Genomic DNA, 115,343 nt, shown 5'->3' on the forward strand with positions numbered 1-115,343 from the left:
CTCGGCTTGTTCATCGATGAGTTGAAGGCGAACGGCATGTGGGACGACACGATTTTCGTCGTCTACGGTGACCATTACGGCATCTCGACGAACCATAATGCCGCCATGGCTGATCTGCTCGGCAAAGACGAGTTGACGCCATACGATGTGGCCAAACTTCAAGCGGTCCCGTTCGCGATCCACTTACCGGGCCAAGACAAAGGTGAAGTGCACGAGACGATCGGAAGTCACGTCGACATGAACCCGACGATTCAGCACTTGCTCGGAATCGATACGTCTGAACAGGTCGGATTCGGGAATGACTTGTTCTCGAAAGAGCATTATGACCGCGCCATCTTCCGTGATGGAACGGTCGTGACACAAGACCATCTGTTCACGCAGTCGATGTGTTATGACGCCAAGACTGGCGAAGTCGCCGAAGACGGTGCAGCATGTACGCCACTTGAAGAAGAAGCGAACAAAATCCTCGAGATGAACGATCAGCTCATCTATTCGGATTTACTCCGCTTCAAGCAAGACCAATAACGAGGAGAGAAAAGGTTGGAGACAATCTTTTCTCTTTTTTTGTGGTCGTGGCGTGCTAGGAAGACTAAGATGAAAGCACAGTAGCTTTCCAAAGGAGAATTTATGACATTAGATTATACGGGAGAACGGGTCATCCCAGATCGCATGGACCCGCTGAACGGCTTGTTGCTCGAACATATCGCGCGTTACCATTTCGCCTTGTTATACATGAACGGACGCGTCCTCGATTTTGCGAGTGGGAGTGGATATGGCAGTCAATTGATTGCGAAGAACTTGAAAGGGATCGTGACCGAGGTCGTCGCCGTCGACTTGTCAGAAGAGGCGACGCGTTATGCGAAAGGGCGTTATCACCATCCGAACGTCAACTATATCGTCGGCGATGTCGTCGACCGGACGTTGCCGGACAAACTGGGGTCGTTCGATTGTATCGTCAGCTTTGAGACGATTGAACATGTCACCGACTATGAGACGTTCATGGCGAACGTGTGGGACTTATTGAAGCCAGGCGGAATCTTGGTGTTGTCGACACCGTTCGGTCAAGGCGTCGGGCAACCGACGAATGAGCCCTTCCATGCCCATCAGTTCACTGAGGCCGAGTTTGAGGAATTATTTACGCCATTCACATCGACCGAGTTCTATTACCAGCGAGGCGTGCTCGTCGAACCGAAGCGGGGGACGCGCCATTATCCAATCGGCATCACCGTCGCGGTCAAATAAAAAATCCCGATGAACGAGGTCATCGGGTAATGAAATAGTATAACAGGCCGAGCGCCAAAAATGAGACCGGGAACAAGACGATATACGTCCACGACACCATTGACCAGCTTTTCTTTTGATTGTAGTCTGATTTGTCTTTCCCGAGTCCGACCATGATCGTAAAAATGAGGGCAAGCACGCAAACGAGTAACGATAATCCAATTGTGAGATACATGTTGTCACATCCTTTATTGTTTCTTCATATATCAAGCATAGCTGAAAACAAAACGAAAAAGCCTCTGAAATGTTGGGATTATGTGTCCAACAGTCAGAGGCTTTTATCACACCTGGGTATCTTTTATATACGTGTCGGCATCATCGGTCGAAATGCCGAGCGCCTCGTGGATGACGGTCAAGGCGCTGTCGTTGCGCTTGTCCGTCTCGGCGGCGACACAGTCGCGCGGGACGTGGAGCTCATACTCGCGCATATAGCCGTCGTTCGCCGAGAACAAGATACAGATGTCCGAGGCGACACCGGTCAGGACGAGCGATGTGACCTCAAGTTGACGCAACAAGATATCGAGCTGCGTCCCGTAAAACGTCGAGTGCCTTGGTTTGATGATGAAATACTCTTTGTCTTCCGGTGCAATCCGTTTTGCGATAGAGCTGCCTTTCGACGACTCGACGTGACGGATGATATCCTCGGTGCTGTCTTTCCACTGACCGAAGTTGTCGTTGCAATAGATGACCGGCCAATCGTTCGCCTTAAAATGACGCTTCAGTTTCAAAATCGGGTCGACGATCGGCTCCGTGTGTCGGAACAAGTCGTCCCCACCGACAAAGTCGAAATCATTGAACATGTCGATGATGAGTAACGCCGTCTTTGACATCGTGGTCCCTCCATTCAAAATGAGTCTCACATTATGAAGTACCACTCTGCCGACGGCGTTAATCGTCATTCAGCGAACGTTTTGCTCCGGAATACGAATGCTGTGATGATATAGAACGCGACGATATGAATCAACACATAGAACGCCGAGAACCAAATCGTTACGTCCATTGTTTCCATGAAGCCAGGGCTCTGGTAATAAATCGACAGGTCCGTATGCAAGAAGACGATCCATTTGGCGATGTCCGGCTTCCAAGCGATAAGAAGTCCGCCAATCATCGTCGAAACGAAGTTCGCGAGCACGGTGAAACCAATGACGACGCCAACGGACTTGAAGACGACCGAGAACATGAGCGTCAAGAAAATGACGAACACGCCGCTCGAGACACTAAGTAAGACGTTGCGGAACTGCTCGAACGTCAATGCTCCGTCGAGCGTCCAGGCGAAGCCATACGTGACGGCAAGGATGAACACGAATTGGACGAGCATGATCAAGAGCGCGGCGACAAGTTTCGAGAGTAAAATCCGGTCGCGCGAGTACGGGCTCATGAGCAAGTGCTTCAACGTATCAAATTTCAACTCATTTCCAATCATCTCGGCTGTGAACACGATTGTGAAAATACCGAGGAACGTCATGGCGGCCATCGTCGCATAGTTGACGAATGTTTCCGCGTCACCTGGATTGTCGCCGCTCCGGACGATGAAGTACGTCAAGATGATAATCCCGGTATACATGCCGAGCGCGATCAACGGTTTGATCGTGCGCCGCCACTTCATAAATTCATTGGCTAGTAATGAACGCATTGTTCGTGCCTCCTTCTTTCTTCGTTACTTTCAAGAACTGCTCCTCAAGTGTCTCGTGCTTCATGCCGATTTGATAGACCGCGATGTCGCGATCGACAAGATGTTTCAACAAGTGCGGGATATCCGTTTCCGGACGTGGGACGATGAACATCTCGGCCGATTGTTGAATGATTTTCACGTCATCGAACGCGAGTGCGACGACATCGAGCGCCTCGTTCATTTGTTTGCGGTCGACCTTACAGAGGATGACGCTCTCCGTCTTCGCTTCGCCGTCACCTTGAATCGATTTGATTTGTCCTTGGTCGATGATGGCGAACCGATCGGTGATCAGTTCCATCTCGCTCAATAAATGACTTGAGATGAGGATGGCGATGCCGCGATGGTCGGCTAAATGCCGTAAGTAGTTACGCAAATCGGCGATTCCGGCCGGGTCGAGCCCGTTCGTCGGTTCGTCGAGAATCAAGACTTTCGGGTTATGGAGTAGGGCACGGGCAATCCCGAGGCGCTGTTTCATCCCGAGCGAGTATTGTTTCACTTTCATATCAAGTTTCGTCTCGAGTCCGACGAGGGCACCGAGGGCGTTCAAATCGACTTTCTTTAAGCCGGGAATCAAGTTCATCGCGTGAATCAAGTTCTCGCGGCCCGTCAAATATGGATAGAAGGCCGGGTTCTCGACGATGGCTCCGATGCGACTGAGCGCTTGTTGGCGATCTGTTGAGACGTCGAACCCGTCGACAGTCACAGTTCCGTGTGTCGCCGGCATGAGTCCGGTGATGATGCGGATCGTCGTCGTCTTCCCGGCGCCGTTCGGTCCAAGGAATCCGAAGATTTCTCCAGGGGTGACGTCAAAACTGACGTTTGTCAGGACGTTCGTCTGCCCCATTTTCTTGTGTACGTTTTGTACGGATAACATAAGGTCACCTTGCTTTCGTTGAGAGTATTTTCCAACTGGATTACCGTACTATACGGGGCAGATTGAAACAAGGTTTCACCTATTTTTGAAATTGTTGAAACAAACGCATGATTTCACAATTTGTTGATAAGGAAAACTTATTGAAATAGTATGGACGAATTGTGAATTTGAAAGGGTCTTTCCATATGGAAAGGTGTAGTATGGAGAGGAGAGAAAGAGGCAAGATTTGGCTCTTTTTGCAGGACGAATCAGAAGGATGAACTGCTTCGTGCTTAATGTTAAAATGAAAGCGTTCACACATCGGGCGCACAGGAACGGATAGGGGGATTTATTCAATGGGAGAGTCGTCGAACGGTCGCGAAGAAGTGCAAGCATTTTATGGTCCAAACTTAGGCTATATCGTTGAATTGTACGAGCAGTATGTGGAAGACCCAGAATCAGTCGATGCGGAGACGCGTCAATACTTTGACGAATACGGGGCACCGGAAGCGAGCGCACCTGTCGCGCCGGCTGCATCGTTTGATTTAGAGAAAGTCGTGGCAGCGACACGGTTGGTCAATGATATCCGGGCACTCGGCCATAAAGCGGCCGACATCTATCCGCTCAAAGACCACCCACGCGAGCACGGCTTATTTGCGTTTGACCGCTACGGGTTGAGTGAAGCGGACCTCGAGCAAGTACCGGCTCACTTGTTGTCGGAAGACGTGCCGAAGCCGGGTGCGAACGCGCTCGAGCTCGTTCGTCACTTGCTTGACGTCTATACAGGACCGGTCGCCATCGAGCTCCGTCACTTGGATGATATGGAAGAGAAGCGTTGGATTCGCCGCCGCATCGAGCAGGGCGCATTGAAAGCGAAATACTCGAAGAACGAGAAAATCGAGTTGTTCCAACGTCTAGCGGAAACAGAGTTGTTCGAGTCGTTCCTTCATAAGACATACGTCGGACAAAAACGCTTCTCAATCGAAGGGCTCGACGCGATGGTGCCGCTCCTTGACGCGATGGTCGGCGGCCTCATCTCGAGCGGGTCAGAACATATCAACATCGGGATGGCCCACCGCGGACGCTTGAACGTGCTCGCGCACGTGCTCGGCAAACCGTATGAGATGATTTTCGCCGAGTTCCAGCACGCCCCGAATAAAGAATTGATTCCGTCGGAAGGATCGATCGGCATCAACTTCGGTTGGTCCGGTGACGTGAAATATCACCTCGGTCTCGACCGCAGAGTGTTAGAAGAGAAGAAAGAAGTCCGCTTGAACCTCGCCAACAACCCGAGTCATCTCGAGTTCGTCGGTTCGGTCGTCGAAGGGTATACGCGCGCCGCGCAAGACGACCGCTCTGAAAAAGGGATGGCCGTCCAACATGACGACAAGGCGGCATCAATCTTGATTCACGGGGATGCTGCGTTCCCAGGTCAAGGCATCGTCGCCGAGACGCTCAACATGACGAACTTGAATGGTTATCGTACAGCCGGGACGGTCCACGTCATCGCCAACAACACGATTGGCTTCACGACCGACCCGAGCGACTCGCGCTCGACACGTTATGCGAGTGATATCGCCAAAGGCTATGAGATTCCGGTGTTCCACGTCAATGCGGACGATCCGGAAGCATGTGTCGCTGTCGCTAAATTGTGCAGCGAGTATCGCGCCAAGTTCCATAAAGACATTCTCGTCGACTTGGTCGGCTACCGCCGCTACGGTCATAACGAGATGGATGAGCCGATGAACACGAACCCAGTGCTCTATAAGGCCATCAAAGAACACAAATCGGTCCGTCATGTGTATGCCGACGTGCTCGAAGCGGAAGGCGTCATGTCGAAAGAAGACAAAGCGACGATCGAGCAATCGATTGAAGACCGTCTCAAATCGGCCCGTGACCTCGTCCCGGCCGAAGAAGAAGATGCCGACATCATCTTGCCGGAAGCGGTCCACAAAGGCTTCCCGTTCGTTGAGACAGGTGTCGAACGTGACGTGCTCCAGCAATTGAATGACGAATTGCTCGTCTGGCCGGAAGGCTTCGGCGTGTTCCATAAGCTGCAAAAAGTGCTCGACCGTCGCCGTGACGCGTTCGCGGACAACGGGAAAGTCGACTGGGGCCATGCCGAGACGCTCGCTTACGCCTCGATCATCTCGGACGGCACACCAATCCGTTTGAGCGGACAAGATTCGGAGCGAGGTACGTTCGCGCAACGTAACATCATGTTGAACGATGTCGAGACAGGCAAGAAGTTCTCGCCGCTCCATCACTTGTCGACGGCGAACGCCTCGTTCTCGGTGCACAACAGCCCGCTCTCGGAAGGTTCAGTGCTCGGTTTCGAATACGGCTATAATGTCTTCGCCCAAGACACGCTCGTGCTGTGGGAAGCACAGTACGGTGACTTCGCCAACTCGGCCCAGGTTATGTTCGACCAGTTCATCTCGGCCGGCCGCGCCAAATGGGGACAGAAGTCAGGTCTCGTCATGCTGTTGCCGCACGGCTATGAAGGCCAAGGGCCAGAGCACTCGAGCGCCCGCATGGAGCGTTACTTGACGCTCGCTGGAGAGAAAAACTGGACGGTCGCGAATTTGTCGACGGCCGCGCAGTACTTCCACATCTTGCGTCGTCAGGCGAAGATGCTCGGCACGGAACAAATCCGTCCGATGATCATCATGACACCGAAGAGCCTGCTCCGTCATCCGCTTGCAGCCTCATCGGTCGATGAACTGTCAGACAATAACTTCCGTCCGATCATCGAACAAGTTGGTCTCGGTGAGAATCCGGAGCAAGTCGAACGTCTCGTCTTCTGTTCAGGGAAGATGGCAATCGATTTGCAAGAAGCGACGATGAAGTCAGAGGAGTCACTCGACTTCCTGCACATCATCCGCGTCGAAGAAATCTATCCGTTCCCGGTCCGTGAGATCCGTGAATTGATCAGCCGCTATCCGAACGCGAAAGAGATCGTCTGGGTCCAAGAAGAGCCGAAGAACATGGGGGCATGGACGTACATCGAGCCTCGTCTCGAAGCGGTCACATCGAACCGTCTGAACGTCCGCTACGTCGGCCGTCGCCGCCGTTCGAGCCCGGCTGAAGGGAATCCGACAGCCCATAAACAAGAGCAAGCACGCATCATCCGTGAAGCCATCTCACGTGACGCCGTCTCGGCTGCTGCCGGCACGAGCACATACCAAAAAGATCGTAAATAAGTTAAGGGGGAACTCATTGTGATCGAAATCAAAGTACCGGAATTAGCAGAGTCCATTACGGAAGGAACGGTCGCGTCATGGCTTAAACAGCCAGGCGACCACGTCGAAAAAGGGGAAGCCATCGTCGAACTCGAGACAGACAAAGTCAACATCGAGGTGCCGGCCGATGAGTCGGGTACGCTCGACGAGCAATTGGCGGCCGAAGGGGACACGGTCCAAGTCGGACAAGTAATCGCTCGCCTCAGCTCAGGTACTGGTGGCGGCACGGCTGTCGCGACGAAGACAAAAACGGAAGCGGCGACAGAAACGGCTCCAGCACCAGCCGAGACGAAAGTCGAAGCGGTCGGAGAAGCGAAGAAAGTCGAGCGCCGTGAAGAACACGTCGCGAGCCCAGGCAAAGGACCGATCGCGACACCGGCGGCCCGTAAATTGGCTCGTGAGAAAGGCATCGATTTGTCAGCCATCCAAACGAACGACCCGATTGGCCGCATCAACGTCCATGACGTGACGAGCCACGAGTCGAAACCGGCACCGACGCCACAAGCACCGAAAGCTCCGGCAGCGGCACCGCAACCAGCAGCGAGCGGCAAAGACGAAGAGCGCATCAAAATGACGCGCCGTCGTCAAACAATTGCCAACCGTCTCGTCGAAGTTCAACAGACGGCAGCGATGCTGACGACGTTCAACGAAATCGATATGTCGGCTGTCATGGCGCTCCGCAAACGTCGCCAAGAGAAGTTTATCAAAGACAATGACGTCAAACTCGGTTTCATGTCGTTCTTCACGAAGGCGGCCGTTGCGGCACTCAAACGGATGCCGTACTTGAACGCTGAGATTCAAGGCAACGAGATCGTCTTGAAAAAATACTATGACATCGGTATCGCCGTGTCGGCTCCGGACGGCCTCGTCGTCCCGGTCGTCCGCGAAGCGGATCGCAAGAACTTCGGTGAAATCGAGAAAGACATCTTGCACCTCGCCGATAAAGCACGCAATAACAAGCTCGGGTTGAGCGACCTCACAGGTGGAACGTTCACGATCACGAACGGTGGCGTCTTTGGCTCACTCTTGTCGACACCGATCTTGAACGGCCCACAAGTCGCGATTCTCGGGATGCACTCGATTCAACTCCGCCCAATCGCTATCGACGCGGAAACGATGGAGAACCGACCGATGATGTACGTGGCGCTCTCATATGACCACCGTATCGTCGATGGTCGTGAGGCCGTGACGTTCCTAAAGCACATTAAAGACATGATTGAAGATCCAGAACAATTGTTGTTCGAAGCGTAATACAAGAAGGTCCATGCCGAGCGGCATGGACCTTTGCTTATGCGATGAGCGTCTCATCGAGCGTGATTTGATGCTTTCCGTTCGCCTTTGAGCGATAGAGCGCCTGGTCCGCCCGTTCGATGGCGGCATGTGGCACCGTCTCCGTCTGCCAGAGCGAGGCGCCGATACTGGCCCCGACGCTTGTCATCCCGCCTTCAATGGCGATCGGTTCGGACAGGGAAGTGATGAGGTCTTGTCCGATTTGAGTGATCAATCGTTCACTCTTTCCATTCCGTTCGAACAAGAGGAAGAACTCGTCACCGCTCAACCGGACCGGGTAGGCACCATCGAGCGTCACGCGTTTCAACCGTTCGGCAATCTCGATCAAGACATCATCGCCCGTGGCGTGTCCATACGTGTCGTTGACGGCTTTGAAACCGTCGAGGTCGATATAGAAACAGACGTACTCGTTCTTCGTCGCTTGGGCTTCGTTCAAATAGTGTCGAAGCGCCGTCCGATTCGCGAGTCCGGTCAAGACGTCACGGTTGGCGAGTGACTCGTAATGGACACGTTCTGTCTCAGATTCGGTGAGAGACGAGACAAGTGACTCGAGGGCGAATGCGAGCGACTCAATCTCATGAATCCCAGACTGGTGCGGGAACGTCTTGGCCTTCCCTTGCTTCATCAGAGCAGCCGTTTCGGTGATCCGTTGTAACGGTCGCGTCACAATCGAGGCGAGGAACCATCCGAGCGTAGACGTCACGAGCGAGGCGATGAGACCGATCCATAAAATTGAATTCTCGAGTTCGATGACCGGGGCGAACGCGACTTCGGTCGGTTGGCGAACGACGACACTCCAACCGAGTCCGGCGTAATCCTCATACCCTTCTCCAGTGGCGACACCAGTCAAATAAGAAGTTCCGTCCTGCCACGTGTCGACGTGCCAGCCTTCTTTCAATGACGTCGGGAGCGGTTTGCCGACGAGGTGGTCGGGACCGAGCAACACCGTGTTGTCACGTCCGCTGACGACGAACAAGTCGGTATACTCGGACTGATGGTGGAGCGTCCGGTTGAAGTGGCGGAGCACTTCATTGCCCCATTCCCAACTGAGGTGGGTCGCGAGCACGCCTTGGAAGGTCCCGTCACGGACGAGCGGGACGCTGATGTCGACGAACTGGAGGACTTCGCCACTCGGGTTCGGCAACAGCTCGGCGAGCAACACGGCTTCATGCACATCGCCGATAAACGGCTCAGTCTGTGCCTCGAGGAAAACAGGGCGCTCTTTGATGCTGGCGCCTTCTAAGATTCCGTTCGTCGAAGCGACGACGTTCCCCGACGCGTCGGTCACGCCCATCCACGAGAAAGCGGGGATGTTCGTCTGGACCTGGTCGAGCAGGGCCCGGCTCGAGGCAGGGTCGTTCAAGGCGTCAAGCCCTTGAAGTAATTGCACTTCTTGATAGCGTGACCACATGTAAAAGTCGAGCTTGTCGACGAGCTGATGCGACGTCATCGACAACCGTTCCCCAATCTCCGCTTCGAGCGAGGCGGCGGAACGTTGACTCGTCATATACGTAAGCGTGATAGTGAGTAAAAAAACGAGTGTGGCGATGCTGAGCGCCAAAATGAGACCGAGACGCATCGAAAATGATTTCATGAACAAATTCCTCCTACAATAACAACATCCACTTTGTTCATCGTCATTTTTTCCATGACATGAAGCAAAGTTGAGAAAAAACAAGGTCGATTTCGTGGAAACAGATAGCGCTTTCGTTATAATGAAAGACGAATCGATACAAATAGAGGTGAAACGATTGAAACAGAACAAACTATTAGTCATCGCGACACTGCTCGCGGTCGCCCTCGTGGCCGTCGTGGTCGTCTTGATGAATCAACCGACCGAACAAGCCGAGACGGCGGCACCGGCGACGACAGAACACGTGTCGACGGAAGGTCAGCCGACGCTCGGTGATGCAGACGCACCCGTCTCGGTCGTCGAATTCGGGGATTACAAATGCCCGTCTTGTAAACAGTGGGGCGAAACGGTCTATCCGAAGTTGAAAGAAGACTATATCGATACAGGGAAAATCAGTTTCAGCTACATCAACGTCCTGTTCCACGGACAAGAGTCGATTTTGGCATCGCTCGCGTCTGAGTCGGTGTATAAACAAGACCCGGACGCGTTCTGGGAGTTCCATAAGGCGCTTTACGACGCGCAACCGGCGAGTCAACAGCACGACGAGGCATGGGTCACGGTTGAGCGGTTGACAGAGATTGCGAGCGAGACGACATCGGTCGACGTGGCGAAGCTCGAGGACGATTTGAGTGAGAACTCGACGGTGCTCGAACAGGTGAGTCTCGATGACGGGCTCGTCAAAGAGCACGGTGTCCAGTTCACACCGTCAATCATGATTAACGGCGTCATGCTCGAGGACCCGTTCGATTACGAGACGATTGAGCGATTGATTGAGCAAGGCACGCCATGAAGCAGTCATTCTTGACCCGTTATGGTCTGTATCTCGCTTGGCTCGTCGCCCTCACGGCGACGCTCGGCAGTCTTTATTTCAGCGAGATTCGCGAGTTCGTGCCATGTGAGCTCTGCTGGATTCAACGCATCTTTATGTATCCGCTCGTCATCTTGCTCGGGGTCGCCGTGTTCACGGACGACCGGGCGGTGAAGAAGTATGTATTGCCGCTCTCCATCCTCGGAGGTCTGGTTTCACTGTACCATTATTTGGTTCAAAAAGTACCCGGTTTCGCCGATATCAAGCCGTGCGTGCAAGGCGTACCGTGCAACGTGCAATACATCAACTGGTTCGGGTTCGTGACGATTCCGTTCCTTGCCTTGACGGCATTTACTTTGATCACGCTCCTCGTCTGGCGCGTGAGACGCAATTGACAATGAAGGAGATGGAACGTGTGAAGAAATGGATGCTCATCGGATTGATCAGCTTGATGGCGGTGCTCGCTGCGTGCGGCCAGGAGATTGAAGACCCGCTCAATTGGGAGATCGAGTCGTTCGACTATATGAATCAAAATGAAGAGATGGTTAGTCTGGACGATTTGAAGGGCAAAGTTTGGATGGCCGACTTCGTCTTCACGAGCTGTGAGACGGTCTGTCCACCGATGACGTACAACATGACGAAACTCAATGAAGCGCTCGTCGAGGAAGGCGTCGAAGACGTCCAATTCGTGTCGTTCAGCGTCGACCCGACCGTCGATACGCCGGACAAGATTCAAGCGTTCATGGCTGATTACGACTTGGCGAAAGCCGATTGGCAATTCTTGACGGGCTATTCGCAAGAAGAGATTGAGGCGTTCGCGCAACAAAACTTCAAAGCGCTCGTCCGCAAACCGTCAGAAGGCACCCAAGTGGATCACGCGACGTGGTTCTATCTCGTCGACCAGGACGGGAAAATCATCAAGGCGTATCAAGGATTCCAAGACGTGCCAATCGAGGATATCGTCAATGACATCAAGATTTTACAGAACTCATAAGACGGCCCGTGCCGTCTTTTTTGTATTCGAAAACAGGGGAATCGGCGTTGGTGCCGTATAATGAATAAGGTAGAGGAGTGGATGGAATTGAAGAAGACACTATTATTTTCATTGATGGGCCTGGCTGCCGTGACAGGTACCGTGCTCACGCAATATAAACCGCTCGGGAAAAAGCCGAAGGCGCTCCGGTCGCCGAACCTGGTGAACGGCAAGTTTCAGAATCAGCTCGAGACGCCGATGCGGTTCTCATCGGACGACATGATTTCGATGTCGAAGGAATATTTGAATCCGGACTCGCTCCGGAAACCGAGCGAGCGCTTACCGGTCGTCCCGATCGACTTCAGCGAGAAACTCGGTTCAAGCTTCACACGCATCTATTGGCTCGGACACTCGGCGATGCTCGTCCAAATGGACGGTAAGACGATGCTCGTCGACCCGATGTTCGGCCGGAGCCCATCGCCGCTCCCCTTCGCGAAGAACGAGCGGTTCAGCGAAGACTTGCCGTTCGAGCTCGACGGCTTGCCGGACATCGATGTCGTCTTGCTCACGCACGACCATTACGACCATTTGGACTATGCGACGATTCAAGCGATTCAAGACAAGGTCGCCGTCTTCATCGTCCCGCTCGGCGTCGGCAGCCACTTAAAACGGTGGGGCGTCGGGGCGGAACGCATCGTCGAGCGCGATTGGGGCGAGACGTTTGACTTCGGCTCATGGACGTTCGTCTGTGCGCCGGCTCGGCACTTCTCGGGCCGCTCGCTCACCGACCGCAACGCGACGCTCTGGGCGTCATGGGTCGTCCTCGGCGAGACGGACCGCCTGTTCTTCAGCGGGGACGGCGGGTATGGACCACACTTCAAAGAAATCGGCGATGCGTACGGACCGTTCGATTTCGCGGCGCTCGAGTGCGGACAATACGATGAGCGCTGGCCGGACGTGCACATGCAACCGAGTGAGACGGCACAGGCGTTCCGTGACGTGCGGGCCGACAAGATGCTCCCAATCCATTGGGGCGCGTTCACGTTATCGTTCCATGCCTGGTTCGACCCAGCTGAGCAGATGGTGGGGCTCTTACCACGAGAGGACGTGCTCACGCCGCGTATCGGTGAGCGGATCACACTCGACGGACGGAACGACACGACCAACTGGTGGCGTGACATCGAAGACATGAACAAGCGCTGACCGAATTTGGTCAGCGCTTGTTTTGTTAGGAGGAAATCCGTTCAATCTCGTCCGTTTCGATATGAAGTTTGTGTTTGCGCGTATAGACGAGGAACGCTGCTGTCATGAGGGTCGAGCTGATCCCGAACAAGACGACCATGAGCTGTAAGCCGATCAAATCGAGGAAGAAGCCAGTGACGAGCAACACGACTTGGAAGACGATCCGGTCGAGCATGTTCCGGAACGAGAAGAAGCGCCCGTGATAGTCTTTCGGCATCCGTGTCTGGAAAATCGTCACGGCCGTCGGGAAGAAGCAACCGACCGAGAAGCCGAACAAGACGAATGCGGCGATCGAGACGGCCGGGATGTCGGCGAAGTAAAGCATGAGCTGGGCGATTCCAATCAAAAACGAGAACGTGAACAAGATGGAGAACACGGAGAACTTCTCACCGATCCGTTTGATGAGGAACGCACCGACCATAAAGGCAATCCCTTCGGCCGTGTAAATCCATCCTTTGATCGCCGTCGAATCTTGCAGCTCGCTAATGTTGATGACGAGCAAGTTGAACCCACCGATGAAGAGGAGCGGGATGAGCGTCATGACGAGTGTCATAAAGATGACCGGAATCGATTTGATGATTGGAAAGACATCCTTGAACCCGCCGGACGATTTCGCGTCCACTTTCTTCGCAGACGGGACGGTCGTCTCGTCGATCTTCAAGAACCACGTCGCGACGGCGAGAAGCAGATAAGCGACAAGCGAGAGCGCGTAGACGTCCCGAAGTGAGATGAGCGTGAGCAAGATGCCGGCGATGGCCGTCCCGATGACCCGGGACAGCGTCGACACGTTCATATGCACCCCGTTCAAGGCGAGCAGCTCCCGTTCCTTGACGATGAGCGGGATGGCGGCCTGGAGTGCCGGGAAGTAGAACGCGGCCGACCCTTGCAGGAAGACGAGGAAGACGACCATCCACAGCACGCTTCCCGTCTCGATGGCGACGAACATGAATAGAACGCTCAGCGCCCGGACAATACTTGAGATGAGCATGATTTTCTTTTTCGAGCCTTGGTCGGTGAGACGGCCGGCGAGCGGCCCGATGGCGACCCCGGCGAGCAATCCGCCAGCGAGGATGAGCGCCTTGACGAAGTCAGACGGCACTTTCTCCTGCATGAACTCCAAGTTGCCGATGATGCCGAGCCAAAGCCCGAGACCGGCGACGAACTCCCCGGTCAAGATGATCCAGACGTTGCGATTTTTCCACATATGGTTAAGTCCTCGATTCTTATTAGGTAATAATAATTATCCTTCAGAACGATTTAGAAAGCTACAAAAAAGAAGCCGGGATTCGGCTTCCGAGAGATATAAGTTTTGACTACATGAACATTTCCATTTTGTAATACAATGTTCCATATAGGAGGTCGATTGTATGAGGACGATATCTTTTGAACTCAACGAAGAAGACGAGCGTCTGATTAGAGCGTATGCGAAGTCTAAGAACCTCTCCCTCTCGACTCTCGTTCGGGACACTGTCTTTGAACGTATCGAGAATGAACTCGATTTGAAATTTTACAACGAAGCAATGCATAGGCACTAAGAACGTTCTGAAACCATTTCATTTGAGGATATGATGAAAGATTAAAATTAACAAAAAAGCATTCGTCCAAATATGGGCGAATGCTTTGCTTTTATTCGTTTCACATCAAATATCGCAGTTATCGTCCGTGCACGTCGCGCCACCCGAGAGCACTTGAAGCGTCGGTGCCGATTCGGCCCACGTCTTCTCGAGCACTTGCGTGAACGCCTCGGTCGGCTGGGCGCCAGAGACGCCATATTTATTATCGAAGACGAAGAACGGGACACCGGTGATGCCGAGGTCGCTCGCGCGCTTCTCTTCAGCGCGGACGTCTTCTGTGTATACGTCTGAAGCGAGCACGTCTTTCACGGCGTCGGCATCGAGTCCGACACTTGTTGCGATCTCGACGAGGACGTCGTGGTCGCCGATATGTTTCGCGTCGACGAAATACGCCTTAAGGAGCGCTTCTGACAATTCTTTCTCTTTTCCGACCGTCTTCGCATAGTGCGTCAACCGGTGCGAGTCGAGTGTACCCGTGACGACCATGTTGTCGAAATCGTACTCAAGTCCGACGGTGCGGGCCTGGGCGGCGACTTGGGCCGTCGTGCCTTTCGCCTGCTCGAGCGGCATGCTGTATTTCTTCGCGAGTGCTTCGTAAATCGAACGCGAATCCGTCGTCGGTGCGTTCGGGTCGAGCTCGAAGCTCTTGAACTCCACTTCGACGTTGTCCGCGTGCGGGAACTGTTCGAGCGCTTCTTCTAGACGGCGCTTGCCGATATAACAGAACGGGCAAACGTAGTCTGACCAAACTTCAATTTTCATATTTAATCCCTCCTACAGTCAGTGTAGGATGTCTTGAAATCGAAGTAAATGAATGTGCTCACGAAAAAAGCCCTCGCAAGGAGGACTTAGAAAACGTACCAGAACACGCAGACGAAATGGGCGAAACTGCCGAACAAGATGAACAAATGGAACACCTCGTGGAAGCCCCAACCGCGCCAGTTGACGAACTTCGGCTTGAAGCCGTAGATGAGCCCGCCAATCGTGTACATGACGCCACCGAGGATGAGCCAGAAGATGCCAGCGTTGCCGATTACGTTATGGAGCGGTCCGATGAAGAAGACGGACAACCAACCCATGCCGATGTAGAGCGCCGTCGACAAGAAGCGCGGGGCGTGGAACCAGACGAGCTTGAAGACGATGCCGAACAAGGCGAGCGCGTGGACGGTACCGAACAACACCCAACGTGTCGGTCCCTCAAGCGCGAGCAACGTGAGCGGGGCGTACGTTCCGGCGATCAAGGCGTAAATCATCGCATGATCGATTCTCCGGAAGAAGGCGATGACGTTCGGCGAGGCGATGATGCTGTGGTACAGACCGGACGACAAATAGAGAAAGACGAGGCTAATACCAAACAAAATCGCAGCCATAATGGCGAGCGGCTCGCCGAGCAGTGACGCTTTCACCGTCATCGCAATCAACGCGACGAACGCGAGCACGGCACCGGCCAAATGGGTCAGTGCGTTAATCGGTTCCCGAAAAATCGAATTCATGTAAAACACTCCTTATCACGTCATGTAGTATCCATAACTACATGATAAGCTGTATACGTCAGAACGACAAGGTTTTTGTTTCGACAAATCCGGTTTGTCCGTATACTGAAGGGGAGGTGATTCGATGAAACCGCATGAAATTGTAAAGACGGAAGGGACGCTCCCGAAGCAGGTGCTCCCGACGATCGACTTATATATGGACCAAGTCATCCAGCTGTTCGAGCAACATTACGGCAAGATGAAACGGAGTGACGACGAGACGATTTTGACGAAGACGATGATTAACAACTACGCCAAAGGTAAGCTATTCCATCCCGTCAAAAACAAGAAGTACACGAACGAGCACTTGATGTTGCTCAGCCTGATCTACGAGATGAAAGGATTGCTCTCGATCAATGACATCAAAGAGACGCTCCGGCCGCTGAACGAGTCGGACGAGGGTTTCTCGCTCGAGGACTTCTATGACGCGTACCAGGTGCAGAAAGAACAGAACATGCAGGCGTTCGAGGCGCAAGCCGAGACGCTCCTCGCCAACGTGCGCACGAACGAGACGAACGGCATCCAACAGTCGCTCGCCATCGCCTCGGCCGTCCATATGAGCCACTTGTTCCAACGGCTCGCCGAACAGTTGATTGATGAAAGCAAATAAAAATGGCCTACGATTCGTCTGAATCGTGGGCCATTTTTCATTAGTTGTTGATGTACTTCTCGAACACGTCACCGAAATCTTTGCGGTTCCACTCGTGATAGTGACCTTTGAGCCAGTCGAAGCTCTGCTCGTTCAATTCCTTGAACGTCGAGGCGACATTCATATCGCCTTGACGAAGCCCGCTCAAAATCGACACCGAATGCGTGAGCGAGGCGTTGGCATACTCCATCATCTTCCGGCCTTCGCGTTGTTTCTCAGCGATGGCGAGGAGTGATTTGTACAAGTCTTTCACATGCTCGATTTGTTTCTTGTTCACGTCAATCGAATACGGCTTGTCGCCGATGGTGAATTTGATCTCGACGTCCATGTCGACCGTGCCGGCCGTCTCGAACATGACGTTATTCAATGGGAAGTGGGCGTATGGATAGCGATACAAGACGCGTTTCGAACTCATCGCGCTCGTCCCGTCGAGGTGAATCATCGCCAAGTTCGTGAAGCAATACTCGTCCGATTTTGACTTGATTAAGAAGTAAATCTTCTCGTTGTCCTCATGGAGGACGTAATCGTCCGAATCCGCCTTATCGAAATCTTTCGGGTCGATGACTTCACCGATATCGCTGAAGCCCGTCAAATCAGAAGCTAGTTTTTTGAACATGTCAAATCTCTCCTCAGTAGTGGATTTTGTGCATCTCGTTCGGGTCAGACCCGGTCCGCTCGTTTCGGTTGAGTCCGTCGATCGCGTGCATCTCTTCTTTCGTCAACGTGAAGTCGAACACCTCTATATTCTCACGAATTCGACTCGGCGTGACCGATTTCGGGATGACGGCCACACCGTTCTGTAAGTGCCAACGCAGGATGACTTGAGCCGGTGATTTCCCGTGCTTGGTCGCAATCTCGGCGATAACCGGATCCTCAAGCGCCTCGCGCCCTTTCATGAGCGGGCTCCACGCCTGGATTTGAATATCGTACCGCTGGCAGAACGCAATTAACTCTTTTTGGGACAAGTATGGGTGGATCTCGACTTGGTTCACCGCCGGGACGATCGAGCACGACTGGATGATCTGTTCGAGGTGGCTGACCTCGAAGTTCGAGACCCCGATGGCCCGGACCTTGCCTTCCTCATACAACTGTTCGAGCGCTTTATACGTCTCGACGAATTTACCGAAGCGCGGCATCGGCCAGTGAATCAAGAACAAGTCGACGTACTCGAGACCGAGCCGGTCGAGGCTGTCTTGGAACGCTTGGAGCGCCTCGTCATAGCCGTGGAACTCGTTCCACAGTTTCGTCGTCACGAAAATGTCTTCCCTCGGGACGCCGGATTCGCGAATCGCTTGGCCGACGCTCTCCTCATTCTGATAGATAGCGGCCGTGTCGATCAATCGATAGCCCGCGTCAAGCGCTGCTTTGACCGTATCGACCGTGACCGCCCCGTCTTCCACTTTGTACACGCCGAGCCCGAGCATCGGCAGTTTCACATCATTGTTGAGTGTTGTCCATTCCATATTGATTCCCTCCCTCTCAACTCTTACGTTACCGAAAATCGCACGGAAGTGAAAGCGAAAGCTACAGCCGAATGCTTTCGCCGTGAGACTTGATCACGATTTGGTCACGTTCGAGCTTGGCAGCGGCGACGAGTCGTTCATACGGCTCCTCGACCGGTTCGTACGATAAGACGAACGTGTCCCAATGCATCGGGAAGAAACGTTTCGCACCGCTCTGTTTGAACATCGTCCATGCCTGTTCCGGCGTGCAGTGGGCTTCCTCGAACGACTCCGGTTGATAGGCACCGATTGGGAAGAAAGCGAGGTCGATCGGTTCTTTGTTCGCGAGCCCGTTGAACGACTCGGTGAACGCCGTATCCCCGGCGAACAACATGCGGACGCCTTTATATTTCAAGACGTAGCCGTTATAGCCCATATGTTTGTCCCACGGGAAACGATTGCCCCAGTGGGCGACGGGGATGGCTTGGACGTGAAGCCCGTTCGCGAGCGTCAGCTTGTCGTGCGGATGCATCTCGAGCGTCTGCAGGCTCGGGTATTTACGTAACAGCTTGCTCGTGCCCGGGGCCGAGATGACGACCGTGTCGCGGGTGATCAGTCGTTTCAGACTCTTATGGTCGAAGTGGTCCATATGGGCGTGGCTGAGCAGGATGACGTCGACGTGCCCGATCTCCTCAATCGAGAGGGCAGGGGCGGTGTGACGTTTCATCCCGAACGTGACCGGCCCGACGTGGACGCCGATTCGCTTCGAGAACACCGGATCCGTCAAAATTTTTAATCCGTACCAATGGATGAGCACGGTCGAATGGCCGACCCAGGTGGCACTGACCATCGTCTCATCGAACGAGGCGAGGTCTGGTTTGACCGTCGGGACTTTGAAAGCCGGTCGAGGCAGTCTTCGTTTCAATCGGGTATATAAGAACGTACCGACACTCGCCAAGACGGCGCTCGGGACGAGCAGGTTTCGTAATCGCATAACAGTCACCTCATCATCTAAGATGGTTTAATCATACCGCTCGACCGACGCCCCCGCATCCGCCGGAAGGTGTAGAAAAAATGGGAGATTGTGGTCCGGCTCTTGCGAATCCGCTTTCAATTTGGTACGGTGACAGTAACTTAGGAAAGGAAGGTACCGCGTGCCATGAAAAAGTCACACTCACTCAACTGATGAAACGAATCATCACTGTTCGCACGAACAGTCACGGGTGAAGTGTGTCCAATTTCAGGCTAAGGGGTGACCCTTCTTTCCGCTTGACCGGATCTCTTCACACCACCGCACGTTGCGGATGGTGTTTTTTGTTTCATCGCGTATCGGACAAACTAGCGAGGTGAAACAATATGTTAAGTATGAAGCAAGTCCGGTTCGACCACGACCGGCAACCCTTATTCGACAACGTCTCGTTCGACGTCGCGGCAGGCGAACGGGCCGTCTTGTTCGGCCAGAACGGGTCCGGCAAGACGACGCTATTCAAGTTGCTCATAGGTGAACTAGCTCCACAGTCAGGCTCGATTGACGTCTTGGGCACGATCGGTGTCGTCGAACAAACGGTGTTTGATGGAGAAGAGACCGCGCTCGACTACGTCATGCAAGGCGACTTGGCGCGCTACAATCTCCACCTTGCCGTCACATCAGGTGATTCGGCGCGCGTGCTCGAAGCGTATGACGAGGCACTCGCGGTTGACGCCTTCGCGCTCGAGCTTGAGGCGAGACAAGCCCTCAAACGACTTGGTCTTGACGGACATGACTCGAGCCGACTCCGCGAGTTGAGCGGCGGTGAACAGACACGGGTCCAACTCGCCCGTCTCACGATGCGACACGTCGATATCGTCCTGCTCGACGAGCCGACGAACCATCTCGATTTGGACTCAATCGAGTGGCTGACACGTTGGGTGGACGAGTTTTCGGGGACAGTGCTCGCCATCTCCCACGATCGTCAATTCATCGATGACGTTGCGACGGTCATCCTCGAGCTGAATGAGGGGACCATCGTCCGCTATCCGGGCAACTACACGGCGTATAAACATCAGAAGGCCGAGGAACGGGTACGCGACGAGCGAGCCCATGCCCGCTATATGGCGCGGAAGTCGGAGCTGCTCGATATGATCGCCCAATATAAGGGATGGCATTTGAAAGCGAAAGCGACGGCGAGCGTGCGAAGTCCAGGCGCTCAAAAAGGCGCGGCGAACCTTGCCGTCAAGATGAAGGCTCGGGAACGTAAACTCGAACAGCTCGAAGGGACGCGACCTGAGCGTCCGAAAGATGCGGCCCATATCTCGGTCCGCTTCCAAGCCGACCCACTCGAGGCGAAGACGTGGATTGCGGTCGACGACATCTCGTTCGGTTACGACGACCCCCTCTTTGAACGACTCTCGCTCACGGTGAACCGGGGTGACCGCATCTCCATCGTCGGGCCGAACGGGAGCGGGAAGACGACGCTGTTGAAACTATTGATTGGAGAACTCGCACCGGAGACCGGGGACATCAAGCGTCATCCGAAACTGAAAATCGGTTACTTCTCGCAGACGCTCGCCCGATTGCCAGCCGAAGGAACGTTGCTCGAGGCGCTCCTGGCCGAAAGTGACATCACCGAGACGGAGGCGCGGACGCTGCTCGCCCATTTCTTGTTCCGCCGTGATGAGGTGTATAAGCCGATTCGAGAGGCGAGCATGGGGGAGAAGTGCCGCATCGCCTTCCTCATCTTGTACTTCTCGGACGCGGACCTGCTCGCCCTCGATGAGCCGACGAACTATTTGGACGTGGCCACACGGGAGCAAATCGAGGCCGCGCTCGAAGTGTATCGAGGCGGATTGATTCTTATCTCGCATGACCGGACGTTCCACCGCTTGACGGACCGAACGATCGAGCTCGGGGAAACGGTGCGCGTGCTCGAGTCCGGAGATACAAAGCCGGTCGACGTTGACGCGACGCTCCAGACGCTTGAGACATTGACGAGCGAACCGCATATTTTCTTCGACGAGGCAGGAAACGGCATCCCCCTTGCCGAATCCGAACAGAATAGACGAAACAAATAGGGGTGGAATCACATGAAAGAAGAAGTTCGGGCATCACGGGCCGCATCACGGAAACGGAAGCGGTTATGGCAAACGGCGACAGTCATCGCATTGATCGCTTCACTCGTCGGCGTCATCGCCTTCGCGGCCCTCATGGACACGAAGAACTCGGCGTTGCCGGAGACGGACGACATCGCGACCGAGTCGGTCAATAATGAATCAGAAGCGACAGAAGGAGATGAGCCGGAAGCAGAGGCCGACGAGTCAGCGGGAACGTACGTCTATATCGCGGCACCTTATACGAAAGTGTTCGCCGACGACCGGGCGACGGTCATTTATGAGGCCGACCTCGGTGACCGGTTCGAACAACTCGAGGCCGTCAGCGGTTTCGTCAAGCTCCAATTGAATGAGCGGACGACCGGGTGGGTGACGGAAGCGCAAGTGACGGGGGAAGCGACGAGCGTTTCCGATGACGACGTGACCGCGGCATGGAAGACCGTCGTCCCGACGGCGGATGCGGCGACAATCGAAGTGCTCGGCCAAGACATCGACAGTGTCCGGGCCACGCTCGGTACCCCGAAAGCGGTCCAGCGTGACCAAGTGAACGAATACCATTTCTATGACGGCTTCTTCTTGATGGTACGTGACCAACAAGTGCGGGCAATCGACTGGGACCGACAAGCGGTCGCGACGCCTGATGTGACGGCGACGAGCAGTCAAAACGCCGGCAGTTGGTATGAAGGTGAGACTCGCCAGTTGAAGTTGTTCCCATATGACGGCGTCATGCGGGTCCGGCTCGAACAGAAATAACGACGATCGTCGAGAGGACATCCCTTTCGGCGATTGTTTTTATGTATTCATTCAAATGAACGTTTGAATGTTTGAGGTGGAAGGTATAGACTATATAGAGAGAGGGGGAGAAACAATGGGCGCACATCACGATCATCACGGGCACGACCATCACCATCATCATACGACGAACCAACGGGCATTATTCTGGTCGTTCGTCCTGATTGCGACGTTCATGGTCGTCGAAGTCATCGGCGGATTATGGACGAACAGTTTGGCGCTCTTGTCGGACGCGGGGCATATGCTTAGCGACGCGGCGGCACTCGGGCTCAGTTTCCTCGCTGTCCGGTTCGGAGCACGGCAAGCGACGCCAGAGCGGACGTTCGGCTATCGACGCTTCGAGATTTTGGCGGCGTTCGTCAACGGCTTGACGTTGCTCGTCATTTCCATCTATATCATCATCGAGGCGTATCAACGCTTGTTCGCACCGCCAGAGATTTTAAGCGGCGGTATGCTCACGGTCGCCATCATCGGGCTACTTGTCAACGTGCTCGCGGCGTGGCTGCTCATGCGGGGCGAGCGTGACAACTTGAACGTCCGCAGTGCGTTGTTGCACGTGTTCGGCGATTTGCTCGGCTCGGTCGGGGCCATCACCGCGGCCGTGTTGATTATGGCGTTCGGCTGGACGCTCGCCGATCCGATCGCGAGCCTGTTCGTCGCCGTGCTCATCTTGGTCAGCGGCTATCGGGTGACGCGGGAGGCGATTCACATCTTGATGGAAGGGACACCTGATCAAGTCGACGTCGTGGCGATGCAACGGGAACTCGGAGGTATCGATGGTGTCAAAGAAGTCCATGATTTGCACGTCTGGTCGATTTCATCGAACGAACTCGCCGTCACGTGTCACGTCTTAATCGAGGCGGATACGGACGATCAGCGCGTCTTGCATGATGTGACGGAACGAATCCGTCAATTCGCCACGTTCGAGCGTTCGACCGTTCAAATCGAACGGGAAGCGCAATGTTGTGAGAATCGAACGATTTGGTAAACGAAGAAGCGGTCCCTGACAGAAGTCGGGGACCGCTTTCGTTATGGCTTCAAGACGACTTTGACGCAGTCGTCGAGATGATCGTTAAAGATTTTGTATGCGTCGGCCGCCTGTTCAAGCGGCAAGCGGTGCGTGATGATGTCGGTCGGATCGAACTTCTTGTCGACGATCATCTGGAACAGCTCGGGCATGTAGTGGATGACCGGGGCTTGTCCGGTTTTCAATGTGACGTTGCGTGTGAAGAAATCGCCCATTGGGAACTGGTTATAGTTCATCGGATAAACACCTGTCAATTGTACGATTCCGAACTTCCGGACTGCTTCTTTGGCGACCTTGATGGCGCTGAGCGTGCCGCCTTGGACCATCAGTTTTTGTTCGACTTTCTCAATCGGTGATTTCTTCCCGTCAATCCCGACACAGTCGACGACGATGTCCGCACCGCCGCCCGTGATTTCACGGATGTATTTGCCGGTTTCGACCGGGTCTTTCAACAGGACGGTCTCAACGTTGTTCGACAACTTGGCCCGATTCAACCGATAGATTTCCGGATCGACGGCGATGACACGTTTGGCCCCGCGTACCCAAGCGAGCTTTTGGGTCATCAGACCGACCGGCCCCGACCCGAGGACGACGACCGTGTCGCCGGCCTTCATGCCCGCATTGTCTAAACTCCACCACGCCGTCGGGATGACATCCGATAAGAATAGGAGTGACTCGTCATCGAGCTCGCACGACTCCGGGATGACGAGCGGCATGAAGTTTCCATACGGCACTTTTAAGTACTCGGCTTGGCCGCCCGGATGGTTCCCGAACTGCTCGGTGTAACCGAACAGCCCACCGGCGTCGGTATGCGGGGCATGGTTCGAGTTGTCGCACTGGCTCTCCATGTCGTTCTCGCAATAGAAACAATGGCCGCACGAGACGTTGAACGGCAAGACGACCCGGTCACCTTTTTTCACTTTCGTGACATCCGGGCCGACCTCTTCGACGATGCCCATCGGTTCGTGACCGATGATGAACCCGTGTCGGGTCGGCATGTTGCCCTGATAGATGTGCAGGTCCGATCCGCAGATGGCCGTCGATGTGATTTTGACGATAATCTCTTCCCGATTCTCGATCTCCGGGTCCTTCACGTCCTTGACCTCGATGTTCTTCGTTCCTTGATAGGTAACAGCACGCATATGTCCACTTCCTCCTTTTTTAAAAAACAGGTAAGTCACAACATGGATACTGTACCCGCACTCGGTGCATGCGAATCCGATTTTTGGGGAAAATAGGAAAAGGGGCTCACTGAGGAGCCCCGGTCCCAGTGACGTCGATGACGACGATTTCCGGTGGGTTGAACACGCGCGGTACGCTGACGCTATAGTTGAAGCCGCGTCCGATGACGTGGGTGAACGACTCGTGTTCGTACAGGCCGCCGGCATACTTCGGGAAGAAGCCCTGGTCCGGCGCGTACAGTCCGTTCAATAAATAGGGGATGCGAACCTGTCCGCCGTGGGCATGGCCTGACAGGACCAGATCGAACGGTAGGGCGGCGTATGTCTCGACTTGTTCGGCCCGGTGTGACAAGAGCAGACTGAACGCCGTCTCGGTGTCGACATCGCCGAGCGAGGTCAAGGCCGTCTCTTCCCAGCTCGCATGAATATTTTCGGTATACGTCCGGAGCGGGTCTTCGAGCCCACCGACGAGGAGATCGACACCGTTGACGTTGACCGAGGCCGTCTCATTCTCGAGCACCGTCACGCCGTAGGAGCGGAACACGTCTTTGACGTCGTGACGGACGAAATCGTCAGAGCCGTCAATCTCGTGGTTACCGGTCACGAAATACATCGGTGCGATGCCCTGCAGCCCTTCAATCAATTCGAAGGAGGCGTCGGGTGAGCGGAAGCGGTCGAGGATATCGCCGGGAAGGGCGATCAAATCCGGTTCCTGTTCCCGCACTTTGTCGATTAAGACGCGTTGGTCGTCCCCGTACGAATAGCCGTGTAAATCGGACAACAGGACGACCCGGAACGATTGTCCCGACGCGAGCTTGTCCGACTCGATTGCGTAGTTCCGGACGGTCAGTCCGTTATAGAAAGCGGCGAGGAGGAACGCGACCCCGACGCCGATCGTCACATATTTACGTTTGCCTTTGAACATCGTCCGCCTCCTCTCGATGAATCGTTCGTTTCTTCAGTTTACTCTGTTGATGCTCCGGACGCAAAAAAAAGCCCGCTCGGAAGCGGGCCATCGAATTATGCTGCTTTAGCAGTCAACTTGACGTCGACATTGCCGCGTGTCGCTTTCGAGTACGGGCAAACTTGGTGTGCCGCTTCGACGAGACGTTCCGCCGTCGCTTGATCGACACCTTTGATTTCGACTTCGAGTTCGACCGAGATGAAGAAACCTTCATCGTCTTGGTTGAGCGTCACGTGTCCTGTGACGTTCGTGCCGTCTGTTTTAATACGTTCTTTGCCGATGACGAGGTTCAAGGCGCTACCGAAACATGCCGCGTAACCTGCTGCGAAGAGTTGCTCCGGGTTCGTCGCTTCGTCCGCGTGTTTTGAGCCAGGCATTGATACGTTCAAGTCGATGACGCCGTCCGTCGATGTGACGCGACCTTCGCGGCCACCGATTGCAGTTGCAGAAGCTGTGAATAATGGTTTCATGATTCAATTCCTCCATTTCGTTTTTAGGCAATTAAGTTGTGCACAATCTAATTATAGGGCAGTCAAACAGATAAGCAAATGATATGCTTGTCCTAAGACTATAGCCGGAGGAAATTTTATGAAAAGTTCGTTAACATTAGAGCATCAGATCTGTTTTCAGCTCTATACCGCTTCAAAAGAGCTTACGAGATTATATCGCCCGATTTTGGCACCGTTAAACCTGACATATAGCCAGTACTTGGTCATGCTCGTCTTGTGGGAAGAAGACAATATCGATTTGAAACAGCTCGGGGATCGACTCACGCTCGATTCGGGCACGTTGTCACCGCTCGTCAAGCGGCTCATGCAACTCGATTACGTGGAGAAAGTGCGGGCGACCGACGACGAGCGCCGTGTCCTCTTGTCACTCACGCCGTCCGGGAGCGCACTGCGTGAGCAGGCCGAGGAGGTACCGCTCAAAGTGAGTGGTATGCTGAATATAGATGAAGCGACGTATATCGCTTATATGGAGATGCTCATTGACATCAAGGCGCGCTTGCGTGCGTTCGGTGAGCGAGAGGAGTAAGTTTTCGAAAGGAGACGCGATGTTTCGTAAATTAGTGATTTTATTGCTCGCGATCGGCATGTATGCGGCCTGGAAATTTGAAGTGCCGAACGTGTCGGCGCCGACGAGCATTCAAGTGAAGTCGACGGAAGTGGCGGAGGAGCAACAAGAACGCTCGACCGACGCCCCGCGCTTCACGAGCCAATATGCCGGGCACGACTGGTACTTGCTCGAGAAGAACGGCGACCGTAGCCTCGAGTTGATCGATGCTGACGGATCGAAGCAAGGCCAGTATCAGTTCGAGACGGGCAGTATCTTTGAAGGGCTCGTCGTGGGCGAGACGACGCGACAACAAGTCGAGCAAATCGGCTTCGATGAGGTCAAGTCATACAATAAGGGATTGAAACGCTATTTGATTCCGGACGACCCGTCGTTCAACGTCTATGCGATTGATGATGACTACGTGACGCTGTTCTTCGATCAGCATGACGACGACAAGCTGAAAGCCGTGCTCACCGTCGACCGGGACGTCGAGGAGTCGAGTGAGGGCTATTACGGTGACGTGTCGGAAGACAATCTCGTCGCGAACGAACAGTTGATGCGAATGCTCATGAACTGGGACCGCCAGAAGTTCGGACTGTCGGCGCTCGCCGACTATGAGCCGCTATTACCGGTCGTCCGCGCCCATAGTGAGAACATGGCCCGGAACAACTTCTTCAGCCATACGGATCCCGAGGGCCGCGACCCGTTCGAGCGGATGAACGAGGCCGGCATCGCGTACTCCCTCGCCGGCGAGAACTTGGCGATGGGGCAGATGAGCGTCTTCCATGCCCACTGGGGACTGATGAACTCGCTCGGCCACCGGGAGAATATCTTGAAAGATGGCTTCACCCACGTGTCGGTCGGCCTCGTCTACAATGAGGAGTCGAGCCCGTTCTACACGATCAACTTCATCACACCGCGTTAACAAAAAGGATGGCCTGCCGGATTGCGGCGGACCATCCTTTTACTTATAAGAGACGTTTGACGGCCGTCTCGATCTCATCCGGCGTCGTTTGCGGCGAGAACCGTTCGATGACATTGCCGTTCCGGTCGACGAGGAACTTCGTGAAGTTCCACTTGATTGTCTTCGAACCGAGCAGGCCTGGTGCTTCTTTCGATAAGTATTGGAAGAGTGGGTGGGCGTCTTTGCCGTTCACGTCTACTTTGGCGAACATCGGGAACGTCACGCCGTAGTTCAATTGACAGAACTCGTTGATTTCCTCGTTTGACCCCGGGTCTTGATTGCCGAACTGGTTGCATGGGAAGCCGAGGATATGGAACCCTTGACCCTGATAACGTTCATATAATTTCTCGAGTCCATCGAGTTGCGGGGTGAAGCCGCACTTGCTCGCCGTGTTGACGATTAATAGGACGTCACCCTCGTATTTGGATAGCGGTTGGAGCTTGCCGCTCATGTCGGCCGCTTCATATTGATAGATCATGTTGATTCCCCCTTTTTTCTTTTCATTATACCAATCGCGATTTCAAGACACGACTTTGAACCGGTTGTTCGCAATCAAATTGTCATGAAATGATGAAGTCGTTGTTACAATGAAACGTGATGGACGGCGTATAATGAGACTCGTTGTAGAAAGGAAAGGTGTCATGTACATATTGAAAAATGAATTTATATGGATCGGTTTGATCCTGATTGGCTTATTCTTCTCGAGCGCGACCCCGTATTCGGACCAAAGCATCGTCTCACCACTTGAACGCATCAATTGGACGTGGGCCGAGCCCATCCTCGCGACCGTCGACTTCGAGTATGCCGGAGGACCGGTATCGCTCGAGGCGAAAGGGAGTGCCGGCTTGATTGAGTTCTTGATTCGGAAAGCGGCGCACTTCACCGTCTTCTTCGCACTCGGGGCACTTCTCGTCAAAGCGGTGTCGCGCACGCGACTCCATGCTGGGCTGACGCTCTTGTTCGCCTGGGCGCTCGCGAACACGGTCGCCATCTTTGATGAGTTCCATCAAAGTTTGACGCCCGAGCGGACGCCGCTCATCCAAGACATCATGCTCGACAGTTTTGGTGCCGCCTGTGGCATCCTCTTGATTGGCGGGTTTCTGCTGTTCAAACAAGGACGTCATAAACGGTCACGATCGGGATTCGTGTCTCCAAGGTGGTAAAAAAATCGTATAGGTAGTTATTTGAAAAGCGCTTTCATGAAGTGCTTTTCTTTTTGATTTATAACGTTTGTGTGACAAGAAAAATTGCAAAAGCCCTTTATACCCCCATTTTTAAACGGATAAAACCTAAAACAGGTCAATGTAATGGGAATGAAATATAAGTGTAAAATAACTTTAGGTTTAGATTGCTATAATGAGTCTCAGAGCGATATCGAATTTCGCCTATTAATTTATAATTTATGCGATCTATATTATATAGAAATTCAGAGAACTCAGCGGAGGGAAGCACATTGGTTAACTTGAAGAAACTTGCAGCAACCGTCACTTTAGGAGCTCTTCTCATTAGCGGCACGACACCTGGCTATGCAGCGTCACTTACAGACAAGCAGAAAAAGGTGCAACAGCAGCAACAACAGAATAACAGTGAACAGAGCAAAGCGAACGCCTCGATCAAAAAACGTGAACAGGCGATCAGCAAAGAGCAGCAAGAAATCAACAAGTTAGATGCTGAACTCCAAGACGTCATCAACGACGTCGCGCAAAAGAAAGCTGAGATTCGTGCAACACAACAAAAAATTGCAGCCCTTCAAAAGCAGATTAAACAATATGAAGCAAAAATGAAGGCGCAAGAAGAGCTCATGAAAGAGCGCATGGCCACAATGCAAAAAAATGGCGGCGGCTCGATCGACTGGGCAGAGTTCATCTTCGGATCGAAAGACTTCGGTGACTTGCTCACACGCATGATCACAGCTGGTACGATTCAAGAGAACGACAAACAAATCTTCGAAGAGTATCAAGCGACGAAAGAAAAATTGGCAGCAGCGCAAGCTGAGTTGAAAGCCGAGCGCGATGCTCTCGTGAAACAAAAAGAAGAACTCGAACAACGTCAAAAGACGCTCAACAAGAAAATGAAAGAGCGCGCAGCGAAGATTAAGAAACTCAACGCTGAGAAAGTGAAGTTCGAATCGAAATTGATGAGCCTCCAAGAAATGGAATCAACACTCAAAGCGCAAGAGAAAGCCATCAAGGCTGAAATGGAAGCACAACGTCGTGCGGCTGAAGAAGCGAAACGTGCGGCAGCGGCGGCAGCGGCTGCGAAGAAAAAACAAGCGACAAACACTGGCGCTAGCGCGATTAGCACACCGACAGCGTCGGCAGCGGCATCTTCTGTACCGGCAAGCGGCGGCATGTTCCAACGTCCGGCAAACGGTCGTCTCTCACAAGGATGGGGCGCGGCGAGCGGTGCGAACGGTTACTCGTTCCACAACGGACTTGATATCGCAGCACCGGTCGGCACACCGATCAACGCAGCACAAACAGGTACGGTCACGACAGCTGGATGGGGTGGCGCTTACGGGAACCACGTCATCATCACGCACGTCTTGAACGGTCAAGTTTGGACGACGGTATATGCACACATGAGCTCGGTATCGGTATCGGCCGGCCAACGTGTGACGCAAGGGCAACACATCGGCGGCATGGGTAGCACAGGGAACTCGACTGGCTCACACTTGCACTTCGAAATCCACCGTGGTGGTTACTCGTACTCATCTTCGAGCGCGGGCAGCACGGTCAACCCAGCTTCATTCTTCTAAGCCTATACAAAAAGTGATCGACGAACGCGTCGATCACTTTTTTGTTGCCTTGTACGCGATAAAGGTCAGCAGGGCGGCGCCGATGACGCTCAGCCAGAGCGTGTCCCAGTTCGGGTCGTCGAGCATGCTCCGGCCGCCGAGAAACACCATATAGCCGAGCACGGCGAGTGTGACGACCGTCAAGGCGGTCAACCGTACCCGGCGCGGGATGCGGAGCCACCAACCGAATAATCTGTTCATCAAAAATCGCCTCCACCTACAGTATAGGGGAGGCGCATCAAATCAGCTAGGCAATCGAATCCACGCCGAAGTGAAGATTCTTTCATAACCGACTTCTTTGTAAATCTTGTTCGATGTCGGGTTGCTCAAATCCGTATAGAGCGTACAATATTGTTTCGACGTCAAGAGCTCCCGGCTTAGCTCGGCGACGAGCGAGCGGGCATAGCCGCGCTTGCGCAACGCTTTTGGCGTGTAGACAAACGAGACAGTGACGCCGTTCGCGGTCTCGCGCGATTTCTTCGCACACGAGACGACCTTGCCGTCGACTTCCCAGACGTACACTTCTTGATTCTCGAGCATCGTCGCAATCTTTTGTGTCGCGTTTGCCTTCGACGAGACCGGTAAACCGGTATCCTTTTCGAACGCGTTATACGCCTTCACGAGGAATGCCTCATCGTCCTCGGTCGCCCGTCGCATCGACCCTTCCGACAGCGGGATGTCGTTGACGTGATCTAGACGATACAGACCTTGCTCCATGAAGACTTTCGGCTCACGCGCCGTCAGGATGTACCAGAGCGTGTAGAAATTCATCGCCAGATCAGCTTGCGAGACGACCTCGGTGAATGGGATATCACCATTTAATAGTTCAGGCACGAGCAGACGAAGGACGTCATCCTCTCGCTCGTGCTTCACGAGCACATAGTTGAGTGGATGGGGCGGTGTGACTTGCAGGATCGCGAGCACATTACCGTCATCTTCGACGGTCAGTTGATGATACGACTCGTATCGGCCTTGTTTGATGGCATCGAGCACGCCAATCATCAAGCTGTTCTCGGCCTCATGTTCGAGCAGGTGGGGCATGACACGTTCTTCAAATCCGGATAGGTCGTTCCAACGAATCAGTTCCATATGAACACCCTTTCATCGTATGTATACGAAACGGGCAAACCTGATGGCTTGCCCGTTTTTTTCATTCTATCAAATTATAGATGAAATTACGCGATTTCTTCGCGTTCTTTTGCGTCATCCAAAATGTTGGTGTTGCGTTTGAAGTAATGAACGATTTTGGCGATGGCGCCGTCTCCCGTGACGTTTGTCGCCGTACCGAAGCTATCTTGTGCCAAGTAGAGGGCGATGACAAGACTGAGCATCGTTTCGCTGAATCCGAGCATCGAACCGAACAAACCGAGCGAGGCCATGACGGCTCCACCTGGTACGCCTGGTGCTGCGATCATCGTGACGCCGAGGGCGAGGATGAACGGGAGCACGATGGCGAATGACATCGGCATGCCGTTCAAGTACATGAGGGCGACACCGACCGATGTGAGCGTGATTGTCGACCCTGACAAGTGGATGGTCGCACAGAGCGGCACCACGAAGTTGGCGACGCCTTCGTCCGTGTTGTTCGCTTTCGCCTGACGAAGTGTGACCGGGATTGTCGCCGCTGACGACTGTGTCCCGATGGCTGTGAAGTAAGCCGGCATCATCGTCTTCAAGAGACGAAGTGGGTTCTCTTTGTTGAGAGCACCTGCGACTGAGTATTGAATCAAGAGCATCGTCAAGTGAAGGACGATGATCGTGACGAAGACGAGCGAGAACACCGAGAGAATCTCAGCGACTTGTCCGGCGTACGTCATGTTCATGAAAATTCCGGCGATGTGAATCGGTAATAGTGGAATGATGACTTTGCTGATGAGTAGTTCAATGATATCGCGGAAATCCATGGCCAAATCGAGCGAGCGCTTGCTTTCGATGGCGGCAATCCCGATGCCGATGACGAAGGCGAGAATGAGCGCCGTCATGACGCCGAATACCGGTGGAATCTCGAACTCCATGAAGCTTTTCAAAAGAGCTTCTTCAGGGTTTTCAGCAGAGGCCGTACTGCGTGACAAGATTTGCGGGAACAAGTTGCTCGTCGTGAAGTAGGCGAGCGTCCCGGCAACGACTGTTGATACGTAAGCGATGGCGGCCGTCAAACCGACCAATTTCCCAGCGCCTTTTCCAAGTTCCCCGATTCCTGGAATGATGAAAGCGAGAATGATTAGTGGGATGGCGAAGCCTAAGAACTGCCCAAAGACTGCGTTGAACGTGACAAACGTCCGGACAATCCAGTTCTGGCTTTCTGGTACGATGCTACCGAGTAGAATCCCGAATGCGATAGCGATGATGATGCGACCTAGAAGGCCAATACGTAATTTCAAATAAATCATCCTCTCTTAATGTTTGAATTGTTGCTATTTTCGCACATTTAGCGACGTGTTGCCACCCTATCTTTCATTTTTCAACGAAGATTGACGTTTGACAACTTTGAAATAGGGTATCACAAAATGTTGGAGTGGAAAAGGGAGGGACCTTCTTCTTTTCCTAATATACAAACGATGTTATGATTAATTTTGAATAGACGTAAAGGAGGGGTGACGCGTGCAGGTACAACGAACAACGATTCATATCGCGGGTCAGGACTATACGATCGTCAGCGAAGAGCCGGCCGATCATGTGAGGGAAGTGGGCTTTCTGGTCGATAGCAAGATCCGTGAGATTCGTGAACAGTCCCCTCATCTAGACGCTCGTCAGGCAGCGGTGCTCGCCGCTATCCAAATCGCGAGTGATCACGTCAAAACTAAACGAAATACGGGAGAATAAATCACTTTATGGTTACTCTACTTATACTGTTTTTCTTGTTCATCGGGATCATTAACGGATTCCGTCGCGGGGCGATTTTGCAGCTCGGCCATTGGGTCGCGCTCATCATCAGCTTCCTCGTCGCCAATGCGTACTACCGTGATCTCGCCGAAGCGTTCAAGCTATGGATTCCATACCCGTCGCAACTCGACGGGTCGCTTCCAGAAGGTGTCATCGATTTAAACGCACTGACAGGACTCGAGATGACGTTCTATAACGTCTTCTGGTTTGTCGTCTTGTTCGTCATCACGAAGCTCGTCTTGCATCTCATCCTATCGATGCTCGACTTCTTGACGGACTTGCCGATCTTGCGTCAATTGAAAGGAATCATCGGAGCGGTCCTTGGCTTCTTCGAGGCGTACGTGATCACGTTCTTCATTTTGTGGGTCATCGCGTTCGTACCGATGGCAAGCGTCCAGAGCGCCGTCGACAACTCGTCGCTCGCGACGTACATCATTCAAGATACGCCATATCTCTCTGAATGGTTCTCGAATAAGATGTTGTAACACGACAGGCCGGAATGCAAGCTAGTGCTTGTGTCTCGGCCTTTTCTGTATGGAAAAGGGGGAAGCACGATGAATAAAGTCGAAGCGATGATGCTGCTAGAAAAAATCGCGCAATATATGGAGATTAAAGGGGAGAACCCGTTCAAAATCAACGCCTTCCGCAAAGCCGCGACGGCGCTCGAGAACACGGAACTCGAACTCGAGGACATCGAGGATTTGACGACCATCTCCGGGATCGGCAAAGGGACGGCCGCCGTCCTCGAAGAGTGGCGGGACACGGGCCACAGTGAAGTGCTCGAGTCACTCCAAGAAGAGATTCCATACGGCCTCATGAAACTGCTCAAAATCCAAGGGCTCGGTGGCAAGAAGCTAGCCAAGCTCCGCGAAGTCGGCGTCGTCGATCTCGAGACACTGATTACCGTATTAGAAGACGGTACGGCCGCGAGCCTGCCTGGCTTCGGTGCCAAGAGCGTCGAGAAGTTGCTCACGGCGGCACGGAACCTCGAGTCACGCCCGGAGCGTCTCGCTTACGCCATGATGCGCCCGGTCGTCGAAGAGATTGAGACGGTGCTCGAAGCCGAGCCGCTCGTCCTGCGCCACTCGGTCGGGGGCAGTTTCCGCCGCGCCGAGGAGACGTGTAAAGACCTCGACTTCATCATCGCGACCGAAGAGCCTGTCGCCCTCCGTGACAAGTTGCTTGCCCTTCCGTTCATCAACGAGGTGATTGCGGCCGGAGAGACGAAAGTGTCGCTCGTCCTCGAGCGCGAGGAGATGGTGTCGGTCGACTTCCGCATGGTCGAACCGGGCGCCTTCGCCGCGACGCTCCATCACTTCACCGGCTCGAAAGACCATAACGTGCGGATGCGCCAGCTCGCGAAAGCGAAGGGTGAGTCGATTTCTGAGTACGGCGTCGAGACGGCGGACGGCCTCTGGCAACCGGAGACGGAAGCCGAGCTGTTCGAACGTTACGGACTGCCGTTCATCCCGCCGGAGCTCCGGGCAGGCAACCTCGAGTTCGAGCACGACCTCTCGAAGCTCGTCACACTCGACGATATCAAGGCCGACGCCCATATGCACACGGTCTGGTCGGACGGGAAGTTGACGGTCGACGAGCTCGTCGCGGCGATGAAAGCGCGCGGCTATGAGTGGATCGCCATCACCGACCACGGCAAATACATGTCGTTCGTCAACGGCTTGACCGAAGAACGGCTCGAGGCGCAAGGGGAAGAAATCCTTGAGGCCGCGAAGAAACACGACATGCACGTCCTGCGCGGTGTCGAGATGGACATCCGCCCGGACGGGACGCTCGACTATGAGCCCGAGTTCTTGGCGACGCTCGATTACGTCGTCGCCTCGATTCACTCGAAGATGGACCAATCCGTCGACGAGATTATGGCCCGGCTCGAGAACGCCTGCCGCTCGCCGTACGTCAACGTGATCGCCCATCCGACCGGTCGCCTCATCGGGCGCCGTGACGGTTATCCGATCGACGAGGAGCGCTTGATTGCCCTCGCCAAAGAGACGGGGACGGCGCTCGAGTTGAACGCGAACCCGAACCGGCTCGATTTGACGGCCTCGACACTGAAAAAAGCGAAGGCGGCCGGCGTCAAACTTATGATCAACACCGACACGCACCACCCTGATATGATGGAAGATATGGCACTCGGCGTCCTGCACGCCCGGAAAGCCTATCTCGAACCGTCAGACATCATCAACTGCCTCTCGTTCGAGGACGCCAAGGCGTTCATCGACGCGAAGCGACAGAAAGGAACATGCTAGATGGATCACGCGTTACGCGTTTTAGAATATGAAAAACTCCGCCAGCAGCTCGCCGCCCACGCCGCGAGCTCGCTCGGAAAAGAACGGGCGCTCAACATGCAGCCCGACTATACGTACGACCGGGTATTGTCGAACTTGAACGTCACCCGCGAGGCGACCGAGGTCGTAAGGCTCCGCGACCGGTTGCCGCTCGGTGGACTGACCGACGTCCGCAGTGAAGTGAAGCGGGCCGCCATCGGCTCGGTCCTCTCGACGAGCGAACTGCTCGCCGTCGCCGCCGTCATGTACAGCGGGCGCCAAGTGAAGAACTTCTTCGAGAAGCTGCACGAGGACAATGAAGATCTCCGTATCCCGCGTCTCGATGAGTATGCCGAGCGCTTGACGAAGCTGATCGAGGTCGAACAGACGATCCGTCACGCCATCGACGACCAAGGCACGGTCCAAGATTCGGCGAGCGACCGTCTCCGTGGCCTCCGGACTCAGCTCCGTAGCTTTGAAGGCAGCGTCCGTTCACGGATCGACAACATCCTCCGCAACAACGCGAAGATGCTGTCGGACGCCATCGTCACGATTCGGAACGACCGCTACGTCGTCCCGGTCAAGATGGAGTACCGCCAAGCGTTCGGCGGCATCGTCCACGACCAATCGGCATCAGGCCAGACGCTCTTCATCGAGCCGCAGGCAATTGTGTCGATCAACAATGAGATTCAAGAAGTCCGCTTGAAAGAGCGCGCCGAGATCGATCGCATCTTGAGCGAACTGTCAGACCTCGTCGGCGGTGTCGCTGATTCGGTCGTGACGAACCTCGACGTGCTCGCCACGCTCGACTTCGTGTTCGCAAAAGTCGCCTACGGGCATCAGCTCAAAGCGACGGAACCGAAACTGAACGATGAACGCGAAATCAAGTTGAAACAGGCGCGCCATCCGTTCATCCCGCAAGATGAGGTCGTGCCGATCACGGTCGAGCTCGGCGAGGCGTTCACATCGCTCGTCATCACGGGACCGAACACAGGCGGGAAAACGGTCACGCTCAAGACGCTCGGGTTGCTCCAACTGATGGTGCAGTCAGGTCTGTACGTTCCGGCCGAATTCGGGACGGAGCTGTCCGTCTTTGACGCCATCTATGCCGACATCGGCGACGAGCAGTCGATCGAGCAGAGCTTGTCGACGTTCAGCTCGCACATGACGAATATCGTCAGCATGCTCGACAAGATTGACTTCATGTCACTCGTCCTATTCGATGAGCTCGGTGCCGGGACCGACCCGCAAGAAGGGGCGGCCCTTGCCATCGCCATCCTTGACGAAGTGAAACGTCGTGGCGCCCGCGTGGCGGCGACGACGCACTACTCGGAACTGAAGGCGTACGCCTATAACCGCGAGGGTGTCATGAACGCCTCGATGGAGTTCGATATCGAATCGCTCAGCCCGACGTATCGCTTGTTGATTGGCGTACCGGGCCGTTCGAACGCGTTCGAGATTAGTCGACGTCTCGGCTTATCGGAACAAGTCATCGACAAGGCGCGAAGCCACGTCGGCACCGACGCCGAGTCGGTCGAATCGATGATCAATGAGCTCGAGGCGGCTAAGCATCGCGCCGAGCAGCTCGAGAAAGAATTGATCATCAAACGCCACGACCTCGAAACTGAACAGGCTGCGTTCGAAGCGAAGCTGACCGATTTCGAGCGTGAGCGCGACACGATGTACGGCGAAGCCGAGGCTCGTGCCGAAAAGGCCGTCGAACAAGCGAAGCGCCAAGCGAACGAAGTCATCGACCGCTTGAAGAAGCTTCGTGAAGAAGGCATCGTCAAAGAGCACGAGATCATCGCCGCGAAGAAACAGCTCGAATCGGCGAAACCGACGCTCCAAGATAAAAAGATTCAAAAAGTGAAACAAAAAGCGCAACAGAAACGTACGTTCAGTAAAGGCGAAGAAGTGAAAGTGACGACGTTCAACCAAAAGGGCTATATCGTGAAGCAATTGAACGATAACGAGTACAACGTCCAAGTCGGGATTATGAAAGTGAACGTCAAAGCGGACGACCTTCAAAAGATCGGGCCTTCGAAAGAGCAGTCGCTCCAGTCGAAAGGCAGCTCGCTCAAGCGTCAGAGCTCGACGAAGTCGGAGCTCGACTTGCGCGGCGTTCGGGTCGAAGAAGGACTTTCCCGCCTCGACAAATATATCGACGAGGCACTCGTGTCGGGGTACGACAACGTCCGCATCATCCACGGTCTTGGGACCGGGGCGATGCGCCAAGCGACGCAGGAGTATCTTAAAGGACATCGTCACGTGAAGAGTCAGCGCCCCGGTGGGATGGGTGAAGGCGGACTCGGTGTCACGGTCGTCGAACTGAAGTGAGGGGAACATGGTAATGGGGAATGTGAACGTCAACGTATTGCTTGAATCGCTCGGCTTATATTCAATCGCCGGACTCATGATTGTCGTCGGTCTCGCCATCTTTGAGGTGACGACGCCGTACAGCAATTGGCGCGAGATTCAAAAAGGTAATATCGCCGTCGCACTCGCGACCGGCGGAAAAATCGTCGGTCTCGCCAACATCTTCCGCGTCGTCGAGAGCCATCACGACCAGACGATGGACGTGTTGGTCGGAGGGAGCTTCGGCTTCGTGCTCTTGTTGGTGACGTATTGGCTATTCGAATTTTTGACGCCGTCGCTCAAAGTGAACGAGGAGATCGGGAAAGGGAACATCGCCGTCGGCCTGATGGCGTTCCTGCTCTCGATTGGGGTCTCGCTCGTCGTCGGCGCGGCGTTGGTGAGGTGAAGACATGGTATACGAGAGATTGGCGAAGATTCTTTTTATCGGGGCCGGCCTGTTTTTAGTGGCAGCGGCACTGTGGTTTATCTTTTATTAACTCGAAGCACGGAGCGTCCGGAATGGGCGCTCCGTTTTTGATTTTATGAGTAGGATTTTAGATAATCGATTTCTGAAAATGAAATATTTTACCAATTCTTCTTATAGAAGATTTATACTGATAGTGTAAGACTCAATAATGAATATGGCCGATATAGATGATTAGTATTAAATCAAAACGGAAGAGGTGTCGGGATTGTCAAGTGGATCAGATTTGTTTGAAGTGTTGATTACGAACACGGTTAAATTGCCGGGTGTGAAAGTGGACCGAAAAGAGTTTTTAGCGAAAAGTTTCAGTAAGCATGTCCCGCCTGCGCTACTCGCTGAAATCGTCGAGAAGGGACCAATCGAAGCGAATGTGTCACGAGCATTGATTCGTAAAGTCGCGAAGAAGAATATTATGAATCAGACGATGAAGAGTTCGTCTGCGTCTTTTGCGGCCGGTTTACCGGGTGGGATTGCACTCGCAGCGACGATTCCAGCTGACACAGCTCAATTTTTTGGGGTCGCGCTGAGGTTAGCGCAAGAAATCGGGTACTTGCACGGCTACGAGGATTTCTGGGATGAGGATGAATTGGACGTCGAACGGGTGAATGGAGACTTGATTCTCTTTTTAGGGGTCATGTTCGGTGTCGGTGGTGCGACGGCGACGATTAAAGTATTATCATCACAGTTGTCGAAACAGGCATTGAAGAAAATCCCTCAAAAGGCGATGATGAAGACAATCTATTTTCCAATTGTCAAAAAAGTAGGAGCAATGATTGGTGTGAAGATTACGAAAAAATCTTTTGCCCAAGGAGTGTCTAAAGCTATCCCGATTGCCGGCGGGTTTATTTCGGGAGGTATTACTTACTCGTCGATGTCACAAATGGGGAATCGGCTATTAAATGCTCTTGAAGAGAGTATCGAAGTTTCTTATGAAGAACTTGTAACGAGTTATAAAGAATTAAAGAAGATTAATCCAGATATTATTGATGCTGAATTTATCATCTTAGAAGAAAATGCTTGAACCAAATCAATAGACCTGTGAAGTCGCTAAATCTGACATCACAGGTCTTTTTTCATTTCATGCTCACAAAGAAAGGCGTATTTCAGTGTTTTCTCTCGTAGCGGACGATATTGTTTCACTTAGGGAATATTGTTTTATAGTCGGTTTCTGAGAATCATATTGCCGAAGTGTTGAATTTTCTTACAAACCTCAATCACCTTTCAATTATAATCATCCTAATCAATGAGTTTGTATGGTGTTATGTATTGCCGGACTATATCAAGATTGCTAGGGGGATTCGTGAATGGCGATTGATTTAGATTTTTTGATGACGACGGAAGACTATGTGCTCGAGACGGAGTCGTTCCAGATGAAGGGCGTCACCTATTATCCACTCGAGTGGACGTTTTTCGGGGCAAATGACCCGACGATGTTGCTGACGTGGGACGCAGAACGGGACCGAATCAGCATCCGTTTCGAGCAATATGCGGTGTTTCTCGGTACACTTGAAGAACATGGGATTCCGGAGGAAGGGTTAGCGAACGGACATCCCATCGTGAAATTGAAAACCTCTCTTTTAAGTAAGTTCGCCACGGAATGGACGGGGACGGACCGGGTCAATACAGACCGAGGCGAACTATCGCATTATGTCATTCGGACGATTGAGCAAGAGTTTCACGTCTTGGCATACGAAGACCCGACCGTCATCGACTTGGGGAAAGTTGCAGATACAGGGGTTGTGGTCGAAACCATAGATGAAGTTTCGTAAGAAGCCTAACAGTTGCGAAGGAGGATTGATGATGAAGAAGTTACTCTTATCCGTCTCTCTGTTCGCAGGAACAATGATGGCTTTATCCGCTTGTGGAGGAATGGGCACGGTTGAAACGATTGATGACAGACCCGTCATCCATTTCAATGCGGCTTCCATCATTTCGTCTGGACGCGACCATCAAATCAAGATGCTCACGCTATCGAGTGTTCCGACCGATGTCGTCGCCATATCCGGAGCGGTTAAAGAATTGCAGGGCATGCAAGAAGACAACGACATATACTCGACCGAACTGGAGGGATTGCGGCATGAGGATTCCTCGGCCGATGAGTTCAAAGACCTAGTTGTCGAATATTTAGAAGCGGAAAATGCGTATATCGATCAAACTATCGAGGCCTTATACGGTGGAGGCACGAGCCGTCCAAGTCGATTCTCGATGGAGTCACTGTATTCAAGAGCAAATGCGCAAATACCTGACTTCCAATATGAGCCAAAATGATGAAAGCCAAAGGAGCGCCATCCCAGGAAGGGACGACGCTCCTTTTTTCAATTCACGGCACTTCAATTTTAACAGTATAGATTTTTGGCATGGCATTGCTGGACGCGTATAAGACGAGTGTCTGTTCAGTATCAGGGACTAGGAAGACCAAATCGATTTCGGACTTCTCGCCTGGTGTGTAAAATGCACCGCCACGCAACGCTTTTTTGTTGTGGTTGACCATATCGACCGGACTATATTCCGTTCCGTCTGGCGTATACATGCGGAATCCGTTCGGACGATAGTCCATATAACCACCTTCGCCATCATCTGAATGGAATAGAGAAATGGGAAGACTGACGAATCGTTTTCCGGCTTCGGGTTCTGTGCCGTCCGGTGATGCGTAGACCGGTTCACCGACTTGAAATTCACGTTTCTTCAGTTCCGGATCCCCAATATACGTTTGGAACGTACCGAGATCCATGATTTTTTGAAGGTCATCTTCTTTCGGTGTGGTGGCTTTGGCTTCTTTCGGTTTATCTGCTTTTAGATCGGCCTGTTTCGCACCAGTCGTCTGTGCGGTCGGAGCTGGTGTCGTCTTCGCTTCTTCCGTCACCGGTTTCACTTCAGGTGACGTGAAGACGAACAAGCTGATAATACCGACGACGAGAGCGGTCGCGGTCGTCCCGAGCACGAGACGGAACCGTTTCTCGACTTTCTTCTGGTTGACGACGTGCCCACCGATGGCTTCGGCCGGTGTGATGCGGACGGCCCGCTCCGCCGGGAGGAGCGCCCCGAGGACACCGGTCACGACCGGGATGAGGATGGTCGCGAACAGGAACGGCAACTCAGACGTCGGGAACTGCTGATACATGACGGTGACGATGATGATGGTCACTGTCACGCCGAGCAGTCCGGCGAAGAAACCGGTCAACGCACCTTCCGTCAAAACGAGACGACGGATGGACGTGTTCTGCCAACCGAGCGCTTTCAAGACCGCGAGTTGTGGTTTTCGTTCGGAGACGTTTTGCCACATGATTTCGGTCGTCGTCAACATGGCGATAAGCAAAGCGACACCCATGGCGACGTAATGCATCGTCCCGACTTCAAGGGCGACGAACTCGCCGATCCATGTCGTATACAAGACCCCTTGGAGTCGGAATGTGACGAATAGGAAGAAGCCGAACAGACTCGTCGGTAAGGCGATGGCGAGAATCGACAACGTCGTCCGCGGCCAATACGTCACGAGCTGGTTCAAGCTCATGCCGACGCTCGAGCGAGAGCGGAGCAGGCGGCGCCCTTTCGATACCTCACCCGACTGCATCGTCTCATACGGTTTGATTTTCCGGACGAGTCGAATCGGGATGAGCGTCCCGAGCCAGTAAATCAACAGACCGGCGAGTCCAATCAATAAGATGCGGGCAATCGACGTCGAACCGGCTGCCGTCCATAGGAACGTCCCGAGAATCATCCATGAGATGAGCGCGACCATTGAACCGAGAATCGTCGCTTCGAGGAATAACAGCTTCGACAGTTGGCTCGGGCGCCACCCGAGCGATAACAGAATGGCAAACTCTTTCTTTCGCGCGTACAGCATGATGATGTTCGAGCTGAACACGTACAGCATCGCGACGAGGATGACGCTCGCGACGACACCGGAGAAGCCGAGTTTCGCTTCTTGGAAAATCGTGATTGACGATCCAAGTTTAATCCAGGGTTGCTGAATCCAGCCGAGCGCGCTCTCTCCTTTGAGTCCAGGCAGATACGTGACGGCGTATTGTGGAGACGAGCCAAGCGTCACGTCGGTGATGAGACCGGTCTTGTCTTCAATTTCTTTGGCGACCGCTTGAAGTTTCGCCTCACTCTCTTCGTTTAAGACGTCCACGCCTTTCACGTTGACGCGTATCGCCGAGATGGCTTTGTCGCCGGCGATGGCGAATGCGGCGTCGAGCGTCGTCAACATCGACGGTGGTTTCGTCAAGAAGCTATACGGGTTGTTCGTCGGCTTGACGGTCGTCGGTGGGTTGACCGGCTCGTCCTTCGAGTTCATGACCCACTCGGCGCTCGCCGGGAAATACGTTTCCATCGGGAGTTCTGTCAACGGGTCTTTCGACAGCTTCAGTTTCGATGGGTCGAATAATCCGATGTAGTTATATCTCACTTTTGGTGCATCGTTGATGTCTTCCGCGTATAAATTGGACTTGCGATACATACTTTCTTGACCAAAAGCTACACGACCCTCAGCGAGGAACGGTTTAATTTGATACGAGTACGGCCACCGTTTCGGGAACGGGCTCGTCACGCCTTCATAGACGAGTGGCGACGCCTTCTCGGCAATCCACGTATATTCCATGGTGAGACGAGGATCTTGTGGCTGCGGTTTTCCTTCTAAAATGTGTTTTGTGATATTGTCATGCATTTGTTGCGCTGTAAAGTCGTATGAGGCGACTTTTGTCCCTTTCAAGCTATCGAGGTATTCATCTTTCCCTTTCTCGAGATAGGTTTGGATGAACGCCTCTTGATCAGTTGTATCGACATCGACTTCTTCGATCGTGTAGTTGATCGAGGCATCGACGTAGTCTTTTGTACTCATCAAAATCGGGATTGTCGTGACTTCTTCATCGTAAGGCTCTGGGACATCCTCTTCATTGAAGTAACGACTGAACTCTGTCGCTCGTACGGCATCGTCTAACCCGACGAGTTTCGCTTCGGCGACCGGGTCAATCCCGGCGAGCATGACATCGCTTCCGTAATCGAGTGGGAATTCTTCATACAGGGCGGTCGGACCGATGCCAATGTGAGTGGAATCGCCGTTCGGCATCCAGCCGACCCAAAAGTAGGCTTTCAAGTCTTGAAAGTCATTGATTTTTTCAATGCCCGTATCGATGAGTGTGTTCATCTTGAGGCGATAAAGACCCGCTTTATCAAACGTATGCGTTTGGGTGAACGAGCTCGAATAAGTCGAGCCAATCATCGCGATGGGTGCCGCGACATCGACGTCGGCAATCTGTTGAATCGTCTCATATTGCTCGCGCGTGATCCCGCCCTCGAGTCCGCTCATATAGTTTGGCTCGAGCAGGTTCAAGTCCTCGGTCACGCTGCGGCTGCCTTCCGGACGGACGACGATATGGTATGACGAGTCCCACCGTTTTTGCAGCTCGTTGACGACCGTGCCGTTGTTCGCCTGGGTCACCCCGAGCAAATAGCTGAGCCCGGTACTGACGATGAGCATCCCGACCATGAGCAGGATGAAGCGTTCCTTATTCCGCCACCATGAGTTCCAGATGAACTTAAGCATGATGGACGTCGCTCATGGCGACGACCTGCCCGTCGCGCATCTCGATTTTTCGGTTCGCCCGGTCGGCGAGCTCCGGGTCGTGCGTGACGAACAAGACGCCGCAGCCGTTGTCCCGATTCAGACGCGTCAACAAGTCGAAGATGATATCACCCGTATGCGTGTCGAGGTTCCCAGTCGGCTCATCTGCGAGCAGCCACTTCGGACGGTGGATGAGGGCACGGGCGACGGCGACCCGTTGTTGCTGACCGCCTGACAGTTGGGACGGCAGCGAGTTCGCCTTGTCGCTCAGTCCGACTTCTTTCAACAGTTCAAGTGCTCGTTGTTCGCCGTCATAGTCGACTTTGCGGCCGAACAGTGGTGCCATGACGTTCTCGAGCGCGGTCAACGTCGGAATCAAATGGAACTGTTGGAAGATGAAACCGATGTTGTCGAAGCGGAAGTCGGCGAGCTGTTTCGCGGACAAGGTCGAAATCGGTTCGCCGTTGAATAAGAGTGTGCCATCGGTCGGACGGTCGAGCGTGCCAATCAAGCTGAGTAGTGTCGATTTGCCTGAACCGGATGGACCGATAATCGAGATGAAATCGCCGTGGGTGAAGTGAAGGTTCACATCATCGAGCGCGAGCGTCGCGATGTCGCCGTTATCAAAGCGTTTCGTCAGGTGTTTGCATTCAAAATCATAGGCCATTGGAAGCTTCCTCTCTTGGTGGAATGAAATAGTCATTATTAAATATGTAAGAACACGTAATTTTCTGACTATTTATCATAGTGTAAAGGAAAAACTTTCCTGTTGAAAGCTGAGAAAATTTTCGTCTTGGTTTCGAGAGGAGTATGGGATGGAATGGGGAAAAGAGTTAAGAGAATGTTGAATCGGGTGAAAGGGAGTGGAAACAATGAAACAGTTCGAGATTGAGTTCCATATGATCAACGATGAGGTGTTGACGCAAGTGGTGGAAGCGGAGAGTCGTTATGCGGCGCTCGAATCGATTTATCAGTCGTTCCGTCATGCGACGGACGGGTTCGTCCAGTTCGAGGATGAGTGGATCATTTTCCTCGACCATGTCGTGTATGTGAAGGCGTTTGAGATTGTGGAGTAGGAGGCAACTATGGTAAAGCATAACAAGTTGGTTCGAGACCGGGTGCCTGAACTGATTCAAGCAGAGGGGAAGCAGGTCATCGTCAAGCACTTGAATCAAGCCGAACATTTCGAACAAGCACGACTAAAACTGTATGAAGAGTTGAAGGAATATGAAGACGCAAACATCGATGAGGAATGTCTTGAAGAGCTGGCTGATATCCTTGAACTCGCGTATGAGCTAGGCAAGATGCACGGGGCTTCGTTTGAAGAGATGAATGCGATTCGCGCTGAGAAGCGGGAGCGGAAGGGCGGGTTTGAGAAGGGACTGTTTTTGGAAGAAGTTCTGGAGTGAATAAAAGCGAACAGAGTACCGTCAAAGGCACTCTGTTCGCTTTTTACATTATGAGAATGCACAGACGCATGGGACTGTATCATCTTTTTCAGCTAAATAAGCTTCGACGCCGTCTCGCTCCATCATTTCACGGTATTCACGTAAGGTGAACGGTCCACCGTTACGTTTAAGGATAGAGACATCCTTTTGGAATTTCTCACGGAAACGCTCTTCCATAGCTTCCTGTTCTGCATATTGATCGGGCCATACTTTAAAGAGGAGAGCATAATGACCTAATCCGCCACGCACACAACGACCACCACAGTTAGCATGTGAGAAACCTAAGTCGTACATTCGTGGCAGCTTGATTCCCCACTCGTTTTGAATAATCGTCTTGGCATCCATATCTTCTTTAAAGATTTCAATCATCGGAAAACGAGTTTCAATTGGTTCGATTGGATTGTGTTCGTAGAAGTTTTGAAGGTTAATTGCACGATGTTGCTCATGAGGTCCGATACCGAAATGTAAAATCGGTTCAAGATTGTGGATGTCACGTAGCTCTTCAAGGAAAATCATGGTTTGTCTAACTTTCAATTCTTCTGAACATTTGGCCATACGAGAGTTACCAAGGAATCGCATATCAAAAAACACTTCTTCAGGCGTTCTTCCATCGATGCTAGTTGTAATCTCTAATCCGATGTAGTCGGCTACCTCTTCCATGAAACGATAGTTGTCCATATCTTCCCAAAGCGTGTCTGTGAAGAAAAGGATCGAATTTTCTTTTCCATACTTTTGTACGATGTGGTACGCCACGTATGCTGAGGATGCGCCTCCACTGAACATAGCCACGTGTACTGGTTTGCGCCCATGATTTAAGGCTGAGTAATCTTTATTGTTTAGTTCTCCGAGTGCGAGGCGACTCGTTGTTTTTTGTGTCTTAACACTATTCATATTCATCTATTACACCTCATTTATGTTTCGCTTATGTCTATTATTACATTAACTGAAAGGAGCCTAGGTAATACAATTTAATGCTTGTAAATATCATTTTAACAAACATAGTTAAATGGCCTTGTAAAAAAATATACCAACCCGCCTATATTCCTTCAGAACCCCTTTTATTTACCATACATTAATATTACAATAATAGGAAGAAACGAAATTGTGAATCTTATTTATATTTTTCCAACGAGAAATGAAGGGACGATTAAAAAATGAGACCAGAAGAAACTTGGGAACACTTAACTAATCTTTCGAACGAGGACATCTCATTTTCTTATGAAGACGTAAATCGGATGATAGCGTTCAATCCAACAGAACAAGTTTTATACATGCAATCACTATTCCTCCCAATGGCTTTTAGATGGATGAGAGATCTTAGCAATTTCTATAGCTACACGTCTATTCCTAAATCCTATTATGAAGCGCACTCTATTCAGTATGGATGGAAAGCTTTAAAAACAAAGTACAATCTTTCGATGAAAAATTATCGAGAAGGTGTAAGGTTTTTAGAAATCTGTGAAAATGTCACGAAGCGAGATATTACGAAAAAAGAAGCGAACGAGGCACTAAATATTTTGATGCAGTTAGGTCAGTCTTGGGTTTTGGATTTTGGAAACACTTCAGAACAAGAGAGTAAAGAGACAATCGCAATCACTGGATTAGAAACAACAACTGCAGAAGTGATTGATTCTAAAGAACTTACTAAAGTGAATCAACATGAGGGTAATTCAGTCGATATTCAAGAAGAAGTAGCTGAACACGACAGCTTAATTTATGAAACTGTAGAGAAAGATAAAGAGACTGATACAGTAAAGGAGAACATTATTCTTATGACCCAAGAACTAAACACAGAACAAGAGCGGATTATGATAACGCCACTCAAAGAGCAGATAAATCCCTTCGTAGACTTTATGCACCAGTATGATTTAACCACAGCTGACTATTCAAAGATTTTTGACGAGCACACAAAGAAAATTGAATATAGTATCGATACAAATATCAATCAAAAAATCATCGATGAATTATCGACATCTCCACGCTCGATTATCATCACAGGAAATGCAGGAGACGGTAAAACTCGTATTTGCCGCAATGTATACGACCAATTAGTGGAGACGGAATTTGAGGGATGGCCTGAATCTGGCATTGAAGAAATTACATATAACGATTACACGATTCGAATTATCAAGGACTTATCCGAATTACGTGACGAAATCATTGTTTCAGAGTTGAAAAAAATGCAAGAAACGCTGCAAGAAACAGAACCAAAACTTTATTTCTTGATTGCAGCAAATGAAGGAAAGCTTACGCACACCTTAGTGAAATATCCAGAACTCAAGTCTTTAAAAGACATAATCATTCCACAGTTCATGTCACCGAATAAGGAGTTTAAAGAGGCGGAACATGTGAAGGTTTATAATCTGCTGTATGCTTCATCATCGGTTTATGCGGAGAAGATAATTGAGGGTTGGAACGAAGAAGAAAATTGGAGCATTTGTGGTGAATGCTCAAGTCGTCATAAATGCATCATTAATGATAACCATATCGCTATGAGCAACAAAACGACTCGCAACCGTATGATGCGTATGTATAAATCACTTGATATGAATGGAAAACATATGACAATGCGTGAGTTACTCATTCATCTTGCTTACACTCAAACAGGTGGAATGACATGTAGAACCGTCCATGAGGCTTCACAAAGCGAAGAGATAGAAGAGTTGGCCAAGAAATCTTACTACGAGAATTTCTTTGGAAATAATTTAAGACCTGAAGTATTTGAAGAGATTAGTGGTATCCAAGAATTCAAGTCGCTTGACCCAGGATACATTTCAGATTCTTTAATTGACGATTTTCTTCTCAATGGGGATTTAAGCAGTCAGGAAAAGACTAGAGATTCCCATACAATGTTGTTTAAAAAAGGTATAGATGTTGAGAACGGGGCTTATTACGAAGAAGTAAAAATGTACCGTTCTAACATTAACGGCGACAATGTGAATGGCGTAGAACTTATGAGTAAATGGTTCCCGAGACTACGTCGGAAATATTATTTTGAATCTAAAGATAATAAAAAAGTAGAACAATTAATTCCATATCGCCACCGTCACGAATTCATTGGTATTTTGCATAAAGGTAAAATTGAACATAGTACAAAGATTAAACTAGTTGATGGATTGAATACATTCTTTGCGAAACGTATGGTGCATTCTCCATCGCATCAGTTGTACGTGGCCTCTGACAGTTTGTTGGTTCATCAAATTATTGGACTCGATCAAATCAATTTCGTCGTTCAAGAGAAAAATGAAGATATCGACCAAACGAGTACCACGTTAACGTTAAGTATTAATGAGATAGAACTCGAGGTAAATTTGGTCACTTTTGAATATCTAATGCGTTTAAGCAACGGTGGAATGCTAAATGTATTACGTGAACACGTAGAAATTTTGCTTAACAGCTTCCGCAATAGATTAATTCCTTTAAAAAAACAAGACGAAGAAATTCTTCAAATTCTAAAATTTGATTATACACAGGGTGCGTTCATACTTGAAACAATTGAAATTAAGCCACCTTATGTAGATACAGATGAAGAAGTAGATGAGGACGAAGATTACTAAACTCAATTAATTTACGAATAGGAGAACACTCCATGGAACAGGAAAAAATTAGTTTTTCGAGTAAAATTGGCGCTGAAATATGGGGACATCGTTTTAAAGATGGTCAAAGAGGACCGGAGTATACGTTAGAGTTTTTAAACGTAATTGCCGGTACAGGATTTAGTTTGCAAAGGAAATACTACAATCGTCGAAAAATGATCGAGTTTCGACAATTTGTGTATGAAGGGGAAAAGGAAGGGTCAAAAGGCCACATCGCAGTTTTTGAAAATGAGAAAAAAGATTTGATTAGAGAACGTCTTGGGATTAATGAAAAACAATTAGAAGATCTCCAAACTTTCTTTAAAAACTTAACAATCCCTCTGACGACGCCAATGGGTAAGCCTGTTGATCGCTCATGGTACGCTCAAATGATGTACCCGCTGCATGAGTCATTGCTATACACAGAAATACGTGTCAATAGAGATAAAGGAAAATCCAATAGCCCGGCATATAATTATGAGCGAAACTTTTTTGCTAGGGGTGGGGAACTCTATTATTTGATGCTGCATTATGGAACAGTGGACAATCAAGAACTCCGTGAGAATATTGAGAAGAATATGAAGAATCTATTATCAAATTCAAGTGGATTGATTACTGTTGTTAATCAAATTAATGAGGCATTCGAAGAGTATGCATCTACTGAGACCGGTACTGTGACAAAAGACCAACCAGCACCTTTGATTAAAGATAGTGAGTTAGAAGATTTCATTAGTGGGTGGGAGAAGTCAGAATATCCACTTTTACCATCAACAAATTTACCACTTTATCGAGAGTTTGCTGAGGAATTAAATGCTCTACTTACTTTAAAGATTGATGTATATGAAATGTTTGACATTCTAACTTCACTTATTACATTCCAACTTCATCGATATATGATTCATCAAGCTGAACAAATTGTGCAAGAAAAAACTCATTACTTTATTGACTGCTTCGAAGGACAAAATAAATCTATAAAATTCTTGGCTCAAGATTCGTATCGTATTCATGAGTCTGTTGTTAGTGAAGCTTATAAGACGTTTGTCGAGAAACGTGTTGCAGAAGTACTTCCGGAAAATCAGGCAGAGGATAAGATTCGGGCATGGAAGCTTAGCTTCAATCATAATCAAAAGACAAAAGTTGCAGGTTACACAGCGTTTTTTGAAGAGTTAAAACTTAATAGCCTTCAGACACCAAAGAAGAAAAAACTCGTTGAAGCTCTTGAGACACCAGATCTTGAAAAAGCGGAAAAAATGCTAAGATTGCGAATTGTTGAGTTGTACATGGAGGATTTATCTAAGTCACAATTACCGATTATGAAGACTTTAGCGCGAGATGGACAATTCATTATTTCAGGAAAAGGGTCTAAAGCTCGTTACGTCCTTCACGATAATATTTTGAGCGCTTTAGTATATGCAACTCTAGATGGAGAAGTGACACTTCCATACGATGATTTTTTAAATAGACTTTATGAAAAATATCAAATTATCATCGGGGAAAATGCAGCAAAAGTTTCAGGTCTCTATTCGAAAGAAGGAATCAATCTATCCCACTTTAGAAGTAATGAGAAGAAAATGAGACAGAAATTAAAACAGAACGGGTTATTGCAAGAGTATTCAGACGCTACTGCTTTAATCCGCAATCCTTATTTCGGATAATCCGAAACTAGATAAAGGAGACTATGAATATGCCAGTAAGCACCTCATATAAAGAGACAATCATAGGGCATTGGATCGCGCAATATCTATTAAATTATCTCAAAGATCACAACAAGAAAAATGCCGAAAAAGTACTTATCAAAATCGAAGGAATCAATGAAGATTATTTCCCCGCAATATTAAATGCGCTCTTAGAAAACGAAGATCAATTCAAAATATTTTACAATCCGGTGATTCGAACAATTAAGCGGATTGAGGGGTATGATTCATTCGTTCTAAATGAAAATGAAAATGGAGTCTGGTTAAGAAACAACGTAAAATCTAAAGAAGCCCTCATCTTATTAATGAACGAGAGAACTCCAGAGGCTCAAAGCTTGAAGGATATCGTCTCAATCGATGAGACTCAATTACTATCGTCGGAAGGATTACGTAGCCTTGATGAATCGCTACATGAAAAGTCTCACTTAGAACCGCACCAAATCAAAGATTTAATGAGATTAATTGGAGCTTATCAGTATAAAAACGAACTAGATTTACAACTTTCTATGCTAATCGCTTACTTAGAGGACATTATTAAAACAAAAAATTCTTCCGATGAACCGTTTAAATCAATTCTTGGAAAACAGCTACCTCACTTCCGATTGTTTAAAGATGAATTTTTGAAATTTGAATCATTAGATGCACTTCGAAAACAGCTAAGAAAAAATTTCTTGCTTAGTCATCTAAGAAAAACAATGGTGTCTTATCTTGACCCTGAAAAGCTTGCCAAAAACGTAGAAAATTTCATGTCGAATGAGGAGAAAACAAACTACTCAGCAGAGATGTGGAACAATTTCAATGATGAGGTTCATTTTCTTGAGAAATCTATGCAGTTTATCGAACGCAAAAATAACGATTTACTGTCGTTAGTATCTTACACCGATGCCGAACGAATTTTTGGATTTAAAGTATCGAACTCGCTCAAGGATAAGTTGAACAATTCTCGGGACATCTTAATTGATAAATATGTTACAGCAATTGACCTGGCAGAAACTGTCGAAGAAGAAAATAAGTTAAAACAACAAAAACTCGATGCGGAAAATCGATTTGATAAAGGTGTAGAAGCAGTAAACGCTAAGACGGACTTAGATGCCATCCGAGAATTTAGAGAAGAGTTTGAAGAAGAGTTAGAGAAAGAAGTAATCCTTAAGAAGATAGTTAATATCGAAAACAAGTTAGAGAATCCATCTGAATACGTTGATATTTTTGAGGCTGTGCTGTCTGAAAGTTTAGTGATGCTTGAAGATATCGATCATGAACAATTTGAAGGGAACCTCTCATTTGAGCTAACGATTGATGAGACTCTAGAACTGTCAGAAAAACAGGCGACTTTCTTTAATTTCCATTTGAAATCGTTATCTATGCTTTCGTCTAATATTATTATTTTGTCTCATTTAAAAGGCACGGAAGATCCTTCGAAGGAAGTAGAAGTGCTAAAAGTGACTTTAAGACTTCTTCGAAATGAAGAGCCGATAGCTAAGACGGAATTTAAGATTGATGCAGGCGAAACCATTAGTGAGAATAGTTTCTCGCAATTTATCAATCAAATTCAGAACGGTTATTTACAATACATCGATGTTAAACGTGGAACTCCAAGTGAGCAGGACTTCCGGAATTATCTTTCGGAGCAAACGAAATTCACATCGCTTACTGATAAACGGCTATTAAAACCAATTCAACAATTTGATGAGTTCAATAAAGAATACACCAAGCTTCTACAAACTATTATCAATGAGGAGCGCGGAGCAACAATTGATGACATAACAAAAGCAGCGGTTCTTACACAAGAATTCTTGAATTGTTCTGAAGCTGATGTCGATGGAGTCCGGAAAATTTATTCGCTGTTGAATGACATGGGTACAATAAACGTTGTCGAAACAAAAAATAGCCGGCAGTCTGAGGTAGAACGAAAAATCGTATCGATTTTTAACCCAATTCGATTCATCGCCTATGGGTACAAACTTGTCCACTTCGGTAAATTAATTACTGACCTGTCGGACACCTCTCATGGACGAAACAAAATTCAAGATGTAGAAGACTTGAAGCAATATAAAGAATACTTAAGAGGGTCTTTCTCTAATTTAGCACCTTCGTATTACGTGTCGCGCGATGGTCATCATCTTTTCGTTCAAGACGAATTTTACGGACAAGGGACATACCTTGAAGGTGGGGAAATCGAGAGTGTCGCATCTCAAGCTACCTCGTTCGCTAAAGAGATTGAGAAAGTCGCTCACGACTATGTGCGCGTTTATCCATACACTGCAGATTGCTTAGATATCTTATTCTTATATGTAACGAACCTAGAGTTTGTTAAAAAGAGTATTGAGCAAATTCTTAAGAAAGACAGTGTTAGGAAATTAAATGTGACGATTCATAGTCCAGCTCGAGCAGCAATGCTCTATGATGAAATCAATCAATGGATCCAATCTCAAGAAGAGTATATGAATGCAGTAGATGTGTTTGGAGAATTTCCAAGACTAGAAATTAATGTCCTACCATTTAGCGATTCGAAAACGCTCGAGGAAAAATTGGATACATTGATGCTTGATTTTGATTTAGCTGTTTTTATTGATTATTTTGGACAACAAGATAATCTTAAAATCCCACATCAGTTTTATCCTGAAGCGCACAAAGAATGTGAGCTCGATGATAAGCAGTGGGCGTTCTATGAAAACCGTGAGTTTAAATCAATTAAAGAAGGCACGCGTCTTATAAGTTATGTGTCGCCAACGCAACCAAAGCTCATGCAGCAATTTTATAACATGCAGGCTATTCTGAAAGACGGTCTAGTCATCGAGCCTGAAAAAATCGGGCTATTAAAAGGACGACTTTCAGTAACACGGACTGAAACAAATACGTTGTATAAATTAGCCCATGAAAAATTCAATTGGGTCATCACTTACGATAAGTTTATGGATCCACTTCTTATGAAACAAGTTGCGGAAGGTTCGAATATTATTCGATATCACGTTAACCGCTCTGGAAATGAAGAAATCAAGGTTCTCGTTTCTTCTTCAGATTCAATTCGAAGATCTTCTGAGAAAGACGTCGAAACGAACTATTATCGAACTAGACTTCATAGTCGACTTAAAGACCAATTGAAAGTTACAACTTTAGACGAACGGAAAGTAGACGAGTCTTTAAAAATTGTTAAAGATTTATCTGGAGGCCTTGTACTTCGTGCATTAGGACCAGGTAAATTTGTAAACGAGTTTTTATCTGTGTATCTAACTGTTGCTCAAAGTAATAATCATCAAGATACCGTCGTCTTATGGGACATGTGCGACGAGCTCGAGTGGTTTAGAACGCGACAAAAGCGGCCGGATTTGCTAAAAACAACAATTCAATATTCAGCAGATACAGAAACATACGATATTAACTTTGATTTAGTTGAACTAAAACTCATTCAACAAGAGAGTTATGTTAGCGAAGTGACGGACGCGAAAGTTCAACTATTGTCTGGAGAAAGAGCGTTACAGAAATTCTTTAGACGATTCGAATCAACACTTGAAAGAGAGTTGTATCTCAACTCGTTCTTACTCCATCTTGAAGATAAACGAGCTTATGAAGAATATGAGCTAGCTCTCTTACACGAACTCAAGCATAATTCGAACGTGAAAATTAACTTCTCTTTCACTAAATCGATTTATGCATATATTCATAACAAGAACACTGTGTTTGAAGGCAGAGCAGAACTTGCCCCAGGTCATTACTTTGAACGTGAAGATGAAGATGGAATTTCTGTCCATACGTTTACACGCTCGTACATCCTTTCAGAAATGAACGTTTCTAGCGATGAAGTGAAGTTGGAAATTGGAGATGATGAGGGAGCTGTAGAGCCGAACCCTATCGATAACATTGAGAAAGTGATGCCGCCAAAAGGGTTAGATAAGGGACATGAAAATATTCCTCCATCTGTAACACCAACTCAACTGCCTGTAAATTCAGACGGAGAAGACGAATCGGATGATTTAGTTGAACCAGTTCAACCAAAGGATCCGTCAGTTGCTGAGCAGAAGTATCCGGAGGAAATCGCACTATTAAACGTTCAAGTGCCGAACGAAGAATCGTTTGACGCGGCCCTTCAAGAACTCGGTAATCGTTACGCAGACACTTTGCAGACGAAACTAAGAATCAACGGAGTTCAGTTTTCGGTAGAGCGCACGATTGTTGGGGCCAGTGTTATTCGAATTATTGGCAGAATTCCACCGAATCAAAGCATTACAGCCGTAGAGAAAAAGGCGAAAGATATGCCGCTTTGGCTTCACATTGATTCTCCTCCGACCATCTTTAGTGATCGTAACGGAATCAATATTGATATCAATCGTAATGACCCTGATACAATCTACTTCTCACAATTTATGAAGTATGTACGTAACGATGTGACAAATCAAGAGCTAGAGAAAGGATTCATTGTTCCTATCGGGTTGAGTCCACTGAATGAAGTTATGACGGTTGATTTTAATGGAACAGAGCCACACATGTTAGTTGCTGGATCGACTGGGAGTGGGAAGAGTGTAAGTTTGAACTCGATTGTTATGTCGATGATGTGTCTTTATGATCCAACTGAACTTCAATTCGTATTTATCGATCCTAAACAAGTTGAATTCTCAATGTTTGACGGGGTTAAGCATACGGAAAAAGTTTTGTTAGATTTGATTGAATCAGCTGATTATTTAGATGTTATGATTGCAGAGATGGAACATCGTTATACTAAGTTCCGTGACTCATATGCAAAGAATTTAATGGAATATAACGAGTTATTAGCACAAGAAAACCGACATGAAGAAATCTTGCCAAGAATGGTGATTGTATTTGACGAGTTTGCAGACTTCATGATGCAGGATAAAGAATTCGCTCAGCGAATCGAAACTGCTATCAAGCGTCTAGGGCAAAAAGGACGGGCGGCAGGCATCCATATGATTGTCTGTACGCAGTCTCCAAAGGCTGAGATTATCAGTACAACCATCAAGAACAACTTGGCAGCGCGGTTATGTCTTCGCGTCACAGACAGCGTAGCTTCGAACGTAGTAATGGATACGTCAGGCGGGGAGAATTTGGCTGGAAAAGGTGACTATCTATTCAAGACAAACAAAGAACCGGCACGAGGCAAGAGTCCATACTTACAACCGCTCGCATTACGTGCATTGATGCAATACTTTAAGAAATAAACCCGTGAAGTAGCTGCATAAGCAGCTACTTCACTTCTTTTGGAAGATAGGTGGGAAAATTATGGGATTTGGACAACATCAGAGTTTTTATTTTCGACCTTCGTGGATAAACAAAGGATTGACACACGTTAATCAGAACTCTAGATTTTTTTATGAAAAAAATCACTTTGAGGTACTGGGATTAGGAAAAAACATGGCGAAATCTTTGCGACATTGGTTGATTGCTACAAATGTTATCGAGGAGCAAAAGGGGAAACAAACAGTTCATGCCTTCACTGATTTTGGAAATGTCGTGTTCCGTTATGATCGACATCTGCAACATGGGCTGACGTTAGGAATGTTGCATTATAATTTGGTCACGAACAAAGACATCGCTACGACTTGGTATTGGTTCTTTAACGAGTATCGAGAATCAGTGTTTGATCGTGAACGTTTAATGAGGTCTTTAGAAAAATGGGTAGAAGTGAACGGGTTGAAGAGTGTCTCTGAAAATACATTGAAGCGAGATATAGATTGTCTTCTCAACATGTACTCTTTGAAAGATTATAAACAACTTACTCCTGAAGATGTCATTTCATGTCCGCTCGAAAATTTAGAGATGGTTTCTAAAAGCGTAAATAATTACTACACCAAGTCGTTTGCGGATGTGGAAGAAATCCGGGACATTTTATTCATGTCACTTTTAATCTATTCAAAAAAACATGGACAGACTGAATTTGCAGTCGAAGAATTAGCTGAGGCTCCAGAACTTTGGGGGAAGGTGTTTAATCTTTCGAGAAGCGCGATTGTGGAATATGTTACGCAGATGACTGAAGACTATCCATTACGGTTTATTCGTACAAACAAGCTCGATACGGTACTGCTGACTAAAGAAGTATCATCAATCTCGGCACTTGAAGAAAGATATAAACAATATAGTAAAGAGGTAAGTAGCTATGCATAAGTTTCAACCAAGCGTTAATATTTCGTACGATTTTCATAAAGACAATTTACTTACGCAATTTGTACCAAATGATAAGCAGCTGAATATCATTCAAACAGTACTAGAGACGGTCACAAATCCTAATGAGATATCGAATGCCCATCTATTAATAGGTCCGTATGGTGCAGGGAAGTCAATGGTTGGAGCTATTATTTCAAACTTGATGATGAGTCGACGTAATGGGAAAGCGTTAAAAGGTTTCTATTCGAACGTCGCGCAAATCAATCAAGAGCAAAGCTCGCATTTGGAGAACGTAATCCGGTCTAAAGATAAGCGATGGATTCCTGTAGCAATTGTTGGACACTCTGGGAAACTAGCAGAAGTTATTCTTCATAATACGATTAAAGCGTTAAAAGACGAAGATATTTCTTTTAGCTTAAAAGGTGAAGAAGAACAAATTGTTCAAACGATTAAGAATTGGCGCAAGAATTATCAAAATACGTACTCAAATTTGAAAGACTTGTGTGCAAAAGATGACAACAGTATTGATGCACTAGTAGCGCAGATAAAGGCAGGAAATAAAGAAGCATCTGAGACGTTTAAAAAGTACTATACGATTTTGACTTCAGGCGCTACTTTGACTGTCACTTCTTCGGCGAACGAATTAGAACAACTAGAATATATTTTGAAACAGTTAAAGAAACAAAAAGTCGGGTTATTCATTACTTACGATGAATTCGGACGTTTTCTCCAGCTGCTTGATAAAGCTAGCACGTACAAAGCAATGCAAGAAATGCAAGATTTAGCCGAACTTTCGAATCGACTTGAAAACTTAGGAGTGTTATTTATTACGCACTCTGGTTTAAGACAATATGCAGAAAAAAACAGCTTTTCAAAGTCGGAATTAGAGCGAGTCGAAAAGCGTTTCCGTGCACATTATTTAGAGAGCGATTCTTCTCTATTTTATCGTTCTGCCTTTAAAGTGTTAGGGCGTCAAGATGAAGTGAATACGCCTAGTCTATTTCTCCAAAATGATATTGAGCGATATAAAATTGACATAACTAAGTTCAATTTATTTCCTCAGATGTCTTCACAAGAAATTGACGGAACTATATTAGAAGGATGTCAGCCAATTCATCCATTAACAATTTATCTTTTGCCCCACTTATCGAATATTCTTGGTCAAAACGAGCGTACGTTATACATGTTCTTAGCCCAGTTTGATGGCAAATTCGACGAGACAAAATGGTATTATGCGGACGAATTGTTCGACTACTTTTACTCTGATGAAACACTATATTATCGTATCGAAGAATTAAAACAGTATCGTTTCGCCGTAAGTTATGGGGTAACCGATTCAGCTCTTCGTCTAATCAAGTTACTCACGCTTCTTGAGAACTTCAAAGGGAAGTTTGCAATTAAAGAAGATTTAATCAGTTTCGCACTTGGAATCAGTGTAGATGAGGCAAAAGCGGTTATCGATGAGTTGATTCAAGTAAAATTACTGAGATATAACCGAATCACAAATTCTTATGAAATGTATACAGGTTCAATTTTAGAGCTTGACGAATTGGTTCAGCAATATCGTTTGAAGATAAAAGATGATGATGTTTTAAGAGCACAACCATTGAAAGAATTAATTAAGAACAAGTATTATCTGCCGTTAACATATAACAGCGAAAAAAGTATGACGAGATATATTGAGGTCGATTTTTATTTTGATGTGGAGTCAATTTCGGAAAAACAGACGGCAGCGGATGGTGAGTTGTCTGTCATTCTAAGTTCAGCTGAAACAGAAAATTCACATCTTCAATTAATTGACCATTCAACTGCAGATAACCAAAGACTGTTTGTTGAATTTAAATTAGATAAACAAGAACTGGTCGAGAAGATTGATGAATATCGCACACTCATGCACATGTTAAGTGATAAGGTGCTTTTGAAGACAGATGAGCAGTTAGAATCCGAAATCGGTTACCGGATGGAAAATCTGATTTTTGAAATCCAACAGTATTTATCGCCACTTGAAAACTTTAGTCCTCAACATTTGAACTGGTTTTACGGTAACGAAAAAGTCAAAGGAATTACGTCTAGATTTGCGCTTGAAAATTTCTTATCAAATTGGATGAGCGAACGATTTAATGAGACGTTAGAGGTACGAAATGAAGGATTCAACAAGCAAAAGGTTTCAAAAGTTCAACGTAATGCAGCGGTTGGTGTACTTGATAAATTGATGAAGAGTCGTGCGATCGAAGGTATCGAGATAGATGGGTTTGGTCCAGACTACTTAATTTATGTCTCGATTTTGAAAAACAATCAAATCGACCCATTTAACTTAACGAACTTAAATTCAGACATATTGAAAAATATGCGAGCATCAATGCTAAATTATCTTGAGACTTCAGATCGTGGTAATTTGTTAACACTTTTGCAAGTTTTACAGAAAGAGCCTTATGGCATGAGAAAACCAATTGTTCCGATTCTGACAGTTGCTTTACTAAAAGACTATTGGCATCAACTTTCCTTCTACGCTAATGGGCTATTTGTTGAAGAGATGAACGCAGATTTGTTGTATTCAATCCTTGAACAAGAAGCCAGTTTTTATGAATTCGAGTTCTTTAAAATGGACCAAAACATTCGTCATTCTCTTTTAGGCGTGAATGAGACCTTCTTTAGAAATTCATTTGAAGAACACCCGGTTCAACTGTTTAGCAACTTAAGAAGATGGTTGCGTCAATTGCCGAGATATACTCAAATCACTTCTCAACAAGCTGAATCAATCATCGAATTCAAAGAAATCATTCGATACAGTGAAATCGACCCAATGGATGCAGCGACACGGCTTCATAAACTTAGGGAACAGATTAATGATAACTTCTCTACCATCAAACAAGACTTAGAAAAACATTTAACGAATGCTAAACATATGCTTAAAGAAGAAGCATTAAATGTTTTAGGAATTCATGAAGACTTGGACGTATGGATTGGATTAAACCGTGATTTAATATCAAAAAATCCGATTTTATTCGATGTAGTCAGCGTAATGGAGCGTAAAGAAGATTGGTTGGTAGTCTTGATTCGTAAAACAGTTGGAGTGCGTCTTGAAGAATGGTCGGACGTCACTCTAGATTCGTTCCAATCATCGTTGAAACGATTACTAGTTGTTTCTGACGATGAAGAGACGATTCGAATCGTGACAAACGATCAAACAACTGCAACCATACAAAAAGTGGAGCTATCGGTAAAAGGAAAGACAGTACTCAAGAATTTACAGCGAACAGTTCAATCTACTGGCAGAACAATGCAAGCAGACGAAATGAAGTACATTCTTTACAAATTGCTCGAAGAATTAGAGACAAGTTCGGAGGAGTGACCATGCGTCTAGATTTAGTGAGGAAAATTGAATTTGCGATTCGTCATCATGGTGGTACTGCTACCTTGAAAGAAATATATGATTATGTTGAAAAGTCATTTTATCAACTTGGTCTAGACGGATATAAAGATTGGAAATCTCAAGTCAGAAAACATATCCATATGCATTCAAGTGACTGTGATATTTATCGCGGGGAGCGAGATCTGTTTTATGCAGTTGAAGGAAAAGGCAAGGGTATTTGGGGATTAAGAAATAAGGGATAAGGTGGAGGGGCACGTGGATAAAATTAGTTTGATAGAGTTGCTGAAAAAGAATGATAGTGGAAAGTTAGTTTTGCCGGATTTCCAAAGAGATTTTGAATGGGATAAAGAAGGACAAAAAAATTTACTATCTTCTTTTCTAGCTCAACTTCCAATAGGGAGTCTATTAATTTTAGAGGGTGAGAGAGAGCATTTTGCTGCAAAAAGATTATGTTACATCAATCCTCTAAAGCAATCTGAAAGAAAAGAGGAATGCTGGTATTTATTAGACGGGCAACAAAGAGTCACGAGTCTAAAAACTTTTTTTACAGATTTATATTCACAAAACGAAAATTGGAGAGAGACGCATAAGTCACTATATAATGATTTGAACATGCGTTGGTTTATGAAGGTCACCCCTCAAAACGACGAAGACATTTTCGGTTGGAATAAACTTAGATTTGAGGGATTCCGCGAGTATGAACCTTCAATTATTGTGGATTATATTCAAAATAAGAAAATTTTAAGGTCAAAAGATTTTTATTGGTATCATCCAGATTATAAATCGCTCGATAGCGAAGGTAACATAAGAGAGGGTGCCAAAAAGAAAAATGATATTGCTAACAAGGCTGCAGAGAACAGATTGATCCCTTTATATTCTTTATATAACTCTGAAGGACAATCACTGCATGAACAAGTACTTGAAAAACTAAAAAATATTAGGATTGAAGAGTTAAAAGCAGAAGTAGAAGAAGAAGACTATTCATTATTTGATATTCTTGGATGGATAGAGCCCGATATTGAAAATCAATCTGAAGATAAATCATTTGTAGATAATGCTTGGATGAGGTTAGGAGCAAAATGGGTACAAGATGTAATGAATCAGTTTGCGAAAAATTTAGAACAAGAGATTTCGATTATTGAATTAAAGTCAAATGAAATAAGCCGCGCAATATCTATATTTGAAAACATAAACATGGGTGGAACAAAGCTAAATACTTTTGATTTAATAGTGGCTAAAGCTGCACGGTCATCAAATGAATTCGAAGGGTCACTTTCTCAAAAAATAACTCATCAATTAAACGAAAAAATAAATATTCCTCCTGTACTTTGTAAAAGGGTTTCAGGTGATAAACCAAATGAGTTTCTATCAGAAAATATGAATGTTTTTTCAGATAATAAGATTTCTAAAAGTTTCAAGGACATGTACTTAAACTTGCTATCAATCGAAAATTATTTTAAGTACGGTGAATTGAAAGATTTAAAAGTAGACTACATTAAAAGAAAAAAAATACTTGAAATTTCACATGAGAAAATTCATGAAAGTACGGACAGGATTGTTCTTGCAATTCAAAGAAGTTTGGCATTTTTAAACACAAGGCTTGGTGTTACGGATATAAACAAAATTTCCTATGAATTAATGATACTTCCGATTTCTTACATGTTCTTAGATTCCGATAATTGGGAGAATGAAAGCGTGTTAGATAAGATAGAATACTGGTATTGGGTATCAATTTTTGGAGGTGCATACAGAGAAGCTCAAAACAGTCGATGTATTAAAGATGTATTTTTATTGCACCAATGGTGTACGGAAAATATAGATAATCCTTTTCATTATTTGCATGAAAAAGTATTGAAAGAGGATGGATACACCGACCTAGAGACTCTGTTAATGAAAAACGAGGCACATAACGTTCGTGAATCAGTAAGTAATACTATTTTACAATACGCATTGTCAAAGCAACCTAAGGATTTATTGGCGCATGACAACACTACTATTGCGTTGAACCCATGGGATGTATCAAAAAAGACTGTAATAGAACTTCCATCAGAGAAATTTGAGTTAGAAGTTCATGAACACCATGTTGTTCCTATAGCATCAGTAAGCACTATAGAAGAATCTGCTAAGAAAATTAGGAGTCAAAAAGGAAATTTGTTAAATAGTCCATTGAACAAAACCCTTATCTCTTCAAAAACTAATCTGAAAATCAAGGACAAGTCGATAAAGCGTTACTATCAAAGTCTAAATGACGAGTCAAAAGTTTGCCATTTCATACCTTTAGAAGAAGAATTAAACCAACTAGAAAACGTCGAGGCATTTTTAGAATCGAGGTTCAAGTTAATTAGAACAAACTTAATTTCTTATCTAAATACTTTACAGCCTTAAAGAAAGCGGAACCATTTCAGTTGGTTCCGCTTTCAATGTTTACAATACGTCACACCCCCTTGTCACAGAATGTTCAATCCTGTAAACTTCGAAACAGTGTGAAAAAAATGTATAAGGGGTTTATCCATGGAAATCGTTCAGCAATTATCGCAAGTACAATTACTCAACCAATTCTGGTTGCTCATGGCCTTCGTCATCCCGATGGTCATTTTATCGCGGATGGTCGTGGCTGGTTCACGGTTCTCACCAATCCTCGTTATCGTCATCTTCGGTCTCGGACTTGGCTTCGCCATGGTCGAGATGGGCATCGCGACACCGGGTCTCCCTGAGTTCCCGCTCGTCGACTTTATGTCACGGACGACGATCATCGCGCTCGTCGTATCGTTCTTCGTCGGTGGACAAGAACTTCGCAAGATTTTAAGCAAGCAAGAGCTCGACATGAAAGACATCGTCGTGCCATCGAAAGAAGAGATGTTCCTCGGGACAGGGCGGACACAGTTCATCTTCATCCTCCGTTCATTCTTCTTGCTCGTCGGTCTCGAAGGGTTCTTCCGCATGATGATTCAACCGGGCGCGGCAGAGGGCATCATGCTCTACTACCCGATCCTCGCGTTGATTGGTCTCGCGGCATCGTTCCTCTTGATCGACCACAAGGCGCAAATCGACGATAAGAAGGTATACATGCGTAAAGGCGTCATCGAGACAGTCTTGATGCTCGTCATCTTGTTCGTGTCGTACGGCATCGCCGTGGCGGTTCAACCGATTATCGCGCTTCCGCAGATTTTCTTCGCCATGTTGCTTTCGTCAGCACTAGGTGCCATCTTCCACAACTGGACGTATGGACCGACCGTCCGTGCGCTTCTGTTCGCCGGAATCCCGGTCGTCTTGGCCGCCAACTTCATGGTCGGTGGGTCACGGATCGGTGATGCGTTCGCCATCGAAGGCATGAACTCGATTCTCGTGTACGGTTTCTTCGGTCAATTGTTCTGGATGTTCGGTGGGATTGCGCTCCTCATGTGGTTCGCCCGCACAGGACACATCCGCAACCTCGCACCAGGTATGGCCGGTTCGCTCTCGCACAGTGGTCTTACAGGCGCATGTACGGCCGGTGACTTCGGTCAAGTGGCAGCCAAACGTGCCCCAATCATGATCAACATCCCGTTCTTCGGTCACATCTTCGTGTTCTCGATTTTGGCAGTCAGTGCCGACAACGGAGCGCTCTGGATTTGGCCAACGGCAATCATCGTCTTGGTCGGTCTCACGTTAACAGCACTCTCGCTCAAAAACTTGCGCGGTGCCAACGGAGAAGACTTCAAAGAAGTGAAAGCGCTCATGCAGTTCTCGTTCGGTTGGCAGATGATGGCGGTCTTCGGTGGACTCGTCATCCTCAGCTTCAGCACGATCGCGTTCGACTACACAACGATGGCTCAATCGTCAGCCATCTCGCACTTTGGTCTCTTCGCAGCCGTCCAAGGCGGCATGTTCGGGACAGAAGCATCGCTTCTCATACCGCTTATCTTCTCGATGCCGTTCCTCGTCCACCCGATCGTGTTCTACATGTTCGGGAAGGCGCTCGATAATAACGGTGAAATGCCACGCGTACCGGTTTACGCGATGGCGCTCATCGGTGTCGTCGGAGTCTCGTTCGCGATTCTCGGTGTATAAACAAAACAGCCGCTTCTACCAATGCGTAGAAGCGGTTTTTGTATGCCTATTTTTTTGTTAACGGTCGCCACTTCGGGTCTTTGATGTCGTGCTCGTTCGGAGTCCGGACAAATTTGAGCGAACCTCGATCGCATGCGCCAAAATGAATGTAGTTCTGTTGCGCTTGCCTGAGCGACACCGTATTGGCACCACCCTCATAATCTGGATCGCTGAACTGAACGCCGTCGTCTTCCCAAAAACAGATGTCGCAAATGTCATACGTGCCGGGTGGGTCTTCGTTAAGTGTTTGATAGCCGCAACAAGGACATGTGTATGTCATCGAATATCACCTCACTTTTCAGTATAGCGCACGCCGCGTACAAAAAAACGGCCGACACGAAGTCGACCGCTTTCAGCTCACCACAACATGGACAATAGCGTTAAAATCGCCAATCCGCCTTGCGTGAGAATGATTTTTTTATTGCTCGTCATACTGCCGTACAACGCGACGAGCACGATATAGATGAGGAGCATCGTGACGATCTCGATTGACTGGCTGACGAACAGCCCGTACAGCAAGCCGACGCCGATCAATCCGTTATAGACACCTTGATTCTTGAACAGCACCGACACGGACTCACGCGCGAGCTCTTGTTCCGTCATGTTGAAGACGCGGGCCGTCGTTTTCGAACGAGTGGCGAACGTCTCTAAATACAGGATGTAGAAGAACTCGAGTGCGACGAGCGTTCCGAGGACGAGGGTGAGCCCGGACATGTTAGTTGGCCGTCGCGACTTCCGTCACATGGAGCACCGGCTTCGCCGTCACGTAGTTGCCTACGTTTTGGGCGAACGCGATGAGGTCCGGGTTTTGGTTGTGTTGCTCGACGGCAGCTTGGTCGGCCCAGTTCTCGATCATGACGAAGCGGTTCTCTGAAGTCGTCGATTGGAACAGCTCATAGCTCAAGCAACCGGCTTCTTGTTTCGACGAGTCGATGAGCTTGTTGATGTCTGCCAAGAAGTTGTCAAATTCTGTTTCTTTCACGTCGAAAATAGCATTGATTAAGATCATGTGGGTGTCCTCCGATTATTTGAATGATGTGATTTTTTCAGCGTCGAGACGTACCGATTGGTAGCCTTCTTCTGCAGCTTTACCGACCGAGAGAATCATGACTGGCACGTAACGATCTTTATCTAAACCGAACGCTTCCGCGAGTTGGTCTTTCTCGAAACCGCCGATTGGGTTTGTGTCGTAACCGTGAGCACGGGCGACGAGCATGAACTGCATCGCAGCGAGACTCGAGTCGATTTTGACGATATCGTTCATCTCTTGTTTCGACAAGTTCTTGTAGTACGGAAGAATGGCGCCGAGCTGTTGGTCGCGTACTTCTTGTGGCATTTTGCCTTCTGCGACAGCTTGATCATAAATCTCTTCACCGAGCTCGTAGCATTCCATGTCGCCGAAGATGAGGACCATCGCAGCCGACGTGTCGTTTTGACGGACGTTGAAGCGGATAAGCGGCTTGAGCGTCTCTTTCGCCTCTGGGCTCTCGACGACGACGAAACGCCACGGTTGCATGTTGACTGAAGAAGGAGCCGTTGTCGCTTCCTCGATCATTTGAAGCATTTCAAGTTGTGAGATTTTAACGTTCTCGTCGTAGACGCGGATCGATTTACGACCGAGCATCACGTCAGTGAATGTGTTGTTTTCGAATGTAGTTGCCATGGATATTACCTCTTTCTCTCTTGTTATAGTTGGTTAAGCTTTTGCAGCAGACTCGACAGCTGATTGATCTCTGACTCGGACAGCACTTTCGTGATCAAGTGTTTGCTGCGGTCGTGGTCTTGTTCACAACTCGTCAAGTCATGCTTGGCTTCGTCGGTTAAATGGACGAACACTTCACGATGGTTCGCGGTGTTCCGTTCTCGTCGGACGTAGCCTTTTTCTTCAAGAATCTTCAAATGGCGGGTGATGGCCGCATTGTCGATTTTCATCGCCTGCTGAATCTCGCTTTGCGAACAGACGCCCTTGTCATGCACAATCATGAGCATCTCGTAGCGGGTCAGGCTGAAGCCCGTCTCTTTCTCGAACGAGGTTGCGACGCGTTGGTCCGCCAGTTTGATTTGGTACAGCAGTCGGCTGATATCTCGTAATTCCATCTGTGGTGTCTCACCCCTATCATTTGATAAGTCAATTGTTGACTCGTCAAATGTAAAACATTCACGACGTGCTGTAAAGGAGAATGCTCACAAAAAAACCATCCGCTTTTTGAACTGCTCCCCGTCAAGTAGACAGGGCAAATAATGAAAACCAACCTAGGCGGCTTGAGACCTGTATTCGACAGGGCTCAAGCCGTTTAGTCGTTTCTGGAGACGCTCGTGGTTGTAGAACGATATGTATTTCTCGATGGCCGTCGTGAGTTCGTTATAGGCCTGGAACTGACGCAAGTAGTACATCTCAACTTTCAAGGTGCCCCAAAAACTCTCGATCGGGGCGTTGTCGATACAACGTCCGACCCGGGACATGCTGTGGGTCAGTCCCGCGTCTTCCACCATTCGCTTGAACCCTCTCGAGGTATATTGGAACCCTCGGTCGCTATGGATCATCGGACCCGCTCCTGACCGGAGCCCCGCGATGGCTGGCATCATCGTCTGGAAGACGAGAACGTTGTTGTTGGACCTCCCGATACGATAGGCGACGATCGAGCCGTCATACAGGTCGATGATCGCGCTGAGATATGCCTTTTTTCCGGAACCATATTTGAACTTGGTGACGTCGGTGCACCATTTCTCGTCCAGGCGGGACGCACTGAACTCTCGGTTCATCAGGTTCTCCGCCACATGGTGTGGCGTCGACTTCTTATGTTTCTTCCGCTTCCGGCGGATGATTGATTGGATCCCATGGATATGCATCAAACGATAGACTCGCTTTTCATTGAACGGGGACAGACCTTGTTGCCGACGCAGCCGATTGATTGTCATCGTGATCCGACGGTATCCGTATGTGCCGTTCGCCTGGTCATAGAGTAGACGAATGTCCTCCAGAAGCTCCTCGTTCTCTTCTTGACGCACCGGTATGGTGCGATTCAACCATTTGTAATAGGCCGCCCGTGAGATGCCAGCGACCCGACAGAGGAGGACGATCGAAATGGCCTCCTCTTCGTATAGTTCTTTGATGGCGGTGTATCTTTGCTGTAGCCGTACCTGGCTGATCACGACCTCCTCTCGATCTCCTCTAACTTTTTTAGGTACAGGTTGTCTGCACGAAGAAGTTCGTTCTCAAGCTCCATTTGCCGGATACGGCGTTTCAGCTTCTCTTCTTCACTTAGTTCGTCCTCTGGCTTCGTACGCCCACGGCGGTCTAGGAGCGCTTCTGCCCCGTTCGTGTCATACTTCTTGACCCAGCCATAGACCTGGGCATAGGACACCTGAAATTTTTCCACGGTCTGTTGGTAGTTGCGTCCATTCTCCAAACAGTATTTCACGATTTCAAAGCGCTCTTCGAATGTAGTTTTTCTTCCTTTTGTCATAGCTCGATCCATCCCTTTCCTCGAATCTGTTAACTCGCTATGACTAGTATACTTCTTAACCCATCTTCGAAGAACAGACCAATCACTGATCTGATGTTTGGAGAGAACTTCCATAGTAGTGATCCCATCGAGATAGTCGCGGACGGCCTCAATCTTCTGTTCCTTGGTGTAAGGTCTCCATGTCTTCGATTCCTTCAACGCATCGATCCCACCGGTATCGAATTTCACTTTCCATACCCGAAGGGTATGCTTAGAGACGTGATGGGCCTCCATGATTTCCTTCCAAGTATATTTTTCTTCATTCATCATGCGCAGCGCGCTCAGTTTTTGTTCAATCGAATGCCGACTTCTCGCCATAAAAAAACACTCCCCAATCAGATAAACAGATTTGTTATTTCATCTGTCTACCTATTGGGGAGCATATCATTTGCGAATGGTGATCAGTCTTCATATTTGGTGCCATCGAAGTGGTAGTCATGGATGAACGTCGTCTCGTCGAAACCATACAGTCGATCGTGTCGATTCAAGTCCTCAATCGTCTGAATTTCATGCATCACCGGTTCTCCCGGTAAGGAATCGCGGGCGACGTTCAAATATCGCTCGGTGAAGTCGTCATCCTCATACGGTGTCCCGTCGAATGAGAAGTGAACCGAATAGACGTCGTCCTCCAAAGCACGAATCACGTCGAGCATCCGTTGTTTCTGCGAATCGGTATTGGCCCAGTCCTCATGGAACATGACCGACACGTCCAAGAACTCTTTCGACTCGACGTCGAAGACGGACGTCGGGGTAGGGCGTACGGTCGTCGCAACCCCTTCATCTACACCGGTCGGCACACTCGCGCGGACCGTCTCTGCCTCCGTCAACAAATCAAGCTGCTCGAGTCGCTCCTTGAACGTGTCTTCGGCCTCTTGTTGCCAGACATGTTCGAGCACGTTGTCATGGATCGTTTGATCAGACCGATACGTCTCGGCCCAATAGTCCCCTTCGAGTATCGGATCGGTCAGCGTGAACTCGGCCGCATAGCCGCCCATCTTCCAGTCGCGCTTGAGCGTGACCTCGACGTCCTCTCCATATGTATCTTCAATATAGGATGCGTATCGTTCTTCCTCATCTTGTTTTGCATACGTCGACCAAGTCGTGCCAAGCGCGGTCACGGCGACAGCGGTCGCGACTAACCATCGTTTTCTCATTTTTGATTCACCTCTCTACCAATGTACCTGAAATGGAAGTGTCCTACCTCGGTCCAAAGTCGTATTCAATTTATTACCAAATACCTGTAAACTGAAAGTGCCCTTGAAGAACTAATATCTTTACGTGTACTAATACATATAATACACTTAAGTTACGTACACAAGAAAGGGTGTGACCCATGTTATATAAAATTGATATGAAGAGCGCGGAACCGCTGTATGAACAAATCGTTAACCAGACGAAAGCGCTCGTCATCCGTGGCATTTTACGTCCAGGGGATAAAGTCATGTCGGTGCGTGAACTCGCGACCGACCTCGTCATCAATCCGAACACGGTCAGCAAGGCGTATCAGGAACTCGAACGGCTCGGCTTGCTCGAGATGCATCGCGGACGCGGGACGTTCGTGTCCGAGGACTGGATTGACCAAGACTCGCCGCGCGCGCCGATCCTTGAAGCAATCAAGAAACTCGCCATCGATTGCCATTATGCCAATATTGAGCTCACCGAAGCGCTGACGCTATTTGAGACAGAGTATAAGAAAGTAGGGGAGAACCATGCTGACAGTACAGCAACTGAGTAAGACGATCGATCGCCAGCAAGTGTTAGAAGATATCGACTTCACGGTCGACTCGGGTGAAATCATCGCGCTCGTCGGCCGGAACGGGGCCGGCAAGACGACGTTGCTCCGGACGATGGTCGGCATCATTCGGCCGGATAAAGGCGATGTCCGCTACGGACCGTCAAGCATCTTTGAGAAAGCAGAGTTGAAGCGTGACGTCATCTTCGTCCCGGATTCGGCCGATGCCCTCAAACATTATACGATTAACGAAGCGGCTGCGCTCTACGAATCGATTTACCCATCGTTCAACCGATCGATTTTCAGAGAGACGCTCACTCGCTATAACATCGATAACAAGAAGATTCGCCAGCTTTCGAAAGGGCAAAAGGCGATGGTGACGCTCTCGCTCGCGTTCGCCGTCCAAGCGAAATATTATCTGCTCGATGAGCCGACGGACGGACTCGACGTCGTCGCCAAGTCGGACGTCTTGAAGCTGATGATCGCCCAAGTCGAGGCACGTAACTGTTCCATCATCGTCTCGAGTCACCAGTTACATGAGCTCGAACGAATCGCCGACCGCATCATCATGATTGAGAAGGGGCGCGTCAAGGCGATCATGTCGCTCGAGGAGGCGCGCGAGACGAGCGTCAAACTGCAAGTCGTCTTCAACGACCAAGTACCGGTCGAACTGCTCGAGCGCAAGGACATCGAAATCATCAACGTGACCGGACGCGTCGCCTTGTTCATGGCGAAAGAACGGACGAAAGAACTCGATACGTTCGTCGATGCGCACGACCCGATGCTCGTCGAAGAAATCCCGATGTCGCTCGAAGACATCTTCCGGGTCCAATTAGGAGGTGAGGCAAGTGTCTTTTAAAGTCCTATTAAAGAAAGATTGGAAACAAGTCTCGATTTTGTGGATGTTGCTGGTTTTTCTCGGAGTGATTGCGTTCACGGTACCAGTTTGGTCACAAATGCAATACTTTGACCAGGAACTTCGTAACATTCAAGAAAATCCAGATGAATATGCCGATTGGATCGATGGGGATTCGTCTGATTTGTCCGTCCAAGACTTTTTTAATGAAAATAATGGAACAGGCTATTGGATTGGTGACTTACAATCGCTCATACCGATGGGTGGAGTATTGTTTTTATTCGTTATTTTTGGTGCTCTCATGGCATCCGTCTTGATTGGAGCAGAACGGAACAGTCAAATGTCCGATTTCACGATGTCTCTCCCGTTCACAAGGAATCAGCTTTACATATCGAAATGGTTAATTGGAACGGTAGGAATTATTGTATCGTCTGTGCTCGGTGGTACGCTCATGATAATGATGATTCGCTTCTCGGACTACGCGTTTTTAATGGAAGGAAGCACGAATCGAGTCATCGCGCTTGTCGTTCTTTTGATGCTTAGTGGTATCTCTTTCTTCTCAGCTGCTCTATGGATGGGATCGTTCGGAGGAGAATCGATTTCACAGGTGATTTGGACATTCATTGCGTTAGTCTTCCCAATTGGTTTGATTGCGCTCGTGCAAGGATCTGTCTATGCGTTTTCACAACAGTATGATTCGAGGTATGCATTCTTCGACGATTTGTTCCAGAGTACGTTTTTACGTGTTTTGTCGCCATTCTCTAACTTGGCAAACGTAGACATGTATCAATACTTTACTAACCAAGCTGAATGGCAGAAATTCTTAGCAATTGCGCCATGGAGCGCACTAGCTTTCATCGCATTATCATTCGGACTCGGCCTTTGGATGTTCAACCGAGCACCTCAAGAAAACAACGGACGATTTTTTATGTTTTCGAAATGGCTATGGCTGATCCACATCATCATGGTTCTCTGTTTCGCCATGTTAGGAGGAATCGTTCTCTCAGCATTCTCGATGCAGTCAGGTTTTGCACTATACATCGTTGGCTTCCTGATTGGCGGCTTCATCGCCCACTTGCTCGCCAAACGGTTGCTTTACCGCTTTAACTTGAAACTAAAATCGTAAGGAGGATTCTCATGAAACGGCTCAGTCTGCTCGTCGTCATGCTCGTCATGCTCGCGGGATGCGGGGATACCCATCGACCGAACGCCTTCCAATACAAAGATTCATATGTCGGGGACAACAGCGCCGTCTCGGGCATCGCCCAGACGTTACCGATGCATGACTGCTACAAGTCGATCGAGCTACAGGCGTCGAAGCGGCCGTACGGCTTGACGGTGCGCTATAGCGACCCGGAAATCGAGCGCATCGAGCAAGAGCGGTTGGCGATTCGCAACGCGGCGACGTATTTCACGCTCGTCCAAAACGCGGAAATCGTTCGCTTCGCCTTCCCGAACCGGACGTACGCATTCTCACGCCCGGAGATGGAGGCGTGGCTCGACATCGACTTCTCGACGATTAAGTGGGAAAAAGAGTTGAAGGACCGTTTGGACGAGAAAATCAGCAACGAAGAACAGACGGAAGCCTATTTCAAGAGAATCTGAACGTGTGCGGAAACTTTCATCCGCACACGTTTTTTCGATATTTTCTGAAAATTATCGGGTAAAGGGTAGATGAAAGCGTTTTCTTGGCATTATAATAGAGTTAACTGAATGACTATTCATTCCAAGGAGGAAAAGCGATGAACAAACCGTGGTTGCAAGATTATCCAGCTGACATGCCGAAAACGATTGACTATGAGGTGAAGCCGCTCTACGAGGCGCTATCTCGTGCCGCGTCGGATTTCCCGAACAAGACCGCCATCTCATTCATTGGTAAAGAGTTGACGTTCGCCGAAGTCGACGATGCGGCGAAACGGTTGGCGACGATGCTTCAATCGAAAGGGCTGCAAAAAGGGGACCGCGTCAGTCTGATGCTCCCGAACTGTCCGCAATTCGTCATCTCGTTCTATGCGGTGCTCTACGCTGGCGGCACGGTCGTCCAGACGAATCCGCTCTACACGGAGCATGAGCTCGAGAACTTGATTACGGACTCCGGTGCGAGCATCATCGTTACGCTCGACCTCCTGTATCCAAAATCACTTCGTGTGAAGCAGAAGACGGACGTCAAAACGATTATCACGACGAGCATCGCCGACTATCTACCGTTCCCGAAAAATAAGCTGTATCCGATCAAAGTGAAGCGCGAGAACAATATCGTCATCGATACGACAGGTTCGGTCGCGTTCAAGGACTATAAACAGTTCGATCCAATCACGCCGGTCGCGGTCGACCCGAAAGAAGACGTCGCGGTGCTGCAGTATACGGGCGGGACGACAGGTCTGCCAAAAGGCGTCATGTTGACCCACTTTAACTTGACGGCGAACGTCGACCAGATTTCGAACTTTTTCTATAGATATAATCGCGGCGACGAGAAACGCGTCTTATGCGTCGTGCCGTTCTTCCACATTTACGGGATGTCGTGCTGCCTGAACTTCGGGATGGCGAACGGATATGAGCTTGTCCTCGTGCCACGCTTCGACGTCACCGACGTCTTGAAGACGATCAACAAGAAGAAGCCACACTTCTTCCCGGGCGCCCCGACGATGTACGTCGGTATCCTCAATGACCCGAAACTGAAGAAATACGACTTGTCGTCAATCGAGGCGTGTATCTCGGGATCGGCCCCGCTGCCAGTCGAAGTGCAGGAGCAGTTCGAGAGTATCACGGGCGGACGCATCGTCGAAGGCTACGGCTTGTCGGAGACGTCACCGGTCACGCATGCGAACTTCTTATGGGATAAACGGATTGTCGGCTCGATCGGGGTGCCGTTGTCGGACACTTCTGCTAAAATTGTAAAGGCAGACGGAGAGACGCTGGCTGATATCGGCGAAATCGGGGAGATCATGCTGCACGGCCCACAAGTGATGAAAGGATACTGGCAGAAGCCGGAAGAGACGGCAGCCGTCTTGAAGGACGGATGGCTCGCGACCGGTGACCTCGGCTATATGGGCGAGGATGGATTCTTCTATATTGTCGACCGGAAGAAAGACATGATTATCGCCGGAGGCTTCAACGTCTATCCGCGTGAAATCGAAGAAGTGCTATACGAACATCCGGCCGTCAAGGAAGCGGTCTGTATCGGCATACCGGACCCGTATCGCGGTGAGACGGTCAAGGCGTTCATCGTGACGCGTGACGGCGCCAGCGTGACGGAAGAAGAGCTCGACAAACACTGTCGCGAGAAGCTTGCGGCGTATAAAGTGCCGAAGCTGTATGAGTTCCGGGAAGAGTTGCCGAAGACGTTCGTCGGTAAGATTTTACGTCGCGTCCTCGTCGACGAAGAGAAGGCGAAACAAGTGAAACAAAGCAGTTGACACAAGCGTGTCACATGATAGAATAATAAATGAATGAACCATCATTCATTTTTAAGCAGCGGTAAGGAGCTTGGGTGTTTATGACAAAGAATGGATCAAAAAGTGACCGCATTATCGATGCGGCAGTGAAAGTGATTGCGGATCATGGCTATCACGGTGCAAAGGTGACGGCCATCGCCAAAGAGGCGGGCGTCGCCGACGGAACGATTTATCTGTACTTCAAAAACAAGGAACATCTGTTGATTGAATTGTTCCAGACGAAGATGGGCCTGTTCATCGACTACTCGAAACAACAAATCGAGCGGGAGACGACGGCCGGCGACAAACTGTATCAGTTGATCGAGTCGCACTTGAAGCAACTGTCGGCCGATTACGACCTCGCCGTCGTGACGCAAATCGAGCTCCGGCAGTCGAACTTGGCGCTCCGTCAAAAGATTAGCGAAGTGCTCAAACCGTACTTGAACTTAATCGATGCGGTCGTACAACACGGGATCGACACCGGCGAATTCGATCGCGATCTCGACTATCGACTCGCTCGGCAGATGATTTTCGGCACGATCGATGAAGTGGTCACGAGTTGGATGGCGAGCGGCTTCAAGTATGACTTGATGTCGACGCTACCGAAAGTACACCATATGTTAAAAAAAGGGCTTGCTTAACCGTAAGCCCTCTCGCTAGCTCAAAAAATGAACGCTGATTCATGAATGATGGTGCGAACAACTTATAAGGGGGAACTACGATGAATATTTTTGTATTGCTGAAGCGTACGTTCGATACAGAGGAAGCGATTCAGCTCGAGAATGGGGAAATTCAAGAAGACGGCGCTGAGTTCATCATCAACCCGTATGACGAATATGCGGTCGAAGAGGCCATCCGTAAGCGTGACGATCTCGGGGGAGAAGTCACGGTCGTGACGGTCGGACCAGAAGACGCGGACAAAGAACTTCGAACGGCGCTCGCGATGGGAGCGGACAAAGCGGTTCGCATCTCGATCGAGGATGACGTCGAGGACGCAGACCATGTGACGATTTCGAAAGTGCTCGCCACGTACTTGAAAGAGCAAGCGCCAGATCTCATCTTCGCCGGGAACGTCGCCATTGACGGCGGTAGCGGCCAAGTCGCACCACGTGTCGCTGAACTGTTGGACATGAACTACGTGACGACGATCACGAAACTCGATATCGACGGCACGACAGCGACGGTCACACGCGACGTCGAAGGGGACACGGAAGTGATCGAAGTGGCGCTCCCGCTCCTCGTGACAGCGCAGCAAGGATTGAACGAACCGCGTTACCCGAGCCTTCCAGGCATCATGAAGGCGAAGAAGAAGCCACTCGAAGAACTCGAACTGTCGGACATCGACCTCGATGAAGACGAGATCGAAGCGAAAATCGAGACGATCGAACGTTTCTTGCCAGAAGAGAAGAAAGCTGGGCGCATCCTTGAAGGGGATACGTCGTCACAAGTGAGCGAGCTCGTTCAATTACTTCGCACGGAAGCAAAAGTCATTTAAGGGGGACACATAGATGAAAGCTTTAGTACTCGCAGAAGCGCGTGAAGGCGCGTTACGGAACGTATCATTTGAAGCAATCGCTGCAGCGAAGCAATTGACGGACGACGTGACGGCAGTCGTCATCGGGGATGACGTCAAAGCACTCGCGACGGAACTCGGGGAGTACGGCGCGGGTCGCGTCCTCGTCATCGAAGACGAGCGTCTCAAGCACTACACGCCGGACGGTTATGGGCAAGTGCTCCGCCAAGTCATCGACCAAGAGTCACCGGACATGATCGTGCTCGGTCATACGGCACTCGGGAAAGACATCGCCCCGAAACTCGCGGCGCGTCTTGACGCAGGTCTCATCAGTGACGTCGTCTCAATCGAAGGATCAGGCAAAGACGCCGAGTTCGTCCGCCCGATTTATTCAGGGAAGGCGTTCGAGAAAGTGAAATTCAAAGACTCGGTCATGTTCTTCACGATCCGCCCGAACAACATCGACGCACTTCCGCGTACGGCCGGGGCGAGCGTGTCGGTCGAGACACCGAGCGTGGAACTGAAAGACCTCGCCATGATCGTCAAAGAAGTCGTTCGCAAGGCGACGGGGAAAGTCGATTTGACGGAAGCGAAAGTCATCGTCGCCGGTGGCCGTGGCGTCAAGAGCGAAGACGGCTTCAAGCCGCTCGAAGAACTCGCTGAACTGCTTGGCGGTGCCGTTGGTGCTTCACGTGGAGCATGTGACGCCGACTATTGCGACTACGCACTTCAAATTGGTCAGACGGGGAAAGTCGTCACGCCGGACTTATATATCGCCTGCGGCATCTCGGGCGCGATTCAACACTTGGCTGGGATGAGCAACGCCAAAGTCATCGTCGCCATCAACAAAGACCCGGAAGCGAACATCTTCAGCGTGGCCGATTACGGTATCGTCGGCGACTTGTTCGACGTCGTCCCACTCTTGACGGAAGAGTTCCGCAAACACCTCGTCAATAGCTGATATGCAGAACGTTTGGGGAAACGTACCCTCCGTGGTATACTCTGAACATGAAATGCATGAGAGTGATTCATTCGGCTCTCACATCTTACTGGGGAGGTATTTACCAAATGGCTATTAAACACGCAACGACTCAAACATTTGAACAAGAAGTAAAAGAGGGCGTCGTCCTCGTCGATTTCTGGGCAGCTTGGTGTGGACCGTGCCGCATGATCGCACCGGTACTCGAAGAGCTTGACCAAGAGATGGGCGACCAAGTCCAAATCGTTAAACTCGACGTTGACGAGAACCCAGAAGTAGCGGGCGCTTTCCAAATTCAAAGTATCCCAACACTTATGATGTTCAAAGACGGACAACCTGTTTCGAAAACAATGGGCTTCCAACCAAAAGAAGCACTAAAAGAGTTTATCGCAACAGCACAATAATCACGTACAGCCGACCGGGCAACTGGTCGGCTGTTTTTTGTTGGGCGTGTTAGGGAAGAAGGAGTTTAGTCGTTTCGCATGGAATATCAACGGTTAAGGTTCGGTACGGATTGAGGGCGAGAATTCGGACAAATCACCACCTGAAAACGCATACATATAGAGTGCGATTGTAATTTTTTTTCGTCGCTTTTTGTCGACTCCCTTCATATTTAACAGTTCGGGAGAAATCGGGGAGGCGTCAAAATACGCGAAGGTTTTATCATGGAAACAGACTGAAAATTTACGCTATACTCATGAAGAAGACGTGATGGCGTCAAATGACCTTAATAATTAAGCCATCGTTTGTAAGACTCTGTTCGAAGGAGGAATTTTCTTGTCGGTGTTACATTTAGCTATCTTATTGCCGCTTCTCGCGGCACCATTCATCCCGTTCTTGTTCCGGGCGCTGAAGCGAATCCATACGGGTTGGTTCGTGTTAATCGTTCCGGTCGTCCTATTCGTGTACTTCTTCCGCTTCATCGGAATCACGAGCGCGGGAGACGTCGTGACGGAAACGGTCGAATGGATGCCATCGCTCGGCATCAACTTCACGGCCTACGTGGACGGGCTTGGACTTTTGTTTGCCCTCCTGATTACAGGGATTGGGGCGCTCGTCGTCCTGTATTCGATTTATTACTTGAATAAAGACAAAGAGTCGCTCGGTCATTTTTATGTGTATCTGCTCTTGTTCATGGGCGCGATGCTCGGTGTCGTCCTCTCGGACAACATGGTCGTCATGTACATGTTCTGGGAACTTACGTCGATTTCGTCGTTCCTATTGATCGGGTACTGGTACGAGAAAGAGCGCTCTCGCTACGGGGCGCGTAAATCGATGCTCATCACCGTGTTCGGTGGTCTGTCGATGCTCGGGGGGATTGTGATTCTCGAGTCGATTGTCGGCTCGTTCAGCATCCGCGACATGGTGGCCAATCAGGCAGTGATCGCGGACAGCCCGTTCTTTATCGCGGCGATGATTCTCATCTTGCTCGGCGCCTTCACGAAGTCGGCGCAATTCCCGTTCCACATCTGGTTGCCGGACGCGATGGAAGCGCCGACCCCGGTCAGTGCGTACCTCCACTCGGCGACGATGGTCAAGGCCGGTCTCTATCTCGTCGCACGGATGAGCCCGGTGTTCCAAGAGTCACCGATTTGGCTATGGACGATTGCCGCAGTCGGGACGTTCACCTTGTTCTGGGGTTCGTTCAACGCGGTCAAACAGACCGATTTGAAAGGGATTCTCGCCTTTTCGACGGTCAGTCAGCTAGGTCTCATCATGTCGCTCCTCGGACTTGGTGCCGCGGCGCTTCATTATGACGGCATGGATGACAACATCTATATGGTCGCGACGATCGCGGCAATCTTCCATTTGATTAACCATGCGACATTCAAAGGCTCGCTGTTCATGATGGTCGGAATCGTCGACCACGAGACCGGGACGCGTGACATCCGCAAACTCGGCGGTCTCATGACCGTCATGCCAATCACGTTCACGATCGCCGTCATCGGCTCATTGTCGATGGCAGGGTTACCGCCATTCAACGGATTCCTCAGTAAAGAGATGTTCTTGAAGGCGACGACGAAAGTGTTCTCGATGGACTTCTTCGCGCTCGATACGATCGGCATCTTAATTCCGGTCGTCGCGTTCATCGCGAGTGTGTTCACGTTCATCTACAGTTTGATCATCTTCACACGGACGTTCATGGGCAAAGCCCAGTTCGACAAATTGCCGAAACAGCCGCACGAGGCACCGATCGGGATGCTCATCCCGCCAGCGATTCTCGCCATCCTCGTCGTCGTGCTCGGATTCGTGCCGAACGTGTTATCGAACTCGCTCATCAAGCCGGCCGTCGAATCGATTTATCCGACGCTCGTCGCGAGCGGGCAAGAAGTCAAAGTAGACATCTACTTCTGGCACGGATTGACACCGGAGCTGTTCATGACGATCGGCGTCATCCTGCTCGGGACGCTCATGTTCTACACGATCAACAAGTGGATGGGCATCTATAACCGGATTCCACACCGCTTGACGCTCAACGGCATGTATGACGGGACGCTCGTCTGGTCGAACAAGGCGGCGTACCGCTTCAAAGATAACTATATGACGGGCTTCATCCGCTCGTATTTGGTCTACATCTTCTTGTTCTTGTCAGGCATGATGTTGTTCTCGATGTATTGGTTCGATTTGTTCAACTTCTCGTTCGGCGAGATGGAACCTGTCGCGCCTTATGAATACGTCCTCGGGGCTGTTGTCATCTTGGCATCAATCGCAATTCTGTTCATGCGTTCGCGCCTGCCATCGATCATTCTGCTCGGTGTCGTCGGCTATTCGGTCGCGTTGTTCTTCGTCTTCTTCAATGCACCGGACCTGGCCTTGACGCAGCTCGTCATCGAGACGGTATCGGTCGCGCTGTTCTTGCTCGTCTTCTACCATATGCCGGAGATCAGCAAGAAAGAAGTGCGCGTGAAATTCAAAATCGAGAATGCGATCGTCTCGATAATCGTCGGGGTGACGGTCATGCTCCTCAGCTTCATGGTGCTATCGAACCGTTCCCTGTCGTCAATCTCAGAGTACTATAAAGAAAATGTCTATGATTTAGCAGCCGGAAAAAACATGGTCAACGTCGTCCTTGTCGACTTCCGGGGCTTTGATACGTTGTTCGAGATCGTCGTCCTTGCCATCGCGGCCATCGGGATTTACACGATGATCAAATTCAGAACGACAGAACGTACGAAAGGAGCACGTGAACATGAACCGAAAAAATGATCAAGTCAATGACGTCATCTTACAGACGGCCGCGGTGATCATCTTCTTCATCATCATCGTGTTCTCAATCAATCTCTTCTTCGCCGGGCACTATTCGCCGGGCGGAGGCTTCATCGGTGGTTTGATGACGGCGGCGGCACTCGTATTATTGCTCCTTGCCTTTGATTCGAAGACGCTCGCCGACGTGCTTCCGTTCGACTATCGCAAGATGACGGCGCTCGGTCTCGCCATCGCGTTACTGACGTCGCTTCACAGCATCTTCTGGGACCGTCCGTTCCTTACGCATGCGTATGGTAAGTTTGACTTGCCGCTCTTAGGCGAACAGACGCTTCACACGGCGATTGCCTTCGACCTTGGTGTTTACCTTGTGGTCATCGGTGTGACGATGACGATCATTCAAACGATTGGAGAGAGTGAATAATGGAAATCTTCGTTAGCATCATCATCGGTGTCTTGACGATGAGCGCTGTCTATATGATTCTCTCAAAGAGTTTGTTGCGCATCATCATCGGCACCGGCCTGCTCAGTCACGCCGCCCACTTACTCGTCTTGACGATGGGCGGATTGAAAACCGGAGCGGCACCAGTCCTCGTCGACGGGGTGACGGAATATACCGATCCGCTCCCGCAAGCGCTCGTCTTGACGGCCATCGTCATCAGCTTCGGGGTGACCGCGTTCTTCCTAGTGCTCGCGTATCGGGCCTATCAAGAACTAAATACGGATAATATTGAGGAAATGAAAGGAACGGAATCGAATGATTAACTTACCGATCTTTCCGATTGTCATCCCGGCGCTTGCGGCCATCATCCTCCTCTTCGCGCCGAAGCAGATTCGTCTGCAACGCGGAGTGGCACTCGGGGCTTTACTTGTAACGTTCGCAGTGACGGTGCTGCTGATCTTCACCGTGTCACAGGACGGCATCTTGACCGTCAACTTAGGAAACTGGCCGGCACCGTTCGGGATCACGCTCGTCTCGGACATGCTGTCGGCATTGCTCGTCGCCACGTCGACGTTGATCGTCTTCTTCATCGTCTGGTTCGCGACCCATTACTTCTCGGACGCGTATGAGTCGAACTACGTCTATGTCGCGATGCTGTTCCTCCTCGTCGGGGTGAACGGTGCCTTCACGACAGGCGATATCTTCAACTTGTTCGTCTTCTTCGAAGTGTTCCTCATCTCGTCATACGTTTTGATCGTCCTCGGCGGGAAAGGGGTCCAACTTCGCGAGTCAATCAAGTACTTGCTCGTGAACGTCATCGCCTCGGCGTTGTTCGTCATGGCCGTCGCGCTACTTTACGGAACGGTCGGCACGCTCAGCTTGGCTGACCTCGCGCAGAAGATTCCGCTCGTCGAGAATCAATCCGTTCTCGTCGTCATCGGGGTATTGTTCATGATTGTCTTCGGTTTAAAGGGTGCACTCGTACCGTTACACTACTGGCTCCCGGGCTCGTATGTCGTGGCACCGACGCCAATCCTCGCTATGTTCGGGGCGCTTCTGACGAAAGTAGGGGTATACTCGATTTTGCGGACATACACGCTCCTGTTTGATGTCGGGTCGTTCACGCAGAACTTCTTGATTATTCTCGCCGTGTTGACAATCGTCATCGGGATGATTGGCGCCATCGCCTATAATGACGTCAAATTGATCATCATCTACAACATCATGATCGCAGTCGGCGTGATTCTCTATGGGATTGCGCTCAACACGCAGACGTCGCTCGAAGGGGCGCTTTACTACTTGATTCATGACATGTTGATCAAGGCCGCCCTGTTCATGCTCGTCGGCATGATGATCGGCATCACCAAGTCTGGTCAGTTACGCGACATGGGTGGCTTGATTACCCGGTTCCCGCTGTTCGGCTGGACGTTCTTCATCGCCGCCTTGTCGCTCGCCGGGATTCCGCCGCTTAGCGGATTCTTCGGGAAACTGTTAATCGTTCAAGGTGGGGTCGCCGAGGGCAGCCTGTTCGGACCGCTCCTCATCTTGCTGTCGAGTTTGTTCGTCCTCTTCTCCGTCATCAAAATCTTCTTGTACGGATTCTGGGGAGAAGAGAAGCGTGCCTACGACGGTCCGCTCGTTCCGCACATGAAGAAACTCATCGTGCCGACGTTCTTGCTCGTCGCCGTCGCCGTGGCTTACGGGTTCGGCGCCGAGGCGATGCATCCGTTCATTACCCAGGCAATTGAACCGCTCGTGCAACCCGAAATCTATATCGATGCCGTGATTAAGGAGTGATTTAGAGATGGCTTACCAACTACTCATCAACTTTTTCCTGGCGTTCATTTGGATGTTCTTCACGGGTACGTTCACGACGAGCGGATTTCTCATCGGCTATTTGCTCGGATTACTCGTCATCTTCATGATGCGCCGCTTCTTCAAGAATACGGATTTCTATTTCATCCGCGTCTTGAAACTGCTTAAACTGTTGTTGATTTTCTGTCGAGAGCTTGTCCTCGCCAACGTCGAGGTGCTCCGGCTCGTCCTCAGCCCGAAACTGAAAATCCAACCAGGCATCTTCCGGTACCATACCGAGCTCGATGCCGGTTGGAAGGTCAGTTGGCTGTCGATGCTCATCACCCTGACACCAGGGACGCTCGTCGTCCAAGTGTCGGACGACAATAAGACGCTCTATATCCATGCGCTCCATATGCCGGATAAAGAGTCGCTCAAGCAAGGCATTCACGATAACTTTGAGACGAAGATTAAGGAGGCGACCAGCTAATGTTAGATATTATTATTTACGTGGCGCTCGCCATCCTCGTGCTCGCCATGCTCGGCATGCTGTATCGGGTCGTCAAAGGACCGACGACGGCTGACCGTGTGATTGCGCTCGACTCGATCGGAATCGGTTTGATTTCCGTCGTCTCGCTGTTGTCGATTCTACTCGACACGACGATGTTTTTCGAAGTCATCCTCTTGCTCGGGATTTTAGCCTTTATCGGAACGGTGGCGTTCTCGAAATTCCTTGAGAAGGGAGAGATCATCCAACATGACCGCAACAATGATTTATGACATTTTGACCGGTGTCTTCACAATCATCGGGGTATTCTTCACCGTCGTCGCGGCCATCGGTCTCATCCGGCTGCCGGACATCTACTCGCGGGCCCATGCGGCCTCGAAGAGTGCGACGCTCGGCGTCATGTTCGTCTTGTTCGCGGCGCTCCTGCACGTCTGGGTCGACCAGCGCATCTTTGACGCACGACTCCTGCTCGGCTTGTTCTTCGTCTTGTTGACGGCTCCGGTCGGCGGACACTTGATTGCTCGGGCGGCTCACGCCCAAGGGGTCAAGCTCTGGGACAAATCGCTCCAGGACGCCTTGCAAGAAGATAAGGATAAAGGAATCGAATGACGAAAGGCTCTTCCATCGCACGATGGAAGAGCCTTTTTTAGATGAGGTACGAAATATCGGACGCGGACGTCGGATACGCGAACTCCAAGTGTTTGACGTGTTGATGGGTCATATTGTTTTGTATAATGAATGAGAACAAGTTGATCAGTTCCGGCGCGTGTTGCCCAATCAAGTGGGCGCCGAGCACATGACCGTCTTTGCTGAGCAAGATGCGGGAGAACGCCGTCGTGTCGTTGATCCGCTCATACGTCAAGAAATGGGCCAAGTCGTTGTCTTTACATTCATAGTCAATCCCTTGCGCCTTGGCCTCGTCGACCGTCAGCCCGACTTTGGCAATCGGTGGTGTCGTGAAGACGACCGTCGGGGCGGGACGCTCGGGGAGCGGACGCGTGTTGTTGCGGAGCAGGTTGAGCGCGGCGATGCGGCCTTCCTGTCCGGCGAACGGGGTGAGGGCCGGGTTGCGGCTCTTGGCGACGTCTCCGGCCGCATAGACGTTCGGATTCGTCGTCTGGAGAAACTCGTTGACCAAGACGCCGCCGTGGTCGGACTCGATGCCGGCCGCATCCAACCGAAGTCGCTCGATGCTCGGAATCCGCCCGGTGGCGTTAAGCACGAGTCCTACAAGGGTAGAGTCATCTGATAGCGTCACGACGTCGCCATTGATGTCGACCGGTTCGATTCCATAGCGGACATCGATCCCGATTTGAATCGTCTCATCGACAAGCCGTTTGACGACTTTACGGTCGAACGGCTTCAACGCCCGCGACCGGACGAGGAGCGTCACGTCACATCCGAACCGGCGCAGAATATGGGCGAACTCGAAGGCGATATAACCGGCTCCGACGATGATGACGTGTTGCGGTAACACCTCAAGGTCGAAGACGTCGTTGCTCGTGATGGCAGCGTCTCCGCCGGGAATGTCGAGTGGACGCGGGATTTGCCCCGATGCGATCAAGAATTGATGCGCCGAGATTTCATGTCCTTCGATGACAATCGAGTCTTCGTCGATGAAATGTGGTTCGCCTTCGAACAAATCGATGCCGTGTTCTTGCCAATGATGCATCTTCGTCGTCGGGACGGCAAAGCGGTACTCGTCGACACGATGTTTGAAGGCGTGCCAGTCGAGCTTGAGTTCGCCGGTCACACCGAGCGGTTTCATTCGTTCGGCCCGGGCAATCAGCTCGGCTCCTTCCGCGAGCATTTTTTTCGGGTCACACCCGCGCTGCGGGCACGTCCCGCCGAACGTCCAATTCTCGACAATCGCAATTTGTTTACCGGCGTCACGTAACACGCTGGCGGCTTGGCTCGCTGCCGAGCCGCTGCCGATGATGATGACATCGTACCGTTTCATTCCAAAACCCTCCCTCTGAGACTTCATCAATTTTTTTCCCGTCTGGAAGGAACCTAAACTGAGGTGATTGAATTTGAGTCATTCTGACCACATTAAACATAAATTGGCGCTCCTCCCGGACGAGCCCGGCTGTTACTTGCATAAGAACGAGTACGGGGAAATCATTTACGTCGGGAAAGCGAAAAATCTGAAGAACCGGGTCCGGTCGTATTTCACCGGGGCGCACGACATCAAGACGATGCGCCTCGTGGCCGAGATTCGCGACTTCGAATATATCGTCACGGCGAGCGAGCTCGAGGCACTCTTGCTCGAGATGACGCTCATCAAAAAGCACGACCCGAAATATAACATTCGCTTGAAGGATGACAAGTCGTACCCGTATATCAAAATTACGAACGAGCCGTATCCACGGCTGCTCACGACGCGGAAGTTGAAGCGGGACGGCGGCTTCTATTTTGGCCCGTATCCGAACGCCTATGCCGCCAACGAGACGAAGCGGCTGCTCGACAAGCTGTATCCGCTCCGGAAATGCCAACCGATGCCGCGCAAGCTCTGTCTGTATTACCACATCGGCCAGTGCCTCGGACCGTGTGAGCTTGCCATCGACACGGACGAGCAAAAAGAGATTGTCCAAGAGATTCGTCGCTTCCTGAACGGAGAGACGAGCGAGACGCTTGCCAAGCTCCAGGTCGACATGGGCAAGGCGGCCGAGGATATGCAATTCGAACGGGCGGCCGAACTCCGGGACCAAATCCGGGCCGTCGAATCGATTATGAACAAACAGAACATGATTACGGCCGACCCGACGGCGCGCGACGTCTTCGGCTATACACTCGACCGAGGCTGGATGTGCGTCCAAGTGTTCTATATGCGGGGCGGCAAGATGATCGAACGCGACGTGTCGTTGTTCCCACTCCACGGAGAACCGTCCGAAGAACTCGAGAGTTTCATCGTCCAGTTCTATGAGCAGAACGTCGTGCCGAAGGAAGTGCTCGTCCCAGAGATCGTCCGTATCGACTTGTTGAACGAGGCGATCGGCACGAAAGTGATGCAACCGAAACGGGGCGCGAAACGGCAATTGCTCGACTTGGCGACGAAAAATGCAGGGATCGCCTTGAACGAGAAGTTCGAGTTGTTGGCACGGGACGAGGAGCGGACGCTCATGGCGATGCGTGAACTCGGCGAAGCGATCGGCATCCCGAACTTGTCGCGCGTCGACATCATCGACAACGCCAACATCCAGGGAGCGGACGCCGTCTCGGCGCTCGTCGTCTTCGAGGATGGCAAGCCGCTCAAGAAGGAATACCGGAAATACAAGATTCGTACCGTCCAAGGACCGGACGACTATGAGACGATGCGAGAGGTCGTCCGCCGTCGATTCCGCCGTCTGTTGACGGAAGAGAAACGTCTGCCGGACCTGCTGTTGATTGACGGGGGCATCGGGCAATTGAACGCCGCCCTCGACGTCCTACAGAACGAGTTCGGGCTCGACGTGCCCGTCGGCTCGTTGAAGAAAGATGACCGTCACCGGACGAGCCAGCTCTTGTTCGGGGAAGGCGGTGGGGTCATCGAATTGAACTCACGCTCGAGCGCGTTCTATCTGTTGCAACGCATGCAAGACGAGGTCCACCGCTTCGCCATCACGTTCCACCGCAGTTTGCGGACGAAGAAGATGACGCGGTCGGTGCTCGACGACATCCCGGGCGTCGGACCGAAGCGACGCCAGCAATTGATTCGTCATTTCGGGTCGATGAAGCAAATCCGTCTCGCCTCGCTCGAACAGTTGAAGGAAGCAGGCCTGCCGGAGAAGTTGGCCGAGACCGTAATCCAATACGTCCATGAGGAGACCGACGAATGAACCGAGACGCGTTAGCCGATTTTCCAGACGAGACATCACCTTTTATTGAACAGTTCGTGCGTGACTTGGCGGACGTGACCGACGCGATTCGACATGCGTACGTGCACGGGTCTTTGACGATGGGAGGCTTTCATCCGCGACAGAGCGACGTCGATTTACTGTTCGTGAGCGACCGAGACCTGTCGGACGAGGAACGGCTCGGTTTGATGCGACTGTGCCTGGAGACTTCGACGCAGCCTTATCCGCTCGAGCTGACCGTGCTGACGGAACGAGCGTTACAAGAATGGGTCCATCCGAGTCCGTTCGAGTTTCATTATAGTGAGCAGTGGCGCATGCGGTTAGAAGAAATGTCAATCGATGAACTGCTCCATGAGCAACGCGGAATGACGGATCCGGATGTGGCCGCCCATCTTAAAGTCATTATGGAGCGGGGCCGTGTCTTGTTCGGGGCTCCGATGCATGAGTTGTTGCTCGGGTTTGAGGATGGACATTACCGAGAAGCAATCAAGGGCGACGCGTTGGATTGCTTCAGCTCGCTCGAGAATCATCCCGTGTATAGCGTACTGAATCTCGTGCGGGTGATGGCCTATGAGATAGATGGACGTGTGCTCGCCAAACGAGAAGTGCTCGATTGGGCAAAGCGACAATCGATTCCGACTGATCTCCTGCATGTCATTCAAAAAGCGGCAGCGGCGTATGCGGGAGAAGACAGTACGTTCTCAAGGTCGGAACTCATCGACTTTTATATCTTTGCCAATGAGCGTCTCTTTCCGTATGAAGAGATGGATGAGTTAGAGGATTAACTCAAAAAGAAAGAGCCGATGCGGTGTAAAAATCGCATCGGCTCTTCGTCATTCATACGTATCTTTTCGGTCTAGTTGGACGGTGATGTGGACGGCCTTGCGCGTCACGTCGGCATATCCTTCGGCGACGCATTGGAAACGACCCGCAATCTGTTCGGCTAAAAAGCCAGCCTCGAGCTGGAAGTAGCCCGTCGCCTTTTCTTGGGTCGCGGGTGGGGGCGTGAGCTCGAACAAGAATTTATTTCCTTTTTCTTTCAGCAGCGTCAAATCTCCCCAGCCGGCCTCACTAAAGAAGGCGCTCAGTTCCTCATTGGGCATGACCGGGAACTTGCGTGCGACCCGTTTACCCGACCAATAGATGACTTGGGCGTAATCGTCCCCAAGCAAATCCGTCAACACATAATCGCGCAACAGTTCGATCGCGAAAGTGGGTTGGCTCATCGTTTCCATCTTCTTCCATCACTCCAATCTCTCTATACCATTATAACGACGAATCGGCTTTTGGTCACCGGGTATTTTGCAAAAGAATGTGTCACAAATCGGTCAGGTTGTCTTGTCATACAAAATTCACAAGAGTAGAATAGGAGACAGAAAGCTATATTTACATTTGAAAACGCTTTTATTTACAAAACGAGCCAAGGGCTCGTACAAAGGGGGAACTAGAATGGCTTCGCAGCGTGACTATTTCAGTCGTAAAGTCCATTCGCTACTTGGGGTCATCCCAATCGGCCTGTTTTTGATCGTCCACTTGTCGGTCAACTACTATATCGTCGATGGGGTGGAATCGTTTAACAAGGCAGCAAAATTCATGGAGAGCTTACCGTACTTGTACTTCCTTGAAGTCACCATCATCGCTTTGCCGATGATTTTCCACGGCGTGTATGGCGTGTATTATGCGTTCCTCGGTTCGATTAACACGAACCGTTACTCATACGCCCGTAACTGGATGTACATGCTCCAACGCTTCACGGGCGTCTTCCTCGTCATCTTCATCGCATGGCACGTTTGGGAAACGCGCTTGGCGAAGTTGCGTGGCGTTGAAGTGAATGCGGAGATGATGCAAAACATCGTCGACAATCCGCTCATGCTTATCTTCTACATAGTCGGGATCCTCTCGGCTACGTTCCACTTCGCGAACGGTCTCTGGTCGTTTGCCATCACGTGGGGGATCACACAGTCGCCTCGTTCACAGCGCTTCATGAGCTACGTCTCAGGCGCGGTCTTCTTGGCACTATCTTTTGTCGGCATCCGTTCAATCTTGACGTTCGCTGGCATCTTGTAATAGGGGGAAAAGTACATGGCAAATCAAAGTTTGATCGTCATCGGTGGCGGTCTAGCTGGACTCATGGCGACAATCAAGTCGGCTGAGATGGGTGTTCCGGTAAAACTATTCTCGCTTGTACCGGTCAAGCGTTCACATTCAGTTTGTGCACAAGGCGGCATCAACGGTGCCGTCAACACGAAAGGGGAAGGGGATTCTCCTTGGCAACACTTTGATGATACGGTCTATGGGGGCGACTTCCTCGCCAACCAACCGCCAGTCCAAAAGATGGCGGAAGCGGCACCGAAAATCATCCACATGTTCGACCGGATGGGCGTCATGTTCAACCGGACGCCGGAAGGTCTTCTCGACTTCCGACGTTTCGGCGGCACGCTCCATCACCGCACGGCTTACGCCGGTGCGACGACAGGGCAACAGCTTCTTTACGCGCTAGACGAGCAGGTCCGTCGCTATGAGGCGCAAGGGCTCGTCGAGAAGTATGAAGGCTGGGAGTTCCTCCGGGCCATCATCGATGAATCAGGCGTATGCCGTGGTGCGGTCTGTCAGGATTTACGCTCGATGGAAATTAAAGCGTTCCCATCGGATGCGGTCATCCTTGCGACAGGTGGCCCAGGAGTCATCTTCGGTAAATCGACGAACTCGGTCATCAACACCGGCCAAGCGGCTGGAGCGGTTTACCGTCAAGGCGCGGTCTACGCGAACGGCGAGTTCATCCAAATCCACCCGACGGCGATCCCAGGGGACGACAAGCTTCGTCTCATGAGTGAGTCGGCACGTGGTGAAGGCGGACGTGTATGGACGTATAAAGACGGCAAACCATGGTACTTCCTTGAAGAGAAGTATCCGGCCTACGGAAACCTCGTGCCGCGTGATATCGCGACGCGTGAGATCTTCGACGTCTGCGTCAACCAGAAGCTCGGCGTCAACGGCGAAAACATGGTGTACCTCGACTTGTCGCATAAAGACTCGAAAGAGCTCGACATCAAACTCGGCGGCATCCTTGAGATTTACGAGAAGTTCGTCGGCGACGACCCACGGAAAGTCCCGATGAAGATTTTCCCGGCCGTTCACTATTCGATGGGCGGACTCTGGGTCGATTACGACCAGATGACGAACATCCCAGGGCTATTCGCTGCCGGTGAGTGCGATTACTCGATGCACGGTGCCAACCGTCTCGGTGCCAACTCGCTCCTCTCGGCTGTATACGGCGGGATGGAAGCCGGTCCTGCGGCCGTTCATTACATGCGTGGTCTCGACCAAGTGACAGAGAGCGTGCCAGAAGCACTCTTCAACTTCAACGAACGTGAAGAAATCGAGCGGTTCAACGACATCCTCGCGATGGACGGTACGGAAAACGCGTATCAAATCCACCGTGAGCTCGGCGAACTCATGACCGACAACGTCACGGTCGTTCGTTACAACGATAAACTCGAAGCGACGGATCTCAAACTCCGTGAACTTCGTGAACGCTATAACAACATCTCCGCGACCGATACGGCCCGCTGGAGCAACCAAGGGGCATCGTTCATCCGACAGCTCGACCACATGCTCGACCTCGCACGCGTCATCACACTTGGCGCCTTGAAACGCGATGAGAGCCGTGGGGCGCATTACAAGCCGGACTTCCCGGAACGTGATGACGAGCGCTTCATGAAGACGACGATGGCACGTTACGACAATGGGGAAGTCGATATCTCGTTTGAAGAGATCGACGTTTCGTTAATCCCGCCACGTAAACGGGATTACTCGAAGAAAGGGGCGAAGACGAAATGACGACGCCGATGCAAGCAGATCAAAAAGACATTCGTTTTATCATTGAACGTCAGGACGGGCCGGATCAACCGACCTATACGGAAGAGTTCACCGTCCCGTACCGTCCGAATATGAACGTTATCTCGGCACTGATGGAAATCCGCCGAAACCCGGTCAACGCGAACGGGGACAAGACGACACCAATCAACTGGGACATGAACTGTCTCGAGGAAGTGTGTGGCGCTTGTTCGATGATCATCAACGGCAAGCCGCGCCAATCGTGTACGGCACTCGTCGATAAACTCGAGCAACCGATCCGTCTTGCTCCGATGAAGACGTTCCCGGTCGTCCGTGACCTTCAAGTCGACCGTCAGCGTATGTTCGACGCGTTGAAAAAAGTGAAGGCTTGGGTTCCGATTGACGGGACGTACGATCTCGGACCAGGACCACGGATGCCAGAGAACAAGCGTCAATGGGCGTATGAACTATCGAAATGTATGACGTGCGGTGTCTGCCTCGAGGCATGCCCGAACGTCAACGACAAATCGAACTTCATCGGACCGGCTGCCATCTCGCAAGTCCGTCTCTTCAACTCGCATCCGACCGGCGCCTTCCACGCGGAAGACCGTTTGGAAGCGCTCATGGAAGACGGCGGCCTCGCACAGTGCGGAAACGCACAAAACTGTGTCGAAGTTTGTCCGAAAGGCATTCCGCTCACGACGTCAATCGCTGCGATGAACCGTCAGACGACGCTTCACTCGTTCAAATCGTTCTTCGGTAGCGACAAAGGCCGCACTGGTTCTGCGGTCGAGGCGTAAGGGTTACGGATGACGAAGTACTTCCGGGAAGCCGATTGGGAAACACGTGTCAGAGCAGGGGTCGCGCTAGACGTCAAAGTCCGATTTTCGGAGTGCGACCCGTACGGCCATATGAATAACACGATCCCGTTCATCTATTTCGAGGATGCACGGATCGAGTTGCTTGAAGCGACAGGGTTCTCGTTGAAAGAGGGGTTCGTCGTCGTGGCGGACGCCCAGTGCGACTATGTCCGCCAGGTGATGCCGCGCCAATCGATCAAGGTGTATGCCAATGTCTTGACGGTCGGAAACACTTCATGTGATATTCATTACGGGGCATATGATGGAGAACAGCTCATGTTCGCGGGGCGTACGAGCCTCGTGCACTTGTCGAAATCCGGTCGTCCGACCGAATGGACTCCAGAATATAAAAATCGCTTGCAGAATTTTTGCGAATCCGCTATCATTTGATAATGAGTTCACAAACAATTATTCTGCAGGTTCACCTGTAGAATTGAAATTTGAAGGGAGACTATCACGTCATGGAAAAAACGTTCACAGTCGTTGCAGATTCAGGAATTCACGCTCGTCCAGCTACACAGTTGGTTAACACAGCTTCTAAGTTCCAATCAGATATCAACCTTGAGTACAACGGTAAAACAGTAAACCTCAAGTCGATCATGGGTGTTCTTTCACTCGGAATCGCAAAAGATTCTACAATCAAAATCACTGCAGCTGGTGACGATGCAGAAGAAGCGGTTAACACGCTTTCTGACATGCTCACAAGCGAAGGTCTTGCTCAGTAATTGAGCGACGGACGAGGCGGCCAATCGGCTACCTCGTCTTTTTTGTTTGTCACGAGACCGTTTCTTTTTCAGAATCGGCTTTTTTGGTAAGATAGATGGGAATGGAAGTGATGATTATGAAACGAGCGATTGGAGTACTCGATTCAGGAGTTGGCGGCTTGACGGTGGTCAAAGAACTGATGCGCCAACTACCGAAAGAAGAAATAATCTATATCGGCGACACGGAACGGTGCCCGTATGGCCCGCGCCCGCACGATGAGATTGAAGCCTATACGTGGGAACTGATTGAGTTCCTGTTAAGCAAGAACGTGAAGATGATCGTCATCGCCTGCAACACGGCGACAGCGGTCGTCTTGAAAGAGGCGCGCAAACGCCTCAACATCCCGGTCATCGGTGTCATCGATCCGGGTGCCCGCGCGGCCGTCAAAGGGACGCGCAATAAACATATCGGCGTCATCGGCACGAAGATGACGATTGAGAGCAACTCGTACGAGACGGCACTCCGGCACGTGGCCGGCGAGATCGATGTGTATTCGCTCGCCTGTCCGCCGTTCGTACCGCTCGTCGAAGCCGGTGAACTTGACGGGGAACGTGTCCGCGCCATCGTCGCTGAGACGATCCGCCCGCTCCAGTCTTCCGAGATGGATACGCTCATCCTCGGGTGCACGCATTATCCGCTGCTCGCTCCGGTCATTCAAGACGTCGTCGGACCGGACGTTCATTTGATTTCATCTGGTGACGAGACGGCGCTCGAAGTGGCGGCCATCCTTGATTTCAAAGAGCTTGAGAACGACCTCGACACGGTCCCGGCGCATCAGTTTTATGCGACGGGGGACGTCGTCATCTTTGACCGACTCGCGACAGAGTGGCTCGGTCAGCCCGTGAGAGCGGAGAAAGTAGAGGTGTCCGGTGTCGATGCGTAACGAACGAAACCATGACGAGCTCCGGCCCGTCGAAATCGTTCCCCATGTAAACAAGCATGCGGAAGGATCGATCCTCATCTCGATCGGGGACACGAAAGTCATCTGTACGGCGACCGTCGAAGAACGTGTCCCGAACTTCTTGCGCGGCAAGAAGCAAGGTTGGATTAACGCCGAGTATGCCATGCTCCCACGCGCGACCGGCAACCGTACGGTCCGTGAATCGGTCCGAGGGAAACAGTCGGGCCGTACGATGGAGATTCAGCGTTTGATTTCCCGCTCGCTCCGCTCGGTCGTCGATTTGGAACGACTCGGTGAACGGACGATTTGGATTGACTGTGACGTCATCCAAGCGGACGGTGGTACGCGCACGGCCTCGATTACGGGCGGCTTCTGTGCCCTCGTCCTCGCGGTCGATGCGCTCATCCGTCAAGGCAAGCTTGACGACACGCCGATTAAAGAAGGCGTCGCGGCCATCTCGGTCGGACGGACCGACGAATTGCTCCTTGACTTGAACTACGAAGAAGACGCCGCGGCCGAGGTCGACATGAACGTCGTCATGACGGCGAGCGGACGCTTCGTCGAAGTGCAAGGGACAGGGGAAGAAGCAACGTTCACGTTGCTCGAGATGAACGAGATGCTCCACATGGCCCAGAGCGGGATCGAGACGTTATTCAAAGCGGCCGAAGACGCGCTCGGCGCCTCGTGGTGGTATGTCGGGGAACAATTGGAGGAGACAACATGAAACTCATCGTCGCAACACGCAATAAAGGAAAAGTCGTCGAAATCGAAGGGATGCTCACGCCGCTCGGCTTCGAGGTCGAATCGTTGCTTGACTATCCGGACGCACCTGAGACGGACGAGACGGGCACGACGTTCGAAGCGAACGCCGAGCTGAAGGCGACGGAGGCGGCCCGCTACTTCGGCCATGCTGTCCTCGCTGACGACTCGGGGCTCGAAGTCGACGCGCTCGACGGGGCACCGGGTGTCCATTCGGCCCGCTTCGCCGGACCTGAAAAATCGGATGAGGCGAACAACGCCCTCTTGCTCGAGAAGTTGAACGGGGCGACCAACCGGACGGCACGCTTTATTTGTGCCCTCTGTTTGGCCAAACCGTCCGGGGAGACGTTGACGGTACGCGGAACGATCGAAGGGACGATCGGCTATGCGCCGCACGGGGAGAACGGTTTCGGTTATGACCCGCTCTTCATCGTCCCGTCGCTCCATAAGACGGCAGCAGAACTTGAACGCGACGAAAAGGCGGCGGTCAGTCACCGCGGTCAAGCACTACGAAAGTTAGAGGCAGAAATCATTCCGTTCATGAAAGGGTGACCCGTATGCGTTTTCTCGTAGTCAGTGACAGTCACGGATTGACAGAAGAACTATCGATCATCTTTAATCGGCACGAACAAGAAATCGACGACGCGTATCATTGTGGTGACTCGCAACTCGCGCTCGTCGACGAGCACCTGCTCCCGTACCACACCGTGCGCGGCAATTGCGACTTCGGTGGCGACTTGCCGCTCGAGCGAATCGAGGAGACGGCTGAAGGCACGATTCTCATCGTCCACGGCCATCACCACGACGTGAAGTACGACTTGAACCGGTTGCGTTATCGGGCCGAAGAGGTCGGGGCGAACGTCGTCTTGTTCGGCCATTCGCACGTCGCCGGAGCGTTGATTGAGGACGGGGTGCTCTATGTGAACCCGGGCTCGATTCGGATGCCGCGCGGACGGAGTGACAAAACGTATGTACTGATGGATCTCGAAAACGGGCAGGCCACGGTCCGCTTTTATCGGTCTGAGGACGGTTCAGCCGTCGAGGATCTCGATGTGAGCGGAAAGCTGTGACGGAATGAAAAGAAGGAATTGACAGCAAACCATTTTTCTATTATAGTTTTCTTGTCAATGTCCCAATAGCTCAGCTGGATAGAGCAACGCCCTTCAAGACAAATAGGAGCCTTTATAGGGAAACAGCAACCTATAGAGTGGACGACACTATATCGGTGAAGCCTTAACAGATCATGCTGATGGTAATACCGAGGAAACTTATTTCCTTTCGAGGACAAGGTGGTTCGAAGGACTAAAGGTCATCCTTTAGAGGTAGAGCCATTGAAGGAGCAGTTTGCTCGTGAGGTTCCGTAGAGACTACACGTGTCGCACCTGAAATGGTGAAGATATAGTCCAGACTACAAACAACACACGTTGGTGGCGAAAGCCATGGTGGTAAGCTAAGGCGTCGGTCGGGGGTTCGAATCCCTCTTGGGACACTTCCATTTAAAATAGAGATAGCCTCCACGGAGGTTGTCTCTTTTTTCGTTTTTCGGGGTATTGATTGACAACGAATCGATTCCTAACGGAAGATGGAGATGAATGGAAAGGGTGTGGAGAGATGGCAAAAGAGAAAGCGTACCCGTTTCCTGGGAACTGGTCGCGGCTTCAGAAGATGATTCAAGAGGCGGACACGGCCGGAGAACGGCAACGGGTCGAACCGATTCTGTGGGATTGGTATGAGGCAGTGCCCGGTGATCCCTTTGTTTTCATGGAACTATTCCAATGTCTGATGGAACGTCCGGAAGAACCGGAGACGCTTGAGAAACTCGAAGAACTCGTCACGACTCAGATGACGGTCGCAGAAGAACCTGCAGCCGGCGGGCTTCAAATCGCCCAGTATTACATCATGCGTGACCAACCGTTCGAGGCGGCCCATTGGATCAATCTCTATCTCGAATGGCAAGAGAAGACCGATCACGTCAACACACAAGCGCATCAAGTACTGCAAGTGTTGAAGTTGACCGAGTTCCCGGCCGCGATTGCCAAAGTGAAGCGAATCCTTCATCGAGGCGGAATCGGCGAACAGATCGAGACGCTTGAACACGTCCATTTCAATATCGACGATGTCCTCGACAACGTCTTGAAAGAGCTCCTCGTCGCGGAACGTCCAAAGTTGATGAAGTTGATCGTGCTCCAAAAAGCGTTCGACGAGTTGCCGGTCATCGAATGGACCGATCTCGGGACACGGCACCGATTGACGCAAGACGAGGCGACCGTGCATACGCAAGCGTGGGAAGCGATGACCAATCAATTGCAGCGGGTCGTGTACGGTGACGAGATTGCGACACAACTGCTTATGAATTACATGTACACGCACTACCCGTTCACACCGCGAGAAGCGTCTGACGTGGAGGCGGCACTCGGACAGGCGAAAACGGCCATCTTGCAACACGAGGAAACTGACGGCTTGGCAGCGGAAATCCTCGAGGCGGACATGCGTTTCACCGAGGCGTTTCTAGACTAAATCCTTGTGTGCAGTCGCCGGATTTATGCTATAATACGGATTGTTGTACATTCTTGTACGTATAAACGAATTGTTGGAGGGACTTAGCATGACAGCAAAATGGGAAAAAACATCAGGTAGCCAAGGCGTACTCACGTACGAAGCACCTGCAGAAGCTTTTGATAAAGCAGTCGACGCCGCATTCAAAGATGTCGTCAAAACTTTGAACGTGCCTGGCTTCCGTAAAGGGAAATTGCCACGCCCAATGTTCAACAAAATGTACGGAGAAGAAGCACTCTATCAAGATGCGCTCGATATCCTCTACCGTGACACAGTTCAAGGTGCGGTCGAGGAAGCTGGTTTCGAACCAATCGCTCTCGAAAACATCGATGTAGACGGCACGCTCGAAAAAGGCAAACCTGTAACGTTCAAAGTAACGTTCGTCGTTGAGCCAGAAGCTGAGCTTGGCGAATACAAAGGTCTCGAGTACGAAGCTGTTGAAACAACAGTCACTGACGAAGAAGTTGCAGCTGAACTTGACGCGCTTCAACAGCAAGGCGCAGAGCTTGCTGTCAAAGAAGGCGCAATCGAAAACGGCGATACAGCTGTCTTTGATTTCGCAGGTTTCGCTGACGGAGAGCAATTCGAAGGCGGCACGGCTGAAAACTACACGCTCGAAATCGGTTCAGGCCAATTCATCCCTGGATTCGAAGAGCAAATGGTCGGCTTGACGGCTGGCGAAGAAAAAGACGTTGAAGTAACATTCCCTGAAGAGTACCACGCTGATAACTTGGCGGGTAAACCAGCGACATTCAAAGTCAAACTTCACGAAGTCAAAGCGAAGCAAGTTCCTGAGCTCGACGACGAGTTCGCAAAAGACATCGACGAGTCAGTTTCATCACTCGACGAGTTGAAAGCGAAAATCCGTGAGCGTTTAGAAACTGCGAAGAAACAAGAAGCGGAAGGCACAATGCGCGACCAACTCGTCGAGCAAGCAACAGCTAACGCAACAATCGACGTACCTGCAGTACTCGTTGACCAAGAAGTAGATCGCATGGTTCAAGAGTTCGGCACACGTGTTTCTTCACAAGGAATCGACCTCGACATGTACTTCCAGCTTACTGGAACGACTGAAGAAGCGATGCGCGAAGAGATGAAAGAGCAAGCTGAAGAGCGCGTTAAAGCTCGTCTCGTCTTGAAAGCAATCGCTGAGAAAGAAGCGATCGAAGTGTCTGACGAAGATGCTGAGAAAGAACTCGAAGAAATGTCTAAACTTTACAACATCGCACCGGATCAACTCCGCACGATGCTCGCGCCACAAGGCGGAATCGAGACACTTAAAGGTGACCTCAAATTCCGTAAAGCGATCGACGTTCTCGTTGAAAACGGGAAAGCGAAGTAATCGGATGACAGAAGGACGGCTGCCTAGCAGTCGTCCTTTTTTTCGTCACGACACTTTGCATGTGTTTATCTTTGATGAAGTGATTTGTTCATGCTACAATTATTGCAACGCAGAGATGTAAATGTCTTTTCACGGTGCATGCGCACCTGGGAATACAAATAGGCGATTTATCGCACTTACATCCATTTTCATTTAGAAGGGGTGTACCGAATGTTCAAATTTAACGAGGAAAAGGGGCAACTCAAGTGCTCGTTTTGCGGAAAATCGCAAGAACAAGTCCGTAAATTAGTCGCCGGTCCTGGCGTATACATTTGTGACGAATGTATCGAACTTTGCAATGAAATCGTTGAGGAAGAGCTCGGTGTGGAGGAAGAAGTTGAATTTAAAGACATTCCAAAACCACAAGAGATTCGTAACATCCTAGACGATTATGTCATTGGTCAAGACCGCGCCAAACGTGCGCTTTCAGTAGCTGTCTATAACCACTATAAACGCATCAACGCCGGTGGCCGTTCTGATGATGTCGAACTTTCGAAGTCGAACATCGTCATGATTGGACCAACGGGTAGCGGTAAGACGCTTCTCGCTCAGACGATGGCTCGCGTCTTGAACGTCCCGTTCGCAATCGCGGACGCGACGAGCTTGACGGAAGCCGGTTACGTCGGGGAAGACGTCGAGAACATCTTGCTCAAGTTGATTCAATCGGCTGACTATGATGTCGAGAAGGCTGAAAAAGGGATTATCTACATCGATGAAATCGATAAGATTGCCCGTAAGTCGGAAAACCCATCGATCACGCGTGACGTATCGGGTGAAGGCGTTCAGCAGGCACTTCTTAAAATTTTGGAAGGTACGGTCGCAAGCGTGCCGCCGCAAGGTGGACGTAAGCATCCGCATCAAGAGTTCATCCAAATCGATACGACGAACATCTTGTTCATCGTCGGCGGCGCGTTCGCTGGCATCGAAGCGGTCGTCAAACGCCGCATCGGGAAGAAAGTCATCGGATTTGGGAACGACCAAGAAAACCGCGAGTTGACGCAAGAAGACTTGCTCGCCCGCGCGCTTCCGGAAGACCTTCAGAAGTTCGGATTGATTCCGGAATTCATCGGTCGTTTACCGGTCATGGCGACGCTCACGACGCTTGACGAAGAAGCACTCGTCGAGATCTTGACGAAGCCGAAGAACGCCCTCGTTCGTCAGTACGAGAAAATGCTCGAACTCGACGATGTCGAACTCTCGTTCACAGACGAGGCGTTGGTTGAAATCGCCAAACTTGCGATCAAACGTAAGACAGGCGCACGCGGTCTCCGCTCGATTATCGAAGAAATGATGCTCGATGTGATGTTCACTGTCCCATCGCGCGACGATATCGAGAAAGTCATCATCACGGATGAAACGATTACGGGTCTTGCCGGTCCGAAATACGTACTTCGCGATGGTACTGTCGAACAGACAGGCGACAATAAAGAGACAGCATAATTTTGAACGAAAAAGGCTCAAACACTCGGCACATCCGAGTTTTGGGCCTTTTTGCACAGGAGGCGTTGTAATGGAACAATTACCAATCCTTCCTTTGCGTGGAGTCGTGGTGTATCCGCTCATCGGAGTGACAATCGACGTGGGGCGTCCGCTCTCCCTACGAGCACTCCTTGCCGCAAAGGAACACGAGACAGATTTGATTGTTGTGACACAAAAAGAGACGGGGAAAGAATCACCTGAACCGGAAGACTTGTACGCGATCGGGACACGCGTCCATATCGCCAAGATGAGCGAGCTGTCGAACGAGACAGTCCGCGTCCGCTTGGTCGGGAAAGAACGCGTCAAGATCAACTCGATTGAAGAGACGAAGGAAGGCTGGTTCGCAGACGTCGAGCCACTTGAACTCGTCGAAGGGGAAGAAGTCGAGCGGACGGCACTCGTGCGCTTATTGAAAGAACAGTTCGGAAAACTCGTCGGGTCCATCAAAGGATTGTCACCGGACGAGCGTCGTCGTTTCGAGATGTATGAACGGCTCGAGTCGTTGACCGACTATATCGCTTCGAAGCTCGACGTCGACGTCGACATCCGCCAAGCGATGCTCGAAGAACCGGACGCCGTCAAACGCGGCTTAGAGCTGCTCGAGATTATGACGCACGAGGTCGAGATCATCGAGCTCGAGCAAGAGTTGCGCGAACGGACGAAGAAGACGATCGAACAGGCACAAAAAGAGTACTATTTGCGCGAACAGATGAAGACGATTCAGCAAGAGCTCGGCGACCAGTCGCAAGAGTCTGAACCGAACCGTCTCCGTGAGAAACTCGAGGCGCTCGATTTGCCTGAGACGACACGGAAGAACGTCATGCGCGAAGCCGAGCGGTTGAACGTCGTCCCGGCGACGTCACCCGAGTATGCCGTCATCCGCAACTATCTCGACTGGATCGCCTCGCTCCCGTGGGGCATCGAGACGGAAGATAAACTCGACGTCAAACATGCGGCCGATGTGTTAGATGACGACCACTACGGGCTCGAGTCGGTGAAAGACCGAATCCTCGAGTACTTGGCGGTCCGTCAATTGACGAACTCGCTCCGTGGACCGATTCTTTGTCTCGCCGGACCTCCAGGGGTCGGGAAGACGTCACTCGCCCGCTCGATCGCGTCGGCGCTCGAACGTCACTTCGTCCGTGTCTCGCTAGGCGGAGTGCGTGACGAGGCCGAGATTCGTGGGCACCGTCGCACATACATCGGTGCGATGCCAGGCCGCATCATCCGTGGTTTGAAACAGGCCGAGAGCAAGAACCCGGTGTTCTTGCTCGACGAGATCGACAAGATGGCGTCCGATTTCCGGGGTGATCCGGCGTCGGCCATGCTCGAAGTGCTCGACCCGGAACAGAACGTCTCGTTCTCGGACCACTATATCGAGGAACCGTTCGACTTATCGAACGTGCTCTTCATCGCGACGGCGAACGACGTCTCGCAAATTCCGGCGCCGCTCCTTGACCGGATGGAACTCATCCAAATCGGCGGCTACACGGAACTCGAGAAAGTCGAGATCGCCAAGCGTCACTTGGTACCGAAACAGTATAAAGAGCACGGCTTGAAGAAGAGCCAGCTCACGATTAAAGAGGACGCACTTTACGAAGTCGTTCGCCGTTACACGCGTGAGGCCGGTGTCCGGAACTTGGAACGCGTCATCGGTTCACTTTGCCGGAAAGCGGCGAAGCAAATTGCCATCGGCGAGAAGAAACGCGTCACCGTCTCATTGAAGAGCCTCGGCGACTACCTCGGGAAACCGAAGTACCGCTACGGCAAAGGGGAGACGGAAGACTCGATCGGTGCTGTCACCGGACTCGCTTACACGGCGTTCGGGGGCGACACGCTCACGATTGAAGTTGCACTCGCACCTGGTAAAGGCAAGCTCCAGTTGACGGGGAAACTCGGTGACGTCATGCAAGAGTCGGCGCAGACGGCGTATAGCTACGTCCGTTCAAACGCGGAACGGTTCGGGATTGACCCGACGTTCTACGAGCGCCAAGACGTGCATATCCACGTGCCGGAAGGTGCCGTCCCGAAAGACGGTCCGTCGGCGGGGATTACAATCGCGACGGCGCTCATCTCGGCGTTGACCGGCAAGAAAGTCCGCCGTGACATCGGGATGACCGGGGAAATCACGCTCCGCGGCCGCGTCCTGCCAATCGGTGGATTGAAAGAGAAAGCGCTCGCCGCACACCGAGCCGGCTTGACGACCATCGTCATTCCGAAAGACAATGAGCGTGACATCGATGACATTCAAGACACCGTCCGTGAGAAACTGACGTTCGTCCCGGTCACGACGCTCGATCAAGTATTAGAAGTAGCATTTGGAGGAAATTAAATAATGAAAATCACTAAAGCAGAATTTGTCACGAGTGCCGTCGCACCTGACCATTACCCGATTCATGAGTTACCGGAAGTCGCACTCGCCGGACGTTCGAACGTCGGGAAGTCATCGTTCATCAACAAGATTTGTCAGCGCAAAGCACTCGCACGGACGTCTTCGAAGCCAGGGAAGACGCAGACGCTGAACTTCTTCAACATCAACGATGAAATCATGTTCGTCGACGTGCCGGGCTATGGCTACGCGAAAGTCTCAAAGACGGAGCGGGAGAAGTGGGGCATCATGATGGAGCAATATTTGACGTCACAGAGCGCGCTTCGCGGCGTCGTCCTGTTGGTCGATATCCGTCATGAGCCGTCAAGTGACGACGTGACGATGTACAACTTCTTGAAGCATTACGAGATTCCGGTCATCGTCGTGGCAACGAAGCTCGATAAAATCAAAAAAGCGCAGCGTCAAAAACATGAAGCGGCCGTCAAACGCAAGCTTCAATTTGAATCGACTGACCGATTCGTCGCGTTCTCGGCGGAGACGGCAGAAGGCAAAGACGAAGCGTGGAAAGCGATTTACGATTTATTGACACGCGAAGAAGATTGACCGAAGACGAGGGCAACCCCTCGTCTTTTTTGTTTTCAGGGTTACGAGAGCGGGTAATTATCGTATAATTGTCCTAATTACATAAGACAAGAGAATAGAGAACGAGGTGGAAAGATGCAAATCATGTTTCAGAACAAATGGTACCGCTTTTTATTTTGGACGCTGACGATTTTCTTGGTCATCTGGGTCGGGACGGAGATTTCATTCGTATTCGAACCAATCCAAGTCATTTTGGCGCTCGTCACGGTACCGCTCATCATTGCCGGACTTTTTTATTATTTCTTAGTGGGGATTGTCGATTTCTTAGAAAAACGGATGGACGGCAAACGGCCGCTCGCCGTCGGGATTACGCTAGGTGGACTCGTGTTGATTTTTACGCTCGTCTTCAGCATCCTTGGCCCAGTACTCGCGGAGCAGGTGACGTCACTCGTTAACGCGATGCCGAGCATTGCCAAGGAATTGCAGGTACAGGCGTTCGCCGTTCGTGACTCGCTCATGCAAAATGAGTTCTTGTCACGCTTCATCGCCGAGAATGACGATATGTTCACCGACTTCACGAACAACGTGACGTCGTATCTCGGAGACGTCTTCGGGAATGTCGCGTCATCGTTCGGTCGTCTTGTCGGCTTCATCACGTCGGCCGTCATCACAATCGTCGTCATTCCATTCATGCTTTTGTATATGTTACTTGACGGGAAACGTCTTCCGGACTCAATCGTGAAGTTGTTGCCGTCGAGCTATGAGCGTGAGACACGCAACATTTTGCATGACATGCATACGACGGTTAAAAACTACGTCCATGCCCAGTTGATCGTGGCGTTCTTCGTCGGAATCACGTCGCTCATCGGATTATGGATTATCGGACTCGACTATGCCATCCTACTCGCGCTCTTCATGATGGTGACGAACATCATCCCGTACGTCGGACCGTTCCTCGGTGCGGCACCGGCCGTTGTCGTCGCTTTCATCCAAGATCCGATTAAAGTACTTTGGGTCATCGTCGTCATCATCATCGTCCAACAGATCGAATCGAACGTCATCTCGCCGCTCATCCAAGGCAAGTCACTCAAGGTGCACCCGCTGACGATCATCATCGTCTTGCTCGTCGCCGGGAACTTGGCCGGGATTATCGGGATGCTCATCGCGGTTCCGTTCTACGCGGTGGCGAAAGTCGTCGTTCAAAATATCGTTCGCATTTACAAGCTGAGGGAACGGAAACATTACCTCGAAGCGGAGGAAGAAGAAAAGACTCAAGAGAGTACAATCATCACCGATCCATCCTCTTTAAAATGAGGAATCAAGTAGAAATGGTCTCTATGTCCGTTTCTACTTTTTTTTGTCACAAAAAGTTCTTAAATTATTTCACAAAAATCGAACAGAAGATTATAGTTCCTAAATAAAAATTGTTATAATGTACGGTAGAGATGTAAAAAAGAAGAGACAACCGTCGGTGGATTTTGGATGAGGGGAAGAGGTACATGCATATTGTCGTCGTTGGACTAAATAACAAGACAGCCCCTGTCGCGATTCGGGAGCAGTTCTCGTTTGGGGAGCAAGAAATCGTGGATGCGATGATTGCACTTCGCGAAGAGAAAAGCATATTTGAATCGGTTATTTTGTCGACTTGTAACCGAACAGAGCTATATGTCGTCACAGACCAGCTCCATACGGGTCGTTATTATACAAAACGGTTTTTAGCGAACTGGTTTGATTTAGAGATGGACCAATTCACCCCTTATTTATCGATTCGTGAAGGAGAAGAGGCAATTCGCCACTTGTTCCGCGTCACGTCTGGACTCGATTCGATGATCATTGGGGAAACACAGATTTTAGGACAAGTGAAATCGAGCTTCTTCCGCGCCCAAGAGAACGGGACGACGGGAACAGTGTTCAACAAACTGTTCAAAGAAGCCGTGACGCTCGCCAAACGCGCCCATACTGACACGCAAATTGGGGAAATGTCGGTATCGGTCAGCGCGGCAGCAGTCACGCTCGCCCAGGAAATGTATTCGTCGCTCGATGACAAACAAGTCGTCGTCGTCGGTGCGGGTGAGACAGGCGAGTTGACGACGCTCAACTTGTTCGAGGCCGGTGCGAAACAGATTGCCGTCTTTAACCGGACCGAGAGCAAAGCGAAAGCGGTCGCCGACAAGTTCAAAGGCCGGGCCCACTCAATCCGTGAGATTGCTTGCGGCTTGCTTGACGCCGATATTTTAATTAGCTCGACCGGTGCGAAAGAAGCGGTCATCGCCTATGATGATGTCGCCGCAGCTCAACTGCTCCGCCGGGAACGTCCACTGTTGTTAATCGACATTGCCGTGCCGCGAGATATCGATCCAGCGGTCCGGGCGCTTCCGGGCGTCCACTTGTTCGATGTGGATGACTTGAACGGCATCGTCAATAAAAACTTGGCGGCCCGTCTCATTGAAGCCGAAAAGATTGAAATCAAAATCGATGAGGCGATTCAAGAGTTCCAAACGTGGCTCATCACGCTCGGTGTCGTGCCGATCATGAATGAATTGCGCGCCCGTGCGCTCAACATTCAAGAAGAGACGATGGAAAGCCTCGAGCGCAAGCTCGATCATCTGTCGGACCGCGATAAAAAAGTCATCGGCAAGCATATGAAGTCAATCATCAACCAGATGCTTCGTGAACCGATTGATTACATCAAAGACGCCGCCGCTCAACCGGATGCGAACACACGCATCAATCAGTTCGTGGAGACGTTCGGTCTAGATGTCGACGTCCCTGACGCCGAACCGGAAACGGAAGAAGCCGAAGCGATGTCAGCGAAAGCACCACTTCGCGCCTTGATGCGCTAATACAAAACAAAAAAAGGCGGCGGATCTCGTCGCCTTTTTCTATGAAGGGGATAACCGATCATGCGTAAAATTATCGTCGGCTCACGCCGCTCACAACTTGCGATGACACAGACGAAATGGGTCATCGATCAATTGAAGAAAGCCGGAGCTCAAAACGAGTTCGAAATCAAAGAAATCGTGACGAAAGGGGACCAAATCGTCGACGTGCAACTCTCGAAAGTCGGAGGCAAAGGGTTGTTCGTCAAAGAGATTCAGCAACAGATGCTCGCCGGGGACATCGATTTCGCGGTCCACAGCATGAAAGACGTCCCGGCCGAGTTGCCGGAAGAGCTCTATATCAGCTGCATGCCGAAACGCGTCGACGCCCGTGATGTGCTCATTTGCGAGAACGGCTACACGCTCGAAACGCTCCCGGAAGGTGCCGTCATCGGGACGAGCTCACTGCGCCGTGGTGCCCAAATGCTCGCCGCCCGCCCGGACTTCGACATTCAATGGATTCGCGGGAACATCGACACGCGCCTCAAAAAACTCGAGACAGAAAACTTCAACGCCATCTTGCTCGCCAAAGCCGGGCTCGAACGCATGGGTTGGACGGACCGCGTCGACTTCGAAGCGCTTGACGCCGACATGATGGTCCCGGCCGTCGGACAAGGTGTGCTTGCCATCGAAAGCCGGAAGGACGACGCTGAAGTGACGGCAATTCTACAATTGCTCCATGACGATGTGACGGCGAAAGCCGCAACGGCCGAGCGGACGTTCCTCAAGGCAATCGAAGGCAGCTGCCACGTGCCGGTCGGCGGTTATGCGACGGTCGATGGCGACAACGTGACGCTCACAGGCCTCATCGCCTCGGTCGACGGTAAAGAAGTGCTCCGCGTGACGAAGACGTCGTCAGACGCGGTCGCACTAGGGAAAGACGTAGCAGACGATTTGCTCGGACGCGGCGGGCGCGAAATTCTCGCCTCGGTCAATGCGTGACGTCTGGTACACAGGGACAAAACGACTGACCGCTTCGCAGCGAGCCCGGCTCACCGCGAGCGGTCTTTCCGTTCATCACGTCCCGCTCATCGAGACTAGATTGACGTACAACCAGATGCCAATCAGCCGATTCGATTGGCTCGTCGTGACGAGCCAGACGGCGGTACCGGCACTCCGTGACGTCCCGCGTGACGTCAAAGTCGCGGCCGTCGGCGAGAAAACGAAACAAGCACTCGAGACCGTCGGATTCACTGTCGCGCTCATGCCGGAGACGTTTACGGGCGAGGCGTTGTTCCATGACCTTGCAACTGTCGTAAAAGCAGACGAGGTCGTCTTGTTCGCCCGGGGCGACTTGGCGAACACGGCGCATATGACGCAACTCGAAAACATCTACGACTGGGTCGTCTATGAGACGATCGGGCGTGAACTGACAGAGACGGAAGTCGAGGCGCTCGAAGGAATCGAGGCGCTCCTCGTGCTCAGCCCGTCCGCCGTCCGGGCGCTCACGCCATATCTCGATCATTTCCACGGGACGTGGTACGCCATCGGTGAAGTGACCGAGCGCGCCGTCCGGGAAGTGTCGACGTTACCGGTCCGAGTGCCTGAGTGTTATACTATGGATGCATTAATACAGTGTATAGGGGAGGATTTTTCATGAACCAGTTTGACCGTCATCGTCGTCTTCGTTCATCGAAGTCAATGCGTGCACTCGTACGTGAAAATCATGTTCGGAAAGAAGATTTGATTTACCCGCTCTTCATCATCGAAGGGACAGACATTAAACGCGAAGTCAGCTCGATGCCGGGCGTCTTCAACTTCTCGCTCGACCGTCTCGAAGACGAAATCAACGAGATTGTCGACCTCGGTATTCAATCGGTGCTCTTGTTCGGCGTGCCGGAACATAAAGACCCGGAAGGTACGGAAGCGTATCATGACCACGGCATCGTCCAAGAAGCGATCCGTAAAGTGAAAGCGTGGGCACCACAGCTCACGGTCATCGCGGACACATGCCTCTGCGAATATACGTCGACGGGCCACTGCGGCATCGTGAAGAACGGTGACGTCGATAACGACGCGTCGCTACCACTTCACGTCCAGACGGCGATCACGCAAGCACAAGCAGGCGCTGATATCATCGCGCCGAGCTCGATGATGGACGGCTTCGTCGCCGCGATCCGTGAAGGACTCGACCAAAACGGTTTCAACCATATCCCAATCATGAGTTACGGCGTCAAGTACGCATCGGCGTACTACGGACCGTTCCGTGACGCAGCGCAATCGGCACCTGGTGAAGGTGACCGCAAAGGCTATCAGATGGACCCGGCCAACCGCCGTGAAGCGTTCCGTGAATCACAATCGGACGTCGAGCAAGGCGCCGATTTCATGATCGTCAAACCAGCGCTCGCGTTCATGGACATCATCCGTGACATGCGCGACTCGCTCGATATGCCGATCGTGGCGTATAACGTGAGCGGAGAGTACGCCATGGTCAAAGCGGCTGCTTTGAACGACTGGGTCGACGAGCAACGCATCGTCATGGAGACGATGGTCGGCTTCAAACGGGCCGGTGCGGACCTCATCGTCACATATTTCGCAAAAGACGTCTGTCGCTATTTGGAAGGAGACTACGCATGACCTACAAACAAACACGCTCAGAAGCGGCGTTCGAACAAGCACGTCCGCTCATGCCGGGCGGGGTGAACAGCCCGGTCCGTGCCTATAAATCAGTCGGCATGACGCCAATCTTCGCTGAACGCGGTGAAGGCTCACGCGTCTACGATATCGATGGCAACGAATATATCGATTACGTCCTCTCATGGGGACCACTCATCCTCGGCCACCGCGACCCTGTCGTCACGAAGGCGATTCAAGAGCAAGCTGAGAAAGGCTGGACGTTCGGGACACCGACTGAGCTTGAGACAAAAATGGCCGAGCTCGTCATCGAGCGCGTCCCATCGATCGAGATGGTGCGCATGGTCAACTCGGGTACGGAAGCGACGATGGCGGCACTCCGCCTCGCACGCGGCTACACGGGCAAGACGAAAATCTTGAAGTTCGAAGGCTGCTATCACGGTCACGGCGACTCGCTCCTCATCAAGGCCGGTTCGGGTGTCGCGACACTCGGTCTCCCGGACTCACCGGGCGTACCGAAAGACTTGGCGAGCCAGACGCTCACGGTGCCATATAACGATTTGGATGCTCTCCGCATCGCCTTCGAGAAGTTCGGCGACGATATCGCTGGTGTCATCGTCGAACCGGCGGCCGGCAACATGGGCTTCGTGCCACCGCAACCTGGCTTCCTCGAAGGACTCCGCGAGATCACGGAACAGTACGGCGCGCTCCTCATCTTTGACGAGGTCATGACCGGATTCCGGGTCGGCTATAACTGTGCCCAGGGCTACTTCGGCGTGACGCCGGATTTGACGTGCCTCGGGAAAGTCATCGGCGGCGGCCTTCCGGTCGGTGCCTATGGCGGGAAACGCGAGATTATGGAACAAATCGCGCCACAAGGACCGATTTACCAGGCAGGGACGCTCTCAGGGAACCCGCTCGCGATGATTGCCGGCTACACGACGTTGTCGCAACTCAAGCCTGAGCACTACGCCGAGTTCGAACGCAAAGCGGACCGTCTTGCCGAAGGCTATACGAAAGCAGCCGAGAAGTATAACATCCCGCACGACACGAACCGGGCCGGATCGATGTTCGGATTCTTCTTCACGAACGAGAAAGTGACGAACTTCGAGAAGGCGAAGACGGCGAACCTCGACTTGTTCCGTGCTTACTATCAGAAGATGGCGGCGCGCGGCGTGTTCTTGCCACCGTCACAGTTCGAAGGATTGTTCCTCTCGACCGTTCACACGGACGAAGATATCGACTTGACGCTCGCAGCGGTCGACGCGACATTCAAAGAGCTGCAACAAGAGTTTTCATTGTAATCTTGACGGAAACAGCTTCTGTCGCTACAATTGTTTAACAGATACGAACAAAAGCTACGATGAGGAATAGTACGCAATCAACATCCTTTTTCAGAGACGCGGCCGCTTGGTGCGAGGCCGCGAAGGATGGTGCGGAAGTCGCCTCGGAGCTGACCTTTTGAACGAAGTAGGAAGGTCCGGTCCATCGACCGTTATTCGATTTTGAGGGCGCCACATGTGGCGAACTAAGGTGGTACCGCGGAAGATACGGCTTCTTTCGTCCTTAGCGTTAAGGACGAGAGTAGCCGTTTTTTTGTCCACATTATTAGAGGAGGTTGGACATATGGCCAACGAGACAAACGAAATCACCATGCCGACGAAGTACGATCCAAGTGCGACGGAAGCGAAATGGTATGACTACTGGTTAGAGAACGACGTATTTAAAGCAGACGAGGACGATTCAAAACAGCCGTACACGATCGTCATTCCGCCACCGAACGTAACAGGGAAACTTCACCTCGGACACGCGTGGGACACGACGCTCCAAGACTTATTGACGCGCCTCAAGCGCATGCAAGGCTATGACGTCCTCTGGCTCCCAGGGATGGACCACGCCGGGATCGCGACGCAAGCGAAAGTCGAACAGAAGCTCCGTGAGGACGGCATCATGCGTTATGACCTCGGACGCGAAAAGTTCCTCGAGAAGACGTGGGAATGGAAAGACGAGTATGCCGACACGATCCGTGCCCAGTGGTCAAAACTTGGCCTCGGTCTCGATTACTCACGTGAGCGCTTCACGCTCGACGAAGGACTCTCGAAAGCGGTCCAGGAAGTATTCGTTCGTCTCTATGAGAAAGGCTTGATTTACCGCGGCGAGTATATCGTCAACTGGGACCCGGCACAAAAGACGGCCGTCTCCGATATCGAGGTCATCTACCAAGAAGTCGAAGGTGCGTTCTACCACATGAAGTATCCGCTCGCTGACGGCTCAGGCCACATCGAGATTGCGACGACACGTCCGGAGACGATGCTCGGTGATACGGCCGTTGCCGTTAACCCGAAAGATGAGCGTTACGCGCACCTCGTCGGCAAGACGATCATGCTTCCGGTCATGAACCGCGAGATTCCGATCGTCGCTGACGACTACGTCGACATGGAGTTCGGTACAGGTTGCGTCAAGATCACACCGGCGCACGACCCGAACGACTTTGAGATCGGGAACCGCCACGAGCTCCCGCGCATCCTCGTTATGGACGAAGGCGGCAAGATGAACGAGAATGCTGGCAAGTACGAAGGGCTCGACCGCTTCGAATGCCGCAAGCAACTCGTCAAAGACCTAGAAGCAGACGGCACGCTCGTCAAAATCGAGCCGCACACGCACTCGGTCGGTCACTCGGAACGTTCAGGCGCGGTCATCGAGCCGTATCTTTCGAAACAGTGGTTCGTCGACATGGAGCCGCTCGCGAAAGCAGCGCTCGAAGCGCAAGGACATGACGATACGAAAGTCAACTTCGTCCCAGAACGGTTCGAAGGCACATACCTCCGTTGGATGGAGAACATCCGTGATTGGTGTATCAGCCGCCAACTCTGGTGGGGGCACCGCATCCCGGCTTGGTACCACAATGAGACAGGTGAGATTTATGTAGGTAAAGAAGCACCGGCGGACAGTGAGAACTGGCATCAAGATGAAGACGTGCTCGACACATGGTTCTCGTCAGCGCTTTGGCCGTTCTCGACGATGGGCTGGCCGGATACGGACTCAGCAGACTTCAAACGTTACTTCCCGACGAGCGCGCTCGTCACGGGTTACGACATCATCTTCTTCTGGGTATCGCGCATGATTTTCCAATCGCTCGAGTTCACTGGGAAGCAGCCGTTCAACGACGTGCTCATCCACGGTCTCATCCGCGACTCGGAAGGCCGCAAGATGTCGAAGTCGCTCGGTAACGGCGTCGACCCGATGGAAGTCATCGACCAATACGGCGCGGACTCGCTCCGCTGGTTCCTCCTTACGGGATCGACACCAGGGAACGACCTTCGTTTCTATTGGGAGAAAATCGAATCGACATGGAACTTCGCGAACAAGATTTGGAACGCGAGCCGTTTCGCCCTTATGAACATGGACGGCATGAAGTATGAGGAGATCGATTTGTCAGGTGAGAAGACGCTCGCTGACAAGTGGATTCTCACTCGCTTGAACGACACAATCGACCAAGTGACACGTCTCGTCGACAAGTATGAGTTCGGCGAAGCCGGCCGTTACTTGTACAACTTCATCTGGGAAGAGTTCTGTAACTGGTACATCGAGATGGCGAAACTCACGCTCTACGGTGAGGACGAGGCTGCGAAAGCGACGACGCGTTCAGTGCTCGCGTACACGCTCGACTCAATCATGCGTCTCATGCATCCGTTCATGCCGTTCCTCACAGAGGAAATCTGGCAGCACTTGCCGCACGAAGGCGACTCGATTGTCCGTGCGAGCTACCCGACACGCCGCGACGAGCTCCACTTCGCGGACTCGGTACCAGCGTTCGAAGCGGTCATGAACGTCATCCGTTCGGTCCGTAACATCCGTTCGGAAGTGAACGCCCCAATGTCGAAACCGATTCAGCTCTTCATCTCGACGTCGGATGAGGCGACACAAGATTACTTGAGCGCGAACGAAACGACAATCGGCAAGTTCACGAACGCGACCGAGCTCGAAATCGGACGTGGCTTGACGGCTCCTGATAAGTCGATGTCAGCCATCATGACGGGTGCGGAACTGTTCATCCCACTCGCTGACCTCATCAACTTTGAGGAAGAAATCGCCCGTCTTGAAAAAGAAGTGGCGAAGTACGAGAAGGAAGTCGAGCGCGTTCAGAAGAAACTCGGCAACCCAGGCTTCACTGGCAAGGCACCGGCTCACGTCATCGACGAAGAGAAGGCGAAAGAGAAAGACTACCTCGACAAACATGACGCAGTCCGTGCGCGTTTGGAAGAGTTGCGTAAATAATGAATCAACCTTCTTTGGAGATTATCTCCGAAGAAGGTTTTTTTGTCGTTTGGTGGAATTTAGGAGAGGAGACGATATAAAGGTGGTGTGACATGAGACGAATCGGAATGATGTTAAGTTTGGCAGTGATGGGACTGAGTGGGTGTGTGGCGGAACGAGCTGAACCGATCGAACCGACGGAATCAGGAGTGACAATTAATGAAAGTGCAGAGGAGACGTCTTCCAAGGATATTCCCGTAACGACGGACAAAGAAGTGTTCGGCTCGATGATTGAGGACGTGCCGAAAGGGACCGTTCGACTAGTCGATGCGGTCACGGCCCAATACACGCTTCAATATACAGATGGCACGTCCGAGCGACCTTCGAGAGACGGTGTAATCTATGAAACCGTCATCGATGATCTCGGGCTCATTGCCATTAAGTTACCAAACCGCGACGATTCGTTCGGCGTGTTCAACTATTCACGGGACGAGGAGTGGGGGTTGCACGGGATTCAAAACTTTACGATTCCCGAGGCGGCCGAAAAAGTCCGACACGGGTTGGACTTGCCTGAAGAAGAGCTGTTTGTCGCCAACTTCGAGATGAGTCAGCTCGAGCGGCCGGTGGAGATGTGGACGTTGTATGATGAGACGCAATGCATCACGATTTTAGTGACCGATGCGTCCAGTGTGGCAGACGGAGAATTGATTGACCGGCGAGACGATTCAAATGAGCGGTATCGCTTGAATCAACCGGAAGGGAACGGCTTGTTTTACGTAGACCAGGGCAAGCTCATCGTCGTGACGGGCAATGTGTCGGAAGAGGTGTTGCTCGACCTCTCGGACTCGCTACCGGAGGCGTGGTCGGTGGATTTTCCGATGAACTGATCATACTTGTGACATCAACTATTCAAGAGGAGGGAATGCCATGCCGTACACACACGAATTCGGTATGTTAGATTCAACAAACCGTCAATCATCATATGATACGTATACACCTGAACACTTCGATTGTGTCTCGGTGGATGGGGAGTGGGTGGATGAGTTTATCGAGGAGCTGAACGAGATGCGCACGTATTTCCACTCCTATGACCGTCCTGGATTCGGATTAGACGAATGCGGGATCACGCTCATTCCATATGAGTCACTGGCGCTGTTCTATCAAGTCGTCAAAGCGATGATGTACACGCATGAGTCGGAACAACTGAATCGACTTATTTCCAAAATCACACAAGCCCAAGTAGACAAGAAGGACATGATTCATTTCGGACTATAAGTCTATAGAAAAGAACAACCCCGAGCATCGTCATCGATGTTCGGGGTTGTTGTGAGATGAGCGATAATAAATCTCATGTGCCACAAAACGTCTGATACGGATACGTCCGTGGCGGTCCAGGTGAGACATATCGTCCATAGTCTGCTTCGTAATCGTATGGTTTCCGCAATACGTCGAGCAGTGCATGCGTCGGGTTAAAGTCACCGCGTTCAGCTGCCGTGAGGGCGGTCTCAACATGATGATTGCGTGGAATGACGGCCGGGTTATGCTGACGCATGAGCCGGATGACGTCCTCATCAGGAAGACCTTGATCTCCGAGGCGTTTTTGCCAAGCGGACAGCCACGCCTTTCCATCATCTTGCTTAGCAAAGGCAAGCGAATTTGTGTCGCCGAGTGTGAGCGCGCGGAACGTGTTCGTGAAGTCAGCCTCAGACTCCATCATGAGCCGGAGCAACTCGTCCGTCAGTTCATCGTCGCCATCTTTTCGGACGTAGAGCCCGATTTTATGGGCAAGTCCGGTGAAGTATGCCTCTTTGTACGTTTCCGTGTAGTCGTTCAACAGTTTATTGGCGATATCGACGGCTGTTTCTTGCGTGTCAGCGAGGAGCGGCAACAGCGTCTCGGCGAGGCGGGCCAAGTTCCATGACCCGATATACGGCTGATTCGCATAGGCGTAGCGTCCCTCGCGGTCGATGGAGCTGAAGACGGTGTTCGGGTGATACGTATCCATGAATGCACACGGGCCATAGTCGATCCCTTCACCGCTGATGAACGTGTTGTCCGTATTCATGACGCCGTGGATGAATCCGACGAGTTGCCAATCCGCAATGAGCTTCGCTTGGCGGGTGATGACGCGGCCGAGGAACTGTTCATAGCGATTCGGCTCTCCTTCAAGATCAGGGTCGTGGCGCTGAATCGCATAGTCGGCGAGAGCGATGACGTCATCAATCGAGCCGGCCGCAGCGGCATATTGGAACGTACCGACGCGCAAATGGCTTGCCGCGACGCGCGTCAAGATGGCACCATGCTTCGGTCCTTGGCGCATGATCGGCTCACCGGTCGTGACGACGGCGAGCGCCCGGTTCGTCGGGATGCCGAGGGCGTGCATCGCCTCACTGATGAGGAACTCGCGCACCATCGGTCCAACGGCGGCCCGTCCATCGCCTCCACGCGAATACTCGGTCGGACCTGAGCCTTTCAATTGAACATCGACACGCTTTCCGTTCGGGGCGACATGTTCCCCGAGCACGAGTGCTCGTCCGTCACCGAGCATTGTGAAATGGCCGAACTGGTGGCCGGCATACGCTTGCGAGAACGACGTATCCGTCTGGCGATTACCGGCAAAGAGTGCGACGTCTTGACGTGCTACGGCGTCGAGTCCGAGTGTCTCGGCGAGAGCTTCGTTCCAAAGGACGAGCTCGGGCTTATCGACTGGATGGACCGGTCCTCGGTCGTAAAAAATATCACGGAGATCGAGGTAGGTCGCCTCGAAGTTCCAATTGGTTGTCATGGTGATTCCCCCTTCTTCGCCTCGAGTATAGCACAGCCGATTCCTTGCGTAGCGCTTCGCGAATTTTGGTAAGATGAGATAGAAGTGTGAAAACAGGAGTGATGGAAGATGGAGACGAGACTAGACGTATTGGAATGGCTGAACGGGCAGCTGCGGTTCGGGATTAAGCCGGGATTGAAACGAATCGAGTGGATGCTGAACGCCCTACAAATCGAAGAGTTACCGTCGATTCACGTGGCGGGGACGAACGGGAAAGGGTCGACGGTCGCCTTCTTGCGGGCCATGGCGATGAAACAGGGCTTGAACGTCGGGACGTTCATCTCGCCATACATCATTCAGTTCGAGGAGCGAATCATGTTGAACGGGGAACCGATTCGAGAAGAGGACCTCGTCCAAATCGCCAACCGGGTCCGTGACTGTGCGAGCTCGTCACCGGAGACGTTGACGGAGTTCGAGCTGCTGACCGTCATGGCGTGGCTCTATTTCCACGAGCAACAGCCCGACCTCGTCATTTGGGAAGTCGGGCTCGGAGGACGTCTCGACTCGACGAACGTGTTACAGAAGCCGATCGCGACAATCGTGACGTCGATTGGACATGATCATCAAGGGATTCTCGGCGACACGCTCGAAGAGATTGCCCTCGAGAAGTTCGGTATCATGAAGTCGGGTGTGCCGATGTTCCATAGCTTGACGGAGAAACGGTTGATTGAGTTGCTCGAACAACAAGGGGAGACGATGGATGCGCCGATTCACGACGTCACGCCGCTCGTCTCATCCGTAGAGGATGGGGCCGACACGGTCGTCACGTATGATGGGATGCCTCCGGTGACACTCGGATTGACCGGACACCATCAAGCGTATAACGGAGCGTGTGCTGTCGCCGTCGCGCGCCATCTCGGCTGGAGAACAGAGGCGATTCAAGCAGGACTCGAATCGGCGCAACATCCGGGGCGTTACGAGCTGATTTCGAGACAGCCTCGTATCGTGCTCGACGGGGCGCATAACGCGGAAGGCGTCGCCGCACTCGTCGAACAGCTGAAACTTGAGCGTGACGTGACCGTCCTTGCCGCCATTCTTGCCGATAAGGACCGCGAGGCGATGGTCGCGTCGCTCCAGACAGTGGCGGACGTCTATGAGACGACGTTCGATTTTCCGCGTGCCCGGACGAAAGACAGTCTGATTGCGGACGGTGCTCGTTACGTGGACTGGCAGGATTGGTTGGCTGCGTGGTTCGAAGCACCGAAATCCGAGACGCTCGTCGTGACCGGGTCGCTCTACTTTATCAGTGAAGTCAGAACCTATTTCCAAAGTTTGAAAAAAACTGCTTGTGAACAGGAAGAAAAAGGGGTATGAATTAACTGAAGAAGTGTGATGACAAACCGACTGGAGGCACAACGATGAAGAGGCAGCTAAGATCCAAGTACGGGTTCCTCATAGTAATAGGGATGGTCTTATTGTTGTTCGCGTATACATCAACGTTTGCGAATAATCAAGGAATCGTATTAAAAAATCCTATTAGTGATGAGTTAGAACGAAAAGTTACACCTGATGCGGTATTAGTAGGAGAAAAGGTTAAGTTGGAATATCGTTTTGCCTTAAATAACGTTCTTGATTTTGAAAAAGGTCCGAATATCAATTCATATAAATACGTTGAATGGGCGGTAACCATTAATGAG

109 protein-coding genes and 1 other annotated feature (1 of these 110 running past the window's edge) are annotated in these 115,343 nt (G+C 50.8%); of the genes, 78 read left to right on the forward strand and 31 right to left on the reverse strand.

All coding sequences use genetic code 11. From position 1 onward, the window contains the following. On the forward strand, nucleotides 1-525 hold a 525-nt coding region (locus M467_RS0115955; protein WP_031200102.1), incomplete at its 5' end, for an LTA synthase family protein. Nucleotides 526-627: 102 nt separating this feature from the next. Continuing rightward, nucleotides 628-1,242, forward strand: coding sequence for a class I SAM-dependent methyltransferase (locus M467_RS24180; protein ID WP_021066751.1), 615 nt, complete (start codon nucleotides 628-630; stop codon nucleotides 1,240-1,242). A gap of 19 nt (nucleotides 1,243-1,261) precedes the next feature. Here the strand turns inward: M467_RS24180 and M467_RS24185 are convergent, their stop codons facing one another. The 4 genes from M467_RS24185 to M467_RS24200 all read right to left on the reverse strand — a co-directional run bounded on the left by M467_RS24185 (nucleotide 1,262) and on the right by M467_RS24200 (nucleotide 3,827). Next, complete coding sequence (locus M467_RS24185; protein ID WP_021066752.1) at nucleotides 1,262-1,456, reverse strand: hypothetical protein; 195 nt, start codon at nucleotides 1,454-1,456, stop codon at nucleotides 1,262-1,264. Nucleotides 1,457-1,562: 106 nt separating this feature from the next. Then, nucleotides 1,563-2,111 (reverse strand): cysteine hydrolase family protein, encoded by a 549-nt coding sequence (locus tag M467_RS24190; protein WP_021066753.1) that lies wholly within the window; start codon nucleotides 2,109-2,111, stop codon nucleotides 1,563-1,565. Nucleotides 2,112-2,176: 65 nt separating this feature from the next. Beyond that, nucleotides 2,177-2,914, reverse strand: a complete 738-nt coding sequence (locus M467_RS24195) for an ABC transporter permease (RefSeq protein WP_021066754.1) — start codon at nucleotides 2,912-2,914, stop codon at nucleotides 2,177-2,179. Next, the gene (locus M467_RS24200; protein WP_021066755.1) at nucleotides 2,892-3,827 is read right to left on the reverse strand and encodes an ABC transporter ATP-binding protein; all 936 of its coding nucleotides are present in this window, start codon (nucleotides 3,825-3,827) and stop codon (nucleotides 2,892-2,894) included. Before M467_RS24200 ends, M467_RS24195 begins: the two co-directional genes overlap by 23 nt. A 335-nt stretch (nucleotides 3,828-4,162) precedes the next feature. Here M467_RS24200 and M467_RS24205 point away from each other — a divergent pair, with 335 nt between their 5' ends. Beyond that, complete coding sequence (locus M467_RS24205; RefSeq protein ID WP_021066756.1) at nucleotides 4,163-7,009, forward strand: 2-oxoglutarate dehydrogenase E1 component; 2,847 nt, start codon at nucleotides 4,163-4,165, stop codon at nucleotides 7,007-7,009. Nucleotides 7,010-7,027: 18 nt separating this feature from the next. Next, nucleotides 7,028-8,299, forward strand: coding sequence for a 2-oxoglutarate dehydrogenase complex dihydrolipoyllysine-residue succinyltransferase (gene odhB / locus M467_RS24210; RefSeq protein WP_021066757.1), 1,272 nt, complete (start codon nucleotides 7,028-7,030; stop codon nucleotides 8,297-8,299). Between the two features lie 37 nt (nucleotides 8,300-8,336). Here the strand turns inward: odhB and M467_RS24215 are convergent, their stop codons facing one another. Further along, nucleotides 8,337-9,932, reverse strand: coding sequence for a diguanylate cyclase domain-containing protein (locus M467_RS24215; RefSeq protein WP_021066758.1), 1,596 nt, complete (start codon nucleotides 9,930-9,932; stop codon nucleotides 8,337-8,339). A gap of 157 nt (nucleotides 9,933-10,089) precedes the next feature. Here M467_RS24215 and M467_RS24220 point away from each other — a divergent pair, with 157 nt between their 5' ends. The 4 genes from M467_RS24220 (at nucleotide 10,090) to M467_RS24235 (ending at nucleotide 12,955) form a co-directional block, all read left to right on the forward strand. Continuing rightward, a complete protein-coding gene (locus tag M467_RS24220; protein ID WP_021066759.1) occupies nucleotides 10,090-10,761 on the forward strand; it encodes a DsbA family protein in 672 nt (223 codons plus the stop codon). After that, a complete protein-coding gene (locus M467_RS24225; protein WP_021066760.1) occupies nucleotides 10,758-11,174 on the forward strand; it encodes a disulfide oxidoreductase in 417 nt (138 codons plus the stop codon). Before M467_RS24220 ends, M467_RS24225 begins: the two co-directional genes overlap by 4 nt. An 11-nt stretch (nucleotides 11,175-11,185) precedes the next feature. Then, a complete protein-coding gene (locus M467_RS24230) occupies nucleotides 11,186-11,773 on the forward strand; it encodes an SCO family protein (RefSeq protein WP_029595916.1) in 588 nt (195 codons plus the stop codon). A gap of 81 nt (nucleotides 11,774-11,854) precedes the next feature. Continuing rightward, on the forward strand, nucleotides 11,855-12,955 hold the full coding sequence (locus tag M467_RS24235; protein ID WP_021066762.1) for an MBL fold metallo-hydrolase: 1,101 nt from the start codon (nucleotides 11,855-11,857) through the stop codon (nucleotides 12,953-12,955). Nucleotides 12,956-12,980: 25 nt separating this feature from the next. Here the strand turns inward: M467_RS24235 and M467_RS24240 are convergent, their stop codons facing one another. Beyond that, nucleotides 12,981-14,198 (reverse strand): MFS transporter, encoded by a 1,218-nt coding sequence (locus M467_RS24240; protein WP_021066763.1) that lies wholly within the window; start codon nucleotides 14,196-14,198, stop codon nucleotides 12,981-12,983. A gap of 163 nt (nucleotides 14,199-14,361) precedes the next feature. Between M467_RS24240 and relB the strand changes: the two genes are divergently transcribed. Beyond that, nucleotides 14,362-14,529 carry a type II toxin-antitoxin system RelB family antitoxin gene (gene relB / locus M467_RS31840; RefSeq protein WP_021066764.1) on the forward strand — a complete coding sequence of 56 codons (168 nt, stop codon included), beginning with the start codon at nucleotides 14,362-14,364 and terminating at the stop codon, nucleotides 14,527-14,529. Between the two features lie 105 nt (nucleotides 14,530-14,634). Here the strand turns inward: relB and M467_RS24250 are convergent, their stop codons facing one another. Then, nucleotides 14,635-15,330, reverse strand: coding sequence for a DsbA family oxidoreductase (locus M467_RS24250; RefSeq protein ID WP_021066765.1), 696 nt, complete (start codon nucleotides 15,328-15,330; stop codon nucleotides 14,635-14,637). 86 nt (nucleotides 15,331-15,416) lie between these two features. Beyond that, nucleotides 15,417-16,061 carry a PAQR family membrane homeostasis protein TrhA gene (gene trhA, locus M467_RS24255; RefSeq protein WP_021066766.1) on the reverse strand — a complete coding sequence of 215 codons (645 nt, stop codon included), beginning with the start codon at nucleotides 16,059-16,061 and terminating at the stop codon, nucleotides 15,417-15,419. 124 nt (nucleotides 16,062-16,185) lie between these two features. Here trhA and M467_RS24260 point away from each other — a divergent pair, with 124 nt between their 5' ends. Beyond that, nucleotides 16,186-16,710 carry a DUF1836 domain-containing protein gene (locus M467_RS24260; RefSeq protein WP_021066767.1) on the forward strand — a complete coding sequence of 175 codons (525 nt, stop codon included), beginning with the start codon at nucleotides 16,186-16,188 and terminating at the stop codon, nucleotides 16,708-16,710. Nucleotides 16,711-16,750: 40 nt separating this feature from the next. On the opposite strand, the gene M467_RS24265 is transcribed toward M467_RS24260, so the two are convergent. From M467_RS24265 to M467_RS24275, 3 genes are all read right to left on the reverse strand, one after another. Further along, a complete protein-coding gene (locus M467_RS24265) occupies nucleotides 16,751-17,365 on the reverse strand; it encodes a PH domain-containing protein (RefSeq protein ID WP_021066768.1) in 615 nt (204 codons plus the stop codon). Nucleotides 17,366-17,378: 13 nt separating this feature from the next. Further along, on the reverse strand, nucleotides 17,379-18,212 hold the full coding sequence (locus M467_RS24270) for an aldo/keto reductase (RefSeq protein ID WP_021066769.1): 834 nt from the start codon (nucleotides 18,210-18,212) through the stop codon (nucleotides 17,379-17,381). Nucleotides 18,213-18,273: 61 nt separating this feature from the next. Continuing rightward, nucleotides 18,274-19,185 (reverse strand): MBL fold metallo-hydrolase, encoded by a 912-nt coding sequence (locus tag M467_RS24275; RefSeq protein WP_021066770.1) that lies wholly within the window; start codon nucleotides 19,183-19,185, stop codon nucleotides 18,274-18,276. A 362-nt stretch (nucleotides 19,186-19,547) separates the two neighbouring features. Between M467_RS24275 and abc-f the strand changes: the two genes are divergently transcribed. From abc-f to M467_RS24290, 3 genes are all read left to right on the forward strand, one after another. After that, complete coding sequence (gene abc-f, locus M467_RS24280) at nucleotides 19,548-21,242, forward strand: ribosomal protection-like ABC-F family protein (protein WP_021066771.1); 1,695 nt, start codon at nucleotides 19,548-19,550, stop codon at nucleotides 21,240-21,242. Between the two features lie 12 nt (nucleotides 21,243-21,254). Next, nucleotides 21,255-22,031, forward strand: coding sequence for a hypothetical protein (locus M467_RS24285; RefSeq protein ID WP_021066772.1), 777 nt, complete (start codon nucleotides 21,255-21,257; stop codon nucleotides 22,029-22,031). Nucleotides 22,032-22,146: 115 nt separating this feature from the next. Continuing rightward, nucleotides 22,147-23,058, forward strand: coding sequence for a cation diffusion facilitator family transporter (locus M467_RS24290; protein ID WP_021066773.1), 912 nt, complete (start codon nucleotides 22,147-22,149; stop codon nucleotides 23,056-23,058). Nucleotides 23,059-23,099: 41 nt separating this feature from the next. Here M467_RS24290 and M467_RS24295 read toward each other — a convergent pair whose 3' ends face one another. The 3 genes from M467_RS24295 to M467_RS24305 form a co-directional block, all read right to left on the reverse strand. Next, nucleotides 23,100-24,239: a zinc-dependent alcohol dehydrogenase gene (locus M467_RS24295; RefSeq protein ID WP_021066774.1), complete on the reverse strand. Its 1,140-nt coding sequence runs from the start codon at nucleotides 24,237-24,239 to the stop codon at nucleotides 23,100-23,102. 106 nt (nucleotides 24,240-24,345) lie between these two features. After that, nucleotides 24,346-25,203, reverse strand: coding sequence for a metallophosphoesterase (locus M467_RS24300; RefSeq protein ID WP_021066775.1), 858 nt, complete (start codon nucleotides 25,201-25,203; stop codon nucleotides 24,346-24,348). 95 nt (nucleotides 25,204-25,298) lie between these two features. Further along, a complete protein-coding gene (locus tag M467_RS24305) occupies nucleotides 25,299-25,712 on the reverse strand; it encodes an organic hydroperoxide resistance protein (protein ID WP_021066776.1) in 414 nt (137 codons plus the stop codon). Between the two features lie 118 nt (nucleotides 25,713-25,830). Here M467_RS24305 and M467_RS24310 point away from each other — a divergent pair, with 118 nt between their 5' ends. Then, nucleotides 25,831-26,277 (forward strand): MarR family winged helix-turn-helix transcriptional regulator, encoded by a 447-nt coding sequence (locus tag M467_RS24310; protein WP_021066777.1) that lies wholly within the window; start codon nucleotides 25,831-25,833, stop codon nucleotides 26,275-26,277. A 19-nt stretch (nucleotides 26,278-26,296) separates the two neighbouring features. After that, nucleotides 26,297-27,223, forward strand: coding sequence for a CAP domain-containing protein (locus M467_RS24315; protein ID WP_021066778.1), 927 nt, complete (start codon nucleotides 26,297-26,299; stop codon nucleotides 27,221-27,223). A gap of 43 nt (nucleotides 27,224-27,266) precedes the next feature. Here M467_RS24315 and M467_RS24320 read toward each other — a convergent pair whose 3' ends face one another. Next, nucleotides 27,267-27,740: a glutathione peroxidase gene (locus M467_RS24320; protein ID WP_021066779.1), complete on the reverse strand. Its 474-nt coding sequence runs from the start codon at nucleotides 27,738-27,740 to the stop codon at nucleotides 27,267-27,269. Between the two features lie 163 nt (nucleotides 27,741-27,903). Here M467_RS24320 and M467_RS24325 point away from each other — a divergent pair, with 163 nt between their 5' ends. After that, nucleotides 27,904-28,425 carry a VanZ family protein gene (locus tag M467_RS24325; protein ID WP_021066780.1) on the forward strand — a complete coding sequence of 174 codons (522 nt, stop codon included), beginning with the start codon at nucleotides 27,904-27,906 and terminating at the stop codon, nucleotides 28,423-28,425. 290 nt (nucleotides 28,426-28,715) lie between these two features. Next, complete coding sequence (locus M467_RS24330; protein WP_021066781.1) at nucleotides 28,716-30,020, forward strand: murein hydrolase activator EnvC family protein; 1,305 nt, start codon at nucleotides 28,716-28,718, stop codon at nucleotides 30,018-30,020. 33 nt (nucleotides 30,021-30,053) lie between these two features. Here the strand turns inward: M467_RS24330 and M467_RS24335 are convergent, their stop codons facing one another. From M467_RS24335 to M467_RS24345, 3 genes are all read right to left on the reverse strand, one after another. After that, entirely contained in the window at nucleotides 30,054-30,260 is a 207-nt protein-coding gene (locus tag M467_RS24335; protein ID WP_021066782.1) for a hypothetical protein, read from the reverse strand. 42 nt (nucleotides 30,261-30,302) lie between these two features. Further along, nucleotides 30,303-31,148, reverse strand: coding sequence for a GNAT family N-acetyltransferase (locus M467_RS24340; protein ID WP_021066783.1), 846 nt, complete (start codon nucleotides 31,146-31,148; stop codon nucleotides 30,303-30,305). Between the two features lie 86 nt (nucleotides 31,149-31,234). Next, nucleotides 31,235-32,449, reverse strand: coding sequence for a dicarboxylate/amino acid:cation symporter (locus M467_RS24345; RefSeq protein WP_021066784.1), 1,215 nt, complete (start codon nucleotides 32,447-32,449; stop codon nucleotides 31,235-31,237). 211 nt (nucleotides 32,450-32,660) lie between these two features. Here M467_RS24345 and zapA point away from each other — a divergent pair, with 211 nt between their 5' ends. The 8 genes from zapA (at nucleotide 32,661) to M467_RS24385 (ending at nucleotide 40,331) form a co-directional block, all read left to right on the forward strand. Then, nucleotides 32,661-32,882, forward strand: coding sequence for a cell division protein ZapA (gene zapA / locus M467_RS24350; protein ID WP_021066785.1), 222 nt, complete (start codon nucleotides 32,661-32,663; stop codon nucleotides 32,880-32,882). Between the two features lie 8 nt (nucleotides 32,883-32,890). Further along, the gene (locus M467_RS24355) at nucleotides 32,891-33,427 is read left to right on the forward strand and encodes a CvpA family protein (protein ID WP_021066786.1); all 537 of its coding nucleotides are present in this window, start codon (nucleotides 32,891-32,893) and stop codon (nucleotides 33,425-33,427) included. 69 nt (nucleotides 33,428-33,496) lie between these two features. After that, nucleotides 33,497-35,206: a DNA polymerase/3'-5' exonuclease PolX gene (gene polX, locus M467_RS24360; protein WP_021066787.1), complete on the forward strand. Its 1,710-nt coding sequence runs from the start codon at nucleotides 33,497-33,499 to the stop codon at nucleotides 35,204-35,206. Further along, entirely contained in the window at nucleotides 35,207-37,561 is a 2,355-nt protein-coding gene (locus M467_RS24365; RefSeq protein WP_021066788.1) for an endonuclease MutS2, read from the forward strand. Between the two features lie 7 nt (nucleotides 37,562-37,568). Continuing rightward, nucleotides 37,569-37,985: a DUF350 domain-containing protein gene (locus tag M467_RS24370; protein ID WP_087576464.1), complete on the forward strand. Its 417-nt coding sequence runs from the start codon at nucleotides 37,569-37,571 to the stop codon at nucleotides 37,983-37,985. A 286-nt stretch (nucleotides 37,986-38,271) separates the two neighbouring features. Then, nucleotides 38,272-39,084 carry a hypothetical protein gene (locus tag M467_RS24375; RefSeq protein ID WP_021066790.1) on the forward strand — a complete coding sequence of 271 codons (813 nt, stop codon included), beginning with the start codon at nucleotides 38,272-38,274 and terminating at the stop codon, nucleotides 39,082-39,084. A 283-nt stretch (nucleotides 39,085-39,367) separates the two neighbouring features. Then, nucleotides 39,368-39,832, forward strand: a complete 465-nt coding sequence (locus M467_RS24380) for a hypothetical protein (protein ID WP_021066791.1) — start codon at nucleotides 39,368-39,370, stop codon at nucleotides 39,830-39,832. 31 nt (nucleotides 39,833-39,863) lie between these two features. Continuing rightward, nucleotides 39,864-40,331, forward strand: a complete 468-nt coding sequence (locus M467_RS24385; RefSeq protein WP_021066792.1) for a hypothetical protein — start codon at nucleotides 39,864-39,866, stop codon at nucleotides 40,329-40,331. 52 nt (nucleotides 40,332-40,383) lie between these two features. Here M467_RS24385 and M467_RS24390 read toward each other — a convergent pair whose 3' ends face one another. Continuing rightward, the gene (locus M467_RS24390) at nucleotides 40,384-43,608 is read right to left on the reverse strand and encodes an ABC transporter permease (protein ID WP_021066793.1); all 3,225 of its coding nucleotides are present in this window, start codon (nucleotides 43,606-43,608) and stop codon (nucleotides 40,384-40,386) included. Continuing rightward, nucleotides 43,601-44,293: an ABC transporter ATP-binding protein gene (locus M467_RS24395; protein WP_021066794.1), complete on the reverse strand. Its 693-nt coding sequence runs from the start codon at nucleotides 44,291-44,293 to the stop codon at nucleotides 43,601-43,603. The genes M467_RS24390 and M467_RS24395 overlap by 8 nt, the downstream gene beginning before the upstream one ends. A gap of 205 nt (nucleotides 44,294-44,498) precedes the next feature. Here M467_RS24395 and M467_RS24400 point away from each other — a divergent pair, with 205 nt between their 5' ends. Together M467_RS24400 and M467_RS24405 are read left to right on the forward strand one after the other, a co-directional pair. Next, nucleotides 44,499-44,702, forward strand: a complete 204-nt coding sequence (locus tag M467_RS24400) for a hypothetical protein (RefSeq protein ID WP_021066795.1) — start codon at nucleotides 44,499-44,501, stop codon at nucleotides 44,700-44,702. Between the two features lie 9 nt (nucleotides 44,703-44,711). Further along, complete coding sequence (locus M467_RS24405; protein WP_021066796.1) at nucleotides 44,712-45,035, forward strand: nucleoside triphosphate pyrophosphohydrolase; 324 nt, start codon at nucleotides 44,712-44,714, stop codon at nucleotides 45,033-45,035. A gap of 48 nt (nucleotides 45,036-45,083) precedes the next feature. Here M467_RS24405 and M467_RS24410 read toward each other — a convergent pair whose 3' ends face one another. Beyond that, nucleotides 45,084-45,971: a phosphoadenosine phosphosulfate reductase domain-containing protein gene (locus tag M467_RS24410; RefSeq protein WP_021066797.1), complete on the reverse strand. Its 888-nt coding sequence runs from the start codon at nucleotides 45,969-45,971 to the stop codon at nucleotides 45,084-45,086. Between the two features lie 257 nt (nucleotides 45,972-46,228). On the opposite strand from M467_RS24410, the gene M467_RS24415 reads away from it, so the two are divergent. The 8 genes from M467_RS24415 to M467_RS24450 all read left to right on the forward strand — a co-directional run bounded on the left by M467_RS24415 (nucleotide 46,229) and on the right by M467_RS24450 (nucleotide 63,880). Further along, nucleotides 46,229-48,631, forward strand: a complete 2,403-nt coding sequence (locus M467_RS24415; RefSeq protein ID WP_021066798.1) for a hypothetical protein — start codon at nucleotides 46,229-46,231, stop codon at nucleotides 48,629-48,631. 32 nt (nucleotides 48,632-48,663) lie between these two features. Next, complete coding sequence (locus tag M467_RS24420; RefSeq protein WP_021066799.1) at nucleotides 48,664-50,304, forward strand: hypothetical protein; 1,641 nt, start codon at nucleotides 48,664-48,666, stop codon at nucleotides 50,302-50,304. Between the two features lie 29 nt (nucleotides 50,305-50,333). After that, nucleotides 50,334-55,514 carry an FtsK/SpoIIIE domain-containing protein gene (locus M467_RS31485; RefSeq protein WP_021066800.1) on the forward strand — a complete coding sequence of 1,727 codons (5,181 nt, stop codon included), beginning with the start codon at nucleotides 50,334-50,336 and terminating at the stop codon, nucleotides 55,512-55,514. A 61-nt stretch (nucleotides 55,515-55,575) separates the two neighbouring features. After that, on the forward strand, nucleotides 55,576-56,457 hold the full coding sequence (locus tag M467_RS24430; RefSeq protein ID WP_021066801.1) for a DUF4007 family protein: 882 nt from the start codon (nucleotides 55,576-55,578) through the stop codon (nucleotides 56,455-56,457). Further along, nucleotides 56,450-59,809, forward strand: coding sequence for a hypothetical protein (locus M467_RS24435; RefSeq protein ID WP_021066802.1), 3,360 nt, complete (start codon nucleotides 56,450-56,452; stop codon nucleotides 59,807-59,809). The genes M467_RS24430 and M467_RS24435 overlap by 8 nt, the downstream gene beginning before the upstream one ends. A 2-nt stretch (nucleotides 59,810-59,811) precedes the next feature. Then, nucleotides 59,812-60,072 (forward strand): hypothetical protein, encoded by a 261-nt coding sequence (locus M467_RS24440; RefSeq protein WP_021066803.1) that lies wholly within the window; start codon nucleotides 59,812-59,814, stop codon nucleotides 60,070-60,072. 13 nt (nucleotides 60,073-60,085) lie between these two features. Next, nucleotides 60,086-62,215, forward strand: a complete 2,130-nt coding sequence (locus tag M467_RS24445) for a DUF262 domain-containing protein (RefSeq protein ID WP_021066804.1) — start codon at nucleotides 60,086-60,088, stop codon at nucleotides 62,213-62,215. 126 nt (nucleotides 62,216-62,341) lie between these two features. Beyond that, a complete protein-coding gene (locus M467_RS24450) occupies nucleotides 62,342-63,880 on the forward strand; it encodes a hypothetical protein (protein ID WP_021066805.1) in 1,539 nt (512 codons plus the stop codon). Nucleotides 63,881-63,926: 46 nt separating this feature from the next. Here the strand turns inward: M467_RS24450 and M467_RS24455 are convergent, their stop codons facing one another. The 7 genes from M467_RS24455 to M467_RS24490 all read right to left on the reverse strand — a co-directional run bounded on the left by M467_RS24455 (nucleotide 63,927) and on the right by M467_RS24490 (nucleotide 68,579). Beyond that, a complete protein-coding gene (locus tag M467_RS24455) occupies nucleotides 63,927-64,199 on the reverse strand; it encodes a CPCC family cysteine-rich protein (RefSeq protein WP_021066806.1) in 273 nt (90 codons plus the stop codon). A 77-nt stretch (nucleotides 64,200-64,276) separates the two neighbouring features. Further along, nucleotides 64,277-64,633 (reverse strand): DUF1304 domain-containing protein, encoded by a 357-nt coding sequence (locus tag M467_RS24460; protein WP_021066807.1) that lies wholly within the window; start codon nucleotides 64,631-64,633, stop codon nucleotides 64,277-64,279. A 1-nt stretch (nucleotide 64,634) separates the two neighbouring features. After that, nucleotides 64,635-64,928 carry a putative quinol monooxygenase gene (locus M467_RS24465; RefSeq protein WP_021066808.1) on the reverse strand — a complete coding sequence of 98 codons (294 nt, stop codon included), beginning with the start codon at nucleotides 64,926-64,928 and terminating at the stop codon, nucleotides 64,635-64,637. Between the two features lie 15 nt (nucleotides 64,929-64,943). Continuing rightward, the gene (locus M467_RS24470) at nucleotides 64,944-65,582 is read right to left on the reverse strand and encodes a nitroreductase family protein (protein WP_021066809.1); all 639 of its coding nucleotides are present in this window, start codon (nucleotides 65,580-65,582) and stop codon (nucleotides 64,944-64,946) included. A gap of 23 nt (nucleotides 65,583-65,605) precedes the next feature. Then, nucleotides 65,606-66,016: a MarR family winged helix-turn-helix transcriptional regulator gene (locus M467_RS24475; RefSeq protein WP_021066810.1), complete on the reverse strand. Its 411-nt coding sequence runs from the start codon at nucleotides 66,014-66,016 to the stop codon at nucleotides 65,606-65,608. A 156-nt stretch (nucleotides 66,017-66,172) separates the two neighbouring features. Further along, nucleotides 66,173-67,743 (reverse strand): IS3 family transposase gene (locus tag M467_RS31620; RefSeq protein WP_087576465.1). Its coding sequence is split into 2 segments (ribosomal slippage): nucleotides 66,173-67,104 and nucleotides 67,104-67,743, totalling 1,572 coding nucleotides; the frame shifts between segments, so codons are not numbered across the junction. An 83-nt stretch (nucleotides 67,744-67,826) separates the two neighbouring features. Beyond that, complete coding sequence (locus M467_RS24490) at nucleotides 67,827-68,579, reverse strand: hypothetical protein (protein WP_021066813.1); 753 nt, start codon at nucleotides 68,577-68,579, stop codon at nucleotides 67,827-67,829. Nucleotides 68,580-68,758: 179 nt separating this feature from the next. Between M467_RS24490 and M467_RS24495 the strand changes: the two genes are divergently transcribed. From M467_RS24495 to mnhG, 16 genes are all read left to right on the forward strand, one after another. Next, nucleotides 68,759-69,160: a GntR family transcriptional regulator gene (locus tag M467_RS24495; RefSeq protein ID WP_021066814.1), complete on the forward strand. Its 402-nt coding sequence runs from the start codon at nucleotides 68,759-68,761 to the stop codon at nucleotides 69,158-69,160. Next, nucleotides 69,135-70,016, forward strand: a complete 882-nt coding sequence (locus M467_RS24500; RefSeq protein WP_021066815.1) for an ABC transporter ATP-binding protein — start codon at nucleotides 69,135-69,137, stop codon at nucleotides 70,014-70,016. The genes M467_RS24495 and M467_RS24500 overlap by 26 nt, the downstream gene beginning before the upstream one ends. Continuing rightward, on the forward strand, nucleotides 70,006-71,139 hold the full coding sequence (locus M467_RS24505) for an ABC transporter permease subunit (RefSeq protein WP_021066816.1): 1,134 nt from the start codon (nucleotides 70,006-70,008) through the stop codon (nucleotides 71,137-71,139). The genes M467_RS24500 and M467_RS24505 overlap by 11 nt, the downstream gene beginning before the upstream one ends. Before the next feature lie 11 nt (nucleotides 71,140-71,150). Beyond that, complete coding sequence (locus M467_RS24510) at nucleotides 71,151-71,618, forward strand: DUF4825 domain-containing protein (protein ID WP_021066817.1); 468 nt, start codon at nucleotides 71,151-71,153, stop codon at nucleotides 71,616-71,618. A gap of 137 nt (nucleotides 71,619-71,755) precedes the next feature. Next, on the forward strand, nucleotides 71,756-73,429 hold the full coding sequence (locus M467_RS24515; protein WP_021066818.1) for an AMP-binding protein: 1,674 nt from the start codon (nucleotides 71,756-71,758) through the stop codon (nucleotides 73,427-73,429). Between the two features lie 80 nt (nucleotides 73,430-73,509). Next, nucleotides 73,510-74,088 (forward strand): TetR/AcrR family transcriptional regulator, encoded by a 579-nt coding sequence (locus M467_RS24520; protein ID WP_021066819.1) that lies wholly within the window; start codon nucleotides 73,510-73,512, stop codon nucleotides 74,086-74,088. 80 nt (nucleotides 74,089-74,168) lie between these two features. Then, nucleotides 74,169-74,942 (forward strand): electron transfer flavoprotein subunit beta/FixA family protein, encoded by a 774-nt coding sequence (locus tag M467_RS24525; RefSeq protein ID WP_021066820.1) that lies wholly within the window; start codon nucleotides 74,169-74,171, stop codon nucleotides 74,940-74,942. Between the two features lie 13 nt (nucleotides 74,943-74,955). After that, nucleotides 74,956-75,921, forward strand: a complete 966-nt coding sequence (locus M467_RS24530) for an electron transfer flavoprotein subunit alpha/FixB family protein (RefSeq protein ID WP_021066821.1) — start codon at nucleotides 74,956-74,958, stop codon at nucleotides 75,919-75,921. 107 nt (nucleotides 75,922-76,028) lie between these two features. Then, entirely contained in the window at nucleotides 76,029-76,343 is a 315-nt protein-coding gene (gene trxA, locus M467_RS24535) for a thioredoxin (RefSeq protein ID WP_021066822.1), read from the forward strand. 373 nt (nucleotides 76,344-76,716) lie between these two features. Then, nucleotides 76,717-79,146, forward strand: a complete 2,430-nt coding sequence (locus M467_RS24540; protein ID WP_021066823.1) for a Na+/H+ antiporter subunit A — start codon at nucleotides 76,717-76,719, stop codon at nucleotides 79,144-79,146. Continuing rightward, complete coding sequence (locus tag M467_RS24545; RefSeq protein WP_021066824.1) at nucleotides 79,130-79,567, forward strand: Na(+)/H(+) antiporter subunit B; 438 nt, start codon at nucleotides 79,130-79,132, stop codon at nucleotides 79,565-79,567. The genes M467_RS24540 and M467_RS24545 overlap by 17 nt, the downstream gene beginning before the upstream one ends. Further along, a complete protein-coding gene (locus tag M467_RS24550; RefSeq protein ID WP_021066825.1) occupies nucleotides 79,567-79,908 on the forward strand; it encodes a Na(+)/H(+) antiporter subunit C in 342 nt (113 codons plus the stop codon). The genes M467_RS24545 and M467_RS24550 overlap by 1 nt, the downstream gene beginning before the upstream one ends. Beyond that, nucleotides 79,901-81,382, forward strand: coding sequence for a Na+/H+ antiporter subunit D (locus tag M467_RS24555; RefSeq protein WP_021066826.1), 1,482 nt, complete (start codon nucleotides 79,901-79,903; stop codon nucleotides 81,380-81,382). Before M467_RS24550 ends, M467_RS24555 begins: the two co-directional genes overlap by 8 nt. Before the next feature lie 7 nt (nucleotides 81,383-81,389). Continuing rightward, complete coding sequence (locus tag M467_RS24560) at nucleotides 81,390-81,869, forward strand: Na+/H+ antiporter subunit E (RefSeq protein ID WP_021066827.1); 480 nt, start codon at nucleotides 81,390-81,392, stop codon at nucleotides 81,867-81,869. After that, nucleotides 81,869-82,159 (forward strand): Na(+)/H(+) antiporter subunit F1, encoded by a 291-nt coding sequence (locus M467_RS24565; protein ID WP_021066828.1) that lies wholly within the window; start codon nucleotides 81,869-81,871, stop codon nucleotides 82,157-82,159. The genes M467_RS24560 and M467_RS24565 overlap by 1 nt, the downstream gene beginning before the upstream one ends. After that, nucleotides 82,137-82,496, forward strand: coding sequence for a monovalent cation/H(+) antiporter subunit G (gene mnhG, locus M467_RS24570; protein WP_031200113.1), 360 nt, complete (start codon nucleotides 82,137-82,139; stop codon nucleotides 82,494-82,496). Before M467_RS24565 ends, mnhG begins: the two co-directional genes overlap by 23 nt. Before the next feature lie 37 nt (nucleotides 82,497-82,533). Here mnhG and M467_RS24575 read toward each other — a convergent pair whose 3' ends face one another. Next, the gene (locus tag M467_RS24575) at nucleotides 82,534-83,847 is read right to left on the reverse strand and encodes a dihydrolipoyl dehydrogenase family protein (protein ID WP_021066830.1); all 1,314 of its coding nucleotides are present in this window, start codon (nucleotides 83,845-83,847) and stop codon (nucleotides 82,534-82,536) included. Nucleotides 83,848-83,920: 73 nt separating this feature from the next. Between M467_RS24575 and uvrC the strand changes: the two genes are divergently transcribed. Both uvrC and M467_RS0115965 read left to right on the forward strand, forming a co-directional pair. Then, nucleotides 83,921-85,705, forward strand: a complete 1,785-nt coding sequence (gene uvrC / locus M467_RS24580; protein WP_021066831.1) for an excinuclease ABC subunit UvrC — start codon at nucleotides 83,921-83,923, stop codon at nucleotides 85,703-85,705. Next, on the forward strand, nucleotides 85,702-86,508 hold the full coding sequence (locus M467_RS0115965) for an aminoglycoside adenylyltransferase domain-containing protein (protein WP_021066832.1): 807 nt from the start codon (nucleotides 85,702-85,704) through the stop codon (nucleotides 86,506-86,508). The genes uvrC and M467_RS0115965 overlap by 4 nt, the downstream gene beginning before the upstream one ends. A gap of 48 nt (nucleotides 86,509-86,556) precedes the next feature. On the opposite strand, the gene M467_RS24585 is transcribed toward M467_RS0115965, so the two are convergent. Beyond that, nucleotides 86,557-86,949: a YslB family protein gene (locus M467_RS24585; RefSeq protein WP_235045180.1), complete on the reverse strand. Its 393-nt coding sequence runs from the start codon at nucleotides 86,947-86,949 to the stop codon at nucleotides 86,557-86,559. A gap of 223 nt (nucleotides 86,950-87,172) precedes the next feature. Here M467_RS24585 and M467_RS24590 point away from each other — a divergent pair, with 223 nt between their 5' ends. From M467_RS24590 to M467_RS24700, 23 genes are all read left to right on the forward strand, one after another. After that, entirely contained in the window at nucleotides 87,173-87,790 is a 618-nt protein-coding gene (locus tag M467_RS24590; RefSeq protein WP_021066834.1) for a succinate dehydrogenase cytochrome b558 subunit, read from the forward strand. 15 nt (nucleotides 87,791-87,805) lie between these two features. Further along, nucleotides 87,806-89,563, forward strand: coding sequence for a succinate dehydrogenase flavoprotein subunit (gene sdhA, locus M467_RS24595; protein WP_021066835.1), 1,758 nt, complete (start codon nucleotides 87,806-87,808; stop codon nucleotides 89,561-89,563). After that, complete coding sequence (sdhB, locus tag M467_RS24600) at nucleotides 89,560-90,360, forward strand: succinate dehydrogenase iron-sulfur subunit (RefSeq protein WP_021066836.1); 801 nt, start codon at nucleotides 89,560-89,562, stop codon at nucleotides 90,358-90,360. Before sdhA ends, sdhB begins: the two co-directional genes overlap by 4 nt. Before the next feature lie 9 nt (nucleotides 90,361-90,369). After that, nucleotides 90,370-90,810, forward strand: a complete 441-nt coding sequence (locus M467_RS24605; protein ID WP_021066837.1) for an acyl-CoA thioesterase — start codon at nucleotides 90,370-90,372, stop codon at nucleotides 90,808-90,810. Between the two features lie 71 nt (nucleotides 90,811-90,881). Continuing rightward, the gene (locus M467_RS24610) at nucleotides 90,882-91,145 is read left to right on the forward strand and encodes a phosphocarrier protein HPr (RefSeq protein WP_021066838.1); all 264 of its coding nucleotides are present in this window, start codon (nucleotides 90,882-90,884) and stop codon (nucleotides 91,143-91,145) included. A 116-nt stretch (nucleotides 91,146-91,261) separates the two neighbouring features. After that, entirely contained in the window at nucleotides 91,262-92,068 is an 807-nt protein-coding gene (gene racE, locus M467_RS24615; RefSeq protein WP_031200117.1) for a glutamate racemase, read from the forward strand. Next, nucleotides 92,061-92,810 carry a ribonuclease PH gene (rph, locus tag M467_RS24620; RefSeq protein ID WP_021066840.1) on the forward strand — a complete coding sequence of 250 codons (750 nt, stop codon included), beginning with the start codon at nucleotides 92,061-92,063 and terminating at the stop codon, nucleotides 92,808-92,810. Before racE ends, rph begins: the two co-directional genes overlap by 8 nt. Further along, on the forward strand, nucleotides 92,807-93,397 hold the full coding sequence (locus tag M467_RS24625) for an XTP/dITP diphosphatase (RefSeq protein ID WP_021066841.1): 591 nt from the start codon (nucleotides 92,807-92,809) through the stop codon (nucleotides 93,395-93,397). The genes rph and M467_RS24625 overlap by 4 nt, the downstream gene beginning before the upstream one ends. 5 nt (nucleotides 93,398-93,402) lie before the next feature. Next, complete coding sequence (locus tag M467_RS24630; protein ID WP_021066842.1) at nucleotides 93,403-93,915, forward strand: metallophosphoesterase family protein; 513 nt, start codon at nucleotides 93,403-93,405, stop codon at nucleotides 93,913-93,915. 541 nt (nucleotides 93,916-94,456) lie between these two features. Further along, complete coding sequence (locus M467_RS24635) at nucleotides 94,457-95,362, forward strand: hypothetical protein (protein WP_021066843.1); 906 nt, start codon at nucleotides 94,457-94,459, stop codon at nucleotides 95,360-95,362. Between the two features lie 88 nt (nucleotides 95,363-95,450). Then, the gene (gene tig, locus M467_RS24640) at nucleotides 95,451-96,743 is read left to right on the forward strand and encodes a trigger factor (protein ID WP_021066844.1); all 1,293 of its coding nucleotides are present in this window, start codon (nucleotides 95,451-95,453) and stop codon (nucleotides 96,741-96,743) included. A gap of 210 nt (nucleotides 96,744-96,953) precedes the next feature. Continuing rightward, complete coding sequence (clpX, locus tag M467_RS24645) at nucleotides 96,954-98,222, forward strand: ATP-dependent protease ATP-binding subunit ClpX (RefSeq protein WP_021066845.1); 1,269 nt, start codon at nucleotides 96,954-96,956, stop codon at nucleotides 98,220-98,222. 70 nt (nucleotides 98,223-98,292) lie between these two features. Next, complete coding sequence (gene lon, locus M467_RS24650; protein WP_021066846.1) at nucleotides 98,293-100,593, forward strand: endopeptidase La; 2,301 nt, start codon at nucleotides 98,293-98,295, stop codon at nucleotides 100,591-100,593. A gap of 3 nt (nucleotides 100,594-100,596) precedes the next feature. Further along, nucleotides 100,597-101,193 carry a ribosome biogenesis GTP-binding protein YihA/YsxC gene (gene yihA / locus M467_RS24655; protein WP_021066847.1) on the forward strand — a complete coding sequence of 199 codons (597 nt, stop codon included), beginning with the start codon at nucleotides 100,597-100,599 and terminating at the stop codon, nucleotides 101,191-101,193. Nucleotides 101,194-101,307: 114 nt separating this feature from the next. Then, nucleotides 101,308-102,486 carry an AI-2E family transporter gene (locus M467_RS24660; protein WP_021066848.1) on the forward strand — a complete coding sequence of 393 codons (1,179 nt, stop codon included), beginning with the start codon at nucleotides 101,308-101,310 and terminating at the stop codon, nucleotides 102,484-102,486. 185 nt (nucleotides 102,487-102,671) lie between these two features. Then, nucleotides 102,672-104,015: a glutamyl-tRNA reductase gene (gene hemA, locus M467_RS24665; protein ID WP_021066849.1), complete on the forward strand. Its 1,344-nt coding sequence runs from the start codon at nucleotides 102,672-102,674 to the stop codon at nucleotides 104,013-104,015. A 60-nt stretch (nucleotides 104,016-104,075) separates the two neighbouring features. After that, complete coding sequence (gene hemC / locus M467_RS24670; RefSeq protein WP_021066850.1) at nucleotides 104,076-104,993, forward strand: hydroxymethylbilane synthase; 918 nt, start codon at nucleotides 104,076-104,078, stop codon at nucleotides 104,991-104,993. Further along, nucleotides 104,986-105,651 carry a uroporphyrinogen-III synthase gene (locus M467_RS24675; RefSeq protein WP_021066851.1) on the forward strand — a complete coding sequence of 222 codons (666 nt, stop codon included), beginning with the start codon at nucleotides 104,986-104,988 and terminating at the stop codon, nucleotides 105,649-105,651. Before hemC ends, M467_RS24675 begins: the two co-directional genes overlap by 8 nt. Further along, complete coding sequence (gene hemB / locus M467_RS24680; protein ID WP_021066852.1) at nucleotides 105,648-106,628, forward strand: porphobilinogen synthase; 981 nt, start codon at nucleotides 105,648-105,650, stop codon at nucleotides 106,626-106,628. Before M467_RS24675 ends, hemB begins: the two co-directional genes overlap by 4 nt. After that, a complete protein-coding gene (gene hemL / locus M467_RS24685) occupies nucleotides 106,625-107,929 on the forward strand; it encodes a glutamate-1-semialdehyde 2,1-aminomutase (RefSeq protein WP_021066853.1) in 1,305 nt (434 codons plus the stop codon). Before hemB ends, hemL begins: the two co-directional genes overlap by 4 nt. 47 nt (nucleotides 107,930-107,976) lie before the next feature. Beyond that, nucleotides 107,977-108,196, forward strand: a binding site (T-box leader). 55 nt (nucleotides 108,197-108,251) lie between these two features. Beyond that, the gene (locus M467_RS24690; RefSeq protein ID WP_021066854.1) at nucleotides 108,252-110,903 is read left to right on the forward strand and encodes a valine--tRNA ligase; all 2,652 of its coding nucleotides are present in this window, start codon (nucleotides 108,252-108,254) and stop codon (nucleotides 110,901-110,903) included. A gap of 92 nt (nucleotides 110,904-110,995) precedes the next feature. Beyond that, on the forward strand, nucleotides 110,996-111,769 hold the full coding sequence (locus tag M467_RS24695) for a hypothetical protein (RefSeq protein ID WP_021066855.1): 774 nt from the start codon (nucleotides 110,996-110,998) through the stop codon (nucleotides 111,767-111,769). A 40-nt stretch (nucleotides 111,770-111,809) separates the two neighbouring features. Beyond that, nucleotides 111,810-112,157: a hypothetical protein gene (locus tag M467_RS24700; RefSeq protein WP_021066856.1), complete on the forward strand. Its 348-nt coding sequence runs from the start codon at nucleotides 111,810-111,812 to the stop codon at nucleotides 112,155-112,157. 73 nt (nucleotides 112,158-112,230) lie between these two features. Here the strand turns inward: M467_RS24700 and M467_RS24705 are convergent, their stop codons facing one another. Then, nucleotides 112,231-113,667 (reverse strand): protein adenylyltransferase SelO, encoded by a 1,437-nt coding sequence (locus M467_RS24705; RefSeq protein WP_021066857.1) that lies wholly within the window; start codon nucleotides 113,665-113,667, stop codon nucleotides 112,231-112,233. A 108-nt stretch (nucleotides 113,668-113,775) separates the two neighbouring features. On the opposite strand from M467_RS24705, the gene M467_RS24710 reads away from it, so the two are divergent. Further along, a complete protein-coding gene (locus M467_RS24710; protein WP_021066858.1) occupies nucleotides 113,776-115,020 on the forward strand; it encodes a bifunctional folylpolyglutamate synthase/dihydrofolate synthase in 1,245 nt (414 codons plus the stop codon). A gap of 44 nt (nucleotides 115,021-115,064) precedes the next feature. Further along, nucleotides 115,065-115,343, forward strand: the start of a protein-coding gene (locus M467_RS24715; RefSeq protein WP_021066859.1) for a hypothetical protein. The gene runs 1,245 nt beyond the window's last position; only the first 279 of its 1,524 coding nucleotides appear in the window; the start codon lies at nucleotides 115,065-115,067; its stop codon lies off the right edge, out of view.

It is taken from the genome of Exiguobacterium chiriqhucha RW-2 (assembly GCF_000416965.1).
Classification (GTDB): Bacteria; Bacillota; Bacilli; order Exiguobacteriales; family Exiguobacteriaceae; genus Exiguobacterium; species Exiguobacterium chiriqhucha.

Excerpts from the sequence above, each read along its gene's own strand:
- M467_RS24260 (WP_021066767.1), top strand. The coding sequence starts at position 16,186 with ATGAAACCGCATGAAATTGTAAAGACGGAAGGGACGCTCCCGAAGCAG.
- M467_RS31485 (WP_021066800.1), top strand. The coding sequence starts at position 50,334 with ATGCCAGTAAGCACCTCATATAAAGAGACAATCATAGGGCATTGGATC.
- M467_RS24660 (WP_021066848.1), top strand. The coding sequence starts at position 101,308 with ATGCAAATCATGTTTCAGAACAAATGGTACCGCTTTTTATTTTGGACG.
- M467_RS24590 (WP_021066834.1), top strand. The coding sequence starts at position 87,173 with ATGGCTTCGCAGCGTGACTATTTCAGTCGTAAAGTCCATTCGCTACTT.
- M467_RS24475 (WP_021066810.1), bottom strand. The coding sequence starts at position 66,016 with ATGGAATTACGAGATATCAGCCGACTGCTGTACCAAATCAAACTGGCG.
- M467_RS24190 (WP_021066753.1), bottom strand. The coding sequence starts at position 2,111 with ATGTCAAAGACGGCGTTACTCATCATCGACATGTTCAATGATTTCGAC.
- sdhB (WP_021066836.1), top strand. The coding sequence starts at position 89,560 with ATGACGACGCCGATGCAAGCAGATCAAAAAGACATTCGTTTTATCATT.
- M467_RS24380 (WP_021066791.1), top strand. The coding sequence starts at position 39,368 with ATGGCGATTGATTTAGATTTTTTGATGACGACGGAAGACTATGTGCTC.
- racE (WP_031200117.1), top strand. The coding sequence starts at position 91,262 with ATGAAACGAGCGATTGGAGTACTCGATTCAGGAGTTGGCGGCTTGACG.
- M467_RS24435 (WP_021066802.1), top strand. The coding sequence starts at position 56,450 with ATGCATAAGTTTCAACCAAGCGTTAATATTTCGTACGATTTTCATAAA.
- trhA (WP_021066766.1), bottom strand. The coding sequence starts at position 16,061 with ATGAATTCGATTTTTCGGGAACCGATTAACGCACTGACCCATTTGGCC.
- M467_RS24370 (WP_087576464.1), top strand. The coding sequence starts at position 37,569 with ATGGTAATGGGGAATGTGAACGTCAACGTATTGCTTGAATCGCTCGGC.
- M467_RS24695 (WP_021066855.1), top strand. The coding sequence starts at position 110,996 with ATGAGACGAATCGGAATGATGTTAAGTTTGGCAGTGATGGGACTGAGT.
- M467_RS24690 (WP_021066854.1), top strand. The coding sequence starts at position 108,252 with ATGGCCAACGAGACAAACGAAATCACCATGCCGACGAAGTACGATCCA.
- M467_RS24450 (WP_021066805.1), top strand. The coding sequence starts at position 62,342 with ATGGAAATCGTTCAGCAATTATCGCAAGTACAATTACTCAACCAATTC.
- mnhG (WP_031200113.1), top strand. The coding sequence starts at position 82,137 with ATGACCGCAACAATGATTTATGACATTTTGACCGGTGTCTTCACAATC.
- M467_RS0115965 (WP_021066832.1), top strand. The coding sequence starts at position 85,702 with ATGAACCGAGACGCGTTAGCCGATTTTCCAGACGAGACATCACCTTTT.
- M467_RS24410 (WP_021066797.1), bottom strand. The coding sequence starts at position 45,971 with ATGAATATGAATAGTGTTAAGACACAAAAAACAACGAGTCGCCTCGCA.
- M467_RS24705 (WP_021066857.1), bottom strand. The coding sequence starts at position 113,667 with ATGACAACCAATTGGAACTTCGAGGCGACCTACCTCGATCTCCGTGAT.
- M467_RS24430 (WP_021066801.1), top strand. The coding sequence starts at position 55,576 with ATGGGATTTGGACAACATCAGAGTTTTTATTTTCGACCTTCGTGGATA.
- M467_RS24345 (WP_021066784.1), bottom strand. The coding sequence starts at position 32,449 with ATGATTTATTTGAAATTACGTATTGGCCTTCTAGGTCGCATCATCATC.
- M467_RS24675 (WP_021066851.1), top strand. The coding sequence starts at position 104,986 with ATGCGTGACGTCTGGTACACAGGGACAAAACGACTGACCGCTTCGCAG.
- M467_RS24325 (WP_021066780.1), top strand. The coding sequence starts at position 27,904 with ATGTACATATTGAAAAATGAATTTATATGGATCGGTTTGATCCTGATT.
- M467_RS24335 (WP_021066782.1), bottom strand. The coding sequence starts at position 30,260 with ATGAACAGATTATTCGGTTGGTGGCTCCGCATCCCGCGCCGGGTACGG.
- yihA (WP_021066847.1), top strand. The coding sequence starts at position 100,597 with ATGAAAATCACTAAAGCAGAATTTGTCACGAGTGCCGTCGCACCTGAC.
- M467_RS24700 (WP_021066856.1), top strand. The coding sequence starts at position 111,810 with ATGCCGTACACACACGAATTCGGTATGTTAGATTCAACAAACCGTCAA.
- M467_RS24515 (WP_021066818.1), top strand. The coding sequence starts at position 71,756 with ATGAACAAACCGTGGTTGCAAGATTATCCAGCTGACATGCCGAAAACG.
- abc-f (WP_021066771.1), top strand. The coding sequence starts at position 19,548 with ATGTTAAGTATGAAGCAAGTCCGGTTCGACCACGACCGGCAACCCTTA.
- M467_RS24365 (WP_021066788.1), top strand. The coding sequence starts at position 35,207 with ATGGATCACGCGTTACGCGTTTTAGAATATGAAAAACTCCGCCAGCAG.
- M467_RS24395 (WP_021066794.1), bottom strand. The coding sequence starts at position 44,293 with ATGGCCTATGATTTTGAATGCAAACACCTGACGAAACGCTTTGATAAC.
- M467_RS24470 (WP_021066809.1), bottom strand. The coding sequence starts at position 65,582 with ATGGCAACTACATTCGAAAACAACACATTCACTGACGTGATGCTCGGT.
- M467_RS24270 (WP_021066769.1), bottom strand. The coding sequence starts at position 18,212 with ATGGAATGGACAACACTCAACAATGATGTGAAACTGCCGATGCTCGGG.
- M467_RS24230 (WP_029595916.1), top strand. The coding sequence starts at position 11,186 with ATGGAACGTGTGAAGAAATGGATGCTCATCGGATTGATCAGCTTGATG.
- M467_RS24200 (WP_021066755.1), bottom strand. The coding sequence starts at position 3,827 with ATGTTATCCGTACAAAACGTACACAAGAAAATGGGGCAGACGAACGTC.
- M467_RS24605 (WP_021066837.1), top strand. The coding sequence starts at position 90,370 with ATGACGAAGTACTTCCGGGAAGCCGATTGGGAAACACGTGTCAGAGCA.
- M467_RS24185 (WP_021066752.1), bottom strand. The coding sequence starts at position 1,456 with ATGTATCTCACAATTGGATTATCGTTACTCGTTTGCGTGCTTGCCCTC.
- M467_RS24400 (WP_021066795.1), top strand. The coding sequence starts at position 44,499 with ATGAAACAGTTCGAGATTGAGTTCCATATGATCAACGATGAGGTGTTG.
- M467_RS24225 (WP_021066760.1), top strand. The coding sequence starts at position 10,758 with ATGAAGCAGTCATTCTTGACCCGTTATGGTCTGTATCTCGCTTGGCTC.
- M467_RS24630 (WP_021066842.1), top strand. The coding sequence starts at position 93,403 with ATGCGTTTTCTCGTAGTCAGTGACAGTCACGGATTGACAGAAGAACTA.
- M467_RS24510 (WP_021066817.1), top strand. The coding sequence starts at position 71,151 with ATGAAACGGCTCAGTCTGCTCGTCGTCATGCTCGTCATGCTCGCGGGA.
- M467_RS24710 (WP_021066858.1), top strand. The coding sequence starts at position 113,776 with ATGGAGACGAGACTAGACGTATTGGAATGGCTGAACGGGCAGCTGCGG.
- M467_RS24530 (WP_021066821.1), top strand. The coding sequence starts at position 74,956 with ATGAAAGCTTTAGTACTCGCAGAAGCGCGTGAAGGCGCGTTACGGAAC.
- M467_RS24300 (WP_021066775.1), bottom strand. The coding sequence starts at position 25,203 with ATGTTCAAAGGCAAACGTAAATATGTGACGATCGGCGTCGGGGTCGCG.
- M467_RS24500 (WP_021066815.1), top strand. The coding sequence starts at position 69,135 with ATGCTGACAGTACAGCAACTGAGTAAGACGATCGATCGCCAGCAAGTG.
- polX (WP_021066787.1), top strand. The coding sequence starts at position 33,497 with ATGAATAAAGTCGAAGCGATGATGCTGCTAGAAAAAATCGCGCAATAT.
- M467_RS24465 (WP_021066808.1), bottom strand. The coding sequence starts at position 64,928 with ATGATCTTAATCAATGCTATTTTCGACGTGAAAGAAACAGAATTTGAC.
- M467_RS24525 (WP_021066820.1), top strand. The coding sequence starts at position 74,169 with ATGAATATTTTTGTATTGCTGAAGCGTACGTTCGATACAGAGGAAGCG.
- rph (WP_021066840.1), top strand. The coding sequence starts at position 92,061 with ATGCGTAACGAACGAAACCATGACGAGCTCCGGCCCGTCGAAATCGTT.
- M467_RS24320 (WP_021066779.1), bottom strand. The coding sequence starts at position 27,740 with ATGATCTATCAATATGAAGCGGCCGACATGAGCGGCAAGCTCCAACCG.
- M467_RS24550 (WP_021066825.1), top strand. The coding sequence starts at position 79,567 with ATGGAAATCTTCGTTAGCATCATCATCGGTGTCTTGACGATGAGCGCT.
- hemL (WP_021066853.1), top strand. The coding sequence starts at position 106,625 with ATGACCTACAAACAAACACGCTCAGAAGCGGCGTTCGAACAAGCACGT.
- M467_RS24520 (WP_021066819.1), top strand. The coding sequence starts at position 73,510 with ATGACAAAGAATGGATCAAAAAGTGACCGCATTATCGATGCGGCAGTG.
- M467_RS24405 (WP_021066796.1), top strand. The coding sequence starts at position 44,712 with ATGGTAAAGCATAACAAGTTGGTTCGAGACCGGGTGCCTGAACTGATT.
- M467_RS24625 (WP_021066841.1), top strand. The coding sequence starts at position 92,807 with ATGAAACTCATCGTCGCAACACGCAATAAAGGAAAAGTCGTCGAAATC.
- M467_RS24455 (WP_021066806.1), bottom strand. The coding sequence starts at position 64,199 with ATGACATACACATGTCCTTGTTGCGGCTATCAAACACTTAACGAAGAC.
- M467_RS24195 (WP_021066754.1), bottom strand. The coding sequence starts at position 2,914 with ATGCGTTCATTACTAGCCAATGAATTTATGAAGTGGCGGCGCACGATC.
- M467_RS24420 (WP_021066799.1), top strand. The coding sequence starts at position 48,664 with ATGGAACAGGAAAAAATTAGTTTTTCGAGTAAAATTGGCGCTGAAATA.
- hemC (WP_021066850.1), top strand. The coding sequence starts at position 104,076 with ATGCGTAAAATTATCGTCGGCTCACGCCGCTCACAACTTGCGATGACA.
- M467_RS24315 (WP_021066778.1), top strand. The coding sequence starts at position 26,297 with ATGTTTCGTAAATTAGTGATTTTATTGCTCGCGATCGGCATGTATGCG.
- M467_RS24180 (WP_021066751.1), top strand. The coding sequence starts at position 628 with ATGACATTAGATTATACGGGAGAACGGGTCATCCCAGATCGCATGGAC.
- M467_RS24545 (WP_021066824.1), top strand. The coding sequence starts at position 79,130 with ATGAACCGAAAAAATGATCAAGTCAATGACGTCATCTTACAGACGGCC.
- lon (WP_021066846.1), top strand. The coding sequence starts at position 98,293 with ATGGAACAATTACCAATCCTTCCTTTGCGTGGAGTCGTGGTGTATCCG.
- M467_RS24275 (WP_021066770.1), bottom strand. The coding sequence starts at position 19,185 with ATGCGATTACGAAACCTGCTCGTCCCGAGCGCCGTCTTGGCGAGTGTC.
- M467_RS24385 (WP_021066792.1), top strand. The coding sequence starts at position 39,864 with ATGAAGAAGTTACTCTTATCCGTCTCTCTGTTCGCAGGAACAATGATG.
- M467_RS24305 (WP_021066776.1), bottom strand. The coding sequence starts at position 25,712 with ATGAAACCATTATTCACAGCTTCTGCAACTGCAATCGGTGGCCGCGAA.
- M467_RS24565 (WP_021066828.1), top strand. The coding sequence starts at position 81,869 with ATGTTAGATATTATTATTTACGTGGCGCTCGCCATCCTCGTGCTCGCC.
- hemA (WP_021066849.1), top strand. The coding sequence starts at position 102,672 with ATGCATATTGTCGTCGTTGGACTAAATAACAAGACAGCCCCTGTCGCG.
- M467_RS24390 (WP_021066793.1), bottom strand. The coding sequence starts at position 43,608 with ATGCTTAAGTTCATCTGGAACTCATGGTGGCGGAATAAGGAACGCTTC.
- M467_RS24355 (WP_021066786.1), top strand. The coding sequence starts at position 32,891 with ATGGTTACTCTACTTATACTGTTTTTCTTGTTCATCGGGATCATTAAC.
- M467_RS24610 (WP_021066838.1), top strand. The coding sequence starts at position 90,882 with ATGGAAAAAACGTTCACAGTCGTTGCAGATTCAGGAATTCACGCTCGT.
- tig (WP_021066844.1), top strand. The coding sequence starts at position 95,451 with ATGACAGCAAAATGGGAAAAAACATCAGGTAGCCAAGGCGTACTCACG.
- M467_RS24555 (WP_021066826.1), top strand. The coding sequence starts at position 79,901 with ATGATTAACTTACCGATCTTTCCGATTGTCATCCCGGCGCTTGCGGCC.
- trxA (WP_021066822.1), top strand. The coding sequence starts at position 76,029 with ATGGCTATTAAACACGCAACGACTCAAACATTTGAACAAGAAGTAAAA.
- M467_RS24205 (WP_021066756.1), top strand. The coding sequence starts at position 4,163 with ATGGGAGAGTCGTCGAACGGTCGCGAAGAAGTGCAAGCATTTTATGGT.
- M467_RS24240 (WP_021066763.1), bottom strand. The coding sequence starts at position 14,198 with ATGTGGAAAAATCGCAACGTCTGGATCATCTTGACCGGGGAGTTCGTC.
- hemB (WP_021066852.1), top strand. The coding sequence starts at position 105,648 with ATGAACCAGTTTGACCGTCATCGTCGTCTTCGTTCATCGAAGTCAATG.
- M467_RS24560 (WP_021066827.1), top strand. The coding sequence starts at position 81,390 with ATGGCTTACCAACTACTCATCAACTTTTTCCTGGCGTTCATTTGGATG.
- M467_RS24495 (WP_021066814.1), top strand. The coding sequence starts at position 68,759 with ATGTTATATAAAATTGATATGAAGAGCGCGGAACCGCTGTATGAACAA.
- M467_RS24290 (WP_021066773.1), top strand. The coding sequence starts at position 22,147 with ATGGGCGCACATCACGATCATCACGGGCACGACCATCACCATCATCAT.
- clpX (WP_021066845.1), top strand. The coding sequence starts at position 96,954 with ATGTTCAAATTTAACGAGGAAAAGGGGCAACTCAAGTGCTCGTTTTGC.
- M467_RS24340 (WP_021066783.1), bottom strand. The coding sequence starts at position 31,148 with ATGGAACTGATTCGTTGGAACGACCTATCCGGATTTGAAGAACGTGTC.
- relB (WP_021066764.1), top strand. The coding sequence starts at position 14,362 with ATGAGGACGATATCTTTTGAACTCAACGAAGAAGACGAGCGTCTGATT.
- M467_RS24440 (WP_021066803.1), top strand. The coding sequence starts at position 59,812 with ATGCGTCTAGATTTAGTGAGGAAAATTGAATTTGCGATTCGTCATCAT.
- M467_RS24575 (WP_021066830.1), bottom strand. The coding sequence starts at position 83,847 with ATGAAACGGTACGATGTCATCATCATCGGCAGCGGCTCGGCAGCGAGC.
- M467_RS24635 (WP_021066843.1), top strand. The coding sequence starts at position 94,457 with ATGGCAAAAGAGAAAGCGTACCCGTTTCCTGGGAACTGGTCGCGGCTT.
- M467_RS24585 (WP_235045180.1), bottom strand. The coding sequence starts at position 86,949 with ATGAGCCAACCCACTTTCGCGATCGAACTGTTGCGCGATTATGTGTTG.
- M467_RS24295 (WP_021066774.1), bottom strand. The coding sequence starts at position 24,239 with ATGCGTGCTGTTACCTATCAAGGAACGAAGAACATCGAGGTCAAGGAC.
- M467_RS24235 (WP_021066762.1), top strand. The coding sequence starts at position 11,855 with ATGGAATTGAAGAAGACACTATTATTTTCATTGATGGGCCTGGCTGCC.
- M467_RS24490 (WP_021066813.1), bottom strand. The coding sequence starts at position 68,579 with ATGAGAAAACGATGGTTAGTCGCGACCGCTGTCGCCGTGACCGCGCTT.
- M467_RS24250 (WP_021066765.1), bottom strand. The coding sequence starts at position 15,330 with ATGAAAATTGAAGTTTGGTCAGACTACGTTTGCCCGTTCTGTTATATC.
- M467_RS24285 (WP_021066772.1), top strand. The coding sequence starts at position 21,255 with ATGAAAGAAGAAGTTCGGGCATCACGGGCCGCATCACGGAAACGGAAG.
- M467_RS24415 (WP_021066798.1), top strand. The coding sequence starts at position 46,229 with ATGAGACCAGAAGAAACTTGGGAACACTTAACTAATCTTTCGAACGAG.
- M467_RS24310 (WP_021066777.1), top strand. The coding sequence starts at position 25,831 with ATGAAAAGTTCGTTAACATTAGAGCATCAGATCTGTTTTCAGCTCTAT.
- M467_RS24265 (WP_021066768.1), bottom strand. The coding sequence starts at position 17,365 with ATGTTCAAAAAACTAGCTTCTGATTTGACGGGCTTCAGCGATATCGGT.
- sdhA (WP_021066835.1), top strand. The coding sequence starts at position 87,806 with ATGGCAAATCAAAGTTTGATCGTCATCGGTGGCGGTCTAGCTGGACTC.
- M467_RS24215 (WP_021066758.1), bottom strand. The coding sequence starts at position 9,932 with ATGAAATCATTTTCGATGCGTCTCGGTCTCATTTTGGCGCTCAGCATC.
- M467_RS24460 (WP_021066807.1), bottom strand. The coding sequence starts at position 64,633 with ATGTCCGGGCTCACCCTCGTCCTCGGAACGCTCGTCGCACTCGAGTTC.